We start from the raw sequence: 103,694 nt of genomic DNA, 5'->3' as shown, positions 1-103,694 counted from the left end.
GCCCCGGTCATGCCCCGGGACGAACCCGCGCCGCGCCAGGGCCGTCGAGAGCGTCTCGGTCAGGCCGACCCGATCAGCAAGAAGCCGCACCGCGACACTGCCCGCATGGGCGACCACGCCCGACCCGTCACCCGATACCGCCAACCCGCTCGACCACGAAGTACGCCTCACCTACGCAGTGCCTTCCCGCTCAGGAACTTTGAACTGTCGTAAGTCCAAGTATCCCGTTGCAGGACAGGCACTTCCGTACTTTCACACCCCAGACACCCCGATCACTCATGCACGATCGAGGCTAGGCGATCGAGCTCCGCGCTGAGGAGCGGAATCCAGGGAACTCAGAAACGCTGCTCCACGAAGGTCTGGTCCTGGATCGGCGGGCGGACATACGGCATCTGCTTCATCTCGGGCAGTTGGATGACCTCGGGCGCCACGTCTTCGTATTCGAACTGGCTCAACAGGTGATTGATGCAGTTCAGGCGCGCCGCCTTCTTGTCATCGGACGGCACGACATACCAGGGCGCCTGCTTGATGTCGGTGTATTGGAAGGTGTTGTCCTTGGCCATCGAGTACTTCACATAGAGCTCGTGCTCGGCGAGGTCCATGTCGGAGAGCTTCCACCGCTTGAGGGGCTCGGCGTTGCGGGCCTCGAAGCGGGCGCGTTGCTCTTCGAAGGAGACCGAGAACCAGTATTTGATGACCTTGATCCCGGAGCGAACGAGCATCCGCTCGAACTCGGGGCAGCTGCGCAGGAACTCCGAATGTTCCTCCTCGGTGCAGTAGCCCATCACCCATTCGACATTGGATCGGTTGTACCAGGACCGGTCGAAGAGCACCATCTCGCCCGCGGCGGGGAGATGCTCGACATACCGCTGGAAATACCACTGCGTGCGCTGCCGCTCGGTCGGCTTCGGGAGCGCGACGACGCGGACGGTGCGTGGGCTGGTGCGCTCGGTGATGCGCTTGATGACGCCACCCTTGCCGGCGGACCCGCGGCCTTCGAAGATGACCAGGACCTTCAATCCTTGCGACTGGATCCAGTACTGCAACAGGACCAGTTGCTCCTGCAGTCGCTCCATCTCGGCTTCGTAGACGTCACCGCGCAGTCGCCCGTCATTCTTGTAGTCGGCCGGGTTGCCGGTGCCGCCACCGCCCGCCTTCGTGATGAACTCACCGATATCGTCGGCGCCCTCGGGGGGGAGATTGTGCTTGTCCTGCTTCGACATTCGCCCGACCTGCCCTTTCCCTGACCGCGGTCAGGACTTGGTGAACAACACGATCCCGAGACACATCTCGTCGGTCGTGCCCTCTCCCCACATCACATAGCGCTCCGTCGTCCCCTTGAAGGCGGGGAGCTTGTCGCGCAGTGACTGGTCGTGGGTGCAGGTGACCGTGAGCGTGTCCTTCGGGTTCAGCGTAGTGGGGGTGTCCAATGGGATCGAGCCCTGGTTGTCGAAGTCCCAGTTGGTGATGTCGAGCAGGGTCTTCGCGCGCGGTGTGCCCTTGTTGGCGACCACGGAGATGGCCCGGCCGAGCAAGTGCATGTGGCCCGAGAGCGCACGCACGACCATCTTCTCGCCGGCGGTCGTGGTACACGACTGAGTTGGGCCGACCGGCCCGGCGCCGCAGAGGATGTGCAGCAGGTCGGCGGTCTTCGCCTCGGCCCCGAAGCGCGCGATGTTGTCGGCCATCGCCGCATCCCGCGCACAGAGCTTGTTGGCGACGCCGGTGCGGCAGGGCATCTCCACGGGTGCGGGCAGCAGACGCGTGTAGAGGTAGTTGTAGGAGCCGTTGTCGGTGGCGATACGCAGCTTCGTGGCGCTCTGGTCCGGACCGGTGCCGTTGATCAGGTTGTAGTGGATCTGCATGACGATCTGGCTGCCCTTGGGCAGGGGTGTGCCGATGCCCTTCTCGGCGACCTTCTCGGTGCCGCCGGGAGCCCACGCCCCTAGCCAGGGCGCACGCCAGATGTTCTGACCGGCGCCACCGCCGAGACCGGTGCCGCCGAAGCAGGTCCACCCGTCGCCGGGATCGGCCGAGTCCTTGGCCTTGGCGGCCGCGACATCCTCCGGGTCGACTTTGTAGAGGATGACGTGGTGGACCAGTTGCGGATTCGCGGGCAGGAAGTCAGTGCCGGTGATCACCGCGTCTTTGGTGATCTTCGGGTCGAGCAGGAAGCAGCGGTACTCGTCGGTGCCGACGGTCGGTGCCTTCGGGGTGTAGGCATGGGGCATTCGCAACTCGACGAAGCGCTCCCCCGAGCGCAGGGCGACCGGCGCGGTCGTCGGTGTGCTGCTCGCCCCCGTCGTCGCGCTCGCCGCACTGGAGGGTGCCGTCGCGGACGTATGCCCGTGCCCGTCCGCCCGCGGCAGCGCGCCGGGGTCTCCTCCACAGCCGGCCAGGACGATCAGGGTGGCCAGCGCACCGGCCAGGACTCGCAAACGCATAAGTCAGGGTAAGCGGCCGCTCACCACGCGCGCAAACACCGGGCGGCAGCGGCGTACGTCCGCTACCCCCCGCCGGCACGACGTGCCGAGCGTGGCGTCTGGCGGCTCCCACTGCCGACCTATCCACTCGAGGGCGGCCGGTGGCCGGTCCTCTAAGGTGGCGGCGTGACGAGCGACCCGGTGGCGGCGGCAGTCGCCGATCTCGGGCTCAAGGGCCTGCTCGCCGCGCGCGCCGAGGCGCGCCGCCAAATCCAGGACGACGGCATCCGCTTCGGCGCGATGGCCAGCCCGACAGCCCCCGGCGAGGTCCCCGCCGACGATCCACGCTGGCATACGCAAGGGCGGAACTGGGCTATCGATCCGCTGCCGATCGTCATCGGATCGGCTCAATGGGCGCGACTGCACGCGGGGCTCGAGCAACGCGCCCGGCTGCTCGATCTGATCCTCACCGACCTCTACAACGGCCGCGCCCTGTTGCACCGGGGACTGATCCCTCCCGAGGTCGTCCTGGGCCATCCCGGTTTTGTGCCCCAGGCGGACGGCCTGCACCAGGCCGGGCCGCACCAACTCGTCCTGACCGGCGCCGACCTCGGCCAGCATGCCGACGGCGAATGGCATGTGCTGGCCGACCGGTCCGGGCTGCCGATCGGCGCGGGCTACGCCATGGCCACCCGGCGCATCACCACGCGCGTCATGGCCGGCCTGCACCGGGAGGTCACGCTCGCGCGGATGCGCGGCTTCTTCCACACCATGACCGCAGCCTTACAGCGCCTCGACCCGCACGGGGACGGGCCGACCAAGGCGGTGCTGCTGTCAGCCGGGACGGACAGCGACACGGCATACGAGCACGGATTCCTCGCCACGCTGCTGGGCGTGCCGCTCGCCATCGCCGAGGACCTGACGATGCGCGACGGGCGCGTCGTCATCACTGCGGGCGACCGGCATGAAGCGGTCGACGTGATCTACCGCCGGGTGCTGGCGCGCGAGGCGGACCCGCTGGATCTGCGGTCGTCCGAGCGCGGCATACCGGGACTTCTCGAGGCGACGCGGCGCCGGATGGTCGGTGTGGCCAACCCGATCGGTGCCGAGGTGCTGGACAACCCGGGCCTGCTCCCCTATCTGCCCGCGCTGGCCCGCGATCTGCTCGGCGAGGACCTGCTCCTGACGTCCGCACCGACGTGGTGGTGCGGTGACGAGGCGGGTCGCCGGCATGCCCTGGCCGGCCTGGACACGCTGATCTTCAAGCGCTTCGGGCACGATCAGCCGACGGTGACGCTGTGTGGGTGGCAACTGAGCGCTGCCCGTCGCAGCGAACTCGCCGCACGGATCGAGGCGGCCCCGTGGGCCTGGGCCGCGCAGGACGCGCTCCGGGCATCCGAGACGACCGTCGTCACGCCGACCGGGTTGGAATCGCGCCACTTCGTGCTCCGCACGTTCGGCGTCGCGACCCCGAACGGGTATGACCTGCTCCCCGGCGGCCTCGCGCGGGTCGCCAAGGACGCGGACGCCTTTGTGATGCCGAGCTTCGAGGCCACCATCGCCAAGGACGTGTGGGTCTTGGCACCCGACGAACCCGCGCGGGCGGAGGCCACCCGCGCCCCCGAGGGCGACCTCGCCCTGCCCGCACTCGTGCGCCGGCACACCTTCCCGCCCCGCGTGGCCGAGAACCTCTTTTGGGTGGGCCGCTACTGCGAGCGCGCAGACGGCACCACGCGGCTGCTGCGGGTGGCCGACGACCTGGTCGAGGACTACGCGGGGCGCCCGGGCACGACGGGGCATGCCACCATGGCGGCCCTGCTCGATGCCCTCGCGGCGCTGACCCGCATCGAGCGCCGCGAGCCCGAAGCACCGGAGACGTATGTCCGCCGGGTGCTCGCCGACGCCGGCCGCCGCGGCACGATCGCGTATGCCGCGAGCCGCCTCGTCGCGGCCGCTCAGGAAGTCCGCGACAACGTGCCGCACGACCTGTGGCACGTCCTCGCCCGGCTGGAACGCACCATCGCGATCGAGACGCCCGCGTCCGAGCAACTGCAGCACCAGCTCTTCGACGTGCTGGAGTCGACCCTTGCCGTAGCCGGAATCGTCGCCGAATCGATGGTCCGCGACGAGTCCTGGGGGTATATCGAGGCCGGGGCCCGGCTCGAACGCGCTGTGGCCACCAGCGGACTGCTGCGGCAAACGGTCGGCCGTGCACTCCCCTTCATCATCGACGGGCAGCTCGCGGAGTCGGTGCTCGACGTGGGCGCCAGCATCATCACCCACCGCCGGCGAACGCTTTCCGGCCAAGGTCCGGCGATACCCGCACAGTCGGCGATCGCCCTTCTGCTGACGGACGAACACAACCCGCGCTCCGTCGCCTTCTCCCTCGGCCGGCTGGAGTGTGCCCTGGGCGTGGTCGGCGACGCGGAGTTGGCGGCGGCGATCGGCTCCACGCTTGCGCGCTTGCGTACGGTGGACGTCGTCGAGCTGGCGTCGGGCGACCGGCCGGCGGTGACCGATCGCCTCAACAACCTGACGCGCGAGCTGTATGCCGTGTCGGCGGCCTTGTCCCGAAAGCACTTTGCGCGTGCGGCCCGCCCACGCGCGCTGCCCACCCAACAAACGGTCGGGGCCCGCTGATGCCACAGACCGACGCCGACTTCGAGCCCCGGCGCTACCGCGTGCGACACCGCACGCATTACGCGTATGACGAGCCCGTCGACGCCTGCTACGAGCGGGGCTTCCTCGGGCCCCGGCAGACGGCGACCCAGACCCTGGTAGAACACACGGTCACGGTGACTCCCGAGCCCGATCTTGTTGTCGAGCATGCCGATTGGCTGGGCAATAGAAGCTTCTATGTCGAGATTCGCACTCCGACAACGGATCTTGACGTGGTGAAAGAGAGCGTGCTCGACGTGGCCTGGCCGCGCGTGGATCTCACCGCGCTCGACGGCTGGACCGTGCGGAGCGCGATCGCCGACCTGCGCCGCGGCGGAGTTGATGCGGTAACGCTCGCGACCTACAGCCTGCCTTCGGCACTGGTGACGGCCGAACCGGTGATCGTTGCCTACGCCCGCAAGCATCTGGACCCGGAACAACCACTGGGCGTCGCGCTCGACGCGATCATGATGGGCGTCTTCGAGGACTTCGACTTCCGTTCGGGCGCAACGAAAGTCACCACGACCTTGCCGGATTTGCTCGACCTGCGGGCCGGCGTCTGTCAGGACTTCACGCACCTGACCCTTGCCTGCTTGCGCTCACTCGGGCTCCCTGCCCGATATGTCAGTGGGTATCTGGAGACCACCCCCGCGCCCGGTCGCCCCCGCCTGGAGGGGGCCGACGCGACGCACGCCTGGGTGTCCGTGCTGACGCCCGGCGGCACCTGGGTCGACCTCGACCCGACCAATGGCCACCTCGCCGACTCGCGTTATCTGGTCACGGCCTGGGGGCGGGACTTCCGCGATGTCTCGCCCCTGAAGGGCGTCATCTATGCCGATGCCCCCATCCGCTCGACCCTGACAGTCGGCGTCGACGTCCTGCGGATGACGAGTAGCAATCCCGAGACCTCGCCGGCACCCGGACCTAGCTGAGCGACACGACCGCCGCTGTGTCCTCGACGGGCAGGTCCGGGTCGGCGACGGCGAAGACCGACATCGTCACCAGGTCGGCACGACCGGCGTTGACGGTGAGGAAGGCCGTGTCGGCCGCGTCGCGGCCGGTGGCGATGCGCACCATCGACGCGCGCGGCGCGAGCCGGGTGGCGTCGATTACTCGCCACGTCCCGTCCAGCGCGACCTCGGCCACGGCGTGGAAGTCCATCGGACTCAGGCCGGGCGCATACACCGAGACCAGCCGCGCCGGCATACCGCTGGCACGCAGGAAGGTGACGACCAACTGGGCCATGTCACGGCATACGCCCGTGCGGGAGAGGTAGACCTCGAGGGCACCGTCGGTGACCTGACTGCTTCCGGGAGTGTAGGCGATCTGGGTGTAGACCCAATCGGCAACGGCGGCAACGAGTTCCGCACCGGCCAGGCCGCCGAAGTGGGTGGCGGTCACGGCGGCGAGGCGATCCGAATCGCAGTAGCGGCTGGGCCGAGTGAAAACGATCGCTTCCAGGGGCGAGACGGGGCGCTCGGACGCACCTGGGGCCACGGTGGCGGTGTAGTCGACCACCAACTGCCCGACAGGGGCGGCGGCCAGGCGGTGCAGGCGGGTGCCGTCCGTTGCGACGATCTCCTCGATCGCCTCCGCGGGTAGCGCCTGTCCATCGGAGGTGACGGTCAGTTGCTCGGTTGCGTCGACGGCGTCGGTTGCCACCGCGATCGACAGCACGAGGTCGGCCACCTCGGTCACCTGCAACTCGATGTGCGCGCAGACGCGCCTGCTGGAGGAGGTCGTCGTCATGGCCGTCAGCAGCCGACGAGCCGGGCGCCGAGGTAGGCCTCGACCTGGTCAAGACTCACACGCTCCTGCGCCATGGTGTCGCGATCACGGATGGTCACCGCGTGATCCTCGAGGGTGTCGAAGTCGACAGTGATGCAGTAAGGGGTGCCGATCTCATCCTGGCGCCGGTAGCGCCGGCCGATGGCTTGCGCGTCGTCGAAGTCGATATTCCAGTGCTTGCGCAAGGTGGCGGCGAGGTCGCGGGCCTTGGGCGACAGATCGGCGTGTCGCGAGAGCGGCAGCACCGCCGCCTTGACCGGCGCGAGCCGCTTATCGAGCCGCAGGACGGTGCGCACATCGACGCCGCCCTTGGTGTTCGGAGCCTCATCCTCGGCATAGGCATCGACCAGGAAAGTCATCAGTGAGCGGGATAGACCGGCCGCCGGCTCGATGACATAAGGCAGATAGCGCTCGCCCGTGGCTTGGTCGAAGTAGGACAGGTCGGCACCGCTGTGCGTGCTGTGTGTGCCGAGGTCGAAGGCGGTCCTGTTGGCGATGCCTTCGAGCTCGCCCCACTCGCTCCCGGTGAAGTTGAAGCGGTATTCGATGTCGACGGTGCGTTTGGAGTAGTGCGAGAGCTTCTCGGCCGGGTGCTCGTAGTGACGCAGGTTCTCCGGGCGGATGCCGAGGTCGACATACCAGCGGGTCCGCTCATCGATCCAGTACTGATGCCATTCCTCGTCCGTGCCCGGCGGGACGAAGAACTCCATCTCCATCTGCTCGAACTCACGGGTGCGGAAGATGAAGTTGCCCGGCGTGATCTCGTTGCGGAAGCTCTTGCCCGTCTGGGCGATCCCGAAGGGCGGCTTCATCCGGGCCGACTGCTCGACGTTCTTGTAGTTGACGAAGATGCCCTGTGCGGTCTCCGGGCGCAGGAAGTGCAGACCCGACTCGTCATCGACGACGCCCAGGTAGGTCTTGAGCATCATGTTGAAGGCCCGCGGCTCGGTCCACTGGCCCCGGGTGCCACAGTTCGGGCAGGCGATTTCACCGAGCGGGATGCTGTCGGGGTCGACCTCCTTGCCCTTCTTGGCCTCGCGGTCAGCGATCGCCTCCTGCATATGGTCGAGGCGAAAGCGCTTGTGGCAGGAGAGGCACTCGGTGAGCGGGTCGGTGAACTCGCCGACGTGACCGCTGGCCACCCAGACCTGCCGCGGCAGGATGATCGAGGAGTCGAGCCCGACGATGTCGTCGCGGCCGTGCACCATGGTCTTCCACCATTGGCGCTTGATGTTCTCCTTCAACTCCACACCAAGGGGGCCGTAGTCCCACGCGGAGCGGGTGCCGCCATAGATCTCACCGGAGGGGAAGACGAAGCCGCGCCGCTTGCACAGATTGACGACGGTGTCGACGATGGAGATCTCCTTGGCCATGCCGGCAAGGTTAAGACATCCAACACCACCAAAATCCTTCGGCAGCGTGGTGTCGGCTACTCGCGCGGCAGGCAGCCCGCCGGGCAGCAACCCCCACACCCGCGCCCGGGTCGTGGCCCGCGCCGCCGCGACCCGCTTCGCGGGGGTCTCGGCCAGTTCGTCCAAGGCCCGCCACACCGTCGCCGGCGAGGCGACCGGCCCAAGCACCTGCTCCTGGTGGCGCAGGGTGTCGATATCCGCGATCGCTTCCCCCCAGCGACCAGCATCGTGGCCACATCCACCACCACCCGGCCACGATCATGCCCCGGGACGAACCCGCGCCGCACCAGCGCCCTCGAGAGCGTCTCGGTCAACCCGACCCGATCAGCCAGCAGCCGCACCGCGACACTGCCCGCGTGGGCGATCACGCCCGCCCCGTCACCAGAAACACCCAAACCTACCGACCACGATGTACCCTTCACCTACCAAGTGCCTTCCCGCTCGAGGAAATCCAGTCTCGCAAACACGATTTTCTCGTTGCAGGACAGGCACTTTGGTGCAAATCAGGCGTGTGTCACACACTCACGCATGAAAGACGGAAGTTAACCGTGCAGCCAGAGCCCTCCCAATCCGTCCCGCACGGCCTGCTTACCCAACAGCGACGCCGTGCTTTGCTTGGGCAGTTTTGTTGAGAACGTCAGGGAGGGCAACCATGCACCGCCGCACATTCCTGATCGCCATCGGCGCCGGGGGCCTGCTGGCCGCCGTCTCGGCAATGGCCGCGCCCGCGGTTGCCGATTCCCCCGCCGGGACCCCCGGCAACGGGGCCTCCTCACAGGCCGCGGTCAGCACGACCGGGCGCTATGTCGTCTTTCGCTCCGTAGCGACGAACTTGGTCGCGGGGGACACCAACGGCAAGGCCGACATCTTCATCCGCGACCGCGTCGCCAACACCACGAAGCGGGTCTCGGTCACGTCTGGAGGGGCTCAGGCGAATGCGGACAGTTCCCGCCCGTCAGTCAGCTGGGACGGCCGCTATGTCGTCTTCCTTTCCGCCGCAAGCAATCTCGTGCCCGGTGACACCAACGGCAAGGTCGACGCCTACCGCAAGGACCTGGCCACCGGCCGGCTGGTCCGGATCAACACCTCGGCCGCGGGGGCCCAGGCCAATGCCGCCGCAGACACTGTGCGCGTGAGCGCCGACGGCAACCGGATCGTCTTCGCCACCACCGCGTCCAACCTGGTGGCCGGCGACAATCGGCCCGGCGACGTCTTCCTTCGTGACATGGCCGCCGGCGCCCTGAAAAGGATCACTGAAGCAGTCCCGTCGACTCGGGATCTCGACAACGACTACGGCGTCTTTGCCGACATCTCGCCCAACGGCCAGATCTCTACCTTCTCGACGTTCTACGCCGACCCGGCTTTCCCTGGTCACTACTGCGGCCAGGCCTGGGTCTGGAGTGCTGGCACCGGCAGGTCCGTGGTCAAGGCGACGAAGTGCGACGACCCCGAGGCGTCCCGCGGCTACCCCCAGGTCTACGCCCTCAACGACGGCTTTGCTCCGGTGCTGCACGACGGGATGCTCTCGGAGCAGGTCCTGGTGACCCGGCCTGCCGGCTATCCGTCATTCACCGTCCGGATCGACGCGGACTGTGGGCGTGACGTCTCCGGATGGGGCAAGGCCGTGGTGCGCGATTGCGCGGGCCAGGTGCACCGGATCGGCAACGATGGGCAAACCACGATCGTCGCTCCCGGCAAAGAACCCGCGGTCTCCGACGACGGCTTGTCCGTGGCCTATATCGACACGAGCGGGGCGCCGAGCACCTGGAACCAGATCAGAGTCTGGGACCGGCGCACGGGCACGAGCACGCTGATCAGCCAGCGATAGCGCGTCAGGCGGTCGACGCCGCGAGCTGCCCGCAGGCACCGTCGATATCCGAGCCGCGGGTGTCGCGCACGGTCGTCGGTATGCCGTGCGCCCGTAGCCGCTCGACGAACTGTTGCTCGACACCGCGCCGCGAGGCGGTCCAGATCGAGCCGGGGGTCGGGTTGAGCGGGATCGGGTTGACGTGCACCCAGCCTCGGCCGCGCGCATTCAGCTTCTCCCCCAACAGATCTGCGCGCCAGGCCTGGTCGTTGATATCGCGGATCAGGGCGTACTCGATGCTCACCCGCCGGCCGGTCGCCTGGAAATAGCGGTATGCCGCGTCGATCGCCTCATCGACTTTCCACCGGGTGTTGATCGGGACCAGCGTGTCGCGCAGTTCGTCGTCGGGGGCGTGTAACGAGAACGCGAGGGTGACCGGAATCCCTTCTGCCGCAAGCTTGTCAATGCCCGGCACGAGCCCGACGGTGGACATGGTGATGCCGCGGGCGCTCATGCCCAGACCGTCGGGCGCAGGGTCGGTCAGGCGCCGGATCGCCCCGATCGCCGCCTTGTAGTTGGCGAGCGCCTCGCCCATGCCCATGAAGACGACATTGGTCACCCGCGTCCCGCCGTATGCCGTGTCCCCCACGACCGTCTCCGTCTCACCACCGAGATCGGCCTCCCCCTGGCCGGCAGGAGCGCCTCCGGCGGCAGACGCGGGAGCGGCCGGCAGGGCGGCGTCGCGCAGAGAGCGGGCGGCCGCAACCACCTGCTCGACGATCTCTGCCGTGCTCATATTGCGCGTCAGCCCCGCCTGACCGGTCGCGCAGAAGGGACAGTTCATCCCGCAACCGGCCTGGCTGGAGATACAGATCGTCACGCGCTTGGGATAGCGCATGAGCACCGACTCGACGAGCGCGCCGTCGTGCAAGCGCCATACGTGCTTGAGAGTGGCACCGCCGTCGGCAGTGAGCGTGCGGACCGGGGTGAGCAAGGTGGGCAGCAGATCGCCGACCAACTCGCCGCGAATCGCCTTGGGCAGGTCGGTCATCGCCTCGGGATCGAGCGTCAAGCGCTCGAAGTAGTGCGTCGAGAGTTGCTTGGCCCGGAATCCCTTGTGCCCCAACGCTTCGACGGCGAGCTTGCGTTCGGCCGGGTCGAGGTCGGCGAGATGGCGCGGCGGCTTGCCGCGCCGCGGTGCCGCGAGGATCAGTTGGCCGGGGGCAGGCTTGTCGGTCGCCGTCATGCGTCGACCAGATAGTGCAGGACCGCCCAGACGACGGGCGCACAGACGAGGAGAGAATCCAGGCGATCCATCATGCCGCCGTGTCCCGGCAGCAAATTGCTCATGTCCTTGATACCGAGATCGCGCTTGATGACCGATTCCATCAGGTCACCGATCGTGGCGCACATCGCGACCAGGGCGCCGAGCGGGACGCCGATCCACCACGGTTTGTCGAAGAGGACGGCAATGCACGCGGAGCCGGCAATGGCACAGAACAGGACCGACCCGGCGAAGCCCTCCCAGGACTTCTTTGGGCTGATCTTGGGCGCCATCGGATGCTTGCCGAAAAGCACGCCCGCGACATACCCGCCGATGTCGGAGCACACGGTGACGAGGATGAAGGTGATGATCCGCGACCGGCCGTCATCGGCGGCGAGCATCATGGCGGCGAAGCCGCCGAGCAGGCACGGGTAGAAGGCGGCAAAGACGCCCCCGGCGACATCGCGACCCGAGCCGGGGCGCGGATCGATCACGCGCCATACGGCAACCGCCGTGCACGTCAGGCCGAAGGCGACGACCAGGGGCTCCGGACCGCGTTGATGGGCGGCGTAGATCATGCCGGCCGCGCCGACGGCAACGGGGACGATCGGGACGATGATCTGCTTGACCGCGAGGGCACGCACCAATTCCCAGACGCCCACGATCATCGCGACGGCGATGATGACGGCGAAGGAGTCCTTGGCGAGGAACAAGCTCAGCAGGATCATCGCGCCGAGCCCCACGCCGACACCGATCGCCTGCGCCAGGTTGCGCCCGGCGCGCCCGTGCGGGTTGGTCACGGGGGTCGCAGCGGGCGGGCTCTGCGCGATGTCGGACGGGCCGGTCGGCGTGGTCATGGGGTGCGAATCTCAGACTTCGAGGAGTTCGGCTTCCTTGTGCTTGAGCATCACATCGACCTGATCGACATACTTCTTGGTCGCGCTCTCGAGTTCCTTCTCGCCGCGCTTGCCCTCGTCCTCCCCGACCTCGCCGTCCTTGACGAGCTTGTCGAGCTCCTGCATGGCGTGCCGCCGGATGTTGCGGATGGAGACCTTGGCATCCTCCGCCTTGCGGTGCGCGATCTTGGTGTATTCCTTGCGCCGCTCCTGGGTCAGCTCGGGGACCACGATCCGGATGACGTTGCCGTCATTGCTCGGGTTGGCGCCGAAGTCGCTGTCGCGCAAGGCCTTTTCGATGTTGTGCATCGAGCCCTTGTCGAAGGGCGAGATCAACAGCACCCGCGCCTCGGGGGTGGCGAAGGAGGCCAGTTGTTGCAGCGGCGTGGGCGCGCCGTAGTAGTCGACGAGCACCTTGGCGAACATCGCGGGCTGGACGCGTCCGGTGCGGATCCCGGCGAAATCCTCGCGGAGGACGTCGATGGCCTTCTCCATCTTCTCCTCGGCTTCGAAGAGGGTTTCGTCGATCATGATGGGCTCCTTGTGCTCATGCGGATGCGCCCGGGCGCTCGGTCAAGTGTGGCACCCCCGTGCGGGAGTGGGGACGGCTGGGGCTGGAGGGGGTCGCGGGTCAGCCGGCGCAGACCAACGTGCCGATGCGCTCGCCACGCACGGCCCGGCTGATATTGCCGGCACCCTCCATGCCGAAGACGACCATGTCGATGCCGTTCTCCATGCACAGGCTGAAGGAGGTGGCGTCGACGACCTTCAGGCCACGCTGCAGCGCCTCGCGGTAGGTCACCTTGTCGAACTTCTGTGCGTCCGGGTTGGTGCGGGGGTCGGCGTCGTAAACCCCGTCGACACCGTTCTTGCTCATCAACACCGCATCGCACTTGATCTCGAGCGCCCGCTGCGCGCTGACCGTGTCGGTGGAGAAATACGGCATACCGGCGCCGGCACCGAAGATCACGACACGCCCCTTCTCGAGGTGACGGATGGCGCGCCTCGGGATGTAGGGCTCGGCGACCTGGCCCATGGTGATGGCGGTCTGGACGCGGGTGTCGATGCCTTCCTTCTCCAGGAAGTCCTGCAGCGCAAGGCAGTTCATGACGGTGCCGAGCATGCCCATGTAGTCCGCGCGGGCCCGGTCCATGCCCTGCTGCTGGAGTTCGGCGCCGCGGAAGAAGTTGCCACCGCCGATGACGACGGCCACCTGGACACCCTCGCGGACGGCTTCGGCGATCTGCCGGGCGATGCCTCGGACAACCTCGGGCGCCAGGCCGATGCGGCCGCCGCCGAAGACCTCACCGGAAAGTTTGAGCAGCACCCGGCGGTAGGCCCGGTGGAGGGGATCGGCGGTCTGGGGCTCGGACACGATCGTGCTCACGCAGGCTCCTCGGGAAGGCAGGGGGCGAGAACGGTGGTCGTCGCCGGATCGGCTCGATTTTCGCACATCATCGGGGGGCCTTCCCGCCGCGCACGTGGCCGGATAGAGTTATTGAGCAAATGCTCAAATTATTCGCTCAAGAGGTGACGATGATGGCCAGGAGTGGGGGCAAAAGTGGTGTCCGGTCGGGGGACGCTACCCGCGCGGCCCTGGTGGCGGCCGCAACGGACGCGCTGCGCGAGGTCGGTTTCGCGGGGGCCAGCGCCCGGGAGATCGCCCGGCGGGCGAACTGCCAGCAGAGCCTGGTCTTCTATCACTTCGGGTCGGTGAGCGGGGTTCTGCTCGCCGCGCTGGACGCGGTCTCCCAGCGCCGGTTGGCCGCGTATCAGGCCCTCGTCGCGGATTCCGCCAGCGCCGACGATCTGCTCGGGGCCGCGGCGGACATCATCGCCACCGACCTGGCGTCCGGGGACGTTGCCGTGCTTGTGGAGATGCTCGCGGGGGCCCGGTTGGTCCCGGGACTGGCGCGACAGGTGTCCGAGCGCCTGGCGATCTGGCAGGAGTTCGCGCAGGCTGCGGTGGCCCGGCTGCTGCCGCCCGGGCCCTTGTCGTCCCTGGCGCCCGTGCCGGACGTCGCGCACACCGTCGTGGCCGGAATCCTCGGGCTGGAGCTGCTCGCGCATACCTCCGGCGACCGCGAGACGCCGGCGCGGATCCTCGACCAGGCCGCCGGCGGCCTGGCACTGCTGGAGTTGCTCACCCGCCGACGCGAACCCAAGGAGTCGCCATGACCACCCTGCCCGGATCGGCCTCAATGCCCGCCGTTCCGCCGGATGCCGGGTGCCGACTCCCGGCGGTGGAGTCGCGCTTCGCTCCACTCGCGCTGGCCGGGTGGATTCTCCTCGGCGTGTTGGCGCCCCTGAGCATTCTCGGCATCCTCACGATCGGCATCTTCGTCGCGCCGACCACACTGGGATTGCTGGCGGTGCTGCTCATCAAGGCCCAACCGCATGCCCGAGCCGGCACACCGATCGGCGCCGGAGTGTTGCTGCTCTGGGTGGCCTGGAATATGCGCTGGGTCAGCGCCGAATCATGTTCAGGCACAGCCTCGTCCGCGCCTGCGGACGGGACGGTCACCGTCGATCCGTGCACGCAGCTGGTCGTGCCCTGGGGCTGGCTGCTGCTTGCCGGCGCTGCGCTGGCGACCGGTTCGATCTTCCTGGTCCGCGACATGCGCGCCCCGGGCTCACCACCCGCGTCGTCGATGTCCTGACGCACGTATGCCGCGCACCCGAGGGGGTACGCGGCATACGTGCGTGCGTGGGTCGCGATGCGACCCGAGAGTCAGGCTCCGACGCGGAAGCGGACGAACTGCTTCGCCGCAGCGCCGTGCTCGTCGAGCACCTTGGCGACCGACTTCTTCGGGTCCTTGGCGAAAGCCTGCTCGAGCAGGACGTTCTCCTTGAAGTAGCCGTTGACGCGGCCCTCGATGATCTTGGGTAGGGCCGCCTCGGGCTTGCCCTCTTCGCGTGCGGTGGCCTCGGCGACCCGACGCTCGTTCTCGACGACGTCGGCGTCGATCTCCTCGCGCGTCATGACCGTCGGGCTGAAGGCCGCGACGTGCATGGCGACATCGCGGGCCACGGCATCGTCGCCGCCCTCGCTCGCGAACAGCACGCCGATCTGCGCGGGCAGGTCGGGGCTGGTCTTGTGCAGGTAGGAGACGACGGTCGGCCCCTCGATGCGAGCAAGGCGCTTGACCTCGATCTTCTCGCCGATGGTGGCGTTGGCCTCATCGAGCAGCTCCTGAACGGTCTGGCCGTCCTCCAGAGTGCTGGCGAGCAGGCTGTCGGCGTCGGTCGCGCCGACCTTGACGGCCTGCGCGAGCACCTTGTCGGCCAACTCGATGAAGCGCGGGGCCTTGGCAACGAAGTCGGTCTCGCACAGGACCTCGACCAGGGTGCCGACGCCACCATCGGTGGCGGCGGTGACCAAGCCGTTGGAGGTGGTGCGGCCTTCGCGCTTGGTAACGCCCTTCTGGCCCTTGATCCGCAGGATCTCGGTGGCCTTCACGGAGTCGCCATCGGCCTCGTCAAGGGCCTTCTTGACGTCCATCATGCCGGCGCCGGTGGCCTCGCGCAGCGCCTTGATGTCAGCGGCGGTGTAGTTCGCCATGGATGTGCTTGCCTTCCTTCGTGGCTGGTTTGCCGGGACGCGATCAGGCGTCGGCGGCGTCGGTGGTCTCGGTGGCCGCGGGGACCTCGGTCTCGACAACGGCGGTCTCCTCGACCGGGGCCCCGAGTGCCGGGTCGGCCGGCTCTGTCACCTCGGCGACGGCCTCGACCGTGACGTCGGCAGCCGGGACGTCCGCAGCATCGTCGGCACCGAGGAGCTCGCGCTCCCACTCGGCCATCGGCTCGTCCGCGGCGACGCCGGCGGCGGCGGCGTCGGACCCAGCGTTGGCGCGAGCCTGCGAGCGCTGGATGAGACCGTCGGCGACGGCGTCGGCGATCACGCGGGTGAGCAGGGTGACGCTGCGGATGGCGTCGTCATTGCCCGGGATCTTGTAGTCGACCTCGTCGGGGTCGCAGTTGGTGTCGAGGATCGCGATGACCGGCAGCCCGAGCTTGCGAGCCTCATCGACCGCGAGGTGCTCCTTCTTGGTGTCGACAATCCAGACCGCCGAGGGCACCTTGGACATCTCGCGCATGCCGCCGAGCGTCTTCTCCAGCTTCTGCTTCTCGCGCTGGAGGATGAGCAGCTCCTTTTTGGTGTAGCCGGACCCGGCCACCTCGCCGAAGTTGATCTGCTCGAGTTCCTTCAGCCGCGCCAGGCGCTTGCTGATGGTGTTGAAGTTGGTGAGCATGCCACCGAGCCAGCGGTGGTTGACATAGGGCATGCCGACGCGGGTCGCCTGCTCGGCGACGGGCTCCTGAGCCTGCTTCTTGGTGCCGACGAACAGGATCGTCCCGCCGTGGGCGACGGTCTCGCGGACGAACTCGTACGCGCTGTTGATGTAGGTGACCGACTGCTGCAGGTCGATGATGTAGATGCCATTGCGCTCGGTCATGATGAAGCGCTTCATCTTCGGGTTCCAGCGACGCGTCTGGTGCCCGAAGTGGACGCCGCTCTCTAGGAGCTGGCGCATGGTGACGACGGCCATGCCGTTGTCCTCCTCGTATGTCGTTGTGTCAGTTTCGTCGGCCGCGTTGACCCCCACGGATGGGCGCCTCAGCGGCCTGCCTGGTGCCTGCATACGCACCCCGCGTCACGCTCGCGCGTGAGGACTGAGGTGGTGCGCCCCGGGGCCCGACCCGAGGATCGATGACCGGCGAGAAGGCACGCGAATTCGACCGGCGCAAACCGGTCGTTCCACAAGTGTACGCGCCGCTCTCCGAGCGCAGAAATCCGGGCCTGGGGTGGCGGGTCAGAGCCGGTCGCGGAGCCAGGCGAAGTCGGCTCGGTGATCTTCGGCGCCGCCGGGGGTCTCGCAGATGACGGGGGCGCCGGCGGCTCGCACCAGATCGACGAAGCCGTCCTGGTCGATAAGCCCACCGCCGAAGTTGGCGTGCCGGTCGGCGCCGGAGTCGAAGGTGTCGCGGCTGTCATTGGCGTGGACCAGGTCGATGCGGCCGGTGATGCCCTTGATCTTCTCGACGGCGGTGTCAAGTTCGATGCCGCCGGCCCAGGCGTGGCAGGTGTCGAGGCAGAAGCCGACGAGCTCGGCCCCCCGTGCCCGACTGATGGCATCCCAGACCCCGGCGATCCGATCGAGGTGCCGGGCCATGGCGTTATCACCGCCGGCGGTGTTCTCGATCAGGAGCGGGATCTTGAGGTCAGTTGCCTCGATTGCCTTGCGCCAGTTGTCGAAACCGACAGCCGGTTCGATCGCTTTGTCGACATGGCCGCCATGGACGATCAAGCCCTTGGCGCCGATCTCGGCCGCGGCGTCCATGTGCTGCTGCAGCAGTTTGCGGCTGGGGATCCGGATGCGGTTGTTGGTCGTCGCCACATTGACGATGTAGGGCGCATGGACATAGAGGTCCACGCCCGCCGCCTCGGCGTCGGCACGCAAACCGGCTGCTCCGCCGGCGTAGGCGATGACCGGGCCTTTGTAGCTCTGCGGCGAGCCGAGGAAGAACTGCACGACAGCGGTGCCACGGACGGCAGCCTCGGCGATCGGGTCCTCCTGCGGGACGTGGGCACCGATGGGGAGGGCTGCGGACGGCATACGTTCAGTATCACCGAGGGTCACCCGGTCGGCAGCAGGATGATGTCGACCGGCACGAGCAAGAAGACGGGATCCACGTAGTCCCACTTCCCTGAGGTTCCTTGACGAAGGGCGCCGACGTGGAGGCACACGCTCGGCAGGCAGTGGCCCAGGTCGGTGTCGAGGGTGCCCATCGGTTGGCCGCGGGCGACGACCTGACCACGACGCACGGCGGTGGTCAGCGGCTCGTAGGTGCTGCGCAGGCCGGTCGCGTGCTGGATGGTGACGGTGCCGCGCCCGGCGAGCACTCCGACGTGGGTGACGATGCCGTCATCGACGGCGTGCACCTCCTGCCCCGCAGAGCCGGCCAGGTCGACACCGCGGTGACCCGCGGCATACGGGGTGGGTGGCTTGGCGAAGGGATGCACGATCCGCGGCACCGGGACCAATGGCCACGACCAGGGTGTCGCCCCGGTGCGGCCCGCGACGCTCGCCGCGGATCGTGCATGCGGGGTCGCGTCATGGAGGGGAGAGGACGCGGCCACCGCGGTCGCTGCCCACCCAAGCGTTGCCCATCCGAAGAGCATCGAAACGATCAACCGGACGGTGGCGGTGGCGGGCGCGATAGTCATGAGTCCACCATGCCGATCGGGATTTCCGCTCGCCAGTACCCCTTGATTACCTGTGGATCGTGCGATTGAGCAGGCAAAACCTGTGGATCGATGTCACCGATCGCGGGTGTTCGTGCCACGCTCGGACCATGAGCCGGCCACCCGGGCATCCCGCCCTTGCCCCGTTCGGGACCACCATCTTCGCGACCATGTCGGCGTTGGCCGTGCAGCACGACGCGATCAACCTCGGCCAGGGTTTCCCCGACACCGACGGTCCCGAGGTGATCCTGGAGGCCGCGAAGCAGGCGATCGCCGGGGGACGAAATCAGTACCCGCCCGGTCCGGGGGTCCCCGAGTTGTTGGCCGCCGTCGCGGCGCATCAGCAACGCTTCTACGGGCTCGACGTCGATCCGGGCAGTCAAGTCCTCGTCACGGTCGGCGCGACGGAGGCCATCTTCTCGACCATCCTCGCCCTGGAGCAGCCCGGCGATGAGGTCGTCACCTTCGAGCCCTATTACGACTCGTATGCCGCCTCCATCGCCCTCGCCGGTGGCGTGCGACGCACCTGCGTGCTGCGCTTCCCGGATTTCGCGGTGGACGAGACCTCCCTGCGCGCGGCCTTCTCCGAGCGCACCCGGATGGTGCTCCTCAATACGCCGCACAATCCCACCGGCAAGGTGTTCACGCGCGCCGAGATCGAGTTCATCGCGCAGTTGGCGCGCGAGTACGACGCCTGGGTGGTCACCGACGAGGTCTATGAGCATCTGACCTTCGACGGCGCTGAGCACATTCCGATGGCGACACTGCCCGGCATGGCCGAGCGAACGTTGACGATTTCGTCGGCCGGCAAGACCTTCTCGACGACCGGATGGAAGGTCGGTTGGGTGAGCGGCCCGGCCGACGCGGTGGCCGCGATCCGTGCTGTCAAGCAGTTCGTGACCTATGTCGGCTCCGGCCCCTTCCAGCCGGCCGTCGCCACCGGCCTTGGGCTAGGAGATGACGTGTATGCCGACCTCGGTCGCACGCTGCAGGCCAAGCGGGATCTGCTGGTGGCCGGCCTGCGGGAGGCCGGTCTCGCGGTCTCGGTTCCGCGCGGGACCTACTTCGTGATCGCCGACGCCGCATCGCTGGGAGCGCGGGATGCCTTGGAGTTCTGTCGTGAGCTACCCGAACGCGCCGGGGTCGTCGGCATCCCGGTCACGGTCTTTTGCGACGACCAGGATGCCGCCCGGACGCTGGTGCGTTTCGCCTTTTGCAAACGCGACGAGGTGTTGCGAGAGGCGTGCCGTCGTCTTGGGTCGCTGGCCGGCTGAACCGGCGCGGCCCGTCGTCCCTGCGGTTCCTGCTCCCGCCCTGAACGCGGGAAAGAGCTCGGAGGGGATCGGTCACGCGCCCTGCGGGTAGGGCCACGCGATGCAGCCCTGCAGGCCGAGGGTCTGCTGGACCATGATCGGCGCTCTGGCCCCGGGACTCGGGCAGTTCTGGTGCGGGTGCCAGAGGCTGTGGCCAACCTCGTGGTTGATCACATAGACGCGGTAGAGGTCGAGGTCCTTGTAGTACTTGACGCCCTCGACCCAGCGTCGCGCGTTGATCACCGCGCGGCCGTTGTGATCGCACGAGACCTCGCCCAGCGTCTGCAGCGGAGCACACAACTGATCGGTCAGTTGGGGGCTTGCCAGCGTCAGCTTGATTTCGACGGACTCCCCCGCTGCGAGCTGCGCCGGGCTGACCGCGACGAACCGAATGTGGTCCTCGGGCTCCCAGCCCCGCGCGTCCGAGAGGATCGAACGCACATCTGCGGCAAAGGCTGCGGAGTCGACACCGAGACCGTTCTCGACTTGGACGCTGAAGGTCACCTTGCGGCCCGCCCGGTCGGTGTCGGAACCCGGGATCGCGACGGCGGTGAGCGTGCCCGACGCGCTGTCCGGCACGCTGGTCGGTTCCGATCGAGCGCTGGCTGTCGGCTGCCCAGGCGTGGCGCCGCTCGCGGACGACGACGCTCGTGGGCTCGCTGCGGCCGTGGCTTCGGGGGACACGCGAGCGGTGGAGATGGCTCCGGACGTCGCAACAGCTGGAGCGTCGCTGCCGGCGAGCTTGACCACCAGCGCGACAAGTCCGATGACGGTGAGGAACGCGATGGTCCGTCGTAGGCGATAGCGCCGTTGATCGCTCATCGGCCGGCCAAACCGTGGTTCCTGCGGGGGCGGCGTCATCGAGGGCCGTTCAGGCGCGCGGGTGGGCGCGGGCATACGTCTCCTTGAGGCGTTCGACGGAAACCTGGGTGTAGAGCTGGGTGGTCGCGAGCGACTTATGGCCGAGCAACTCCTGGACGGTGCGCAGGTCGGCTCCGCCGTCGAGCAGGTGGGTGGCCGCCGTATGCCGCAGCCCGTGCGGCGCGACCGAGGGTGCCCCGTCGGGGCGAGCGGTCGCCGTGCGGACGGCCGTCCGCACCTGCCGCTGGTCGATCCTGCCACCACGGGCGCCGAGGAACAGGGCCGGTCCGCTCGCTGCGTTCATCAGTCGGGGCCGGGCCCGGGTCAGCCACTCGCCGATGGCACGCTCAGCGGGCACGCCGAAGGGGACGATGCGCTCGCGGGCCCCTTTGCCGAGCACAGTGGCGGTGCGCGCCCCGAGATCGACGTCGTCGATATCCAGCGCGGCGAGCTCGCCCACACGCATGCCGCTGGCATAGAGCAGCTCGACCATGGCCAGGTCCCGCAGCGCGGCGGGATCCCCGTCGTCGGCCGCGACGGCCGCGGCGCTCAGGGCACGCTCGGCCTGCTCCGCGGTCAGGATCTCGGGCAGGTCTCGACCCTTGCGCGCCGCGACAAGACGCACGGACGGGTCTTGACCTAGCCGCCCCGTGCGCACGGCCCAGGTGTAGAAGGTCCGCACCGACGCCGACCGACGAGCGATCGTGGCCCGGGAGGCGCCACCGCGGGCGAGCGCCCCGAGCCAACCACGCAGTGCGCTCAAATCCGCACCAGCGAGCCGCGCGCCGGACGAACCGCAGCCGGCATCGTTGAGGTGGTCAAGGAGCGCCCGAGCATCCCCGAGATAGGCCCGGACCGTGTTGGCGGAGCGCCCACGCTCGATGCCGAGATAGCGGCCGTATGCCGCCAGCAGGGCCTCGTCGTCGGTCACCGGCCCACCTTCGCAAGAAGTCGTGGGGTGATCAAGGAGGCACGCACACGCGGCGGCGACTGATACCTGTGGGCTCTCGAGCCGCGGGCGTCATGATCGCAACCAGCGTTCGCCGGTGCGCCGGGCCAGACCAACGAGTTCGAGCGGACCGAGGCTGGCCTGCACCGAGAGCACATCGAGCGCCGCCCGCTCGGCGAGCATCTCCACCGAGGCAGAGCGGCCCATCGGAAGGACCTGGAAGACCGCGCGCTGGGCCGGGCTCAGCGCGTCCTCGGGTCGCGGCGCCTCCCGGGGCCGCTCCACGGCATCGACTCCGAAGCCGCCGACCAGATCGGCGACCTCGGCCGCGTCGGTGACCAGGGTGGCCAGCTGGTCGCGGATCGCCTGGTGGCAGCCGCTGGACGGCATCGAGGTCACCGGCCCGGGCACGGCTCCGACCGGCCGGCCCAGGTCGGCCGCCCGGGCCGCTGTCTGCAGCGAGCCAGAACGTAACGCGGCCTCGATCACCACCGTCCCGCCCGTCATAGCAGCGATCAGCCGGTTGCGCTGCAGGAAACGCATCCGATAAGGCGCCGACCCGGGCGGGAGCTCGGTCACGACGGCCCCGGTTTGCGCGATTGTGGAGATCAGGCGAGCGTGTGCAGTGGGATAGACCCGGTCGATGCCGCAGGCGAGGACGGCGATCGTGACACCGTCGGCGGCGAGGACCCCAGCATGCGCGGCCGCATCGATGCCGAAGGCCGCCCCGGAGACGACCGTGAAATGACGCTCCACGAGACCGCCCGCGATCTCTTGGGCCCTGTCAAGCCCGTATGCCGTCGCCGCCCGCGCGCCCACCAGCGCCACGCTCCGTCGCAGGGCGGGCGCCAGAGCAACAGGGCCGAGCACCCACAGGCAGTGCGGGGGCATCTGAAGATCGAGCAGTCCCGGCGGCCAGTCCGGATCACTCGGGATAAGGATGCGCGCGCCCAGCCGTTCGGCGATGAACACGTCGTCCGCGTCCTCGGCCCGCTCCAGGCGGGCGGCGAGCCGGCTCGCGAGCGCTTTCGGATGTCCGGCGCGCAGGCCGGCAACGGCCTCCACGGGATCGCCGGTCTCGGCGAGCAATCGGTGAACGGCCGGGTCCTCGGGCTCGCTGATCCGGGCGAGGAGCACGCGGGCCGCTCGTTCGGCATCTGCCGAAGCCGAGCGTTCGAGGCCTGTCGGGGCGACCCGGTGGGCTGCCTGCGAGGTCATGCCGCCTCCTGCCCATTCGTGCGCAGCAGGAGCGCGATGCCCACATCGTCGGGGCCGGGCGACGACCGACCCGCCAGGTCTGCCTGGGTCCAGGCCACGCGCAGCACCCGGTCATAGCCGCGCAAGGTGAGCAGCCCGCGCTCCAGCGCACGATCGATGTCGCTGGTGACCGTGGGCGGCAGGCGCCACTTCCCGGTCCTCAGCACTCGGCCGGGAACCTGCGAGTTGATCCGCCATCCCTGGCCTTCGGGGGTGCGTGACCATCTCGCCTGAGCGGCCGCGCGCGCCGAGGCCACCCGCTCGGCCACTACTGCGGTGGCCTCTCCCCCAGTCGCCGCACTGGCGGCCCGAGTCACCGCCGGGACGTGCACTTGCACGTCGACCCGGTCCAGCAACGGCCCGGCCAGCCGGGCGGCATACGAGCGTCGCCGCAGCGGAGAGCAGGTGCACCGGAGCGCCTTGCCGAAGCCCTGGCCGCACGGGCAGGGATTCGCGGCCAGCACGAGTTGGAAGCGCGCCGGATAGGTGACCGTCATCCGCGCACGCGCCACGGTGACCTCGCCCGATTCGAGGGGTTGTCGCAGGGACTGAAGCACTTCGGTGCGGAACTCCGGCGCCTCGTCGAGGAAGAGGACACCGAGGTGGGCTGCGGAAACGGCGCCCGGACGGATCAGCCCGGAGCCGCCGCCGACCATGGCGGCGAGGGACGCGCCGTGGTGGGGCGCGACATACGGCGGCGTGGTGTCGAGCAGGGTCTCGGCATTGGCGTCGCCCTGGAGCGAGCGGATGGACAGGACGTCCATGGCGTCCTGGAGACCGAGCGGCGGCAAGAGGCCGACGAGCCGCTCGGCGAGCATGGTCTTGCCCGACCCGGGCGGTCCGGTGAGCAGCAGATGGTGCCCGCCTGCGGCCGCGACCTCGACCGCGACGCGAGCCTGCGCCTGCCCGGAGACATCCGCGAGATCCGGCACCGGGCGTGCGGCCGGGCCGACGCCGTCCGCGACCGAACCTGCCGGCCACCCCGCGGGGGCACCGAGTTCGCGATAGCGCTCGACGGCCTCGGTCAACGTCGCCACCGGATGGACGCGCACGCCGTCGACCAGCCGCGCCTCGGCCGCGTTGACCTCGGCCACCAGCACATCCTCGATGCCGGCCCGGGCGGCTGCGAGCACAGCCGGCAGCACACCCGGGATGCCGCGCACCGACCCGTCCAGGCCCAGCTCGCCCAGGTGGGCGACGCGGCGACAGGCCTGTTGCGGGATCGCGTCCAGCCCGGCCTGGATGGCGACGGCGATCGCCAGGTCGTAGCCGCTGCCGTTCTTGGGGACCGATGCTGGCGAGAGATTGACGACGATCTTCTGGCTGGGCAGCGTGAGTTTGCTCGACTCACAGGCCGCGCGGACCCGTTCATTGGCCTGACGGCACGCCGCGTCGGGCAGGCCGCTGACAATCAAGCCCGGCAGGGCGCTGCTTAGGTGGGCCTCCACCCCCACCACCCGACCGCCGAGCCCGTGCAAGGCGATGCTCGTCGTCGCACCCAGCGTCATGGCGTCACTCCCACGACGTGCCGCACCCGGCTCGGCTCATCGGTGCCGACGAGCACACCGACGACGTCGAAACGAATGCCGTCCGGTCGCCACTGCTGATGCTCCTGCAACCAGGCCACGGCCAAAATGCGCAGGCGGCCGAGCTTGCGGTGCGTCACCGACTCGATGGGGTAGCCGGCGCTCGTGCCCCGGCGCGCCTTGACCTCGACGACGACCAGATCGCGGCCGGCCCGGGCCACGATGTCGATCTCGCCGCGGGCGCACCGCCAGTTCCGGTCGAGGATCTCCATCCCCTGATCGCGCAGAAAGCGCGCCGCGACCCCTTCTCCGAAGGCGCCCAACGCGCGACGGTCATCCCCTGCCATCTCGATCCCCTTTCCGGGATCGAGCCTGCCGGTCGGGGGCGGCTATGTCAGCACGCCACGAAAACCCTGGGGATCGTGCATCTCAGAGCCCGGTCGAGCCTGTGGATGACCCGCCCCTCGCGACGGGAGCGCGTCAAGCGCAGCTCAGAAACCGCCCTTAGGCACCTGAAGGTCCGATTTGGCCAGCTCTTCGACGTTGACGTCCTTGAAGGTGATGACCCGCACATTCTTGGCAAACCGCGCCGGCCGGTAGATATCCCACACCCAGGCATCGCTCATCGTGACCTCGAAGAAGACCTCGGCGCCCTCGCCGCGCACCACCACATCGACCCCGTTGGCGAGATAGAAGCGCCGTTCGGTCTCGACGACATAGGTGAACAGCCCGACAACATCGCGGTACTCGCGATAGAGCGCGAGCTCCATCTCGGTCTCGTACTTCTCCAGGTCTTCGCTGCTCATGCCAGTTCGCTTTCGTATGCGGCGACGTATTCGCCGTCACTATCACCCAGGTCGTTCCCACCGACGCCCGGCAACCGCCACGATCGCCGGTGCAGCGGGCACGGGCCACCGGCCGCGAGCGCGGCGAGGTGCTCGGGAGCGGCATACCCCTTGTTCTCCGCCCAGCCGTATGCCGTGTGCTCACGCGCATACTCGATCATCATCGCGTCCCGGGTCACCTTCGCCAACACGCTGGCGGCGGCCACTGACGAACACTTCAGGTCCGCCTTGATCATCGTGGTCACCGGCGGCGTGGTCACGTCCGTGGTCAGTGCGAGCAGCCCGACTTCGGCGGGGTCGGTCAGCCAGTCGTGGTTGCCGTCCAGGATGACCAGATCGGGGGTGACCGCGATCTGAGCGAGCGCGCGCCGCCCGGCCAGCCGCAGGGCCGCGATGATCCCGATGGCGTCGATCTCCTCGGGCCAGGCGTGCCCCACGGCATACGCCCGGCTCCAGCGGTGGATGCGCGGGACGAGCGCATGACGCGCCGCGGGGGTGAGCAGTTTGGAGTCCTTGACCCCCTGCGGTGCGGTGCGGCACTCGATGTCGATCACGACCACGCCGACGGTCACCGGCCCGGCCAGCGCACCTCGGCCGACCTCGTCCATGCCGGCCAGCACGGCATACCCATCCCGGTGCAAGGCGCGTTCGACGCGCAGCGTGGGTTTGCGCGAGCGGCCACCGACCGGGCGGATCGTGCGACGCGGCATACCGCTGGTGGTCATGGCGCGGGGACGGCGGCGAAGGTCGAGCCGTAGTTGGACAGCCAGCCGGCGCGGCCGATCGGCCAGACCAGGACGAACGCCCGACCCGTCACCAGGCTCACGTCCACCGACCCGTCGGAGCCATTGCCCGAGGCATCGTGCAGCCGAGAGTCGCTCGAGTGACCGCGATTGTCGCCCATCACCCAGATCTTGCCCGCGGGCACGGTGATATCGAAGCCGATCTCGCTCGGCTTCTCGCCGGCCTTGACATAGGGCTCGTTGATCGCCTTGCCGTTGACGCTCAGCCGGCCCTGGGCGTCGCAACAGGTGACGTGATCACCGGGCAGCCCGATGACCCGCTTGATCAGGTGTCCCTCCGCCGTGTCGGGCAGCAGACCGACGAAGGTCGCCGCCTTGACCAGCTCGTTGATCACCGGCCCCCGGTCCTTGGTGGGGGTCGGTGAGAGCCAGTTGCCCGGGTCCTCGAAGACCACGACATCGCCGCGATGCAGGCCGATCAACCCCGGCACAAGCTTGTTGACGATGACCCGGTCGTTCTTGACGAGCGTGGACTCCATCGACTCCGAGGGGATGTAGAAGGCCTGCACCAGGAAGGTCTTGACGAGGAAGGACAGGGCCAGCGCAATCGCGCCGACCACCACGAACTCCCGCACGGCCGCCGCCAGCGCCGCGCCCGGTCGGCGCCGCTCCTCCTCCTTCGACGCAGCCGGCTTCGCCGTGTCGCGCTCCCCCTGCAGCGCTTTGGTCGCCGGCACGCTCGGCATCGGATAGCGGGCGTCGGGGCCGGGCTGCGTCGCCGCCAGGCCCTGACCGGCAGCCACGTCCTCTGCGCCGGCCGCGGTCTTTCCGGCCGCGTCGGCGTCGGCGGGGGGCTGACTCATTTCGTCGCTGCCGCGGGGATCTTCGCGAGCTCGGCGTCGCTGGCATACGAGCCGGTCGTGCCCATCCGCCCCAGGGGCCAGTAGCGGAAGACCGGCCGCCCGATCACATCGGTAACGGGCACCATCCCCCCGCCCGGGTCGCCGAGGTGGGCGCGGGAATCGGCGGAGTTGGAGCGGTTGTCGCCCATCATCCACAGCCGCCCGGCGGGCACGCGGACATCGAAGGGCTGCAGGCTGGGCTGCATGCCGCCGACCAGATAGGACTCGTTGATCACCGTGCCGTTGATGGTGATCTTGCCCTGCGCATCGCAGCAGACCACGTGATCTCCGGGCATGCCGATGACTCTCTTGACGTAGTCGCGCTCGTTCAGGTGCACCCCGAAGACGCTCGCCACGGCGGCAGCGGCCTTGCCGAAGGTGCCGGTGAACCGCTCAAGGGTGCCCGCCGCGAAGGTGTCGGTGCCGTTGAAGACGACGATGTCGCCTCGGGTGACGTCATTGCTCAGCTTGCTGACAACGACGCGATCACCGACTTCCAGGGTCGGGATCATCGAGCCCGACGGCACATAGAAGGACTGCGCGACGAAGTTGCGCAGGAGCGCCACGAGCACGAGCGCAAGGAGGAAATGCACCCACAGCGGCAGTTGCCGCTTGGTGCTCTTCGCGGTTCGCCGCGACGACCGCGTGACCGCGGGCGCGGCGGCTTCAGGCTCGGACGTCATAGGTGAGGCAGCCTAACGCGAGACCCTGACAGCCCGGTTGCGGGCGGTCAGGGTCTCGGGGGTCGAGTCGGCGTCAGTTGGCCGGGGTGTCGCGACGCTCGCGGATGCGCGCGGCCTTCCCGCGCAGACCACGCAGGTAGTAGAGCTTGGCGCGGCGCACATCGCCGCGGGTGACGACCTCGATCTTGTCGATGATCGGGGTGTGCAGCGGGAAGGTCCGCTCCACACCGACGCCGAAGGAGACCTTTCGGACGGTGAAGGTCTCGCCCACGCCGCCGCCGTGGCGACGGATGACCAGACCCTGGAAGACCTGGATACGGGAGCGGGTGCCTTCGATGACCTTCACGTGCACCTTGACGGTGTCACCGGCGCGGAAGGCGGGCAGGCCCTCTTTGAGGGAGGCCTTGTCGAGTTCGTCGAAACGCTGCATGTCGATGCTGCTTTCTCGCGGGCGCCACAGGCCGCTCACGGATGTTCTGTAATGATTGCGGTATGCCGTCCGGCTGGCCGCGCGAGTCGCCTCGCTCCCCCTGTGGCAGGGGCCGGTTGGTGATGCTGGACGCAAGGATCAATGGTGCCAGAGACCACCGGTGGGAGCGAAATCGCGTGGGTGGGAGGCTCGATTGACGATCACGCCAGGCTGGCCGGTCGCTATCGCGATCGTCCTGCTGATTCTGCTGACCCTGGGCGCGTATGCCGTGGGGCGACTTCCCAAGGCGGGCGCCACGCTCGTGGCGTCGGCACGCGCGCTGGTGCAGTTGAGCCTCGCGGCCCTGGTGATCACCGGGGTCGTGACGTCGCTGGCCTGGTCGCTCGTGGTCCTTGCGTTCATGTTCACCGTGGCCGTCGTGACGACCGTGCGCCGGATCGAGGCACCCGCGGCCTGGCCCTGGGCGACCCTCGCGATCCTGGCGGGCCTGCTGCCCGTGGCCGCCATCGTGCTGCTGACGCGGACGATCCCGCCCACGGGGATCGCGCTGATCCCGGTGATGGGGATCTTGATGGGCAACACCATGAACGGGCATACCTTGGCCTGCCGCCGGGCGTTCGCGGCGCTGCGCGAGGAGCACGACCAATACGACGCGCGGCTGGCGCTCGGCTTCGTGCGGTCGGACGCGATCCGGGCGATCGTTCACCGGCATCTGCCCGAGGCGCTCATCCCCGGGCTGGATCAGATCCGCACCGCGGGCGTGGTGACGTTGCCGGGGGCGTTCATCGGTGTGCTTCTCGGGGGCGGATCGCCGGCACAGGCTGCGGCCGCTCAGGTGCTCGTGCTGATGGGCATCATGGCTGCACAGACGGTCACGGCCGTTGTCGCCGAGGAGTTGATCTGCCGGTGCCTGCTGCTGCCGCCGGATCTGAAGGTGGCGCTGGAGCCCTGAGGCCGGGGCTGCGCCGATCCGTGCTCCGCAGCTTTTCCGCTGTCACCTAGCGCCGGGGCTTGATCAGGTCGATGGTCTCGGGGTGGACGGCCGAGGGCCAGGGCGCGAGCCGATAGCCCGCCTTCTTGTAGATCCGCTGGTTGCGCGTGCTCGTGCCTCCCGTGTTCAGCCACAGGCGGGTGATGTCCGCCGGTGCCAGCGACTCGGCGAACGCGAGCACCCCGCGGCCTAGGCCGCGGCCTTGCAGATCGGGGGCCATCATCAACCGCCCGATCTGCCACGTATGCCGTTGCGCCGGGTCCCGCCGCACCCGCACCGAGGCGACCAGCCGGCCGTGGACGCGCCAGAGCCAGGTGTCCCAGTCGGTGAGGGCTTGCGTGAGTTCGGGTAGGCCGTCGGTCATCGGCGGGAAGTCCAGAGTCCCGAAGGTGCGCGCCTCCGGCACCCAGCAAGCCCGGGTCAGCACCACCAGCTCGGGCAGGTCGGCGGGCGCCGCGAGGGCCGGCGCCCCGAGTTCCTCGAGCGTCGTCGCAGCGGCCTCGGGGCGAAGCAGATCGGGGCGGCGCTCGGCGGTGCGTTCGAGCCGCTGCTGGTGGCGCCAGGCAGCAATCGCGGCATGATCCCCCGACAAGAGCACGGGCGGCACCGCGCGGACGACCTCACCGGCCGGCCCGCGAACTCGCCAGGACGCGGGCTTGGTGTAGACGGGATATTCGAGCAGGCCGCCCTCGTGCGACTCCTCGACCAGCGACTCGGCGTTGCCGACCACGCCGGGGACCAGCCGGCCGATCGCCTCGACCATTGCGAGCACGGCGACCTCGCCGCCGTTGAGCACATAGTCACCGAGGGAGACCGGCGTGACCTGCCACCCGAGGTCGGCCGCGGCGAAGTCGCAGACCCGCTCGTCGATCCCCTCGTACCGGCCGCAGGCGAACGCCAGCCAGGGCTCGGTGGCGAGCGCACGGGCGAATGGCTGCGTGAAGGGGCGGCCGGACGGGGCCGGCACGAGCAGGTGCGGGGTCCCGGGGGCGAGGGACGCGGCATACGTCAAGGCCTCCGACCACGGCTGCGGTTTCATCACCATGCCGGCGCCGCCGCCATAGGGGGTGTCGTCGACGGTGTTGTGGCGATCGTGGGTGAAGGTGCGCAAATCATGGACCGCCACGTCGAGCAGCCCCTCCCGACGCGCCTTGCCGATCAGCGAAAGATCAAGCGGCGCAAGGTATTCAGGGAAGATCGTGAAGACGTCGATGCGCACGCGCGTCAGCCTTCGCGGGCGATGTCGAACAAGCCGGGGGGCGCGTCCACGACGACCACACCGGCCGTCGGATCGAGCGAGGGCACGATGGCTTCGACGAGCGGGACGAGCACCTCGGTCCCGTCGGTCAGCGTGACGACCAGGCGGTCCTGAGCGACGCCGACGTCGAGCCCGGCGACCGTTCCGAGCGGCTCGCCGGCGGGGTCCAAAACACGCAGACCGACCAACTCCTCCTCATACCATCCGTCCTCGTCGTTGCCCGTCTCGTCTTCCTCATCGAGCAACAACTGCGTGCCGCGCAGACCTTCAGCACCCGTGCGGTCGGGAATGCCGTCGAAGGCGAGCAGCCAAATTCCTTTGTGCTGCCGGGCATTTCGGATCGTCAGCGACTTGGGGACACCGGAGCCGGCGGCGGCGTCGGTGACGAAGGTCGCGCCGGGCACGAAGCGGCCCATCGGGTCGTCGGTGTGCGCCTGCACGGTCACCTCACCGTGGAGGCTGTGCGGCTTGCCGATACGGGCGACGAGAACACTCACCGGCCCATTCTCCCAAAGCCCGAGACCGACGCCCAAAGCTGCACGGAACCCACACATTTCGCGCACGGAAGGTCCACTGCTCGCCTCCTAATCTGGCCGTATGACCGCCCGCCTGCTCGTCGTCGAGGACGAACCCGTCATCAACCAGGCCGTCACCGACCGCTTGCGGGCGAGCGGGTACACCGTCCGCCAGGCCTTCACCGGGCCGGAGGCCGTCGCCGCCGTCGATGCGGAAGAGCCCGACGCCGTCATCCTCGACATCATGCTGCCCGGCTTCGACGGCATCGAGGTCTGCCGGCAAATCCAGTCCCGACGCCCCGTCCCGGTGCTCATGCTCACCGCGCGCGACGACGAGTCGGACATCCTGGTCGGGCTCGGCGTCGGGGCCGACGACTATCTGACCAAGCCCTTCCGGATGCGCGAACTTCTCGCTCGCGTGCACGCCCTGCTGCGACGGGTCGAGCGTGCAGAAGTGTTGGCGCGCAAGGCATCCGGATCGATGACGGTCGGCGCGCTGGTGATCGACACGGGCACTCGCCGGGTGGGCATCGAGGGCACCGACGTGCACCTGACGCCGACCGAGTTCGACCTGCTCGCGGCCCTGGCCGCGGCGCCGGGGACCGTTCTGACGCGCGAGCAATTGCTCGAGGACGTCTGGGGCTGGTCGGACGCCTCGGGCACTCGCACCGTCGACAGCCATGTCAAAGCCCTTCGCGCGAAGATCGGCGGCACGCGCATCCGCACCGTCCACGGGGTCGGGTATGCCCTCGACGGGGGTGGGCACTGATGGCCTCGCCCCTGACGCGGCTGGCCTCCCTGAAGGTCAAGCTTGGGGCGTTGGTCGGCATCAGCGTGCTGGTGTCGGCGACAGTGGCGACACTCGGCGCGACGCACGGGGTGAGCCGGTGGTTGGTGATTCCCGTCGCGGTGGCGATCTCGCTGATCCTGACCCAGTTGCTTGCCGCCGGAATGATCGCCCCGCTGCGGGAGATGACCGAAGCGGCACGCCGGATGGCGCGCGGTGACTACTCGGCCCGGATCGACGCCCAGGGACGCGACGAAGTCGCCACGCTCGCAAGGGCTTTCACGACCATGGCCGCTGACTTGAAGGACGTCGACCAGCAACGGCGCGATCTGGTGGCGACGGTCTCACATGAGCTGCGCACGCCGGCTGCAGCCCTACGGGCGGTCCTGGAAAATATGGCCGACGGTGTGACTCCGGCGGACGAGGCCGGCCTGCGGTCCGTGCTGGCGCAAGCCGAGCGGCTCAGCGATCTGCTCGCCGACCTGCTGGCGCTCTCCCGGATCGACGCCGGCCTCGCGCCCCTGCGGACGCGGTCCGTGGATGTGGCCGGGTTGCTCGCCGATGCCGGGTGCGAGATCACGCTCTCGGGCCGGGAGGTCCCGGTCCGGGTCGAGGTCGTGCCGCCCGACCTGCACGTCGCGGCCGAGCCGATGCGGCTGCGCCAGGCGATCACCAATCTGCTGGACAATGCCGCCCGCCACAGCCCGCCCGGCAGTGAAGTCCGGGTGACCGCTCGGCTCGCGTCACTCGATGGCGATCGCGATTCCGTTGACGGACAAGGACATTCGAGTCCCAGGCTGTGGACGATCGACATCGAGGACGACGGACCGGGCATCCGGGCCGAGGACCGCCAACGGATCTTCGATCGCTTCGGCACGGCCGCCGCCGGGGGCACCGGACTCGGGCTGGCGATCACCCGGTGGGTGGCCGAGATCCATGGGGGGCGCGTCGACGCGCTCGACCCGCGCCCCGGGCATACGGGGGCCCGCCTGCGGCTGACCCTCCCGGTCGAACCGCACGTCAGGACCGTTACCGCGCTGCCGTCGCCCTCCACACCAAGCCCACCGACCGTCCCCGACCACCGCCCCCCGGCACCGGCGTCGCCGTCCAACTCGATCACCGGCCCAGGAGCCACCATGTCATTCCCATCCACCCGACCCACGCCCCCGCTGCCCGCGCCCTACCCCGCCGGGTCGATCCCGCTTGGCCCGGGCCGCACGCCACCGCCGGCCATGGACAGCGCCTTCGGGTCGCTCTGGCCCGAGGTCGATGTGCCCGGCCGGCCGCGCCTCCTCCTGGCGGCGCTGGCCGTGGGCCTGCTTGCGGCCGTGATCCTGCCCTTCCGCGACCAGGGTGTCGGAACCACTCTCGTGCTGCTCGCGGGCGGCGCCACGCTGGCCGCGGCCGCGCGCCGGCGGTCCTGGCTGACGGCCGTCTGCGGTGTGCTCGGCATCGCGCTCGCCCTCATCCCGATGCTGCGGGCTGCGGGCTGGTTGATCCCCTTGACCCTGCTGGCAGGCGCGGTCACCGTGGTCATCGGCGTCACCCCGGCCCGCTCGCTGACCGCGTTGATCGGCTCTGCACTCGCCTGGCCGCTCGCTGGACTGCGCGGTCTGCCGTGGTTAGGTCGGATGCTCAGCACCAGCCGCCGCACCCGGGCCTGGTGGCCGGTCATCCGGACCGCAGCGGTCAGCCTGGCCGTGCTGGTGGTCTTCGGCGCACTCTTCGCGTCCGCGGACGCGGTGGTCGCGCACTGGGTCGACCTGCTGGTCCCCGACCTCTCGATCGACACGGCGATCTTGCGGGGCTTCGTCTTCTGCGCCTGTTTCGGCATCGTGCTTGCCGGCTGCTATCTCGCCATCAACCCGATCATGGACGCCTCCCTCACGCTCCCTGCGGGCCGGGTGGCCCGCCACGCGTGGGAATGGTTGGTGCCCGCGGCGCTGGTCATCGCGACCTACGCGGTCTTCATCGCCGCCCAGGTGACCGCCTGGCTGGCCGGGCACGAGTATGTCGAGCGCACGACGGGCGTGACGTATGCCGAGTACGCCCGCCAGGGCTTCGGCCAGCTCACCGTCGCAACGGTTCTCACCATCCTGCTCGTCGGGGTGGTCGCACGGCACGCGTCCCGCGCGGCCGAAGGTGACCGGGTGCTGCTGCGCGCGGTGCTCGGGCTGCTCGGCGTGCTCACGCTCGTGGTCATCGCCTCGGCCATGTGGCGGATGAATCTCTATCAGCAGGCCTACGGCTTCACGACCCTACGGGTGGTCGTCGATGCCTTCGAGATCTGGGTCGGGCTCGTGGTCCTGATGGTGCTCTTGGCCGGAATCTCGTTGCAGGGCAAGTGGATCCCCCGCGCTGCGGCGCTCACCGGCGTCGGCATCGTGCTCGGGCTCGGCTTGATGAATCCCGAGGCGTGGGTCGCGAATCGCAATGTCGATCGCTTCGAGCGACTCGGTGACTACGCGTTGGACGTCGCCTATCTCGGCGGTCTCTCCGACGATGCGATCCCAGCTATCACCGAGCGACTGGCCGGTCAGGCCCGCACGTGCACGCTTGCCCAGTATGCCGCCCGCACCCATCGCAGCGACGACGCGCTGGAGTGGAACCTAGGTCGCAGCCGGGCGCGCACGGCCCTGGCCAATCTGGGCGTGTCGGTGCCGGATCTCCAGGCCACCAGCCCCGCGTGCGGAGCCTTCGACGACGCCACCCGCTGACGCCGAGATCGTCCGTCGTCCGCCATTGGGCGAGACCGGCGGACATGGGGAAGGACCTGCGCTTCTCACATCGCAAACCGGTGCCGCTTGCAGACAACCGGATNCGTCCCGGGACGTGACAACAACGGGGCCGATCGCGTGCGCGATCGGCCCCGTTGTCTGCGTCGTCGAGGGATCCCGTCACCGCGTGCGGGTCAGCGCACGCGGTCGGTGTCGACGATGTCGATCCGGACGTTCTGGCCGCCGGCGAGGGCGCCCATCACGGTGCGCAGAGCGCCGGCCGTCCGGCCCGAGCGACCGATGACCCGGCCGAGGTCGTCGGGGTGGACCCGGACCTCGAGCAGGCTGCCCCGGCGAAGGTCCTTGTTGCGGACCACGACATCGTCCTTGTGATCGACGATGCCCGTGACCAGGTGCTCCAAGGCCTCTTCGAGGAGGGTCACTCGGCGGCCGCTTCGGGGTCGGCCGCAGCGGACGCCGTCGTGGTGGCGTCGGCGTCGGCGTCCACTGCCTCGTGCGACGCGCCGGAGGAGTCGGTGTCGGCCGCTGCCGGGGCCTCGGCCTTCTTGGCGGCCTTGCGCGGGGTGGTCGCAGACGGGGCGGAGTCCGCCGACTTGCCGGCGGCGGCGACGGCCGCTTCGTAGAGTTCCTTCTTGCTCGGCTTGGCCGCGGCGACCTTCAGGGTGCCCTCGGCGCCGGCCTCGCCCTTGAACTTCTGCCAGTCACCGGTGACCTTGAACAGCGCTTCGACCGCTTCGGTGGGCTGGGCGCCCTGAGCGAGCCAGTACTGCGCCCGCTCGCTGTCGATGTCGATGAGCGACGGCTCCTCGGTGGGGTGGTACTTGCCGATCTCCTCGATGGCCCGGCCATCGCGCTTGGTGCGCGAGTCCATGACGACGACCCGGTAGAACGGAGCGCGGATCTTGCCCATCCGCTTCAGGCGAATCTTGACGGCCACGTGGGTGGTCCTCTTTCTCGTGTTGTGAGCACGGCAAGACCAGGCGGAATCGCCTGGGGGGCCGAAACTCGGGGTAGGCGCTCACGCTCGACGGTGCGGGCGCGCGCGGGTACGAGCATCCATTCTGCCAGAGCCGAACCGGGGCTCCGACCACGCATGCCGGGCCGCGCGGCCGTGGCAGCGCATGGCAAAGGCGTCGTTCGCAAGGGAAATGTTCTCGTGCGAACACGACCGTTGTGGCATCGGGCGGGAAAGTTGTGACGGGTGAGGCGTCAGCGGTTGGCCCAGGCGTCCGGGTCGTCGGCGAGGTGACGGACGTGGTCGGGCAGGTCGCCGGCGACGAGGTCGGCAAGGCTGACCTCGTCCAGGACGCGTCGCAGGCTGGCGCGGACCGCGACCCACACGGTGGGCAGGTGGGCGGCGGCGCCCTCATACCGCACGTCCTGCGGGCGCACGCCGCGCACCTCGGCGAGCGGGCCGGACACCACCCGGAAGACGGCGCCGAGGCTGATGTCGCCCGCGTCGCGGGCCAGGGCGTATCCCCCATACGCGCCGCGAGTGCTCACGACGATGCCGCCTCGGCGCAGATCGGCGAGGATGGCTTCGAGGAATTTCCGCGGCAGGTCCTGGCGGGCGGCGAGCGTCTCGGCCGACAACGCCCCGCCCCCCGTGGTCTGAACCTCAGCGAGCATGGCGAGAGCGCGGATCGCATAGTCCGTCTTCGCCGAGATGTCCACGAGTGTGATTGTGTCGCATGCGGCAACCGCCGCAACACCTGAGCCGCGCCCAGGCGCCACGGCCGCCCCCGTCGTCACCGATATCCCCGGGCCATGAGGCTGCAGCCGACGGACCGGCCGCGCCAGCCGGCCGCCGGGGGTGGGTCACCCAGGGGGATAGACGCGCCCGCGCAAAATGATCGCGATGGGTGCGGCGAGCACGCCGAGGTCGGCGCGCGGATCGGCGGGGAGGACGAGCAGGTCCGCGTCGGCACCCTCCTCGATGGCGGGTCGCCCCAGCCAAGCGCGGGCGCCCCAGGTCGCCGAAGACAGCACGGCCTCGGCAGGCATACCGGCCGTATGGAGGCGCAGCGCCTCCCGCGGCGCCAACCCATGCGAGAGGGTGCCGCCGGCATCGGTGCCGAGATAGATCGGCACACCGGCCTCGTGGGCGGCCGCGATCGTCGCGTCGCGGCGCTCGTAGATCGCCATCATGTGCGCGTAATAGAGCGGGAACTTCTCGCGCGCCGGCTGCGCGATCGCTGGGAAGTTGTCGATATTGATCATGGTCGGGACGATCGCAATGCCTTGCGCGGCAAAGGCTCCGGTCGTCTCCGCGGTCAGGCCACTGGCATGTTCGACGCAGTCGATCCCGGCTGCAGCAAGATCATCGAGGACGGCTTCACCGAAACAGTGCGCCGTCATGCGGGCCCCCTCCTCGTGAGCCGCGGCGACCGCGGCGGCGACGGTCTCGCGCGGCCAGCAGGGCGTCAGGTCGCCGGTCGCGCGGTCGATCCAGTCGCCGACGATCTTGACCCAGCCGTCCCCTCGGCGGGCCTGGCGGCGCACCGTCTCGACCAGTTGGTCGGGCTCGACCTCGTCGGCATAGTCGCGGATGTAGCGGCGGGTCCGCGCGATGTGGCGTCCCGCGCGGATCAGCTTCGGCAGGTCAGGCCGGCCGTCGATCCACCGCGTGTCCGACGGCGAGCCCGCGTCCCGGATGAGCAGGGTGCCGTGGTCGCGGTCCCGGGTGATCTGGGCTTCGGCGGTCTCGGCGTCGACTGCGCCGTGCGCGTCGAGCCCGACGTGGCAGTGGGCATCGGTCAGGCCGGGCACCACCCAGCCGTCGAGGGTCGAGGACTCACCAGCGGGGGCGGTAAAGGTGATGCGCCCGTCGAGCACCCACAGTTCGTCGCGCACGTCGTTCGGTCCCACCAGGATCGGCCCCCGCAGGCGCAGCGCATCTCCCATACCCCCCGACCTTAGCCCCCGTCGCGAGGCCGGTTCAGACCCGTCTGGGTCCCCACGCTCTGCGTGGGCGAGGCCGGTTCAGACCCGTCGACAGGCCGGTTCAGACCCGTCTGGGTCCCACGCTCTGCGTGGGCGAGGCCGGTTCAGACCCGTGGCGCCCCTTGCCAGGTACGGGCAACCCGATCATCTCGTCCGGGTCCCCGTTCGGCGCGGCCGGAGCAGCCTCGCGCGACGAAGGAGCGGGGAACGTGCCGACCCCCAGCCCCGCGTTCCCCGCTCCCGTTCGCGTCGGCCACCTAAGGCCGTATGCCGCCCGCCTGGCTCGCGCGCGAGCGGTCCAGATCGCGCCACCTCGGGCCCGCCTGGTCAGCTCAGGGCGCCCACTCCGCGACGGCGTCGCATGGTGGCGTCGACGGCCGCGAAGGCGGAGTCGACGAGGACGCCGATGAGCAGGATGGCGATCATCAGGGCGAGCATGTAGCTCGGCTCCCCCAGTTCGCGGCTGTTGGCGAGGAAGGCGCCCAGGCTCGGCCGGTTGGCGATCGCGACGATCAACTCACCGGCGAGCAGCGATCGCCAGGCAAAGGCCCAGCCCTGCTTCAGGCCCGAGACGATGCTCGGCAGCGCCGCCGGCAAGATGATGTGCCGATAGAGCGCGATGCCCCGCGCGCCGATATTGCGCCCGGCCCGCACCAGGGTCGTCGGCACATAGTCGACGCCGCTGATCACGCCATTGGCAATCGACGGCACGGCTCCGATCAGGATCACGAAGAGGATGGCTTTCTCGGAGAGCTGGAAGAGCAGGATCGCCAACGGGAACCACGCGATCGACGGCATGGTCTGCAGCCCGGTGATCAGCGAGCCGATGGCGGCACGCAGGACCTTCGAGCGGGCGACGGCCACGCCGAGGAGCAGACCGATCACCGAAGCAATGAGGAAGCCGACAACGCCCCGCGTCATCGTCACCGCCGTGGCATGCCAGAAGGTCCCTTGCGTCAGTTGGTGGGCGAACTCGCCGAACGCCGAACCGGGACCGGGCAGGACATACGACGGCTTGAGCTTGAACCAGACGACAACCTGCCACAGGCCCACAAAGAGCCCGATGGCGGCGATCTTCGGCCAGGTCTGCGCCCATACGCGACCTGCGAGTGGTGCCTCGTCGGTCGCCGACTCCAGAGCGTCGAGACCCTTGAGTTCTGTTGCGAGAGAAGCGTCAATCGCCATGGCGCGCAACCTCCTTGCGCAGTGCGGTGGTGATCTGGCCGGTGGCCGAGCCGACCGCCGGGTCGTCGAAACGCCGCGGGCGCGCCAACTCAATGGGGTATTCCTGCACCACCCGGCCGGGCCGGCTGGACAGGAGGACGACCCGGTCCGCGAGGCGCACAGCCTCACGGACGTTGTGGGTGACGAAGAGGACCGTCAGGCCGCGAGCGCGCCATACGGACTCCAACTCATCGTGCAGCAGATCGCGCGTCATGGCATCGAGCGCCCCGAAGGGTTCATCCATCAGGAGCACCTGGGACTCGGTGGCGAGCGTGCGAGCCAGAGCGACACGCTGCCGCATCCCGCCCGATAGCTCATGGGGTCGCTTGTCGACCACGTCACCGAGGTGCACGCTGGCTAACAACTCGTGGGCACGCTCAAGGCGCTGCGCCTTTGGCACGCCGGCCAGCCGCATCGGCAGGGCGACATTGTCCAGCGAGGACAGCCACGGCATGAGTGCGTGTTCCTGGAACATCAGGGCCGGCCGGCCGGCGACCGATACCCGTCCTGACGTTGCCTTGTCCAGCCCGCTGACGATATTCAGCAGGGTCGACTTGCCGCATCCCGAGGCCCCGACGAAGCAGACGAACTCGCCGCGCCGGACGCGCAGGTCGATGCCGTCGAGGGCAAGGGTGCCGCGGCCATACCGCTTGGTGACCTCGTCGAGGACGACGGCGTTGTCCGAGCCGCCCTCCTCGCGAAAGGCGTTGATTCCGAAGGGATCGTCGGCGCGCGCGTCGGGCACGGCGAGTGCTGTCATGACACGACGTCCTTGCCGGCGGCTTTGAGGACCTGGTTGAGGATGGTCAGGTCGACCAGACCATCGAGCTTGGGCTCGGTCTTGAGAATGCCCACGTCATAGGCGTGCTTGGCACCCTCGGTCAGCGCGGACGAGACCGGGTCGTTGGTGAACTCGAGGTTCTTCCAGGCGTCGGCGAGCACCGCCGGGTCGAGGGCCTTGCCCGAGACGGTCTTGATCACCGCGCCGACGTCGGCCTGGGACTTGGCGGGATCGTTGGCGATGAAGTCTTCGGCCTCGACCTGGGCCTCGAGCAACGCCTTGACAGTCTCGGGGTGGTCCTTGAGGAAGTCCGGGCGCACCGCGAGCACGGTGACCGGGAACTTCCCGTTCGGCCAGAGCGAGTGCTCGTCGACCAGGACCTTGCCGCCGGCCTGGACCAGCCGCGTGGCATACGGCTCGGGGACCCAAGCGCCGGCAATCAGCTTCTGGGCGAAGGAGTCCAGGATCTGCGAGTTCTCCTGCGGCGTGATGGAGACGTCGCCGCCGCCCTGCAGATCTGTCTTCAGGCCCTTCTCCTTGAGGTAGTAGCGCAGCGCGACGTCCTGGGTGTTGCCGAGTTGCGGGGTGGCGACCTTAGTGCCCTTAAGGTCCGCGACAGACGCGATCGAGGGGTCGACCACCAGCGCAGCGCCGCCGGTGGCCGCGCCGGCCACGATGCGGATGGCCTCGCCGCCGGAGTTGATGAAGGCGTTGGTGGAGGGGCCCGGGCCGACATAGGTCGCGTCGATGGCGCCCGACTTCAGGGCCTCCATCGCGGCCGGGCCGGCGTTGAAGGTCGACACCTTAAGGGTGGTGGATCCGAGGTGCTTGGCGTAGAGGCCTTCCTTGTCCGCGACGATCGGGAGTGCGTGCGTGACATTGGGGAAGTAGCCAAGCTTGACCTCACTGGCCGCGAACCCGCCGCTGGAGCCGCTAGACCCCGCGTCCGTGCCGCCGGAGCAGGCCGTCAGCCCGAGAATGCCGGTCAAGACGAGGGTGGTCGCGGTGCGCCGCGAGAGTGCCATGGGTGGTGCCTTTCGTGCAAAGGGCGTAGGCCGTCCGCGGCGCGCCGCGTCCGACCGAAGTGGTAGGAGACGGGCGTCGGTGCCGTCGTCGTCTATTCCTACAGTAGATATGGGAATACAAGACAATTGATGTCCGTATGCCGAGACGCGCCTCGGCGTCGGCTGGTGACGACCTGCCGTTTGCCGGCTTCCCCACCCGGCATGCCACACCCGCGCCTCAGTGTGGCGCCGGCGGACTGTGCCCGCTCAACGTCGGCTGGCGGCGTGCCGTTCCGGAGCCATCCGCCGGCGCGCGTGCGCGTAGTGCTCCACAAGGGTGGCGGTCAGGCTCGGCCAGGTGCGTTCGGCCACGGCAGCAGTCGCCGCCGCGCCCATCCGCTCGCGCATGGCGCGCTCACTGACGAGGTGTCCCACGCAGGCGGACAGGGCACCGGAGAGCGCGGGGTCGAAAAGCAGGCCGGTGCGGCCATGCTCGACCAAATCGAGTGGGCCGCCCACCGCGGCGGCCACCACGGGCAACCCGGATGCCGCCGCCTCCTGCAGGGTCTGGCCGAAGGTCTCGGTCGTGCCCGGGTGCACGAAGACATCGAGCGCGGCATACGGGATCGCGAGGTCCGCACCCTGCCGGAAGCCGAGGAAAGCCGGGCGGGCGCCGCACCCGAACGCCCTGTTCAGGGTGGTCTCGAGCGCCGCCCGCGACGGCCCGTCCCCCACGATCACCAGCCGCAGACCCGGTATGCCGGCGAGCTCGGCCAGCCGGTCCAGTTCCTTTTCCGGGGCCAGTCGACCGATATAGCCGACGAGCGTTTCGCCCGCTGGGGCCAGGCGTGCCCGCAGGTCGCGAGCGGCTGGGTGGTTCCGCCAGGCCGGCGAGAAGAGCGTCGTATCGACGCCGCGCCCCCACAACGCAGTTCGCTCGACACCATGCGCCCGCAGGGCCGCCAGGCTGGCCGTCGACGGTGCGAGGGTCTGGTCGGCGAGGGCGTGCACCCGCCGCACCCAGCGCCAGGCCAGGTTTGCGACCTGGGGTGCGAGGGGGCCAGGGGCGTGCTGCTCGGCATACCTCGGCATGTCCGTCTGAAAGATCGCGACGCTCGGCAGCCCGAGTTCGTGGCACGCCGACAAGGCGCGCGCGCCAATGACGAAAGGGCTGGCGACATGCACGACATCCGGCGCAATCTCCGCAAGCAGGGACTCGACCCGGCCGCTGGGCACGCCGGTGGGGAACTGCCGCACGGGAACGGAGCGCACCGTGTGCACCGGGATCGGGCCGAACCACGCGGGCGCCGGATCCGGAGCGATGACGACGACATCGTGGCCGAGCAGATGCAGGCATTCCGCCACTCGGCATACCGAGGTGGTCACGCCGTTGATGCTGGGCAGGAAGGACTCGGTGACGATCGCAACGCGCACAAGGCAACGGTCCCGGACGCCAGGAGGGCATCAGCCGTCCACGACAGGTGTGGCAGGCATCGTGTCGATGAAGTCTTGGCGCGGGATCAGCGGGGAGAACCAGTCGGCGGTGGCGGGCAGCGAGCGTCGGCGGGCGACGGGCACCGGTCGGCGAGCGATCAGCGGACGGCGAGCAGGCGCCGGAGCGTCTCGATGACGACCTGAGGTGAGTCGGTGTGCACCCAGTGGCCGGCGCCCTTGACGGTGACCTTGCGGACCGCGGGGAAGAGTTCGCGCATCCGCTCGGTGTCCTCGTCGGCGACATAGCCCGACTCGGAGCCGGCGAGCCAGAGAGTTGGCCCGCCGAAGGGAGACGGGGCGGGCAGCGGATCGCCGGCGTTCACGGCATACGGGAAGTCCGCGATCCGCGAGGCGGAACCGCGAGCGGCGTCTCGCGCGACAAGCTGCAGATTGCACTGCCAGGCCCAGCTGTCACCTGCGCGGCGCAGGTTTTGCAGGAGGAAGGCTGCGACGCCCGGGTCGGGCTCGACCTGGGCGAAGCGTTCCTCCGCATCGCGACGGCTGGTCAGTTCCTCCAAGGGAAGGGCCTGCATGCCGGCGATATAGCCCGCGAAGCGGTGCAGGTTGTGATAGCTGCGCGGCGCGATGTCGACGACGCAGAGCTTCTCGAAACCCGCCGGGTGCTGGAGCGCGGCGATCATCGCGGTCTTGCCACCGAGGGAGTGCCCGACCAGGGTGACCGGCTCGTCGCCGGCCCAGGCGCTGATCGTGTCGGCCACGCGCGCGGCATACGTCTCGTAGGAGAAATCGTCGGTCCACGGCGAGCGCCCGTGATCAGGCAGGTCGATCATCAGCGCGCGTGCGTCCGAACCACCTTCCCCCACAACGCCTTTGGCGATCTGCTGCCAGTTGCGCCCCTGCCCGAAGAGACCGTGCAGGAAGGCGATCCGAGGCCCGCTGGACCCCGCGGTGAGCGTATGCAGGGCGGCGGGCGAAGGTGCTCTGGTCACCGACCTAGCGTGCCAGGCTCACGCCGCTGGTGCCCCGGCCGCGTCGATCGCCCGCTGGATCAGCGCGGGAAGCGAGGCGAAATGGCGGGCGTGGATACAATCCAGGGTCTCCCGGGAATCGGAGGCGAGAACCACGACCTCGGTGTCATCCACGGCCGAGCGCATTCTCGGCGTCGAATCGGGCGCGCAGGGCCTCAGCGCCGTCATCAACTCCTCAAATCGAAGCAACCCTCCGGTAGGGCGGTCGAGCGCTATCAAGTCGTACATGGTGTTCGACCTCCTAGGTTTCCTCAGGAGTACCCAGTCACTCGCCGAGCTAGGTCTCGGCTCCCACACGCCGACTCGTCCTCCGCCCTTTCCTCGCTACCGTCCAGTAAGTGGGGTGATTCACCCCACTTACGGCAGGGCAGGAAGGGCGGGGCTACTGCCCGAGGAACTTCTCGAAGCCCTTGGGCAGCTTGCTCGGGTCCAGACCGGCGGACGGGTCGGAGCCACCTAAGCCCGCGCCGAAGGCGCTACCGGCAGGCGCGCGGTTGGCGCTGCTGGCTGCCGCCCGCTCCTGCTCGGCGCGCTTGGCGGGGTTGCCCGACTTCGACTTGATGCGCTGGGGGGCCTGCTGACGACCACGCTTGCCCGTGCCCGGCAGGCCCGGCATACCGGGAATCCCGCCGCCGCGGGCGAGCTGCTTCATCATCTTCTGCGCCTCGGTGAACCGCGTCAGGAGTTGGTTGACCTCGCCGACGGTGACCCCCGAACCGGCGGCGATACGGGCACGCCGGGAGCCGTTGATCTGCTTGGGGTGCGAGCGCTCGAAGGGCGTCATCGAGCGGACCATCGCCTCGACCCGGTCGAACTCGCGCTCGTCGAGGGCGTCGAGCTGAGCCTTCATCTCGTTCATACCGGGCATCATCTTCAGCATCGACTTCAGCGAGCCCATCCGCTTGATCGCGGCCATCTGCTGCAAGAAGTCGTCGAACGTAAAGTCTTCGGCCGCAAGGAACTTGCGTTCCATCTCCGCGGCCTGCTCGCGATCGAAGGCCTTCTCCGCCTTCTCGATCAGGGTGAGCATGTCGCCCATGTCGAGGATGCGCGAGGCCATCCGGTCGGGGTGGAAGATCTCGAAATCCTTCACGCCCTCGCCGGTGGAGGCAAACATGATCGGGCGGCCGGTGATCTTCGCGACCGAGAGCGCCGCACCACCGCGGGCGTCACCGTCGAGCTTGGAGAGCACGACGCCGGTGAAGTCGATGCCGTCCTGGAAGGCCTGCGCGGTCTCGACGGCGGCCTGACCGATCATCGCGTCGATGACGAAGAGGACTTCGTCGGGCTCGATGGCGTCGCGGATGTCTGCGGCCTGCTGCATGAGGTTCTCATCGACCGCGAGACGGCCGGCGGTGTCGACGATGACGACGTTGTAGAGCTTGGAGATCGCGTGTTGGATGCCGTCCTCGGCGACCTCGACCGGATCGCCGTATGACCGCGTCCCTTCCCCCGTCGGCCCTACGGCATCGTGCCCGCCGACATTGCCCTTCTCGGGCGCGAAGACCGGCACTCCTGCCCGCTCGCCGACGACCTGAAGCTGGGTCACAGCATTCGGCCGCTGGAGGTCCGCGGCCACGAGGAGCGGGGTGTCGCCCTGATCCTTGAACCACTTGCCGAGCTTGCCGGCGAGCGTCGTCTTGCCCGAGCCCTGGAGGCCGGCGAGCATGATGACGGTCGGCGCGGTCTTGGCCAGCCGCAGCGGCCGGGTGTGCTGGCCGAGGATGTCGATGAGTTCCTCGTTGACGATCTTGACGATCTGCTGGGCCGGGTTGAGCGCCTGGGAGACCTCAGCGCCGAGGGCGCGCTCACGAATGTTGTGCGTGAAGTCCTTGACCACGGGCAGCGCGACGTCGGCCTCTAAGAGGGCCATGCGGATGTCGCGGACCGTCTTGTTGACGTCGGACTCGCTCAGGCGGCCCTTGCCCCGCAGGTTCTTGAAGGTCGCGGCAAGGCGATCGGAGAGTGACGTGAACACGGGCTCAAGCCTAACCGGGCGCGTCCAGCTGGTCCGCCGGTGCCGAGAATGGCTGAGGCGCGCTGCCGGGCGAGCCGGCGGCCAGTGCCGGACGAGCCGACGCTTGGTCACGCCGAGCCGGCGCTCGGCCAGGTAGAGCCAACGCGTCAGGAGTCGCAGGAGTCGATGATCGCCGCCACCGTGGCGGCGACGCGGGGCGGGCTGAGCATGGCGCCGGACGCTTCGGTCAGGTAGAAGGTGTCGAGCGTCTGCCCGGCATAGGTGGCGATGTGCGCGGATCGCACCGTCAGACCGGCCTTGGCGAAGCACCGGCCCAAGTCGTGCAGGAGGCCGAGCCGGTCACGGGTCCGGACCTCCAGCACCGTGGCGTCCGACGCTGCATCCGGGAGCACGAAGGCTCGCGTCGGCATACCGGCGGCAACCGCGGCGGCGGCCGGGCGGGCATACGCACGGCGGCGCTCAAGGGCGGCCAACGGCGCCCGCTCACCGCGCGCGAGACCAGCGAGCCCGAGCGCGAGCCGCGAAGCCGACGGCGCGTCGGAGCCGGGGACCTCGACGATCCATTCGTTTGCGGCGACGGCGTCGAGGGTGTGCAGCACAGCGGTACGCACGGTCAAGCCCTGGGCGGCGAATAGGCCGGCCGTGTCGGCGAATAGCCCGAGCCGGTCCCGGTCGAAGACCGCGATCCGATAGGCCCCGTCGATCTCGCTGACCTCGACAACCGGCTCCCCCACCGCGAGTTGTGTCAGCACCTCGTCGGGCAACTCAACGACGTCCGGCGCTGCGTCCGGACGCGTCCGCGTGCGCCCGGTGCGGTTGACCTCAACGCACAACTGCTCGAAAAGCTTTGCGCGCCAGTCGTTCCAGGACAGGCTGCCGGCAGCCTTGGCATCGGCGATCGACAGATAGCGCAGGAGGTCAAAGACATCCGGGTCCTCCCCGGCCGCCGCCCACGCGGCCGTGGCGGTTGCCGGATCCTCCAGGTCACGCCGGGTCGCGAGTTCCATCAATGTCAGGTGCTCGCGCACCAGCCGCACGACGATCTCGGCATCGGCGTCCGCGACCCCCATCCGCGCCAGCACCGACCGGGCGATCTTGGCGCCGGTCACCGAGTGATCGTGCGCACCGGCCACCTTGCCGATGTCGTGCAGCAGGGCGGCAAGCAGCAACAAGTCGGGCCGCGCGACCTCGCGCACGAAGGCGCTCGCTTCCACGACCGTCTGGATCAGGTGCCGATCGACCGTATGCCGATGGATCGGGTTGCGTTGCGGCCGCGAGTCGACTGCGCCCCACTCCGGCAGCCAGCGCGCGACCAGGCCGGCCTGGGTAAGTCCCGCCCACACCGCCGGCAGGCCCGCTCCCGTGGCGAGCAGGTCCGTGAACAGATCCCTGGCCAATTCGGGCCACGGGGTCGACAGGTCCCCGACCTCGGCAAGATTCGCCAGTGTCTGCGGGCTCAGGGCCAGGCCGGCCCGCGCCGCGACCACCGCTGCTCGGATCGGCTGGGTGACGTCTGCGCTGGGGGCCGCCCCCAGCACGGCCTCGCCATCGTGCTCGAAGACGCCATAGCCGAGGCCGACCATGGTGGGCCGGCGCGGGCCGACGCGCAGGGTGCGCGCGCGCTGGCTCTGGCCGGCGCGGCGCATCGTGGCGTCCAGCGCATAGGCCAGGGTGCGCCCGCTGCGCGAGACCATCGTCATCAGGTCGTCGGCGTCGCTATAGCCCAGGAGCGCGGCTACCGCGTCGTGATCCTCGCGGCCGAGTCGGTCGCGGCCTCGTCCGGTGACGACCTGAAGGGCGTCGCGGACGTCGAGCAGGCGGGCATACGCCTCGTCGACCTCGCCATGGGGCCGGTCGGTGAGCCAGGCGGCGACGAGGGCGCGGAGCACGGTCATATCGCGCAGGCCGCCGCGGGCTTCCTTCAGGTCCGGCTCGATGGACTGCGCGAGTTCGCCGTGCCGGTCGTGGCGCTCCCGCAGGGAATCCACGAGCTGGGGTAGGCGCTTTCGGGCCTGCGCACGCCAGTCGTGCGCGAGAGTTGAACGGATCGCAGCCACGAACTCGCGATCCCCGGCGATCGGCGCCACATCTAGCAGCCCCACGGCCGCGCTGAGGTCGGCGGAGGCGATCGCACGGCATTGCGCGAGGGTGCGGACGCTGTGATCGAGACGCACATTGGCGTCCCAGATGGGATACCAGACCCGGTCGGCGAGCGTCGTCAGCCGCTCGGCCGGCAGCGACCGGCCGTCGTGCAGCAACACCAGGTCGATATCGCTCAGCGGCCCGGAGTCGCCGCGGCCGAGGGAACCAACGGCCGCGAGCGCCACACCTGTGAGCGCTTGGCCGTCGGTGGCCTGCGCCCATAGCTGATCAAGCCAGTCGGTCAGGTAGGCCCCGATGGCGGCGCGCCGCGTCGGGCCCGCCCCAGGCGCGGTGAAGCTGCGCGTGCCGGCCAGGTCCAGCCGGGCACCGTCGATGCCGGTGGGCGAAGTACGCATGGCTCCTCTTCGTCGCGTGCGTTCGGCGTGACACCAGGTATGCCGCGCGGCTGGGAGGGGAGATATCTCCGGGTCCCGGGCCGCGCGGCATACGGGCGCGTCGCTGTTGTGACGGTGGGTTGTTGTCGGCTCAGATGGCGTCGGAGCCGCGCTCGCCGGTGCGGACGCGGGCGATGTCCTCGACGGGGATGACCCAGACCTTGCCGTCGCCGATGCGTCCGGTGGAAGCGGCCTTGACAATGATGTCGACCACGGCGCCGGCGTCGATGTCGTCGAGCAGGACCTCGACGCGGATCTTCGGGACGAAATCGACGGTGTATTCCGCGCCGCGATAGACCTCGGAGTGCCCGCGCTGGCGGCCATAGCCGCTGGCCTCGCTGATCGTCATCCCGGAGATGCCGTAGGCCTCCAAGGCTGACTTGACGGTCTCGAGCTGGTGGGGCTTGATGATGGCAGTGACGAGCTTCATGCGTTCGCTCCTTCGGTGACGGGGGCCTCGCGCGTGACGCCGACCGCGCCCAGGGCGCCGGCCAGGCGGCCGCCGCGGGGGCTGAGGTCATAGGCGGTCTCGGCGTGCTCACTCTGGTCGATGCCCGCGGACTCGGCGTCCTCGGTGATCCGCCAGCCCATGGTGGACTTGAGCGCGTAACCGATGATCGCGGTGACGACGCCGGAGATGGCGACCGAGATCAGCGCGATGAGGATCTGGATGACGGTCTGCTTGACCCCGTGACCGTAGAGCAGGCCGGTGGTGGTCGAGAGCAGGCCGGCGCCGATGGTGCCCCAAAGGCCGGCGACCAAGTGGACACCGACGACGTCGAGGGAGTCATCGAAGCCGAACTTGAACTTCAGGCCGACGGCATAGGCCGAGAGCATGCCGGCGACCAGGCCGAGGGCGATCGAGCCGAGCGGCGAGAGGGCGCCACAGGCCGGGGTGATGGCGACCAGGCCGGCGACGACACCGGACGCGGCGCCGATCGAGGTGGCGTGTCCGTCACGCAGCTTCTCCAGCAGCAGCCAGCCGAGCATCGCGGCGCAGGTGGCGACGGTGGTGTTGATCCAGACCAGGGCGGCCGTGCCGTCGGGCGCGAGCTCCGAGCCGGCGTTGAAGCCGAACCAGCCGAACCACAGCAGGCCGGCGCCGATCATCACGAGCGGGACATTGTGCGGGCGGAGTGCTTCCTTGCCGAAGCCGAGGCGCTTGCCGGTGATCAGGGCGAGGACGAGGCCGGCCATACCGGCGTTGATGTGCACGACCGTGCCACCGGCAAAGTCGATGGGCACGATGTTGGCGACCTCGTCGGTGACCCCGAAGATCTTCGCCGACAGGCCGTCGGCCGAGCCCGAAAGCAGGCCGCCGCCCCACACCATGTGAGCAATCGGGAAGTAGCACAAGGTGACCCACAGGCCGGAGAACACCAGCCAGGTGGAGAACCTCACGCGGTCGGCGATGGCGCCGCTGATCAGGGCGACGGTGATCACCGCGAAGGTGAGCTGGAAACCGACGAAGGCGAGCTCGGGGATATTGCCGTAGCCGTCGTAGCCGAAGGGATTGACCAGGCCCGCGGTGTCCTTGAGCCCGAACTTGTCGAAGGGATTGGCGATGATGCCGGCGAGATTGGTCGGGCCGAAGGACATCGAGTAGCCGTAAACGACGTAGATGATGCCGACGACGCCCATCGCCCCGAAGGACATCATCATCATGTTGAGGACTGACTTCGCCCGCGTCATGCCGCCGTAGAAGAGCGCGAGCGCGGGCGTCGTCATCAGGAGGACCAGTGAGGCGCACAGGATGAGGAAGGCGGTCGACGCATAGTCGATCGTCGGCTCATCGGCAGCCGCGAGGGTGACGAGTGTTGTCATGCGGCCTAGCTTGGGCGCGCGCGATTTCCGGCTGTTGCGCGTCGTGTTACGGCGATGTTGCCGGATGGCGTGGCGCGTTAGCGTCCGGTAACCGCGAGGGTGATTTCTCGGATGTCGAGACGCACACCGTGCAGTCGCGGCCGACGTGGGCCAGTGAACCCTGCGCCGGGGCGCAGCGCCGGGCGGGCCGGCGGCCACGGGCGGGCTCGGGCGGGCGGGCGGGCTGGCGCGCCGGCGGCAGGTGGGAGAATGGCGGGATGAGCACGCGCGTTCCCACCCTGGTCTTCGACGGTGACTGCGGCATGTGCACCACGCTTGCGGGCGTCGTGGAGCGGTATGTCCGCGCGTCCGAGAGCGACTTCGTCGTCGCGCCCTGGCAGCGCCTGGACCTCACGACGCTGGGCCTAACGCCCCAGCAGTGCGAGGAGGCCTTGCAGTGGGTGCTGCCCAATGGCATGCAATACGCGGCCCAGGACGCCGTCGCAAAGGTCCTCTTGCGCGGCCACGTGTGGTGGCGGCCGTTCGGAGCGGTGCTGCTGCTGCCCGGGATCAACCAGGTGGCCGCAGTGGTCTATCGGTGGGTGGCCGCCAACCGGCATCGCCTGCCGGGTGGGACCCCGGCGTGCTCGCTCCCCGCTGCTCAGCGCAAGGCGAGCTGAGCGCCGACCGCGAGGCGGGCTGAACGCCGCCTAACGCCCGGTTCCACAGACGCCGCGCACTGGGGCCGCCTTTGCGTTCGTGGGCCTGGCAATTGCCCGGCGCCGACGAAAGAGCGGCCCGGGTCGTCGATCAGATCCGCCAGCCGCCCCGAGGAGCCGCGCGCCCCCGGCCGGGCATCAGCTCGCGGACTCGCGCAGCAGGACGGCGAGCCGGGCGCTGAGGGGCGCGGCCAGGTTTGGGTCCAGCGGCGCGCCGGTGGCCCGCGCCGCGCGCGCCGCGTTCAGGGTCGGCGCCAGGTCGGGCGCGGCATCGGCGAGAGCCGTTGCGCCGGCGGATTTGGACAGCCAGCGCCCGTCGGTGAGCAGAACGATCAGGCGGGCGATATTGAGGGCGCGATTGGTCGAGATGTCGTCGTCGCGGTCGTGCCACGCCTGCGACTCGGCCACGGCCGCTCGCAGCCGGGCAGCGGGGACGGGGAGGATCACCACGTCCGGCGCCGGTCCGTGCAGCGGGACACCGACCACGCGCGCCGCGGCAGATCGAGCACGGCCCACCACCCGGGGCCGTCGTCCGGGCCGAGGGCCAGCAGGTCATCCCGGCTCCGCCCGCCGTTGACATTGAGCGCGAAGCGGACCGGGTCGGCGAGATCGACCACGTCGGGCCGCGCATAGACGACGAACTCCAGCCCCACGGCTAGGCACTCGAGCGCCGGGTGACGGACCCGTTCGCCGCGTGTTCGGCGCAACGATTCCGGGTGCCGGGAACCCGTGACGGCCAGGACATCGAGGTCACTGGTCCCCGGCTCATAGGCCCCTTGCGCCGCGCTGCCGATCAGCCAGACCCGAGCAGGTCGTCCTCAAAGGCCGCCTGGACCTCGGCGCTGACCGCATCGAGACAGACCTGCACCTCCGCCCGGAGTTCTGCAAGCCGGGGTCCGCCCCTCTGGGCTCACCGGATGGAGGCAGCATGCGGCTCACCGTACGCCCCCGTCCGCTGCTGCCTCGGGCATTCGTTCGCCCGCTGCCGCCTCGCCGGCTGCCACCTCGCCCGCGACGACGCCGACCCGACCGGAGCGGCGGGTCAGCCACCAGGAACGGAAGCGATCGGCATACGTCTCTAGGGGCAGGAAGGCGAGCATCATCACCAGGTGCGGCCAGAAGGCGATGGTGATCGAGGCATAGGTCACGGCGTGAAAGGCGAACCAGCCCATCACCATGCGGCGACGCCACTTCTCCGGGACGACAAAGATCAGCGGCGAGCTCATCTCGGCGACGAACAACCCCCATTGCGTCAGGTGCAGCAACTCGGGGACGTCGAGCAGCCACTTCACCCACGGCGTCCCGCGGCGCACCACCGCGCGGGCCATGGTTGCGGAGTTGACCCACTCCCAGCCCCCGAAGCGCACCTTCGCCCAGGCCGAGAGGAAGTAGGTGGCAATCGCCGCAAGCTGCGCGGCCCGCAGCACGAAGCCGGCCGCCTCGCTCAGGCGCCGATCGCGCCAATAGGCGCTGCCGACCGTCGGCAGAAGGAGCAGCGCGACGACGAAGTCCCCGCGGTCGTGGTCGACCTTGCCATAGGCGTAGGCGACGTACATGTACCAGATCCAGCACACCGCCACGACGGTGCCGGCCAGGCGCGGAAGGCGGCCAGTCGCGGCGACGAGCGCCGCGGCGACCGACCCCCATTTGAGCGTCTGGACGAGCACGACGGTCGCCGCCGGCAGATGGAGAAGCTGCCCCAACCGCAAGGGTTCGTACCAGATCGGGTCGGCATAGCCGTGATACCAGCCGCTGGTCTGCAGCCAGAGCACGTCGATGACGACATAGAGATAGACGAGTGTGCGGAAGATCGCCAGCCGACCGAGCGGCATCGCGGTGAAGAGCCAGCGCGTCATGGCGCCGCCCATTCGGCGACGAGGTCGTCGCGGTACTCGCCGGTCGGGCCGCCGCCCTTGAGCGCATAGTTGCGGATCAGCACCCGTATGCCGATCCACGCCGCCTCGTGCGGGCGCAGCTTCGCGTGGCTCGCCGCGAGCGTGCCGAGCATGGCCGGGTCGCGCGCGATCCGGTCGAGATTGCCCTCCACCTCGGCGCGGTTGAGGCCGACACTGTCGGGGTTGATCGGCGCCTGCGCCCACATCTCGGGCGCATTGGCGGTGCGCACCTGGATAAAGGTCGAGCGGACCGCACCATTGGGCGAGGTGGATGTGGAGAACATCCGCCACGGTGAGAACGGCCACCAGTCATCGTCACCGACGGTGGTCCCGCCCAGGAAGAGGACGGTCATCGCGACCACCGCGGCGGCCCGCCAGGCCTTCGCCGCCGGCCGCAGCCGCTGGGTCTTGGCCGTCGGTGCCATCGGCGGGGTCCGACTCACCCGCCCCCGCGGCGGGGCCTGTCTGAGCGACCTACCCGACTTCTCCACAGCGTGCTCCCCCAATGTCCCGCGCAGTATGGCAGTTGGGTCCGACCAGGCGCCCCGCAGGCGCGCGGGGGCGGGTCGGGCAGGCTCAGGCCAGGATCGCGTCGACGAAGGCCTCGGGGTCGAAGGGCGCCAGGTCGTCCGGGCCCTCCCCCAGCCCGACCAGCTTGACCGGAACCCCGAGCTTGCGCTGGACGGCGACGACGATGCCGCCCTTGGCGGTTCCGTCGAGCTTGGTCAGCACGATGCCGGTGATGCCCACGACCTGGGCAAAGACCTCCGCCTGGCGCAGGCCGTTCTGGCCGGTCGTGGCGTCCAGGACGAGCAGGACCTCATCGATCGGTGACTGCTTCTCGACGACCCGCTTGATCTTGCCGAGCTCGTCCATCAGGTTGGCCTTGTTGTGCAGGCGACCGGCGGTGTCGAGCAGGACGACATCGGCTTCGAGTTCGATGCCGGCCTTGACCGCGTCGAAGGCGACGGCCGCGGGGTCGGCGCCGTCCTTGTGCGAGCGGACCGTGGGCACGCCCACGCGCGCCCCCCAGGTCTCGAGCTGGTCGGCGGCGGCAGCCCGGAAGGTGTCGGCCGCACCGAGCAGCACGTCCTTGTCCTCGGCGACCAGCACGCGGGCGAGCTTGCCGACGGTGGTGGTCTTCCCGGTGCCATTGACGCCGACGACCAGGACGACCGCGGGCCGGCCGTCGACGCGGGCAGAGGCGAGCGCGCGATTCATACCGGGGTCGACGAGGCGCAGCAGGTCGGTGCGCAACCAGCCGCGCACGGTCGCCTCGTCCGAGGTGCCGTGCACCTTGACCTCGGTGCGTAGTTGCTCGACGAGTTCATTGGTCGCGTCGATGCCCAGGTCGGCGGCGAGCAGGGTGTCCTCGACCTCTTCCCAGGCCGCGTCGTCCAGGCCGCCTCTGGTGAGAAGGGCGAGCAGGCCCTTGCCGAGGGCGGTGTTGGACCGCGCCAGCCGCGCCCGCAGGCGCTGGAGGCGGCCGACGGCCGTTTCCGGGCGTTCGAGGGTCGGGGTGACCGGCTCCTCGAGCAGGACATCGCTCTCGTCGGTCTCTGGAGGCGTGCCGCGCGGGGGCAGCGTATCCACGCCGCCCCCAGGATCCGCGGGGGTCGGCTGCGCCGGAATGGGCTGGGTCGGAGGAGGTGTGGACGTCGGCGGAAGGGTCGGGGTGCGGCCGCGCCGGCCCGGGCGCAGGAACCCGACCACCAGGCCGACGAGGACGACGGCGAGGGCGCCCGCGATGACGAGCCATTCCCACAACTGATCGATCACGCGTTCACCTTTTCATGGTCGTCTGGCCAGCGATCCGCTCGGCAGCCGGCGAGGTGCGGGTCAGGCCTTGGTCTCGCCGGTGGCCTTGGTGTCGCTGGATCGGATCCTGGCGGCCGCGCTGGCAACCACTTCGCCGGTGCGCGCGGCAGCCGCGTCGGTCCCTGCCTTCACCTTCTGAGCGACCTCTTCGCCCCGCGGAGTGAGCACGATGCGCCCCTCGCGGCGCGCCGGCACGACAACGAGTGCAAGCACGAGAAGGGAGACCAGGACGGCGATCAGGACCGGGATCAGGACGATCAGCATGATGTCAAGGGTCTCAAACGGCATATGGGCGGCCCAAATCGACACGCGTCGCCGGCGCCGCGGCATCGTCGCCTGCCGGGCGCGTCCGCATCACAGAGGACCGACGACGTATGCCGTCCGGCCACCCCTCCTTCCCGGCGTCGGCCACCCGCCGGACGCGAAAAGGCCCGCCCGGCGAGTGCCGGACGGGCCCGTTCGCGACGCGATAGGTCAGACGGTGATGCCGTGGCGTGCCGGCACGAAGCGCACCTGGGCACTGAAGAACGTGCGGGTCTGGCCGTTCGAGACGATGGTGAAGGTGGCGGCCGTCCGCCAGACGCCCGGCGAGGCCGGGTTGGTGTCCGGGAACTGGACGTTGCGGTAGCCGACGTAGGCGGTCTTGACGGTCGGGTAGCCCTGGTTGCGCCAGATGCCGTTGACCTGCTTCTGCAGGGTGACCGAGCCGCGGATCAAGACGGTACCACCGGCGCAGTAGATGACGCCCGCGCCCTTGGCGGTGCTGCCGACGCCGCCGACGATGAACGGCTTGTTGGCCTTGCCGTAGCAGGTCGCCGGAGCCTGAGCCCCCGCCGGAGCCGCGTTGGCGGCGGTGGGCAGCCCGGCAGCGAGCATGCCGGCCGCGGCGACACCGATGGCGGCGCGCTTGAACGTGTTCATGAGATTCCCCTCTCTCACCCCAGCCCAGTGCTGGGGCTCGGGCACCGAGGCTAGTCACGACCCCGGGGGGCAGTACAACTTGGGAGCCCGCCTTCATACGGCGGGTTTCCGACACACCTGGAAGCGTCGGATGGACGCCGTCACTCCGCGTCGGCGCCGGTCCGCATTCGCTGCGAGACCACGGCCGTCACGCCGTCGCCGCGCATCGAGACGCCGTAGAGGGCGTCGGCGACCTCCATCGTGCGCTTCTGGTGGGTGATGACGATCAACTGGCTCGAGGCGCGCAATTCGTCAAATAGCGTGATCAGACGCCCGAGGTTGGTGTCGTCGAGGGCGGCCTCGACCTCGTCCATGATGTAGAACGGGCTCGGCCGGGCCTTGAAGATCGCGACCAGAAGAGCCACCGCGACGAGCGAGCGTTCGCCACCGGAGAGCAACGACAGGCGCTTGATCTTCTTGCCGGGCGGACGCGCCTCGACTTCGATCCCGGTGGTCAGCATGTCCGAGGGGTCGGTCAACGACAGCCGGCCCTCACCGCCCGGGAAGAGCCGGGCGAAAACCCGCTCGAACTGCTCCGCCGTGTCGTGGTAGGCCGCTGTGAAGACCTCCTCGACCCGCTGGTCGACCTCACGCACGATGTCGAGCAGGTCGCGTTTGGAGGCCTTGAGATCCTCCATCTGCTTGGTCAAGAACCCGTGCCGCTCCTCCAGTGCCGCGAACTCCTCCAGTGCCAGCGGGTTGATCCGCCCCAGTTCGCGTAGGCCGCGGTCGGCACGCCGCAACCGCTTCTCCTGCTCCTCGCGGACGTATGCCAGCGGGGCCACCGGCTCGGCCCCGTCTGGCACGAAGACGGGCACGAGGTGATGCGGGCCGAAGTCCTCGACGAGCACGTCCGGGTCGATGCCGAGTTCGTCGACGGCCTTGGCGCGCAGTTGCTCCACCCGAGCCTGCTGGGCGGCGCGGGCCACCTCGTCGCGGTGGACCTCGTCGGTCAGCGCGGCCAACTCGTCCTGAGCGCTCGCCTGCGCGGCGCGCAGCTCGCTCAGCCGCAGGTCGCGGGCGGCCCGCTCGGCGTCCCCGGCGGCCACGTCCGACCCCGCAAGGTCGGTGGCCGCGGCGAGGCGAGCCACGGCATACGTGCTGGCAACGGCGACGCTCTGGGCGACCTCGGCCTCCTTGGCGCGGCGCTCGCGGCGGGCCTGGAGGCGCTGGCGGGCGGCGAGTTCGTTGCGGGCAGCACCTTCGAGGGAGGCCGCCCGGCCGCTGAGGGCGCGAGCGCGTTCCTCCTTGGTGCGCAGCTGCAGGCGAGCGTCGGTCTCGGCGGCCCGCGCCGCACTGGCAGCAGCCACCAACTCGGCGGTGCGGTCGGGCACCTCGGCATCGTCCGCCGCCGGTTCGACGCGGGCTGCGTCATAGCGCTCGGTGAGTTCGGCGAGGGCGACCCGTTCGGTCTCGATTGCGGATCGCGCCTGGTCACGAGCCTTTTCGAGACGCTCGGCCTCGGCGCGGGCAGCGCGCGCGGCGCTGCCGAGGGCGCCGAGCCGCTCGGCGACCGCCGCCATCCGGGCATCCGATTCGTGCAAGCGCTCCAGGTGGCTCTGGGCGGCTTGGGTGGCCTCACGGACGGCCTCGCGGGCGCCGGCCAGCCGGAAGCGCGCCTCCTCGGCGCGTCGGGTCACTTCACTGAGGCGCCCTTCGGTCTCATCGACCGCGGCCTGCACCTCGATCAAGCTCGGCGCGTCGGCGCTGCCGCCGCTGACCAGCGCCGCGGTGAAGACATCACCGTCGGCGGTGACCGCCGTCAGCTCCGGCCGCTCGGCGACGAGCCGGGCCGCGTCATCGGCGGACGGCACCAGCGCGACGCGGTCGAGAATGGCGGACAGCGCGGGGATCAGGTCGTCGGGAGCGGTGAGCGCGTCGACCGCCCATCGGGCCTGCGTCGGCAACGCCGGCCAGGAGGCGCGATCGGGCGGGTGCGCGCCACTGACCAGCAGGCTTGCGCGCCCGGCCGCATCGGCACGCAGACTCGCCAGCGCATCCACAGCGATGTCGACCCCGGCAGCGATGAGCGCCTCTGCAGCTCCACCCAGTGCGGCGGCGACGGCGACCTCGTCGCCGGGGTGGACCCGGACCTGGGTCGTGAGCGCGGCGCCCAAGCCGGGCCGGGGCACGCCCGCTAGCAGGTGCGCAGCGCCGTTCTTGCGACGCAAGCTCAAGCGCAGCGCGTCCAACCGGGCGGAGAGGGCGCCGCGCTCGCGATCGGCGACGCGCCCGGCCTCGGTCCATCGCTCCAACTCGGCCTCTGCCTGCGCCTGCCGCTCCGCGGACTTCTCGTATGCCGCGTCGAGCCCCTCCTCGCCCTCCTCCTCAGCAGCGATTCCGGCCTCGAGCGCCGCGAACTCCTGCTGGGCAGCGGTGGCCCGCTGGGCGGACGCCGCGGCGGCATCGGTCAGCCGACCCCTCTCACCCTCGGCCGCCTCGATCCGGCTGGTGCGTGCTGCGACCTGGCCGGCAAGTTTGGCCAGGCCTTCACGGCGGTCCGCGGCGGCGCGGGCGAGCGCGGCGACGCGCTTCTGCTCCGCCAGTGCCGCCCCCTCCGCGATCTCACGCGCGGCCACCGAATCGGTGAGAGCGGCCGCCGCGACCCCCACGTCGGCCGCCAGAGCTTCCTCCTGCTGCCGAGCCGCGCGCGCCTGCTCCATCAGTTCCTCGGGATCGCGACCGGTGGTGGTCTCCACCTCGTCGTCGCTGCGCAGCAGTCGCAGGCGCTCGGCGGCCAGGGAGTCGATGCTGTCGAGACGTTCGCGCACGCTGCGCAGCGCGACATACCGTTCGCGGGCCGATGTGAGGGCCGGCGCCGCCAGCGCGACGGCCGCCTCGAGATCGGCCACAGCAGCCCGGGCGGCCGCGACGGCGCCCTCGAACTCGGCCCGGCGGCGCACCAGGGCGGTCTCGTCGGCGACATCTTGCTCCATGGTCGCCAGCAGCTGCGCGAGTTCGTCGGCGAGCAGCCGCAGGCGGGCATCCCGGGCGTCGGCCTGGATGATGGCGGCCTTGCGGGCGGCCTCGGCCTGGCGACCGAGCGGGCCGAGTTGACGCCGGATTTCGCTGGTCAGGTCGGCAACGCGGGTGAGATTTGCCTCCATCGTCTCCAGCTTGCGCAGCGCGCGTTCCTTGCGCTTGCGGTGCTTCAGGACACCGGCCGCCTCCTCGATGAAGCCGCGGCGCTCCTCCGGAGTGGCCCGAAGCACGGTGTCCAGTTGACCCTGGCCGACGATGACGTGCATCTCGCGACCGATGCCGGAGTCGGAGAGCAGCTCCTGGACATCGAGCAGCCGGCAGGACGTGCCATTGATCGCGTATTCCGAACCGCCGCCGCGAAACATCGTCCGGGCGATCGTCACCTCGGTGTAGTCGATCGGGAGCGCACCGTCGCTGTTGTCGATGGTCAGGGCGACTTCGGCCCGCCCCAGGGGCGCCCGGCCGGCGGTGCCGGCGAAGATGACGTCCTCCATCTTGCCGCCGCGCAGGGACTTGGCGCCTTGCTCCCCCATCACCCAGGCCAGGGCGTCGACGACATTGGACTTGCCGGAGCCGTTGGGGCCGACGATCGCGGTGACGCCCGGCTCGAGCCGGAAGGTCGTGGCCGAGGCAAACGACTTGAACCCCTTGAGGGTCAATGTCTTCAGATGCATACGGCGCGTCGTCAGCTCTCGGTCAGGCGGCGGCGTCACGGGCGTCGCCGGATCCGGCCTCCCCGGAACGCCGCAGACTCTACCCGCGGGCCCCGACAGGCCCCGGTCAGGCGCGCGGGTCGACCCCGGCAATCGCCTCGTGGTGGCGGATGACCTCGGCAATGATGAAGTTCAGGAACTTCTCCGCGAAATGCGGGTCGAGGCCGGCGTCGTGGGCGAGGGCCCGCAGGCGCGCGATCTGACGCTCCTCGCGCGCGGGGTCGGCGGGCGGCATACCGGACCGGGCCTTGAGCTCACCAACCTGCTGGGTGGCCTTGAAGCGCTCGGCGAGCAGATGGACGAGAGCGGCGTCGATATTGTCGATGCTCGATCGCAGACGCAGCAGTTCGGCCGGCGCATCCCCTGTCATGCGCGGCAATTTAGGTCATCGGCGTGGACGCCGACTCAGCGTTCCACGAAGCCCGTATAGCGCCCGGTCGCCTCCCGCCACACCGGCTCGGCGACTGCGGTGACCCGGCCCGGGCGACGGGTGGTGCTGGGGAACTCGGTCAGCAGGGCGATCAGGTCCTCGAGGGCGGCGCGCTCCCCCTCGGCGCAGATCTCCACCCGGCCATCGTCGGTGTTGCGGGCATATCCGGCCAGGCCGAGTTCAAGCGCCCGAGCCCGGGTCCACCAGCGGAATCCGACGCCCTGGACCCGCCCGCGGACATAGGTCACCACACGCTCGTCGCCGCTCATTCAGCCACCGTATGCCGCGCCACTCCCGCGTGCCTCCCCCGGGCTGTCGGTGGTCATCTTTACGGTGGGCACGAGTTGATCTATCGAGCGAGTTGTCCGCAGGAGGTGTCGTGAGTCAGGTGATCGTCACGCCGTCGAGCGCTTCGGCCGTGGCTACGGTTCAGGCGCCCGCCGCGACGTCTGCGGTTGTCCCCAGCCGTGCCGCCAGCGCCGCGCGCCTCGCCGGGCTCGACGGACTGCGCACGATCGCCATCGCCGCTGTCGTGATCTTCCACCTCAACCCGGCCTGGCTGCCCGGCGGCTTCCTGGGCGTCGATATCTTCTTCGTCGTCTCGGGCTTCTTGATCACCACCTTGCTCGTGCGCGAGCAGGCGCGGACCGGCACGGTGGACTTCGCCGGCTTCTGGGGCCGGCGCGCGCGCCGCCTTCTTCCTGCGCTGCTGCTGTGCCTGCCGCTGAGCATCGTGCTCGCCCAGCTGGTCCAGACCGACCTGCTCGTCGGCATCGGCCGCGAGGTGCTCGGCGCACTGACCTTCTCCTACAACTGGGTCCAGATCGCCGCTGGAGCCGACTACTTCGCGTCCACGACGCCGCAGTTGTTCACCAACTTGTGGTCGCTGGCCGTCGAGGAGCAGTTCTACCTTGGGTGGCCGCTGACGACCTGGCTGCTGCTGCGCCATGTCCCCTCGGTGCGCGCGCGCATCGCTGTTCCGCTGACGCTGGGGGCGGCCTCCGCGCTGTGGATGGGCGTCCACTTCGATCCCGACCTGGGGGCCACGCGGGTCTACTACGGCACCGACACCCACGTCGTCGGGCTGATGCTGGGCGCTGCCTTGGCCTTCTGGTTCGCCGGCCCGGGTCGCGCCACCCTGGCCGGGCCGCGCTGGGCGGCGATCCGGCGCCCGGGCACGCTCGCCGCGGGCGCCGTGCTCGCGGGGCTGATGTGGTGGCTCGACGAGAGCCGCTCGTTCACCTTCCGCGGCGGCCTGGCCCTGGCCACGCTCGCCACCGTCGTGCTTGTCGCCAGCGCGGTGAGCGGCGGCCGGTTCAGCCAGGCCCTCGACCTGCCCGCCACGCGCTGGGTGGGCGAGCGCTCCTATGGCATCTACTTGTGGCACTGGCCGGTCATCCTGATCGTCAACGCGGACAATCCGAGTGTGCCTGGGGCACCGGGCTTCCTGTGGTCGCGCGCCTGGTGCGTCGTGGTGACGTTGGCGCTGGCCGATCTGTCCTACCGCTTCGTGGAGTCGCCCATCCGCCGACTCGGCTGGCGTGGCGCCTGGTCGCGGCTCGGCACCGTCACAATCGGGCGCGGCACATCCGTGCAACGGGGGGTGGCCGCAGCGGCCGCTGCCGCCGTGCTCGCCACCCTGGCGATCGTGGCGACCGCACCGGCGCAGACCTCGACGCAAAGGCTCATCGAGGCCCAGGAGAAGGCGGCCACGCGGACCCCCTCAACGGCGGCGAGCCCCAGGATCGTGCTGGACGCCGGTTTCACGATGCCCAAGGGCTCCCAGATCGACGCCTACGGCGACTCGATGATGGTCGGCAGCGTCCCGGCGCTGCGCTACTACTTCCCCGGGATCCGGATCGACGCGAAGTCCAACCGTCGATGGTCGGCTGGCCTAGCGGCGATCATGGCCTCCGGGCATGACATCCGGCGCGGGGTGATCCTCTCCTTCGGCACCAACGCCGGTGTCGACGAGACAGACCTGCGCGCGATCCTGAACCGGCTGGGGCCCAAGCGCATGGTTGTCCTGGTCAATATCCACCTGAACATGGCGCGCACCGCCCGCGACAACGCCACGCTCGCGCGGGTGGCCGGCGACTATGCCAATGTCATCGTCGCCGACTGGAATGGCGCGCTCGCGCGCGCCACAGGCGCCCTCCAGCCCGACGGCATCCACCCGAGCATGACCGGACAACACGTCTATGCCGCCACGATCCGGCAGGCCTTCGCGGACTTGTCCGAACGGCATACGGGCAAGGCCGTCAAGCTCAAGAAGCTCCCCATCCCCTGACCCGTCGAGAGGGCAACCCAACCCCGTCCAGCGGGCAACCCAGCCCCGTCGTGTGAACACGACGTCGGAGTTGCGGTCCCAACTGGTCGATATTTGTAGAAATTTTGTTCCGGTTACGTCCAGGATCCTGCGCACCGAGTTGACCCGGTTCTTCCCCGCGAGGGCCTGCCGGTGATCCGGCGTGACGAGATCCTCGACGTTCTGGCCCTGGTGCCAGTGACCGAGGGCGTGCTGGCCGCATCCGAGGCGATCGAGCCGCAGGTCAAGACCCTGGACGCGATCCATCTGGGCTCGGTGATCGCCTCCGGGCTCGACGCGACCATCGTCAGCCATGACGCGGGCATGATCGCCGCCGCAACCGCGCTGGGCTATCGCACCCTTGACCCCGTCAACGAGCCTTGAGGCACTGCCGCTCGAGACGGATGCCTCAGGGTCCTATCAAGGATTTCGACCAGGTGAGCGACTTGACCTTGATCAACCCCTTCGACCACCCCTGAGATGCGAGCCATGCGCACGGAAGCGGCCTTGGACGAAGAACTGGCTACCTCGTTGTCTGGGGCCGCTTCTGGCAGTGGGGACAGGAGTAGGACGAGCGGTTCATGAAGTGCTCGCGCCGGATCGGCGTCCCGCAGCGACGGCACGGCTGCCCTTCCCGGCCGTATGCCTGCAGCGACCGGGAGAAGTAGCCCGACTCACCGTTGACGTTGACATACAGGCTGTCGAAGCTGGTCCCGCCCTCGCCGAGGGCGTCGGTCATCACCGTGCGGGCGTGATCGAGCAACCGCACGACGGCGGGCTTGGTCAGCCGCTCCCCCGGGCGCTCGCCGTGAATCCGCGCCCGCCAGAGCGCCTCGTCGGCATAGATATTGCCGATCCCCGAGACGATCGTCTGGTCCAGCAATTGCCGCTTGATCCCCGACGCCCGGCCCACGATCCGCCGGGCCACGGCGAGCGGGTCGAACTCCGGGTCGAAAGGATCCCGCGCGATATGCGCTACGGGCAGCGGGATCCCGTCGGCGTTGCGCTCGACGAGCGCAAGGCCGCGGAAGGTGCGCTGGTCGACGAAATGCAACTCCAGCGGTTCGCGCGTGGCATCCGGGGCGAAGGTGAAGCGTGCGTGCAGATGCTTGGGGTCCGGCGCGCCCGGGGGCGCGAGCAGCAACTGCCCGCTCATCCCCAGGTGCACCACCAAGGCGTCGTCGCCGACGACCAGCCACAGATACTTCCCGCGCCGGCGCGCCTCGGTGATGACCCGGCCGGTCAGCCGGTCGGCGAAATCCGCCGGTCCGGGCGCATGACGGCGAAGCACGCGCGCGCCAAACGTGGTGGTGGCGGCGATTTCCCGGCCGAGGACGTGCGCGGCGACGCCGCGGCGAACGACCTCGACCTCGGGGAGTTCGGGCATGACGTATTCAGCACGCGGGCGGCGCCAGCGCCGAGGCGGTGATGTCGTGCCAGGCCTGCTCGGCGGCCCGTTGCTCGGCGTCCTTCTTGGTCCGGCCTTCGCCGGTGCCGCGGATCACCCCGCCCACGACCGCGCTCGCCGTGAAGACCTTCTCGTGCTCGGGCCCGGCCTCGGCGATCCGGTATTCGACCGGCCCGAGGTCGCGAGAGACGCTGGCTTCTTGGAGGGAGGTCTTCCAGTCCAACCCGGCACCGAGCCGCGCCGAGGCCGCGAGCACCGGGTCGAGCAGATAGTGGACGAAGTCCGTCGCTGCCGGTAGCCCGCCGGTCAGGAAGACCGCGCCGATGACGGCCTCGGTGGCATCGGCCAGGATCGAGGCCTTGTCGCGTCCGCCCGTGCTCTCTTCACCGCGGCCGAGCAGCAGATAGTCACCGAGGGCGACGGTCCGTCCGACGTCGGCCAAGGCACGCATGTTGACGACGGCGGCGCGCAACTTGGCCAGGTGCCCCTCGGACTCAGCGGGATAGGCCCGGTAGAGGTAGTCCGTCACGACGATCCCGAGCACGGAGTCCCCGAGGAACTCCAGCCGCTCGTTGTGGGGCAACGCCCCGTTTTCGTAGGCGTAGGACCGGTGGGTCAGCGCCAACGCCAGCAGCGACCCCTCGACGGCCACGCCGCAGCCCTCCACAAGGGCGGTGCGAAGCTCGTCGATGGGCCGCTGCATGTCGCGCGTCGGCTCAGGCCTGGTGCTCGGTGCGCTCGGCGACGCCGTAGTGGCGGCCGTTGTAGGTGCCGCAGGACGGGCAGGCGACGTGCGGGACGCTCGGCGACTTGCACTGCGGGCAGGTGGTCAAGGTGATCGGCGCGGCCTTCCAGTTGGCGCGGCGCGAGCGGGTGTTGGAGCGGGACGTCTTCCGCTTCGGGACAGCCACGTCAGTTCCTCTTCTCTTGGGTGTGGTCCGCGTCGGCCGACGAGGACAGAGCCGTCAGCTGCGACCAGCGCGGGTCGAGCAGTTCATGGTGATGACCGGGGTCGTCCGCGAGGCGCGCTCCGCATTCGGAACACAACCCGGGACAGTCCGGCCGGCATACGGGCTGGAAGGGCAGTGCGAGCACGACCGCATCCACGAGCACGGGCTCGAGGTCGATGTGGTCGCCCTGAACTTCATACTCTTCGGTCTGCTCATCGACCGCCCCCGTCTTGCGATGGTGGGCGACACGCTCGGGATGAACGAAGAGCTCCTGGAAAGGTGCGGTCACCGAGGCGGTGACCGGTTCCAGGCAGCGAACGCACGATCCGGTGGCCGTGGCACGAACCTCACCGGTCGCCAGCACGCCTTCGAGGACGGACTCCAAACGGAGGCCGACCTCGAGCGGAGACCCGGCCGGCACGGCGATCACGTCGGTCCCGATGGCCTCGGGCGCCTCGATCCGCCGCGTCAGCTCCTGCATCGTCCCGGGTCGCCGGCCCAACTCCAGGGTGCTGAACACCATGGGCGAGCGAGGGTCGAGACGGTTCATGGCTCCACGCAGACTGGCAATCGGAAAGGGCCGCCCCAAGGGATGCGCGGGCAGGCCGAAGGTCAAGCCTACCGCCCGGCACGCACCCGCCCAAATCGCGGAGCGTCAGGCGCCGGGCCGTCGCGCATAGAGCGCATCGCGCACCGGATCGGGCACCATGCCCCTGATCTCACCGCCGAGCCCGCTGATCTCCTTGACCAGCGATGATGAGATATGGCCGCTCGCTGCGTCCCCTTGGATGAAGAGGGTCTCGATGCCGGTCAGCTGCCGGTTCATCAGCGCCATCGGCACCTCGTAGGCGTAGTCGCTCTCGCTGCGCAGACCCTTGAGGATCGCCGTCGCCTCGAGTTTGCGGCAGACGTCAACGATCAACTGCCCTCCGAACGCCGCGACGCGCACATTCGCCAGATCCGCGCTTGCGCCCTCGATGAAATCGATGCGCTGCTCGATCGTGAACGTCCCGGACTTCGACGGGTTGTGCAGGATCGCGACGACGACCTCGTCGAAGAGGGCGGCGGCTCGCCGGATGATATCGAGGTGCCCGACCGTGACCGGGTCGAAGGAGCCCGGGCAGACAACGCGTCGGGTCATGGCTCCACCTCGGGCTCGGTGCGGTTGGACGCGTCCGAACCTAGCAACTCCACGCCCTGCGGATCAGCGAGCGGCGGATCATCGGCCACCGCGAACCACAGCCTCGTCTCGCCATAGCGACGGCCACCGGTGCCGCTCAGTCCCGCCGGCCAGGCCGGCTCCGGCGACCGGGTCGAGCGTTCGAGCACCAGCGTCGCCCCCGGCGCGAACACCCCGCTCTTGACGAGCGCCGCGAGATCCCCCGCTAGGTCCGCCTCGGCGAGCGGGTAGGGCGGATCCGCAAACACCAGGTCGTAGGCCGTTCCCCCCGCCTCGCCGCCGAGAACCGCGTCCGCGCGCGCGTCTCCAACCGCGCCCCGGCCCGCCCCCGCGAACGCCGCCCGTATGCCAGCCCGCCCGGCAAAGCCGCGTACCGTCGCCGTCACGACGTCGGCGCGCAGGCCAAGCGCCGTGGCGTTCGAGGCGATCAACCGAGCCGTGGCCCGGTGCTCCTCGACCAAGGTGACGGTGGCCGCGCCCCGGCTGGCGGCCTCCAGCCCGAGGGCACCCGAGCCGGCATACAGATCGAGCACGCGCGCACCGGCGATCAGATCCCGCGCAACCAGGATGGAGAAGAGCGCCTCCCGGACCCGGTCCGAGGTCGGCCGCGTTGCGCTGCCCCGCGGGGTGACGAGCGCACGCCCACCCGCGCGCCCGCCGATGATCCGCGTCATCAGGCCTTCTCCAGGAAGTCGGCCTGTTCCGGCGCCAGCTCGCGCGCAACCCGGTCGGCGAGCACCAGATGCTCGGTGAGTTCCGGATCGTCCGCGACCACCGCGGCCGCGTCGACCCGAGCCGCGGCGATGATCTCCTCGTGCGCCAGCAGCGACAAGAAGCGCAGGCCGCCCCGGCTTCCGCTTTGCCGGGCCCCGAGGATGTCGCCCTCGCGCCGCTGCTTCAGGTCCAGCTGGGCCAGCTCGAAGCCGTCCGTCGTCGTCGCCACCGCGGCCAACCGCTCGGCCGCCGGCCCGCCGCCGGCTCGCGTCGTGAACAGGCACAGACCCGGGTAGGCGCCGCGCCCGATCCGGCCGCGCAATTGATGCAACTGCGAGACCCCGAAGCGGTCGGCGTCGCGGACCACCATCATCGTCGCGTTCGGGACATCGACCCCGACCTCGATCACGGTGGTGGCGACGAGGACGTCGATCTCGCCGGCGGCGAAGGCACGCATGACCTGGTCCTTCTCCTCCGACGGGAGCCGCCCGTGCAACAGTCCGACCCGCAGACCTGTCAGCGCCGGCTCGGCGCACAACACGTCATATGTCTCGAGCACGCCGATCATGTCCAGCTTCGGGGGCTCGCCTTCCTCCGGAGTAGGCAACTCGGCGGCCTCCTCGCTCGCCTGGTCGGGGCCGATCCGCGGACAGACGACGTAGGCCTGCCGCCCCGCCGCACATTCCTCAGCCACCCGCGCCCAGGTGCGTTCGAGCCACCCGGGGCGGTATTCGTCGACCACATGCGTGGTGATCGGCGAGCGCCCGGCGGGGAGTTCGTCGAGCACCGAGGTCTCCATATCGCCGAAGACCGTCATCGCGATGGTCCGGGGGATCGGAGTTGCCGTCATCACCAGCACATGCGGGGGGCGCTCGGCCTTACCGCGCAGGTTGTCACGCTGCTCGACCCCGAAGCGGTGTTGCTCGTCGACGACGACCAGGGTCAGGCCGGCGAAGTCGACCTTCTCCTGCAGCAGCGCGTGCGTGCCGACCACGATCCCGGCCGTGCCGCTGACGACGTCCAGCAGGGCCTGCCGCCGTGCGGCGGTGGACTGCGAACCGGTCAACAGAGCCACCCGGGTCCCGAGCTCGCTGCCCCCCAGCAGGCCACCCTCGGCCAGATCCCCCAGCATCGCCGTGATCGAGCGCTGATGCTGCGCCGCCAGCACCTCGGTCGGCGCGAGCAGGGCGGCCTGACCTCCAGCATCGACCGCGCTGAGCATCGCCCGCAGGGCGACGACCGTCTTGCCTGACCCGACCTCGCCCTGCAGCAGCCGGCTCATCGGCACCGACTGCCCGAGGTCCGCGGCGATCTCGGCGCTCACGCGTTGCTGGCCGGCCGTCAGCGTGAAGGGCAGCCGCGCGTCGAACGCCTGCAGCAGGGGGCCGCCGCCGCTGATGGGCACCGCCATCTGCTCGCGAGCGCGAGCCAGCCGTCGCTGGGCCAGCACGGTTTGGAGGACGAACGCCTCGCCATACCGCATCCGGTCGCGGGCCCGCGCGAGTTCGGCGCGGCTGTTCGGTCGATGCAGCAAGCGCGTCGCCCGGTCCAAACTCGGCAGGTCGTGCTTGGCGCGGATCTCGGCGGGGACCGGATCGGGCAGCGGATCGAGCGCGTCGAGGACCAGCCGCACGGCACGCACAAGGTTCCAATTGTGCAGCTTCGGGACCGCCGGATAGACCGGGAAGAGCCCCGGTAGGTCGCTGTCGCCGCTGCGATCGAGCACCGTATAGCCCGGGTGCGCCAGCTGCCAGCGCCGGTTGAAAACTCCCACCTGTCCGCCCGCAATCACCCGCACACCCGGCCGCAATTTGTCTTGATGTCCGCGCGCGGTGAAGAAGGTCATGTCGATCTCGTGCCGCCCGTCGGTCAAGGTGGCGTTGAACATCGACCCGCGCCGGGTCGTCATCTCGCGCGTCTTGGCGGACAACACCTCGCCGATCACGACGACGAACTCGCCCTCGCGCAGCTCGCTGAGGTCGCTGTCATACGCCAAGTAGCGGGTGGGAAAGAAGCCGAGCAGGTCACGCACCGTGATCAACGCCCGCTCATCGCGCAGGGTGTGCGCAGTCCGCCCGATCAGGGGCGCCAGCGTCGAGTCGAGCGTGGCCACCTGCCGAAGGGTAGTCACCCCCGGTGACACCGCGCGTTTTGCCCGATCGGCGGCCGGTCGGATAATCTTGTCCGGTTGCCCGTATGCCGTTCACCGGCCATGGGCGCCCGACGAACCTTTCGATCCCCTCTTGAAGGAGCACCACCATGGCTGCCACCTGCGATGTCTGCGGCAAGGGCCCTGGCTTCGGTCACTCCGTCTCGCACTCCCACCGTCGCACCAAGCGTCGCTGGAACCCCAACATTCAGCGGGTGCGCGCGATGGTCGGCGACGCCGGCAAGACCCCGAAGCGCCTGAACGTCTGCACCTCCTGCCTCAAGGCCGGCAAGGTCAACCGCTGACGTCATCCTGACGCACTCTCGAGAGCGGCCGAACCCCTTCGGGTCCGGCCGCTCTCGTCGTTCCCCCCGTCGAATGCCCACTCCAACCCCGTGGAGTACACACCTCAACCCCGTCGAGTGCCAACCTCAGGGGGCGGGAGGCCGGGCGAAGTGGTCCCATCCGGTGACGGGCAGCGGGCGCCCGTCCAACCAGACACCCGGCTCACCGGTACCGGCCTGCTCAACCCGCCCCAACACGCGCCAGAACGGCGGCACCTCGCCGGGGAAACAGGCGAGCAGGCTGTGCTCCTCCCCGCCGCCCAGCACGCACTGACGCGCAACACCCCGTGCGATAAAGTTCTCCGCCCAGTTCAGGTCCGCCGCCAGCGCATCCGCCTCCAGGACCAGCCGCACCCCGCTGGCCCGTGCGACCCGGTCGGCATCGCGCGAGAGGCCGTCGGAGAGGTCGATCATGGCCCCGGCCCCGGCCAGAGCAGCAACCGGGCCTTGACTCAGCGGAGCCGTGGGCGTCAGGTGGTGCGCCAGCGCCTCGACCGGGAGATCGTCGACGCCCTGCCCGCTTGACGACGCCGCGAGCAGCAAGGCCAGTCCCACCGCGGAGCGGCCCAGCGACCCGGTCACCGCGATCCTGTCGCCCGGTCGCGCCCCGGCACGGGTCACCGGATCGCGCCCCTCGAGTTCGCCGAAGGCGGTGATCGCGACCGCCCGCAGGCCCGCCGGTGCGGACGAGAGGTCACCGCCCGCGACGGACACGGCATACCGCCGGCTTTGCACGCCCAACGCGGCGGCGAACCGTTCGACCCACTCCACCGGCGTCTCGGGATCGAGCAGCAGCGTGCACAGCAGCGACGTCGGCACGGCGCCCATCGCCGCGATATCGGCCAGGTTCTGGGTGACCGCCTTGGCGGCTACCTGCGCCGGCGTCGACCAGTCGTCTCGCCAGTCTCGTCCGAGGACCAGCGCATCGGTGGTCACCACCGGGGGGCCGTCTAGCCGCAGCACCGCGGCATCGTCGCCCGGCCCGAGGACGTCGTCACGACCGCCCGCCATCAGCGGCAAGATCCCCTCGAGTAGCTGATCCTCGGTGTAGCCACCAACACCCTGGGGAGACGTCGCCATGCCCGGCACGGTAGCGTCTGACACGACGTCCCTTCCGGACGACCAGTGCCACAAGAGTCGCGGTTGCGCCTCGAACCAGCCCAACGAAGGGGAGCCCCATGGTCCAGGCCTACATCCTCATCCAGACCGAGGTCGGCAAGTCGGCGAGCGTGACGGAGGCAGTTGCCAAGATCAGCGGGGTCACTCTCGCCGAGGACGTCACCGGCCCCTACGACTGCATCGCCCGCGTCGAGGCCCCCTCGGTGGACGACCTCGGCAAGCTCGTCATTGCGCGCATCCAGGAAGTCCCCGGCATCACCCGGACGCTGACCTGCACCGTCGTCCACGTCTGACGGGCCGACCCTGGGCGGCCGCTGCGGCGGCCGCCTTCGTGGCGTCACCTCTGACTGCCTGCGGCAACGGGTCGGTCGGCCTCGCCGTGCCGTCGCACGCCGGCGCCGCCGCCTGTGCCCGTATGCCGTGGCCCACCGCTCTCGGCGAGCTCACCGCGCGCTCGACCGACCCGGCCGACCCGGCGGTCGCCGCGTGGGGTGATCCCGCCGTGATCGCCCGATGCGGTTTGACGCCGCCCGGGCCGACGACGGATCCGTGCATCACGGTCGACGGCACGGACTGGATCATCCGCGAGTTGAGCGATGGGGCCGCCTTCACCACCTTCGGCACGGATCCGGCCGTCGAGGTGCTGATCCCGAGGGCCTACGCGCCGGAGCCGATGCTGCTCACCGATTTCGATGCGGCCGTGGCCACGCTGCCGACCACCGGCCGACGCTGCGTGGGCAAATCGGCGGGTTAGGGCGACCCTGATCCCGTGGCGTCGGCCGTCAGCGCAGGCCGACCGGACGTTCGAGCGCGAGCGTGATCAACTCGTCGATCAACTCTGGATAGGTCAGCCCGCTCGCCAACCACATCTGCGGATACATCGAATAGGGCGTGAAGCCGGGCATCGTGTTGATCTCGTTGATCAGCACATCACCGCCTTCGGTGTAGAAGCAATCCACCCGGGCCAGCCCCTCGCAGCCGAGGGCGAGGAAGGCCCGCGCCGCCAACTCCTGGATGCGCGCCTCGATATCCGCCGGCACATCAGCGGGGCAGGTCAGCTCGACCGAGTCGTCGGTGTCGAGATATTTCGCCTCGAAGTCGTAGAAGTCGTGACCATGCCCCGAGCGCACGACGATCTCGCCCACCCGCGACGTCCGAGGCGGGGCGCCGTCATGACCCTCGAGCACGCCACACTCGATCTCGCGCCCGACGATCCCGGCCTCGACCACGACCTTCAGGTCATGCTGCCGGGCGTTCTCAACCGCCGCGTCGAGGTCGTCCATCGAGGTCACCTTGGTAATGCCCATCGACGACCCGGCCCGGGCCGGCTTGACGAAGACGGGCATACCGAGACCGGCCACCGCATCCCGCGCAGCCGCCGGGTCGTGACGCCACTGCGCATCGGTGATCACCGTGAACGGCCCCACCGGCAGTGCCGCGCCGGCGAAGACGACCTTCATGAAGTGCTTGTCCATGCCGGCCGCCGACGCGAGGACGCCGCTGCCGACATAGCGGATGTCGGCGAGTTCGAGCATCCCCTGAACCGTCCCGTCCTCACCGAACGGGCCGTGCAGCAGGGGGAAGACGACGTCGACATCGCCCAGCTCCTGCGGCATCTCGCCGCGATCGAGCACGCGCAGCCCGCGTTCGCGCGTGCTCGTGGGCACGACGACACCGGGTGCGCTCTCCGGGACCGCCGGCACGTGGCCGCGCCGCAACTCCAGGGGCTCGGGGTCGTCGGGAAGAAGCACCCACCGACCGTCGGGCGCGATCCCGATCGGGAGCACGTCATACCGGCGGCGGTCGATCGCGCGCAGCACACCCCCGGCGGTCGCGCACGAGACGGCGTGTTCGGAGGAGCGCCCGCCAAAGAGCAGGGCGACCCGGATCTTGCTCTGCGCGTTGTCCATTGCACTCATCACGCTCGACACTATCCCGGGCCTGCGCGCCCGTCTCGGACGTGACGGCCTATTGTCGCCCGTATGTCGACACCCCAATCCGCTTCGCGCCCGGCGACCACGGTGGTCGCCACCGGCCGGCCGCCGGCCGAGCCCGGGGCCGGCGTCGTGATCCCCCCGACGTTCACATCGACCTATGTCGTCGGCACCGACCTGCGGTATGCCCGCGCGGGCAACCCCACGTGGACCGCCTTCGAGGACGTGCTCGGCGCACTCGAAGGCGGCGAGGCCCTGCTCTACTCCTCGGGTATGGCGGCGGCGAGCGCCGCGCTGACGCTCGTGCCGCACGGGGCGACGATCGTGGCGCCGGCCGGGGCATACAACGGCGTGGACACCGTGCTGCGCGAGGGCGAGACCGCCGGCCGATGGCTCGTGCGCTGGGTCGATGTCAGCGACGCCGATGCGGTGGCCGCAGCGATCCCGGGCGCCGCGCTCGTCTGGCTCGAATCACCGACCAACCCATTGCTCCAGGTCGCCGATCTCGCCGCGGCCGCCGAGGTCGCGCAGCGCGAGTGCGCCGTGGTCGTCGTCGACAACACCTTCGCCACGCCGCTCCTGCAACGACCGCTCGAACTAGGCGCCGACATCGTGTTGCACTCGGCGACGAAATACCTCTCGGGCCACTCCGATGTGATCCTCGGCGCGTTGGTCACCCGCGACGCGCGGTTGCACGCCGCGTTGCTGTCGGCGCGCACTCTGGGCGGCGCGATCCCCGGCCCGATGGAAGCCTGGCTAGCCACCCGCGGAATCCGCACTCTCGCAGTCCGATTCGACCGGGCGTGCAGCAATGCCGCGATTCTGGCCGCCCGTCTCGGCGACCTCGCCGGAGTATCGCGCGTGCGCTATCCCGGCTTCGGCGCGATGATCTCGATCGAGCTCGCGGGCGATGCCGAGAGCGCAGATGCCGTGTGCGCCGCGCCCAGCCTCATCAGCAACTCGACCTCACTCGGCGGCGTCGAAACCCAGTGGGAGCGCCGTCGCGCCATCCCCAACGAGCCGGTGACGACACCGGAGACCTTGGTGCGCATCAGTGTCGGCATCGAGGACGTCGAGGACATCTGGACCGATATCGTCACCGCGCTCGCTGCGGCCGGCAGCTGAGCGACGGTTCCCGCCACCTCAGCCGTCCTTGCGCTCTGGCCGCCCAAATTCGGTCATCCCGTGCGCGGCCGGGTCGTAGCGCACTGGCGGAGCCGCGTGGCCGCGCAGGGCGGCCACCTGTGCCGTGAGCGCCGCCATGATCCGGTCGGTCGCCTCGCTGGCGGCGACACGTTGGTCAGGAGCGTCATACAGATCGCTCAGATCGACCGGGGTGCCGACGTCGATGCGCATCGTCTTGCGCGGAAAGAGGTGGACCGAGCGGCCGTACGGCATCATCAACTCCTGCGGCCCCCACATCGCCACCGGGATCACCGGGCAGCGCGTCTCCAGGGCGACGCGCGCGGCACCCGTCTTGCCGCGCATCGGCCACAGGTCGGGGTCGCGCGTCAATGTGCCCTCGGGATACATCGCGACGGCGGCGCCGGCCCGGACCGCATCGACGGCCGCTCGGTAGGCGTCGATCGCGCGCGAACTGCCGCGATAGACTGGGATCTGCCCGGCCCGCCGCACGATCCAACCGATCACCGGATATTCGAAAACGCTCGACTTGCCGAGGAAGAGCACCGGGCGGCCGACGTCGTACATCAGATGCCCGAACATGACGAAATCCGTGTGCGACAAGTGATTCGGGCAGGCGATGAACCCGCCCTCGCCCGGGAGATTCTCCACTCCGGTCCAGTCGCGTTTGGTCAGCACCAGGAGCAACGGCCGAAGCACGCGAACGACGAACTTGTAGGCCCGCGGCAAGTCGCGTTGCTGGGTCGTCTTCGCCATTGAACCTCTATCTCGTGCCTGCGACACCTGGGCCGGCCCGCTTAGCGGGCCGCCCGGCAGCCTACTTCCGCCATGACATCATCACCGGCATGACACCGCCCGACGCGCGCGCCCAGGGGTGGCGGGTCGTCATCCCGGCGCAGGGAGCGCCCAACGGCAAATCGCGTCTGCACCATCCCCAACGCGCGGCGTTGAGTCGCGCTCTCGCCCGTGACACGCTCGAGATGGCGGCCCTGGCCGTGGGTGCCGACCGGCTCCTCGTCGTCACCGGCGATGACGACATCCGCGGGTATGCCGAGGGCGTCGGCGCGCGCGTGCTCACCGATCCGGGAGGGGGCCTGAACGCCGCCATCCGCGCGGGGGTCGTCGCGCTCGGCCCGGGCCCGGTCGCCGCCTTACTCGGGGACATCCCGTCGGCCCGCGCCGAGGACCTGGCGACCGCCCTCGCGGCCTGCGCCGCGGTCGGCCATGGCGTCGTCCCCGATCACACGGGCGTGGGCTCGGTGCTCCTGGCCGCGTATGACGGTGCCCTCACTCCGGACTTCGGGCCCGCCTCCGCGCAGCACCACCTCGCCGCGGGCTATCGCCCCGTCGGGCAGGAACTGGCACGCCTGCGGCGCGATGTGGACGTGCACGATGACTTGGCCAGCGTGCTTGCGTTCGGGTGCGGACGGCATACGGCCGAGGTGCTCGCGGGCTGGGCGCCGATCGGCAGCGACTGACGCGCACGGCTCCGGCGCCGAAGCAGCCTAGAGTTGAGGGATGCAAGGCAGCGTCCACCGCTACGACATCGAGACCGGCGACGGGTCGGTGCTGCTCGATGACGGCCGCGAATTGCCCTTCCCCGGCGCGGCGCTCGACGGCAGCGGATTGCGCCATCTGCGGGTCGGTCAGCGTGTGAGTCTGGGTGTCGCCGGCCCCGGCACCGAGCGGCCGGAGATCACCCGGGTCTGGATCGTCGGCATCGGCGACGGGGAGTCCATTCGCTAGCGCCGCAATGCCTTTCGCCTAGACAAACGCGACTGCCCGGCACCTCAAAGGGTGCCGGGCAGTTCGCGGTGCAGCGTTCAGGCCTTCTTGCGCGTCGTGGTCTTCTTGGCGGCCGTGGTCGACTTCGCGGCGGCCTTCGCCGGCGCTGCCTTCGCCGGCGCTGCCTTCGCCGCCTTCGTGGCCGCAGCCTTGGTGGTGGCAGCCTTCGCCGTGGCGGCCTTGGTCGCGGCGGCCTTGGTCGCGGTGGCCTTGGTCGCCGCCTTCGCCGGCGCCGCCTTGGTCGTGGTCTTGGCGGCAGACTTTGCCGGAGCGGCCTTGGTCGCCGACTTGGCGGGCGCGGCCTTGGTGGCGGCGCGCTTGGCCGCGGCCGTCGTCGTCTTGGCCGCAGTCTTCGCCGGCGCAGCCGCCGCCTTCGCCGCGGCGCTGGACGCGCGGGCGAGCGGGGTCACCTTGGGCAGGCTCTTGGGGTTCTTGACGTAGTCCTTGAACTTGGCGCTCGCGGTGAACCGTGGCACCGAGGTCTTGCGGATCTTGACGACATCACCGGTGCGCGGGTTGCGCCCGGTGCGCGCAGCGCGCGCCGCCTTCTCGAAGGTCCCGAAGCCGGTCAACGCGACCTTGCCGCCCTTCGACACCTCGGTGACGATCGTTTCGAGCACTGCCTCGACGGCGTCGACGGCGGCCTTCCGGCTCCCGAGTCGCGCCTCGAGCGCATTCACCAGATCAGCTTTGTTCACGAGACCAACTCCGTTGTCACTCCATGCCGGTTGGGCCGGCGACCCTCGGGGTCGTGCAACTTCGCCGACCTCCACCGCTGACGGTAGGGCGCGCGGGCGCGTTAGTCCACTATTGGCAAGCAACGAGTTTGTTGTGTCGCAACGACATTTGTTCGGCGACAGCCGATCATTAGAGCGAAAGTCAGGCGGTCACAGTCGGTTTGAAGGCCGGCCGCGTCTTCTCGTATGCCGTGACGTCGCCTTCGTGACGCAGCGTCAGGCCGATGTCGTCGAGCCCTTCGAGCAGACGCCAGCGCGTGTAGTCGTCGACGTCGAAGGGCACGACGATGTCGCCCGCGGTAATCGTGCGCGAGACCAAATCCACTGTGACAGAAGCACCTGGCTCGTTTTCGAGATACTTCCAGATCAATTCGACATCGTGCTGGGCGGCAACGGCCGTCAGCAGGCCCTGCTTGCCCGAGTTGCCGCGGAAGATGTCCGCGAAGCGCGAGGAGATGACGACGCGGAAGCCGTAGTTCATCAGCGCCCAGACCGCGTGTTCGCGTGAGGAGCCGGTCCCGAAGTCGGGGCCGGCGACGAGAACGGATCCCGCGGCATACGCCGGATCGTTGAGCACGAAACTCTCGTCGCCGCGCCACGCGGCGAAGAGGCCGTCCTCGAATCCGGTGCGCGTCACCCGCTTGAGATAGACGGCTGGAATGATCTGGTCGGTGTCAACATTGCTGCGACGCAATGGGACGCCGACGCCGGTGTGCGTCGTGAAGGCCTGCATGTCAGTTGCTCCCAGCGGTGGCGGGCTCGAGGTCGGCGGGCGTGGACAAGGTGCCGCGGATGGCCGTCGCCGCGGCGACAAGAGGACTGACCAGATGCGTGCGTCCACCCTTGCCCTGGCGTCCCTCGAAGTTGCGGTTCGAGGTCGATGCCGATCGCTCGCCCGGCGTGAGTTGGTCGGCGTTCATGCCCAAGCACATCGAGCAGCCGGGCAGTCGCCACTCCGCGCCGGCCGCGGTGAAGACCGCGTCCAAGCCCTCGGCCTCGGCCTGCAGTCGCACGCGGGCCGACCCAGGCACGACGAGCATTCGCACCCCGTCCGCCACCGTCCGGCCCTTGACGATCGCTGCGGCAGCGCGCAGGTCCTCGATCCGGCCGTTCGTGCACGAGCCGACGAAGACGGTGTCCACGGCGATCTCGCGCAGGGGCGTGCCCGCGGTCAGCCCCATATAGGCCAGGGCGGCCTCCGCGGCGGCACGCTCGGTGTCGTCAGGGATCAGCGCGGGGTCGGGCACGGCGGCGCCGAGCGGCGCGCCTTGGCCGGGGTTCGTGCCCCATGTCACGAAGGGAGTCAGGGAGGAGGCGTCGATGCGCACGACCTCATCGAAGGTTGCGTCGTCCTCGGAGCGCAGCGTCGACCAGTAGGCGACGGCATCGTCCCAGTCGGCCCCTGTCGGCGCGTGGGGGCGATCCTTGAGGTAGTCGAAGGTGGTCTGGTCGGGAGCGATCAGACCGGCTCGCGCACCGGCCTCGATCGACATATTGCAGACCGTCATTCGCGCTTCCATCGACAGAGCGCGGATCGCCGAGCCACGGTATTCCAGGACATAGCCCTGACCACCGCCGGTGCCGATCTTGGCAATGACGGCCAGGATGACGTCCTTGGCCGTGACGCCCTCGGACAGGTCGCCATCGACCTCGATGGCCATCGTCTTGAAAGGCTTGAGCGAGAGGGTTTGGGTGGCGAGGACGTGCTCGACCTCGCTGGTGCCGATGCCGAAGGCGAGCGCACCGAAGGCTCCGTGAGTGGAGGTGTGACTGTCGCCGCATACGATCGTCATCCCGGGCTGCGTCAGCCCGAGTTGGGGGCCGACGACGTGGACGATGCCCTGCTCGGCGTGGCCCATCGGATAGATCTCGACACCGAACTCGGCACAGTTGCGGCGCAGTGTCTCGACCTGGGTCAGGCTCACTGGGTCGGTGATCGGACCGGGGGTGGTCGGGACGTTGTGGTCCTCGGTGGCGAGCGTCAGCTCGGGGCGCCGCACCTGGCGGCCGCTGAGCCGCAAACCGTCGAAGGCCTGCGGACTGGTGACCTCGTGGACCAGGTGGAGATCGATGTAGAGGATGTCCGGCTCGCCGTCGGCGCTGCGAACCACATGGTCCGCCCAAACCTTTTCGGCCAGCGTGCCTGCCATCATTGCCTCCAAGAAATGCGTGCGCGAACCAGGCGTCCCGGCCAGGCTCGCACGGGTTTAGGACCCTCGAACTTGCGTCTCAGGCAATGAGACGGCAATATCAAGACATGGACAACTCCAGTGGGGTCGGCGTCCTCGACAAGGCCGCCATCGTCTTGGGGGCTCTCGAATCGGGACCAGCCACCCTTGCTCAACTCGTCACGGCCACCGGCCTGGCCCGGCCGACCGCCCATCGCCTCGCGGTCGCCCTGGAGCACCACCGCCTCGTCTCCCGCGATCTGCAGGGCCGCTTTGTGCTCGGCCCGCGCCTAGGCGAGCTCGCCGCGTCGGCCGGCGAGGACCGCCTGCTGGCTGCCGCCGGCCCGGTGCTCGGGGCCTTGCGCGATCACACCAATGAGAGCGCTCAACTCTTCCGCCGGCAAGGCGACCACCGCGTCTGCGTGTCGGCCGCCGAGCGCCCGGTCGGCCTGCGTGACTCCATCCCCGTCGGCGCGACCTTGTCGATGCACGCTGGCTCCGCCGCCCAGGTGCTACTTGCCTGGGAGGAGCCGGACCGGCTGCACCGCGGTCTGCACGGCGCTGCCTTCAACGCGACCACCCTCTCCGGCGTCCGCCGTCGGGGCTGGTCCCAGAGCGTCGGTGAGCGCGAGCCCGGAGTGGCCTCGGTCTCCGCGCCCGTGCGCAGCCCCTCCGGTCGCGTGATCGCCGCCGTGTCGATCTCCGGCCCGATCGAGCGCCTCTCCCGCCAGCCCGGCCGGCTGCACGCCGCCACGGTCATGGCAGGAGCCAACAAACTCACCGAAGTCCTGACCCGCCACGCCGCCGCCCAGGAAGCTGCCGCCCGCGCCCAGTCCGAATAGGGAAGCGGTCGGCGGCATACGCGAAGGCCCCCTGCCTGAGGACAGGGGGCCTTCGACTGCTGGTAGCCCCGACGGGGTTCGAACCCGCGCTACCGCCTTGAGAGGGCGGCGTGCTAGACCGCTACACAACGGGGCCGTGCTACAGCGGAGCAACCTTAGCCGACGGCCTAGTCAATCTCCGAATCACCGCGATCACGGTGCTGCGCTGGGGTACCAGGACTCGAACCTAGAATGAGTGAACCAGAATCACTAGTGTTGCCAATTACACCATACCCCAAGGGGTATCGCCTCCCCTTCGTGCCGAAGCACGCGCGGGCCGCGAACCGAAGGTGAATACTACCCGCTCCCCCGCAGGCCCCCCAAATCGCGGTTGCCCACCCCGTGGTGCACGGATGCCGGGTCACGTCACCAGGTCGGCGGGGACGATCTCGACCTCGACCGGCATATGCAGGCGCAGCGACTCGCTACCCACGGCCCGGCCGACCTCGGCATACCGTCCCTCGTGCAACTCCCACGCGGTGATCGAGGGCTCGTCTGGATCGATGACCCAGTACGCCGCACACCCTCCTGACTCGTAGAGCGCCCGTTTGATCCCCAGGTCTAAGCGCCGAGTACTCGGCGAGAGCACCTCGATGGCAAGCAGTGGAGCGACCGGCAGATCGCGAGACGTCAAGGCGGTCCGCGCTGCGATCAGCAGATCGGGTTGCAGCACGGTGGCCGGTCCCAGGACGACGTCGAGCGGCGCCGCGAGCAGGCGCTGCCCAGTCGGTATGGCTGGCAGCAAGCGCTTGATGAGCTCCATTTGAATCAGTTGATGACGCGGACTCGGCGCCGGGGTCATGACCAACACCCCGTCGATGAGTTCATGTCGCCGCCCATCGTCCGGGAGCGCATCGAGGTCCGAACGCGTGAACGGCGCCCCTAGCGAGACCGTGGTCATGACACTCATCGTCCCTCACTTTCCCCTCGGCAACCATCCCCCCAGTCCTGGCGGGCTCCGTTAGCGACCATGCGCGACTATCCACAGGTTCGCGGGCGAAGGAGCGGAAGCCTTCGAGGGTGTCCTTTGAGCGTCGCCCGCCGAGCTCAGGACAACCGCATGCCCAGCCGGCCAGGGCGGACCACCTCGAGCGTGTCGATCACCGCGATCCCCCGCCTCGTCACCTCCGCCCGCACGCTCTCGTCGAGGGCGCCGTCGCGCACCAGCCACGCCGCTCGCAGCCCCGCACCGACGGCCCCGAGCGGGTCGGCGTGCAGCTCGTCCCCGATGTGCAAGGTGCGCGCCGGGTCGGTTCCGAGTTGCCGGCAGGCCTCGTGGAAGGCGCGCGCGTCCGGCTTGCCGAAGCCGAGCGTGTCACGTGTACAGACCACATCGGTGACACCAGCCAAGCTCGTATGCCGCAGCTTCGCCGCCGTATAGTCGGCGCCCGAGTTCGTCAGCAATCCAATGCGTATACCGTTGTCCTGCAACGCCGTCAGGCAGGCGGGCGCGTCCTTGAAGGTCTGCAAGGCGGCCACGAACGCCGGCTCGTATGCCGCGTCGAAAGCCGCCCGAGCGACCTGCCCGTCCGCTGCGCCCAGCCAGGCTCCGAGGTCGGCGATCCGCGCCGCCCGCATGGCAGCGAAGGTCAGTTCGCCGCGGGTGTAGGCCCCGAAGAACCCGCCGGGATCCGACCGGAACCGCACGCCCGCAATCGCGAGCCGTTGCGGGTCGGCGTCCGGCCAGAGCACGGCCGCAGCGGCAGCGCCGGCCAGGTGCATCGCCGCCGCCGTATCGATGAGGGTGTCGTCGAGGTCGAAGAGCACTCCGTCGATCAGCACGTCCTCGGCGGGGTGAGCCACGGCATACGGCAATCGGTCAGAGGGTGGCACGCAGGGCGTGCAGGCGCGCCAGGGTCGAGGTCTTGCCGAGAATCTCCATCGATTCAAAGAGCGGCGGTGAGATCTTGGCACCGGAGACCGCCGTGCGCACCGGCCCGAAGGCGACTCGCGCCTTGAGGCCCAACTCCTCCACCAGGACCCGACGCAGGGTCGCCTCGAGGTTCGCGGCATTCCAGGCAGTGCCGGCGATCAGGTCGGCCAGGTGGTCGTCGATGTCACCCAGCGCGGCGATCGCGGCATCGAGCACCCGCGGTGCATCCGCACCAAGGTCGGCCCGCGCGTCGTCGTTGATCACCAGCATGTCGTCAGCGGTGAAGAAGGGCGCGACCAGCGGCACCGACTCGCTCAACAAGACGATGCGGGTCTGGATCAGCTCGGCGACCGACTTCAGCCGGCCCAACACCCCCAGGCTCGGCGATCCCGACAACACTCCGGCCCGCTCGAGATAGGGCAGCAACCGCGAGGTGAGATCACCGAGTTCGAGGTCGCGGATATAGACGCCATTGAGCCACTGCAGCTTCTTCAGGTCGAAGATCGGCCCGACCGGATTGACCTTCGCCCACGCGAAGTCGCGCGAGAAGTCGGCGAACGTGAACTTCTCGACGTCATCGCCCTCGGCATCCTGCGCCGGCGGATAGGCAAGCAGCGCAAGGAAGTTCACGAGCGCTTCCGGCAGATAGCCCTCCTCGACGAACCACGTCAGCCGGGCCGCGGGATTCTTGCGCTTGGAGATCTTGGACTTGTCGGCATTGCGCAGCAGCGGCATGTGCGCGAACGCCGGCGCCTTGAGCCCGAGCCACTTGTAGAGCAGCAGGTGCTTGGGCGTGGAGGAGATCCACTCCTCGCCGCGCACCACATGGGTGATCTTCATCTCGTGGTCGTCGACGACGACGGCGAGGTGATAGGTCGGGAAGCCGTCGGCCTTGAGAATGACCTGATCGTCCGGCCGGGGGGCGTTGACCTCGCCGCGGATCAGGTCGGTAAAGGTCAACTCGACGTCGTCGGGGATGAACATCCGCACGACCGGCTTGTCGGTGAAGCCGGGCAACTCGCGCCGTTCCGTCTCCGACTTCCCGTGACAGAGGCGGTCATACCCGGTGGGCTGCTTGTTCTTCTGTTGCTCCTCGCGCATCTGCTGCAGCCGCTCGGCGCTGCACCAGCACGTGTAGGCGTGCCCCGACTTCAGCAGCTTTTTGACATAGGGCTTGTAGGTGTCGAGCCGCTCGGACTGGCGGTAGGGGCCGACCGGGCCGCCGATATCGGGACCTTCGTCCCACTGCAGACCCAGCCAGTGCAGGGTGTCGAAAACCTGCTGCTCGCTGTCGGCGCGAAAGCGCGCCCGGTCGGTGTCCTCGATCCGCAAAAGGAACTGCCCACCCTGCTGACGGGCATACGCCAGGTTGAAGAGCGACATATACGCCGTGCCGACGTGCGGATCGCCCGTCGGCGACGGCGCGACGCGCAGGCGGACCGGACCGAGTTTGTGCTTGCTCACGGGTCGCAAGTGTAGGAGCGTGTCAGTCCCGCCGCAGGAACGGATTGGCCAGTATGCCGATCCCGTCGATCTCGACCTCCACCCGGCTGCCCTGGTCGACCGTGCCGACACCCGCTGGCGTCCCGGTCAGGATGACGTCGCCGGGCAGCAGCGTGAAGGCCTGGGTGAGGTAGGCGATGAGCGTCGGAATGTCGAAGATCAGGTCGGCGGTCGTGCCGTCCTGCTTGACCTCGCCGTCGACGCGGGTGACCAGGCGCAGATCGCTGACGTCGAGGTCGGTGGCGATCGCCGGCCCGAGGGGACAAAAAGTGTCCATGCCCTTCGCGCGTGCCCACTGGCCGTCGCCGCGCTGCAGGTCGCGAGCGGTCACGTCATTGGCGCAGGTGTAGCCAAAAATCACCTCGTTGGCGCGCTCCTTGGGCACCGACTTCGCGATTCGGCCGATGACCACGGCCAACTCCCCCTCGTAGCTGACCTCCTGGGTGATCGAGGGGATGATCACGGGGTCGTCCGGGCCGACGACGGCGGTGTTGGGGACGAGGAAGACCAGCGGCGAGGTGGGAATGTCGTTGCCCATCTCCTTGGCGTGGTCGGCGTAATTGCGCCCGATCCCGATCACCTTGCTGCGCGGGATGACGGGCGCGAGGAGTCGGACCGCGTCGGCCGGCACCCGCCGCCCGGTGAAGGTCACGCCCTGGTAGAGCGGGTCACCGACGATCTCGGCGATGACGCCGCCGTCCTCTTCCAAGACGCCGTATGCCGGGTCCTCCCCGGTCGTGAATCGCACGATTCGCATGAGGGTCAGCCTAAGCCGGGCGGGTTCGCCGGTGACCGGGGCCGCCCGACGCAGGGATAGCGTGGGAGTGTGCATCCGGTTCGCCTCCCCCCGACGGACTGGGCCGCCCGGGAAGTGGCGCACCTCGCCCGAGTCGAAGAGCTGGTGGCCGGCCACGAGGCTCGGCGTCGCGGTGCCGTCGAGCACCCCGTGGAGGACTTCCTCTTCGTCTACTACAGCAATCCGCCGGGCAAGCTGCGCCGGTGGCATCCCGGCCCCGGCATCGTGCTCGAGGACGCCGGACGTATGCCGCGCGCCTCCTGGCGCCACTACGTCACCGACTGCTGTGGCGGGGTCGCGCTGGACGTGGATCACTTTGCCGCAGAACGTGGTTCGACGGTTGCGTTCGTCCGCTCGCTGCTGGCGGCCACGGTGGGGCGGGCGCCGCATACGGGGTGTTTCGGGTTGCACGAGTGGGCGATGGTCTATCGCTCGCAGGAGGTGCGGCATACGGCCTATCGGTTGCGCCTGAGTCCGGCCGAGACCGACGAGGTGGTGGACGTGCACCAGATCCGGTGCACGCACTACGACGCCTTCCGGTTCTTCACTCCGGCGGCGTCCCCGCGAAACGCGTTGCAGCCCAACCGGGATTCGCAAGTTCAGCTCGAGCAGCCAGGGTGTCTGCACGCCGGGATGGACGTCTACAAATGGTGTTTCAAGCTCGCGCCACTGGTGCCTGGCGAGTTGACCCTGGATGCCTTCGATCTGGCCCGCGGGCTCCGCACGCTCGACATGCGTGCCTCGCCCTACGACCTGCGCGACCTTGGCTACGAGCCGATCCCGATCGAAACTGCCGCGGGCAAGGCGGCCTATGTCAGCGCGCAGCGTGCCTTCGCCGAGCGGAGCAATGCACTGCGCCTGCGCCTGCTCGACGTCCTGGACACCATTGCCCGCCCTGCCGTTCGGTAGCGGTGGCCGTGTTTGCCGCAAGTTGTCGTGCATGAGGTGCACTGGGCTGCACTTAATGCACGACAAGGAGGAGATACCTGTGGCCGCGTCGCCCGACTCTTGAGCGCCACGACGGTTCACCGCGACGTGGTCACCACGGAAATCGGGTGCGCGGCCTCGTTGCCTGCCCCTATCGTGGGCGGGCTCGGCAGATCGCGGACAGCGCTCTCACAGCGCATGGTTTGGAAAGCAGCGATTCATGGAGAAGCTCCAGCCCAAGCTGTTCAACTGGGGCAGCATCCTCGACCCGCAGACCCGCGCCCAGGCCGAGCAGACCTCGCGCCTGCCGTTCATCCACCCGCACCTGGCGCCGATGCCCGATGCCCACTTGGGCCTGGGCGCGACGGTCGGGTCCGTCATTCCCACCCTCGGGGCCGTGATTCCGGCCGCCGTCGGCGTCGACATTGGCTGCGGGATGATCGCTGTGCGCACCCAGCTGACCGAGGCGGACCTGCCTACGGACCGGCGGCCGGTGCGCGAGGCGGTCGAGCGGGCAATTCCGCTCTCAGCCGGCGCCGGCGATCAGGCCATCGCGCGCGAGCACACCCGTGACCGGGTCGCAGCGTTGACCAACGCCGCCGTGCGCGCCGAGTTCGATCCCGCGCGCTTCCTCGGGCAGTGGGACCTGCAGCTCGGCACGCTCGGGTCCGGCAATCACTTCATCGAGATCACCCGGGACGAGACGGGTCTGGTTGTTCCTGCATTCGGGCTCTCGGGGTGTCGGCAACAAGATCGCCCAGCACCACATCGACGTCGCGCAGATGCTCTGCGAGCGGTGGTGGATTCCCTTGCCGCACAAAGACCTTTCCTACCTCGTGGAAGGCACCGACGAGTTCTGGGCCTACATCCGGCAGATGCGCTGGGCGCAGACCTACGCCCTGCTCAACCGTGAGGAGATGATGGATCGGCTGGTCGCCTGTGTCGAGGAGTGGCTCGGCGTCACGGTGGATCGGCAGGAGGAGATCAACTGCCACCACAACTACACCGAGCAGGAGGAGCACTTCGCCAAGCCCGTCTGGCTCTCTCGCAAGGGTGCTATCTCGGCGCGGGCCGGCGAGCCCGGCTTGATCCCCGGATCGATGGGCACTGCGTCGTATGTCGTTGCGGGACTGGGCAATCGACGTGCCCTGAACTCGGCGCCGCACGGTGCCGGCCGCGTGCACTCGAGGTTATCGGCCCGGCGCACCTTCACGATGGACCAGCTGCGCGAGGCGATGGCCGGCGTGGAGTTCCGCGACACCGATGCCTTCATCGATGAGATCCCGGCGGCGTACAAAGACATTGGCCAGGTGATAGCGGATGCGGCAGACCTGGTCGAGGTGCGGCATACGCTCCGTCAGCTGGTAAATGTCAAAGGGGACTAGGGCTCATCCGCGCCGGGGGGCGACCCCGGCGCGGATGAGGCCGAACGTCACCGACTCCAGGAGTGCGTCCCAGCTGGCTTCGAGAATGTTGGCGGCGACGCCGATGGTGGACCAGGTGGTCGAGCCGTCGCTGGTCTCGATCAGCACGCGCGTGACGGCGTCCGTGCCGTGCTCGGTGTCGAGGATGCGGACCTTGTAGTCGACGAGTTCCAGGTGCGCGATCTCCGGATAGGCACTCGAAAGGCCTTCCCGCAGAGCATGATCAAGCGCGTTCACCGGGCCATTGCCTTCACCGGTCGTGACCACACGCTCGCCGGCAGCAAAGACCTTGACCGTTGCCTCCGACAGCGCATCGTCCTCGCCACGGGAGTCGGTGATGACCCGCCACGACTCGACATCGAAGTAGTCGGGCAGGCCGCCGTTCAGCTCGCGCCGAAGAAGCAACTCGAAGCTCGCGTCCGCGGCATCGAAGGTATACCCGCGCAATTCCAGATCCTTGACCCGCGCGAGGACCTGGGCGACCTTGGCGGCATCGGCTTCGTCGCTGCCGTCAAGATCGAGACCGAGTTCACGCGACTTGAGTTCGATCGATGCCCGACCCGCCATGTCCGAGACCAGCATCCGCATGTCATTGCCGACCGCTTTGGGGTCGGTGTGCTGATAGAGATCCGGGTCGACCTTGATGGCGCTCGCGTGCAGGCCGGCCTTGTGCGCGAAGGCGCTCGACCCGACATACGGCTGGCGGCTGTAGGGCGCGACATTGGTGATCTCGCTGATCGCGTGGGAGATGCGGGTCGCTTCGGCGAGCCGGTGCGGTTCGAGGAGCTCGAGCCCCTGCTTGATCTGGAGGTTGGCGACGACAGTCACCAGATTGGCATTACCCGTGCGTTCGCCGTAGCCGTTGATGGTGCCCTGCACGTGCGTGGCTCCGGCGTCGATCGCGGCCATCGAGTTGGCGACCGCGCACCCGGTGTCGTTGTGGCAATGGATACCGACACGCGCCGAAGTGGTCGCGAGCACATCGGCGACGACGTCAGCAACCTCCGCCGGCAGCATCCCGCCATTGGTGTCACAGAGGGCGATCACCTCAGCGCCGGATTCGGCCGCGACGCGCACGGCCTCCAGCGCGTAGGCCCGATCGGTCGTATAGCCGTCGAAGAAATGCTCCGCGTCGAGGAAGACCCGCCGTCCCTCGCCACGCAGGAAGGTCACCGTGTCGCGGATCATCTCGAGGTTTTCCGCGAGCGTGGTGCGCAGGGCGCGCTCGACGTGACTGACATGGCTCTTGGCCACGAGGGTGACGACCGAGGCACCGGAGTCGAGCAGGGCACGCACCAGCGGGTCGGAGTCGGCCCGGCCGCCGGCCCGGCGGGTGGCGCCGAAGGCGGCGAGCGTCGCATTCTTCAGCCGCAGCTCGGTCTGCGCGCGCCGGAAGAACTCGGTGTCCTTGGGGTTGGCGCCCGGCCAACCGCCCTCGATGAAGCCGACGCCTAGATCGTCGAGGTGGGCCGCAATCGCCAGCTTGTCCGTCACCGAGAGGTTCAGACCCTCTTGCTGCGCGCCGTCGCGCAAGGTGGTGTCGTAGACGTGCAGGTCGCTCATCGCTCGCTCTTCTTCGCAGGACGTATGCCGTGTGGTCCGGGCGTCGCCCGGGGGCTGGTCGCCGGCGACCAATCCCCGGGCCACGGCCCGACGCGTGTGTTGCCTGTTCATTGTCCGACGAGCGTGCGCCGCCTCCGGCCCGGGGGTGCGGACCGAAAACCCTTGCCCTGCCGGTCCCCCGCTCGGTTGCGATGTTCCCGACAAAGCAAAAGACCCCCCGGGTGCGGGAGGTCTGCGCGATGAGATACTCTCGCCGCGCTAGCCGATAATGATCGCCGCGGTGGCGGCAGTCACAAACATCACGCGTTCACCCTGACACGCCTGCGGGACGTTGCAGAACCGGGGTCCACATCGTGAACACGACTCTCGCCGGCCGGCCCCGGAGACGGGCGAGGGCGAGAGATTCGCGCGGCCGCCGGTTCGTCGGGTCCGTCACCTCTGCGGTCAGCGGCCACGCTCAATCGCCCTCGCCTCGTCTGCGCGTCCAGCCGCCCTTGTCCTCTCCCGCTTCCCGTCGCGTGAGCAATCGAGTGACGTCGAGTGGGCGACGACGCGACGTAGAGTGGCCGGCGTCGGCCACTCGACGTCCCTGATGGACCACGAGACGGAACTACCAGGCCGGGAACTCCTGGTCGTCGGCGAGTGCGCCGTCGGCGCGGGCGTTGAGCTCGTAGGAGCCCTTGCCGTCGATCGACTCGCGGATGATGTCGGCATGCCCGGCGTGACGGGCGACTTCGGCGATCAGGTGCTGGATGACCCAGCGCACCTGCCAGCCGACCAGCTCCGGCGGGTACCACGGCGCGGGCGGAGTCGGGACGATCGCGTCGAAGTCCGCGGACTCGACGATCTCGCCGAGCCGGTCAACGGCCTGGTCGTATGCCGTGAGGAGGCCCTCGATGGTCACCCCCGCGGGGTCGTCTATCTCGTAATCACCCCCATCGGCAGCGGCATTGGGGCCAGCGGGGAAGTTCGGCGCGGCGGCAACCGATGCGCACCAGCCGTCGGCCACTTGCGTCAGGTGGGTGATGAGCATCGCCGGCGTGAAGGCGCTCACCGACGGCCGAGCGTGGATCTGCTCATTGGACAGCCCGTAAACCGTGCTGCGCGCCTGGGCGAACTGCTGGAGCAGAAATGTCTTCGCAACGGCGCGCTCGCCGCTTGCCTCGGGAGTAAGAAAGGCCATGGTCGCCTCCTTGCGTCTCGATCGATTGATTCCACTCCAGCATGGCGCGCCATCCGGCCACATCCTGACCTGATGACGAGAGTCCGCCCGGGACTCGATCGAGAGGCAGGGCGGGGTGAGGAGGTGGGGGGCGATTGAGCGCGCCCGCTGACCGTCCGAGGTGACAGGCTGACCAAAGGATGCGGGCGCGCGAACCTCTCGGCCCCCACCCCTCACCACGCCCGGCCGCGTCACGCCCGGCCCCGCCACGCCCGGCCGCTGCCGCAGCCGGGCACACAGCACCGAGACGGGTCAGTCGGACCCGGGTCGACTCTCGGGCAACGCAATCCGGCTCGCAAGTCGGGCGGGTGCCTGGATGACATAGCTAACGGTCAGCAGTTCGGCGACTTCGGCCCAGTCGGTCGCGTCGTCGAGGATCATCCCGATGACATTGCGCCCCCACTCGGTCCGGAAGTAGGGCGGCCCGAGGTGCTCGAAGGCCCGGACGTCCTCGGGATCGCCTCGCAGCGTGATCCGGAATCGCCCGTCCTCGCCGCCGAAGACATGCGCGATCGTCGCCTGCCCCACCCGCCACCGCACGCCGACCCAGGCCGGCTCCTGCCGGCACTCGGGCAAGGCCTCCGCGATGATGTTCAGCCGATCGAGCATCTCCTCCGGAACGTCCGGCCGCTCAGCCATGCCGGCCGCTCACAGCTTTCCCACGCGACGCCACAAACCCGTCATCCGCAACGGAGGACTTTCCGCGCGTACCAGGTACGTCAGGCATCGGGCGGGAAAGCTGGGCCGGGCTCAGACTCAGAGCGGGGTGACATAGGCGCCCGAGATGCCACCGTCGACCAGGAAGGTGGAGGCGGTCATGAACGAGGACTCGTCGGAGGCCAGGAAGAGGACGGCGTTGGCCATCTCCTCGGGCTCGCCGAAACGCCCCATAGGCACGTGCACCAGCCGTCGCGCGGCGCGCTCGGCATCCTTGGCGAAGAGTTCCTTCAGCAACGGGGTGTTGACCGGCCCCGGGCACAGGGCGTTGACCCGGATGCCCTCGCGGGCGAACTGCACCCCCAGCTCGCGGGTCATTGTCAGCACCCCGCCCTTGGACGCCGAGTAGGAGATCTGCGACGTCGCGGCGCCCATGACCGCCACGAAGGACGCGGTGTTGATGATCGAGCCGGACTTTTGCTCGAGCATGTAGGGCAGCACCGCCTTGCAGCACAGGTAGACCGACGTCAGGTTGACCAACTGCACCCGGTTCCACGCCTCCAGATCGGTGTCGAGGATGGAGTCGTCGTCGGGCGGGCTGATGCCGGCGTTGTTGAAGGCAATGTCGATGCGGCCGTAGGTCTCGTGCGCGACTTTGAAGAGGTTGTCGACGTCCGTCTTGTCCGCGACATTGCCATGCACGTATGTCCCGCCGACCTCCTCCGCGATCGCCGCACCCTGCTCGTCGGACAGGTCGGCGATGACGACCTTGGCCCCCTCCTGCGCGAAGCGCCGGACGGTTGCGAGCCCGATGCCCGAGCACCCTCCGGTGACGACGGCGACCTTGCCCTCGATACGTCCGGTCATGTCGTGGTTCCTTTCAGTTCGTGGTGTCAAAGAAGACGTTCTTGGTCTCAGTGAAGGCGTCCAGCGCGTCCGGCCCGAGTTCGCGGCCGATGCCACTGGCCTTGAAGCCGCCGAAGGGTGTCGAATAGCGCACGCTGCTGTGGCTGTTGACCGACAAGTTGCCGGCCTCGACGCCGCGCGCGACCCGGATGGCCCGGCCGACGTCTCGCGTCCAGATGGACCCGGAGAGTCCGTATGCCGTGTCATTGGCCTTGGTGATCGCGTCGGCCTCGTCGTCGAACGGCATCACCGAGACGACGGGTCCGAAGATCTCCTCCCGCCAGGCGCGGTCGTCGGTGCCGTGCGCCAGGAGGACGGTGGGCGGGTACCACCAGCCCTTGCCGTTCGGGGCGCTCCCGCGGAAGGCGATATCGGGGGCTTGGTGGCCGGCTGCGTGGGCGTCCTCGATGAACGAGCGAACAGTGTCGCGCTGACCGCTGCTGACCATCGGGCCCATCTCGGTGGCTTCGTCGCCGGGATCGCCGACACTGACGGCCTTGACCGCGGGTTCGAAGCGCTCCATAAAGGCATCGAAGACGCTGCGCTGCACCAGGATTCGGGTGCGGGCGCAGCAGTCCTGGCCGGCATTGTCGAGGAAGCTCATCGGCGCTGATGCCGCGGCCTTCTCGACGTCGGCGTCGGCGAAGACGATGTTCGCGCTCTTGCCGCCCAGTTCCAGCGTGACCCGCTTCAGTTGGTCGGCGGCCTTGCGCATGATGCCCTGCCCGACGGCGGTCGATCCGGTGAAGCAGACCTTGCGGACGTCGGGATGGGTGACGAACCGCTCGCCGACCACCGACCCCTTTCCCGCGAGGACGGAGAAAACACCCTCGGGGATGCCGGCCTCCAGCGCCAACTCACCGAGCCGAATCGCCGTCAATGGGGTCAGCTCGGCCGGCTTGAGGACCACCGTGTTTCCCGCGGCGAGCGCCGGGCCGAAGCCCCAGCCGGCAATCGGCATCGGAAAGTTCCACGGCACGATGACCGAGACCACGCCGAGCGGTTCCTTGAAGGTCACATCGAGCCCGCCGGCCACCGGGATCTGGCGACCGAAGAGCCGCTCCGGCGCAGCCGCGTAGTAGCGGAGCACGCCTACGACATTCCCGGCCTCCCAGCGGGCATTGCCGATCGTGTGGCCCGCGTTGGTCACCTCGAGTCGCGCGAGTTCCTCGGTGTGCGCCTCCACGGCATCGGCGAAGCGGCGCAACAACATGCCGCGATCGGCCGGTGCGACGGCACGCCACGCAGGCCCGACGGCCACGGCGCGCGCGATGGCGGCGTCGGTCTCCTCGACACCGACCAGGTCGAGGGTCGCAACGACCTCTTCGGTTGCCGGATTCACGACATCGTGAGTTGTGGTCATCAGTGGTCCTGTCTGGGATGTCTAGAGTCGTTCGAAGCCACGGACGCGTTCCCAGTCGGTGACCGCGGCATTGAAGGCCGTGACCTCGACATCCGCGGCGTGAGCATAGTGCTCGACGACTTCGTCACCGAAGGCAGCCCGGGCGATGGCGCTGCCCAGCAACAGATCTCGCGCGTCACCCAGCGTCATCGGCACGTGTTCATAGCCGGCTGTGTAGGCATTCCCAGGACAGGCGGCAGGCAGCGCCAGCCCTTCCCGTATGCCGTGCAGGCCGCCCGCAATCATCGCTGCCACCGCGAGATAGGGATTCACATCGGCGCCCGGCAGGCGGTTCTCGACGCGGATTCCTGCACCGTGCCCAACGACCCGCAGCGCGCAGGTGCGGTTGTCGGTCCCCCAGGCAACCGCGGTCGGCGCGAAGGAGCCGATCTGGAATCGCTTGTAGGAGTTGATATTCGGGGCGTAGAAGTAGGTGAACTCGCGCATGGTCGCCAACACGCCCGCCATGAAGTTGTCAAATACTTCGCTCCGGCCGCCGTCACGTGCTTCGTCGGCAAAACTGATGGCCCCGTCCGCACCACGCAGCGAGAGATGGATATGGCACGAACTGCCTTCGCGTTCATCGTATTTCGCCATGAAGGTGATGGACTGCCCGTGCCGTGCTGCGATCTCCTTGGCGCCGGTTTTGTAGACCGAGTGGTTGTCGCAGGTGCGCAGCACGCGGTCATAGAGGAAGCCGATCTCGTGCTGCCCCAAGTTGCACTCCCCCTTGGCGGCCTCGACCGTCATGCCCGAGGCATACATCTCATTGCGGATCTCGCGGAGCACCGGCTCGACCTTGCCGCCGCCGAGCAGTGAGTAGTCGACGTTGTAGCGGTTGGCTCCCGTCAGACCCACATAGCGTCGATCCCAGGCGGACTCATAGGAGTCCTCGAAGAGGATGAACTCCAGTTCGGTGCCGGCAAAGGCCTCGAAGCCCATTGCAGCCGCGGCCTCGATCTGCCTCTTGAGGATGGTCCGCGGGGATGCGGCGACGTCGCCGGAACCGTCCAGCCACGTCAGATCGCACTGGATGGTCGCGGAGGTGGGGTGGGCCGGTGTGCGACGCAGGGTGTCGAGGTCCATGGCGAAGAACATGTCGCCATAACCCCGCTCCCACGACGACATCGCGTATCCGGGCACGGTGTTCATCTCGACGTCAACGGTGAGCAGGTAGTTGCATCCTTCGGTGCCATGCCCCAGGACGGTGTCGAGGAAGAACTGTGCGTGCATCCGCTTGCCCTGCAGCCGACCTTGCATATCGGTGAAGGCCAGGATGACGGTGTCGATTGCCCCGGCCGCGATCTCGGCGCGCAGCGTGTCCAATGTCAGCCGGGTTGCGCTGCTCGTCCGTTCCGTTTCCATGGTCAGCTCCTTTTCTCGTTGCGGGACAGGGTTTCGGCGATCACCCGAGCAGTCCACGCAGAAGTGCGGCGGTAGCGTCGCAGTGCTCCTCCATGGCGGCTCGGGCACCATTGGGGTCGCCGCCGAGGATGGCGGCGACGATGGTGTCGTGCTGGTCGTTGGAGTGCTCGATATTGCGGCGCAGCACCGGGATGGCCGTCAACATCTCGTGCAGCGCTGCCTGGGCACGGGTGACGGACTCGATGACCATCGGCGACCCGCTCAGCGTGGCGATGGCCAGATGCAGCCGGCTGTCCGCGAGTCGATGCGCCGCGTTGTCGGGCGAGTTCCGGACTGCGCGCACCGACTCCAGCAGCCACGATCGTTGGTCGGCCGCGAGCGTTCGGCCGGCCGCGAGGGCCGCCGCTCCTGGCTCGACGACATAGCGGAAGTCCAGGGGATCGGCCAAGGCCGCACCGGTGCGCGCCGCCGCCCTCGGCTCCGAGCCGGGTTCCACCCCGGCATACGTGACGACGGTCCCGCCACCACGACCGCGGCGCGTGGTCACCAGTCCTGAGTCCCGCAGGGCCGCGATCACTTCGCGCAGGGTGTTGCGGCTGACCCCGAGCCGCTCAGCGAGGTCACGCTCGGGCGGCAGCACCTGGCCCTGCGTGAAGACACCGAGCCGGATGGCCGTTGCTAGTTGCTCCACGGTCACTTCGAAGGCATTGCCACTGGCCGGGCGCAGCACGACTTCGGGGAGGGAGGCCACCCGCGCGACGCTGCTCACTCCTCGATCCAATACCGGCACCGCGTGGATTTCAATGGCCCTGTTTCGAACCATTAGGTCCCCCGCACTCGTCGGTTGTCCGGATCGAAGGGCGCTCGCCGCGACACCCCGATAGGGATGACCTCGCCCGCGAGGTCGACCGCCCAGGCGCCGGCGTCGATCCAGGACGGGGACGTCGCCTGGGTGACTCGGTCACCGACGAGTGCCAAGCCGACGCCGCGCCCCAGGCGCGCGCCGTATGCCGCGCTGGTCACCTGGCCGACCGGCATCCCGTCCCGCAGCACGAGTTCACCGCCCCAGAGATAGGCCGCGGGATCGGCCACGGTGAAGGAGACGATCCGCCGGCGTGGCCCGGACTGCCTCACGGCCACCACCGCGCCTCGTCCGAGAAAGTCGACCTCGCTGCCGAGTTTGCACACGAATCCGAGGCCGGCCTCGACCGGCCCGACCTCCGGAGTCAGTTCACGCCCGAACGCGCGATAGCCCTTCTCCAACCGCATCGCGTCGATCGCGTAGTAGCCCGCGGGCGCGATGCCCAGGTCGGCGCCCGCCGCGAAGAGCCCGCGATAGACCCCAACCGCTAAGTCGGTTGGGACATACAACTCGAAGCCGAGTTCGCCGACATACGTCATTCTCAGGGCCCGAACCGGCGCGCCCGCGACCGCCACCTCGCGCATCGTCCCGAACGGAAAGGCGTTGTCCGAGAAGTCATTCCCCGAGATACGGGTGAGTAGCTCGCGCGACTTGGGCCCCATGACCCCGAAGACGGCCAGCGCGCTGGTGATATCGACAACCTCGACGGCTCCGCCGCTCGGTAGCTGCCGACGGAGCCAGTCGAGATCGCGCACGGTCGTCGCCGCACTGCTGACGACGAGGTAGCGCAGGTCCCCGATGCGCGTGACGGTGACGTCCGCCTCGTAACCACCGCCCCGGTTCAACCACGCGGTGTAGACCGCCGTACCCACCGACACGGCGACATCCGCACTGCACACCCACTGCAGCGCCTCCTGCGCATCCGGTCCCGTGACGAGATACTTGCTGAACGACGTCTCATCGAAAACGGCTACGCGCTCGTGGGCGGCTCGCTGCTCGGCAACGCACCAGTCCACCCAGGCTGGACGCTCCCACGAATAGTCCAAACGCGGCTCGATCCCTTCCGGCGCAAAGACATTCGGGCGTTCCCAGCCGCTGCGGCTGCCGAAGACCGCACCCTGCGCAGCAGTCAGCGCGTGCACGGGCGAAAGACGTTGCGGCCGAGCTGACTCCAGCTCACGGTTGGGCCAAGGCACCGCGTAGTGCAGTCCAAGCACCTCACCGACCCGCGCACGCAACCAGCCGATATCGCCCTGCAAGGGCGAGAAGCGACGGATGTCCGCGCTGACCAGATCCATCGTCGGCTCGCCGGCGACGATCCACTCGGCGAGGGCGCGTCCCGCGCCGCCCGCGCTGGCGATCCCCACCGAGTTGAAGCCGGCGGCGACGAAGAAACCGGCAAGCTCCGGCGCCTCCCCGATAACGAACTGGTTGTCCGGGGTGAAGCTCTCCGGCCCGTTGTAGAACTTGCGAATCCCGGTGTGCGCCAGGACGGGGAGCCGATGGACAGCGGAGTCCATGAGGATCTCGAAGTGCTCCCAGTCCTCCTCGAGCAGTTGGAACTCGAAGGGATAGGGCAGCCGGTCGGGAGCGACCCAGGGCTTCGCCTCGGGCTCGAAGCCACCGACCAGCAGTCCGCCGACTTCCTCCTTGACATAGGTGTAGCCATCGGGATCGCGCAGGATCGGCAGGTCCGCATGGACCCCCTCGATCTGATCGGTCACCACATAGAAGTGCTCCGCGGAGTGGAGGGGAACCGTGACACCGCACATGGCGCCGACGGCCTTCGCCCACTGGCCGGCGCAGTTGACGACGACCTCCGCCTCCACGTCGCCCGCATCCGTTCGTATGCCGATGGCCCGCCCCGCGCGCGTCAGCACGTCGGTTACGCGGACGCGTTCCCGGATCGTGACTCCCAGCTGCCGGGCGCCCTTGGCGAGCGCCTGAGTCAGGTCCGTCGGGTTCGCCCGCCCGTCTCCCGGCAGCCAGATGGCACCGACCAGGTCGCTCGCCTCCAGGAGCGGATAGCGTTCTCGCGCTTGGTCAGTCGTTAGCAACTCGCACTCGAGGTCGTATGCTGCGGCGTTCGCCCGCGTGCGCCGTAACTGCACCATCCGCTCCGGCGTGCGGGCGACCGTGAGGCCGCCGCAGACCCGGTAGCCAGTGCCGAGGCCGGTCTCGGCCTCCAGCCGGGCGTACAACTGCGTCGAATAGCGCACCAGGCGCGTGCTGGCCTCGGTGGCGCGCAGTTGACCGACCAGACCGGCCGCGTGCCAGGTGGTCCCGCAGGAGAGGCCGCCCTGCTCGACAAGGAGCACATCGGTCCACCCGAGGTGGGCCAGGTGGTAGGCCACTGAGCAGCCGATGACCCCACCGCCGATGATGACGACCCGCGCGCGGGTGGGCAGCTCGGTGGCGCGAGCCCGCGAGGTGCTCATCGCGCAGCTCCCACGGTGTCGAGTAGCTTCTCGAAGCCAGGGTCCGCGAAAGAAGTTCTGGCACGGTCGAACTTGTCCATGGACCACGCCCAGAAGTCGAAGTCACCGGCTCCCAGGCCCGACTGGATGGTGCCCCAGAGCGTCCAGGCATATGCGCTGGCGATCCCCCACAAGGTCGCGCGGGCAATCAGGCCAGCGTCCGCCCGGCCGTAGTACGCGGCGACGAGAGCGGCGAGTTGCTCTGTGCTCAGGTGGGCTTCTTGGGCGATATTTCCGATCTCGAAACCCGGCTCGTTCGCGCCGGAGTATTCGTAGTCAACGATGCGGACCGCCAAGCCGTCGTCGAGGAAGTTGGCGGCAAGCAGGTCGTTGTGGCAGGGCACCAGATCCTCGGGGTGCACCGCCAATGCCACTTCCATTCGCGAGGCCACCGGGAGCAACTCGCCGTAGCCATCTGGGAGGCGAAAGGCGTTGTCGCGCATGATGTCCAGATAGCGACGCTGGATCGCAAAGATGTCGAACCGGTTGGCGAAGGCCGGTCCGGCGTGCAATCGGCGGACGCTGGCCGCGACCCGGGTGAGGTTGGCCGCGACGGCGGAATCGTCATACGTGATCGCCTCGGGAATGAAGGCGACCACGAGCACCCCCTGCCCAGGCAGGTAATCGACGACGTCCGCGCCCACGCCGGTCGACGCGGCCGCGAGCGAGTTGTGGTACTCGTGCTCGCGATCGACGGCGAGCAAACCGGTCGAGGCCGGCGAGATCCGGACGACGACATCGTTGCTCGCCGTCCGGACCCGGTAGTTGTGGTTCGTCAGGCCACCGGGCAGCGGCGTCACCACCCGCGGCCGCCCGGCCAGGACCGCGATGCGATCGAAGACCTGGTCGGGGGTCGGCGAACCGGTCAGTCCTCCTGCTTCCACTCGTGCACCTGGCCGCCATGCGCCGACCTGCCGTGATGTTCGAGACCGATCTCGTCCGCGGAGGACACACCCGTCGGCAGGTCGATAGTGGTCTTGGGGCCGGAGAACCACTTCTTCGCCGACAGGTGCCAACCGAGCCACAGCGCGACCAGCGATCCGATGGTCAGCACCGGGGCATAGTTGACGAACTTCAGGTCGAAGTCCGCATTGCCGAGCCAACCCGCCGGCGTGATGGGCAAGATGAAGTAGATCGAAATGACGACGATCTCCAGCACCGCCAGGGGCGCCATCCACTTCCACTTGGTACCGAGATTCCAGGCGCCTTGGACGAAGGCATCGCCCTGACGCCAGCGCAGATAGATCGGAATCGCGAAGGCCAGGTAGAGGCCGATGACCGCCACGGAGACCACGGCATAGAACGCGACGGGGACGGGCGCGCCATTGATGTCCACGGGGACGAGCGCCGGGATCGTGATGAGCGCCGCGATGACCGTCGAGATCAACACCGCGTTGGCCGGGACCTTGTTCTTGTCGAGCTTGGCCCACAGCGAGGCACCCGGCACGGCACCATCGCGGCTGAAGGCGAACATCATCCGGCTCGTCGACGTCATGCAGGCGCTGGTGCAGAAGAATTGACCGATACTCGCGATGAGCAGGACGATACCGGCCATCGTCGGGCTGAGTGCCTGGTTGAAGATCACGGCGACGCCCCCACCGCCCTCGGTGACCTTCGCCGGGTCCTGGACGGCGAAGAGGAAGGCGAGCAGGAGGATCCAGCCTCCGATCGCCGAGTAGAAGATCGACTGCCATATGCCCTTGGCCGCGCCATTGGCGGCGCCCTGCGTCTCCTCGGCGAGATGGGCGGAGGCGTCGAAGCCGGTGATCGTGTACTGGGTCAGCAAGAAGCCCAATGGCAGGACATAGAACCAATAACCGAGTCCGCTGGTCTCACCGCCGGCCAGGCCACCGGAGTTGTTGACGCGCATGCTGAAGACGTCACCGACGCTCATGTGCTTGTCGGGCAGGAAGATCAGGATGAGGATGACGATCGCCGCACCGAAGACGTGCCACCAAACCGAGACGTTGTTCATCATGGCCATCAGGTGCCCACCGTAGATATTGAGCAGGCCGGTGAGCGCCAGGATGACGAGGAACATGATGAAGACCCGCGTCAACGAGTAGCCGGCGGCCCACGATGCGCTCAGGGTGCTGAAGGTCAGATCGAAGAAGGTGGCGCACCCGTAGGCGACCGACGCGTCCACGGCGAGCAGGCCGATCAGATTGAGCCAGCCGGTGTAATAGCCCGCCTTCGCTCCACCGAGCTTGCTTGCCCACCAATAGATTCCACCCGATGTGGGGTAGGCGGAGACCAGCTCGGACATGCACAGGCCGATGATGAGGATGAAGGTCGAGATGATCGGCCAACCCCAGGAGATCGCGACCGGGCCGCCGTTGTTCCACGCCTGGCCGAAGGTGGTGAAGCACCCGGCGAGGATGGAGATGATGGAGAAGGAGATGGCGAAATTGGAAAAGCCGGACCACGTCCGGTTGAGTTCTTGCTTGTAGCCGAGCTCGGCCAGCATGCGTTCGTCGTCGGTGAGGTGGGTCAGATCGGCCATGGACCGGGCTCCTGCGGCTCAGTGGGACGTTGGCCCCGATGTAACACCCGTCACATCGGCCTTGTCAATGGTTCGTGTCTGAACCTTTAACGAGGAGTCACTTGCCAGGCTCAGCCACGTGTGGGCCTGCGCCGGAGGCGCTCAGCACCTGCTCGATGATCTGTGCGACGCCATCGTCGTCATTGGCCGGACAGCGGTCGGTCGCCGCGCTCAGCACCTCGGCGTCGGCATTGGCGACGGCGAACGACCGGCCCGCCCAGCGCAGCATCGGCAGGTCGTTCGGCATATCGCCGAAGGCCCAGACCTCCGCCGCACGTATGCCGTACTCGTCGCACCAGCGCGCGAGGCCGGCCGCTTTGGTGACGCCCGGCGGGTTCAACTCGGCGAGACCGAAGGCGCCGGAGTAGGCGAGCACCGCGCGATCTCCCACCGAAGCACGCACGGCCGCAAGGAAATCCGCCGTCGAGTGGCCCCTGGCGAGTCCCAGCAGCTTGCCCACGCCGTCATCGGGATGCTCGCTGGCCAGCAACTCCTCGATAGCTCCAGTGCGCCGGTGGGCGTCGGCCTCGCGATGGGGATTGGGCCAGCCCGGTTCCACCCACAGCCCCGACGGGCACTCGGCCGCGATCTTGACCTCGGGGATGTGCGCGCGCAGGTCGGCGACCACGGCGGCGAGTTCATCGCGATCGAAGAGGTGCGCCTCGACGACACGACGTGCGGCGACGTCATACACAAAGGCACCATTGCCACAGATCGCGATGCCGTGCGCACCGATCAGTTCGCTGAGACCGTGCAACCAGCGTGGCGGTCGCGCCGTCACCAGGAGCGTCGGGATCCCTTGTGCCGCTGCTGCTTCCAGTGCGGCGACGGTGCGCGCCGAGACCGAGCCATCACTGCGGAGCAGCGTGCCGTCCAGATCGGTGGCGATCACGCGGGGGCGAGCCCCCGGCATACGGGAAGCGATCACACGAGGCGGTGCATCCACCCGTAGGTGTCCTCGGACGTGCCCTTCTGAATGCCGAGCAGCCGCTCGCGGATGCCATTGGTGATCGGCCCACCGTGCTCGCCGGCGGTGGACGGGGCGCTCCCCCCCTCCCAGACCAGCTCGCCGACGGGCGTGACAATGGCGGCAGTGCCGCAGGCGAAGACCTCGAGGATGTCGCCGTTGGCCACCCCTTGCTTCCACTCCTCGACGGGGATCTTGCGCTCCTCGGCGCTGAGGTCGAACTCTTTGGCCAGCTCCAGCACCGAGCTTCGGGTGATGCCCGGCAGGATCGTTCCGGTCAGCTCCGGAGTGACCAGGGTGCCGTCGCTCTTGACGAAGAAGAGGTTCATCCCGCCCAGCTCATCGACAAAGGTGTGGGTCGATGAGTCGAGGAAGACGGCCTGGTCGCAGCCGTGCTCCGTGCCTTCGATCTGCCCGGCCAGCGCGGAAGCGTAGTTGCCGCCGCACTTGGCGGCACCCGTGCCGCCCGCGCCGGCGCGGGCGAAGTGCTCGCACAGCCAGAGCTTGACCGGCCGCAGGCCGCCGGTGAAGATCGCCGCCGCTGGCGAGGCGATGACGGAGTACTTGACCTCGACGGAGGGGCGCAGTCCGAGGAAGGCGGCGCTGGCATACATGAAGGGGCGCAGGTAGAGGCTCTTCTCGCCCTCGTCGGCGGCGGGCACCCACGCCTGGTCCGCCTGGACGAGCAGCCGCACGCTCTCGAGGAAGTCCTCGACCGGCAACTCCGGCAACGCCATTCGGCGGGCGGAGTTGATCAGCCGCTCGGCATTCGCCTCCGGGCGGAAGGACCAGATGGAGCCGTCGGGGTGCCGGTAGGCCTTCATGCCCTCGAAGATCTCCTGCGCATAGTGCAGGACCGCCGCGGCCGGGCTCAGCGAGATGTTGCCGTATGCCGTGAGCTCACCCGAGTGCCAGCCCTCGCCCTTGGTCCAGGTCGCCGTGACCATGTGATCGGTCATGTACTGCCCGAATCCCGGGTTCTCGAGGATGGCCGCGCGCTCGGCCGCACCGACCGGGCTGGGATTGGGGGTGGCGGTGAATGTCAGGCTCATGTCGGCGTCCTTCCGGTGCGATCGTTACTGCCCACGGTACTTGGTATGGGGGGGCGCCCCGGTCGACGGCTCAGAGGCGAGCGGCGATGGCATCGCCGACCTGCGCAGTGCTGCGCGCAGCGCTGCCTCGTTCGGCGAGGTCGGCCGCGACCGCCCGCTCCACCCGGGCGCTCGCCTCGGCATACCCGAGGTGAGCGAGCAGCATCGCAACCGAGAGGATCGTCGCCGTCGGGTCGGCCTTGCCCTGGCCGGCGATGTCGGGGGCCGAGCCGTGGACCGGCTCGAACATGCTCGGGCTGTCGCCTGTTGGGTTGATATTTCCGCTCGCGGCGAGGCCGATGCCGCCGGCGATGGCCGCGGCGATGTCGGTGATGATGTCGCCGAAAAGGTTGTCGGTGACGATGACATCGAAGCGGCCCGGGTCGGTGGCGAGGAAGATCGTCGCCGCGTCCACGTGCTGGTAGCCGATCTCGACATCGGGGAAGTCCTGGCCGACCTCGTCGACGGTGCGGCGCCACAGGTGACCGGCATTGACCAGAACATTGTGCTTGTGCACCAATGTCACGTGCTTCCGCGGACGCGCCTGCGCGCGGGCGAAGGCGTCGCGCACGACGCGCTCGACACCGAATCGGGTGTTGACACTGACCTCGGTGGCGATCTCGTTGGGCGTGCCGACGCGCACGGCACCACCATTGCCGACATACGGGCCCTCGGTGCCCTCGCGCACAACGACGAAGTCGATGCCGTTCGGAGCGACGCGCTCGACGGCCAGGGGGCTGGCGACGCCCGGGTAGAGCTTCGCGGGGCGCAGGTTCACGAAGTGATCGAGGGCGAAGCGCAGCGGGAGCAGGACGCCACGCTCGAGGACGCCGCTCGGGACGGTCGGGTCACCGATGGCGCCGAGCAGGATCGCGTCCTGGCCGCGCAGTTCCGTGACGACGCTGTCGGGCAGGGTCTCACCGGTGGCGTGCCAGCGCCGGGCGCCGAGGTCGTAGTCGGTCGTGGCTGCCTTGACGCCGACCGCGTCGAGGACCTTCAGGCCCTCGGCGACCACTTCCGGGCCGATGCCGTCGCCGCCGATCACGGCGAGGTCGATGGTCGTAGGCTCCGTGGGCGCGTCCTGGGACATGCCCTCAATGTATGGCGCCTTCTCGCCTGGTGATACGGCGATCTCAGGGTGTGGTCGGGCCCGATCCGGGATGGGATAGGCAACCCTTTGGACGCAACGGAAATCTTCCGTTGCGCACAAAGGGTTTGTGGCATCGGGCGGGAAAGTTGTCAGTCGGTGAGGTTCACGACCTTCGCCAGCGTCGCGTCCACCTCGGCGGCGATCGCGCTCAGGACGTCGGCCGGGATCGGGGAATCGAGGGTGAGCACGACGAGGGCCGCGCCGCCCGCGGAGTCGCGGGAGACCTGCATACCGGCAATGTTGACGCCGGCGTCGCCGAGCAGGCGGCCGAAGGCGCCGATGACACCGGGCCGGTCGACATACGACAAGAAGGCCATGTGCTCGCTGATCGGGACCTCGAGGTCGAAACCGTTGACGCCGATGACTTTCTGCACCATTTTCGGCCCGGTCAGCGTGCCCGCGATCTCGACGACCGCGCCGTCGGCGAGCGTGCCGCGTAGCGTGGTGACATTGCGGAAGTCCTCGGCGACCGGGCTGGTGATCAGGCGCGCATCGCAGCCGCGGTCCTTGGCCAGCAGCGGCGCGTTGACATAGGTCACCGGGTTGGTGCTGATGTCGGTGAACAGACCCTTGAGCGCGGAGAGTTGCCAGATGCTGACGTCGTACTGGGTAATCTCGCCGCCGACCTCGACATCCAATTGCACCGGAACGGCTCCGGCGACGCCGGTGAAGATCCGGCCCAACTTCTCCACCAGATCGATGCCTGGGCGGACTTCCTCGGCGATGACACCCCCGGCGACGTTGACGGCATCCGGGACGATGTCGCCCGCGAGCGCCAGGCGCACCGACTTGGCTACGGCGATGCCGGCCTTCTCTTGGGCCTCGTCGGTCGAGGCACCAAGGTGCGGGGTGACGACCACGGACTCGAAGCCGAAGAGCGGGCTGTCGGTGCACGGCTCGGTCGCGAAGACGTCCAGACCGGCGCCGGCGACCCGGCCCTCGGAGATCGCCTCGGCGAGAGCCGCCTCGTCGAGAACGCCACCTCGGGCCGCATTGATGATCCGGACGGAGGGCTTGACCTTGGTCAGCGCTTCCTTGCCGATCAAGCCGAGGGTCTCGGGGTTCTTGGGCAGGTGGATGGTGATGAAGTCGGACTCGGCGAGCAGCTCATCGAGGCTGACGAGGCGGGCGCCGAGCTGGCCGGCGCGCTGGGCCGAGGCATACGGGTCGTAGGCGAGGATCTCCATGCCGAAGCCCTTGAGCCGCTCGGCCACCAGCTGGCCGATCCGGCCGAAGCCGACGATGCCGACGGTCTTGTCGAGCAACTCGACGCCGCCGTACTTGCTGCGCTTCCACGCGCCGCCCTTGAGTGCCTGGCTGGCGGGCGCGATATTGCGCGAGGTCGCGAGCAGCAGGCCGACCGCGAGTTCGGCGGCGGAGGTGATATTCGAGGTCGGCGCGTTGACGACCATGACACCGGCCGTGGTGGCGGCGGGGACATCGACATTGTCCAGTCCGACACCGGCGCGGGCGATGACCTTGAGCTTGCCGGAGGCAGCAATGGCCTCGGCGTCCATCTTGGTCGCGGAGCGGATCAAGACGGCGTCGGCGTCCGCCAGCGCGGGGAGCAGCTGGGTGCGGTCGGCGCCGTCACAACTGCGGACCTCGAAGTCCGGACCCAGGGCGTCGATGGTGGCGGGCGAAAGTTCTTCGGCGATGAGCACGACCGGCTTGGTCATGAGCGCGCTTCCTTTTGTATGGTGACAAGACCCGGGTGACGGGTCGCGGCCGGCGAGCGGCCAGGGACAGCACGACCTTGTGCGCTCCCGATCTTAGGCGTGATTGTCCGTATGTCGGTCACCCGGTTCCGCCATCCGGTCACCCTGATGTGGCGTCGAGGCGCCGCCGCCACCGCCGCGTGACGATCACCACAAGGGCGATCAGCGCGGCGGCAAAGATCAGCCACCACCACGCGACCCGGCCGAAGAGCACGTCGACGACGGCGAACCCGGCAGTCGTGTAGAGGGCGGCCCAAAGAAGGGAGCCGACGATCGCCGCGGGGGTGTACCTCCGCCAGCCCATCCGCAGCCCGCCAGCGGCCGCGTTGACCAGGGTCTGCACGCCGACGGTGAGGAAGGAGAGCGTCACGAGCGGCGGCCCGTAGCGGGCGACTTGGCGCTCCGCGCGCTCCATGGCAGGGCCGTCCAGGCGTCTTGCCAGGCGCGAGTGCGCCAGCCGCCCACGGCGGGTGCCGGCGCGCAGGGCCAGCCCCACGGCATACGTGACATGAGCGCGGACCATCGCGCCGGCGAAAAAGAAGAGGTAGACGGCCCAGAACGGCCAGCCGGCAACCAGCTCTTGCATGACCGCAACCTTAGGTTGGCTGGCATGCGCATCGTTGTCACGGGTGGCTTGGGACATCTCGGCAGCCGCGTCGTGACGGCCCTGGGCGACCTCGGGCACGATGCGATCGTCGCGAGCCGGCGCACCGGCGTGGATCTGCAGACGGGCGCCGGGCTGGCGGAGGTGCTCGCCGAAGCGGACGTGGTCGTGCATACGGCCGACTCGTTGCGACCCTGGGATTCGGGTCGATGACCAGGGGCGGGACGCGGCGCGTCGGCGAGGCGGCGGCGGCGCAGCCCCGGCCACCACACGTGGTCCATATCTCCATCGTCGGGGTCGACCGCATGCCCCACGCCTATTAGCGTGCGAAGTTTGCCGCGGAGCGGGAGTTGCAGTCCTTGGGCGTCCCGGCAACGGTCGTGCGGGCGACCCAATTCCACTCGCTGGCGGCGGCGATGGCCCGCGCCCATATGGGGCCGATCGGGTTGGGGATCAAAGGTTTTCGCACCCAGCCGGTCGATATCGCCTGGGTCGCCCGCCGGCTGGCGGAGGTGGCGAGTGGCCCCGCGCCCGCGGCCTTTGGACCTGACCGGACCTGACCTGCTCACGACCGAGCAGATCGCGGCGCTGGTGGCCGGCCACCAGGGCCGGGCGATCCGGCGGTGGCTGGACGTTCCAGCTTTCGGAGGCACACTGAAGGCGTTTGCCGCTGGTGGCGTGCTGCCCGGCCCGGAGGCGAAGACCGGCGGGGAACATTTCAGCGAATGGCTGGCCCGGCAGCCGCCCCGCCTGCCCCGGCGCTGATTCTGCGGCAGTCCCAGAGAGGCCAGCTCCAACATCGAGCGAGCTACACGTGCCGTAGGTGGGGGTGATCACCCCACCTACGGCACGGATAGGGAGTCAGAGGAAGTAGACCAGGCCGGGCCCTTCGTCGCGATATGAGATACCGAGGGCATCGAGCGCCGGCGTCCACGAGCCGCGCACCTGGGGGTCGCTGCCCTCGAAGCCGTGGTCGGCGGTGACCACAAAGGTCACCCGATCGGTGACGCCCAGGGCGTCGAGGTGGTCGAGGAAGGCCCCGAGGCGAGCGTCCGACTGCCGCAGGGACGCTCGGGCGAGGTCGGAGCGGGGCCCCCCGCCGTGGTGCCCGGCGTCGGTGACGACATTGGCCCACCAGGTCAGGTGCGGCATCGTGTCGGGGGGTGTCCCTATGTTCGGTGTCAAGCGGCAGCGGCGGTGCGGGGCTGGTAGGGCTGGCGGTTGCGGAGCATGGCGTGTATGACGTCGCAGCGACGTCTGGC

103 protein-coding genes, 2 tRNA genes and 2 pseudogenes are annotated in these 103,694 nt (G+C 69.1%); 23 read left to right on the top strand and 84 right to left on the bottom strand.

The features are described 5' to 3' along the window. Nucleotides 1-335 precede the first annotated feature (335 nt). Entirely contained in the window at nt 336-1,223 is an 888-nt protein-coding gene (ppk2, locus tag ABD209_RS12835; protein WP_344066982.1) for a polyphosphate kinase 2, read from the bottom strand. A gap of 30 nt (nt 1,224-1,253) precedes the next feature. Then, complete coding sequence (locus tag ABD209_RS12830; protein ID WP_344066980.1) at nt 1,254-2,444, bottom strand: monooxygenase; 1,191 nt, start codon at nt 2,442-2,444, stop codon at nt 1,254-1,256. A 165-nt stretch (nt 2,445-2,609) separates the two neighbouring features. On the opposite strand from ABD209_RS12830, the gene ABD209_RS12825 reads away from it, so the two are divergent. Continuing rightward, nucleotides 2,610-5,063, top strand: coding sequence for a circularly permuted type 2 ATP-grasp protein (locus tag ABD209_RS12825; RefSeq protein ID WP_344066978.1), 2,454 nt, complete (start codon nt 2,610-2,612; stop codon nt 5,061-5,063). Further along, nucleotides 5,063-6,013: a transglutaminase family protein gene (locus ABD209_RS12820; protein ID WP_344066976.1), complete on the top strand. Its 951-nt coding sequence runs from the start codon at nt 5,063-5,065 to the stop codon at nt 6,011-6,013. The genes ABD209_RS12825 and ABD209_RS12820 overlap by 1 nt, the downstream gene beginning before the upstream one ends. On the opposite strand, the gene ABD209_RS12815 is transcribed toward ABD209_RS12820, so the two are convergent. Together ABD209_RS12815 and ABD209_RS12810 are read right to left on the bottom strand one after the other, a co-directional pair. Then, nucleotides 6,006-6,830 (bottom strand): transglutaminase-like domain-containing protein, encoded by an 825-nt coding sequence (locus tag ABD209_RS12815; RefSeq protein WP_344066973.1) that lies wholly within the window; start codon nt 6,828-6,830, stop codon nt 6,006-6,008. The two genes, ABD209_RS12820 and ABD209_RS12815, sit on opposite strands and share 8 nt — an antisense overlap. Nucleotides 6,831-6,835: 5 nt before the next feature. Beyond that, nucleotides 6,836-8,242 carry a glycine--tRNA ligase gene (locus ABD209_RS12810; RefSeq protein WP_344066990.1) on the bottom strand — a complete coding sequence of 469 codons (1,407 nt, stop codon included), beginning with the start codon at nt 8,240-8,242 and terminating at the stop codon, nt 6,836-6,838. Nucleotides 8,243-8,933: 691 nt separating this feature from the next. Here ABD209_RS12810 and ABD209_RS12805 point away from each other — a divergent pair. After that, the gene (locus tag ABD209_RS12805; RefSeq protein ID WP_344066971.1) at nt 8,934-10,109 is read left to right on the top strand and encodes a TolB family protein; all 1,176 of its coding nucleotides are present in this window, start codon (nt 8,934-8,936) and stop codon (nt 10,107-10,109) included. Nucleotides 10,110-10,113: 4 nt separating this feature from the next. Here ABD209_RS12805 and rlmN read toward each other — a convergent pair whose 3' ends face one another. The 4 genes from rlmN to pyrH form a co-directional block, all read right to left on the bottom strand. Beyond that, nucleotides 10,114-11,334, bottom strand: coding sequence for a 23S rRNA (adenine(2503)-C(2))-methyltransferase RlmN (gene rlmN, locus ABD209_RS12800; protein ID WP_344066968.1), 1,221 nt, complete (start codon nt 11,332-11,334; stop codon nt 10,114-10,116). Then, nucleotides 11,331-12,209, bottom strand: a complete 879-nt coding sequence (locus ABD209_RS12795) for a phosphatidate cytidylyltransferase (RefSeq protein ID WP_344066966.1) — start codon at nt 12,207-12,209, stop codon at nt 11,331-11,333. Before ABD209_RS12795 ends, rlmN begins: the two co-directional genes overlap by 4 nt. A gap of 12 nt (nt 12,210-12,221) precedes the next feature. Continuing rightward, the gene (gene frr / locus ABD209_RS12790) at nt 12,222-12,779 is read right to left on the bottom strand and encodes a ribosome recycling factor (protein ID WP_344066963.1); all 558 of its coding nucleotides are present in this window, start codon (nt 12,777-12,779) and stop codon (nt 12,222-12,224) included. A gap of 100 nt (nt 12,780-12,879) precedes the next feature. Next, complete coding sequence (gene pyrH, locus ABD209_RS12785; RefSeq protein ID WP_344066960.1) at nt 12,880-13,635, bottom strand: UMP kinase; 756 nt, start codon at nt 13,633-13,635, stop codon at nt 12,880-12,882. A 119-nt stretch (nt 13,636-13,754) separates the two neighbouring features. Here pyrH and ABD209_RS12780 point away from each other — a divergent pair, with 119 nt between their 5' ends. Both ABD209_RS12780 and ABD209_RS12775 read left to right on the top strand, forming a co-directional pair. Continuing rightward, nucleotides 13,755-14,426 carry a TetR/AcrR family transcriptional regulator gene (locus tag ABD209_RS12780; protein WP_344066958.1) on the top strand — a complete coding sequence of 224 codons (672 nt, stop codon included), beginning with the start codon at nt 13,755-13,757 and terminating at the stop codon, nt 14,424-14,426. Beyond that, a complete protein-coding gene (locus tag ABD209_RS12775; protein WP_344066955.1) occupies nt 14,423-14,908 on the top strand; it encodes a hypothetical protein in 486 nt (161 codons plus the stop codon). The genes ABD209_RS12780 and ABD209_RS12775 overlap by 4 nt, the downstream gene beginning before the upstream one ends. 71 nt (nt 14,909-14,979) lie before the next feature. Here the strand turns inward: ABD209_RS12775 and tsf are convergent, their stop codons facing one another. From tsf to ABD209_RS12755, 4 genes are all read right to left on the bottom strand, one after another. After that, nucleotides 14,980-15,810 carry a translation elongation factor Ts gene (gene tsf, locus ABD209_RS12770; RefSeq protein ID WP_324386110.1) on the bottom strand — a complete coding sequence of 277 codons (831 nt, stop codon included), beginning with the start codon at nt 15,808-15,810 and terminating at the stop codon, nt 14,980-14,982. Nucleotides 15,811-15,853: 43 nt separating this feature from the next. Next, nucleotides 15,854-16,798: a 30S ribosomal protein S2 gene (rpsB, locus tag ABD209_RS12765; protein WP_344066987.1), complete on the bottom strand. Its 945-nt coding sequence runs from the start codon at nt 16,796-16,798 to the stop codon at nt 15,854-15,856. A gap of 264 nt (nt 16,799-17,062) precedes the next feature. After that, entirely contained in the window at nt 17,063-17,866 is an 804-nt protein-coding gene (locus ABD209_RS12760) for a deoxyribonuclease IV (RefSeq protein ID WP_344066952.1), read from the bottom strand. A 20-nt stretch (nt 17,867-17,886) separates the two neighbouring features. Beyond that, the gene (locus ABD209_RS12755; RefSeq protein ID WP_344066949.1) at nt 17,887-18,477 is read right to left on the bottom strand and encodes a murein hydrolase activator EnvC family protein; all 591 of its coding nucleotides are present in this window, start codon (nt 18,475-18,477) and stop codon (nt 17,887-17,889) included. Between the two features lie 128 nt (nt 18,478-18,605). Here ABD209_RS12755 and ABD209_RS12750 point away from each other — a divergent pair, with 128 nt between their 5' ends. After that, nucleotides 18,606-19,769, top strand: coding sequence for a pyridoxal phosphate-dependent aminotransferase (locus ABD209_RS12750; protein WP_344066947.1), 1,164 nt, complete (start codon nt 18,606-18,608; stop codon nt 19,767-19,769). Nucleotides 19,770-19,841: 72 nt separating this feature from the next. Here ABD209_RS12750 and ABD209_RS12745 read toward each other — a convergent pair whose 3' ends face one another. The 10 genes from ABD209_RS12745 to rplS all read right to left on the bottom strand — a co-directional run bounded on the left by ABD209_RS12745 (nt 19,842) and on the right by rplS (nt 28,004). Then, a complete protein-coding gene (locus tag ABD209_RS12745) occupies nt 19,842-20,630 on the bottom strand; it encodes a DUF3152 domain-containing protein (protein ID WP_344066945.1) in 789 nt (262 codons plus the stop codon). Between the two features lie 49 nt (nt 20,631-20,679). Further along, nucleotides 20,680-21,600, bottom strand: coding sequence for a tyrosine recombinase XerC (locus ABD209_RS12740; protein WP_344066943.1), 921 nt, complete (start codon nt 21,598-21,600; stop codon nt 20,680-20,682). A gap of 90 nt (nt 21,601-21,690) precedes the next feature. Continuing rightward, nucleotides 21,691-22,836: a DNA-processing protein DprA gene (gene dprA, locus ABD209_RS12735; RefSeq protein ID WP_344066941.1), complete on the bottom strand. Its 1,146-nt coding sequence runs from the start codon at nt 22,834-22,836 to the stop codon at nt 21,691-21,693. Beyond that, the gene (locus ABD209_RS12730; protein WP_344066939.1) at nt 22,833-24,383 is read right to left on the bottom strand and encodes a YifB family Mg chelatase-like AAA ATPase; all 1,551 of its coding nucleotides are present in this window, start codon (nt 24,381-24,383) and stop codon (nt 22,833-22,835) included. The genes dprA and ABD209_RS12730 overlap by 4 nt, the downstream gene beginning before the upstream one ends. Continuing rightward, nucleotides 24,380-24,748 carry a YraN family protein gene (locus ABD209_RS12725; protein WP_344066937.1) on the bottom strand — a complete coding sequence of 123 codons (369 nt, stop codon included), beginning with the start codon at nt 24,746-24,748 and terminating at the stop codon, nt 24,380-24,382. The genes ABD209_RS12730 and ABD209_RS12725 overlap by 4 nt, the downstream gene beginning before the upstream one ends. Before the next feature lie 144 nt (nt 24,749-24,892). After that, nucleotides 24,893-25,207, bottom strand: coding sequence for a DUF2469 domain-containing protein (locus ABD209_RS12720; RefSeq protein ID WP_344066935.1), 315 nt, complete (start codon nt 25,205-25,207; stop codon nt 24,893-24,895). Further along, nucleotides 25,204-25,956, bottom strand: coding sequence for a ribonuclease HII (locus tag ABD209_RS12715; protein WP_344066933.1), 753 nt, complete (start codon nt 25,954-25,956; stop codon nt 25,204-25,206). The genes ABD209_RS12720 and ABD209_RS12715 overlap by 4 nt, the downstream gene beginning before the upstream one ends. Nucleotides 25,957-25,967: 11 nt before the next feature. Continuing rightward, nucleotides 25,968-26,852, bottom strand: coding sequence for a signal peptidase I (gene lepB, locus ABD209_RS12710; protein ID WP_344066931.1), 885 nt, complete (start codon nt 26,850-26,852; stop codon nt 25,968-25,970). Beyond that, nucleotides 26,849-27,574 carry a signal peptidase I gene (gene lepB / locus ABD209_RS12705; protein ID WP_344066929.1) on the bottom strand — a complete coding sequence of 242 codons (726 nt, stop codon included), beginning with the start codon at nt 27,572-27,574 and terminating at the stop codon, nt 26,849-26,851. Before lepB (ABD209_RS12705) ends, lepB (ABD209_RS12710) begins: the two co-directional genes overlap by 4 nt. Before the next feature lie 73 nt (nt 27,575-27,647). Beyond that, nucleotides 27,648-28,004, bottom strand: a complete 357-nt coding sequence (gene rplS, locus ABD209_RS12700; RefSeq protein ID WP_344066927.1) for a 50S ribosomal protein L19 — start codon at nt 28,002-28,004, stop codon at nt 27,648-27,650. A 193-nt stretch (nt 28,005-28,197) separates the two neighbouring features. Between rplS and ABD209_RS12695 the strand changes: the two genes are divergently transcribed. Further along, nucleotides 28,198-28,956, top strand: coding sequence for an ABC transporter permease (locus ABD209_RS12695; protein WP_344066925.1), 759 nt, complete (start codon nt 28,198-28,200; stop codon nt 28,954-28,956). Nucleotides 28,957-29,002: 46 nt separating this feature from the next. Here the strand turns inward: ABD209_RS12695 and trmD are convergent, their stop codons facing one another. After that, nucleotides 29,003-30,214 (bottom strand): tRNA (guanosine(37)-N1)-methyltransferase TrmD, encoded by a 1,212-nt coding sequence (gene trmD / locus ABD209_RS12690; RefSeq protein WP_344066923.1) that lies wholly within the window; start codon nt 30,212-30,214, stop codon nt 29,003-29,005. A 5-nt stretch (nt 30,215-30,219) separates the two neighbouring features. After that, on the bottom strand, nt 30,220-30,750 hold the full coding sequence (gene rimM / locus ABD209_RS12685) for a ribosome maturation factor RimM (RefSeq protein WP_344066921.1): 531 nt from the start codon (nt 30,748-30,750) through the stop codon (nt 30,220-30,222). Between the two features lie 100 nt (nt 30,751-30,850). Here rimM and ABD209_RS12680 point away from each other — a divergent pair, with 100 nt between their 5' ends. Both ABD209_RS12680 and ABD209_RS12675 read left to right on the top strand, forming a co-directional pair. Next, nucleotides 30,851-31,537: a response regulator transcription factor gene (locus ABD209_RS12680; RefSeq protein WP_344066919.1), complete on the top strand. Its 687-nt coding sequence runs from the start codon at nt 30,851-30,853 to the stop codon at nt 31,535-31,537. After that, nucleotides 31,537-34,272 carry a DUF4153 domain-containing protein gene (locus tag ABD209_RS12675; RefSeq protein WP_344066917.1) on the top strand — a complete coding sequence of 912 codons (2,736 nt, stop codon included), beginning with the start codon at nt 31,537-31,539 and terminating at the stop codon, nt 34,270-34,272. Before ABD209_RS12680 ends, ABD209_RS12675 begins: the two co-directional genes overlap by 1 nt. Before the next feature lie 194 nt (nt 34,273-34,466). Here the strand turns inward: ABD209_RS12675 and ABD209_RS12670 are convergent, their stop codons facing one another. The 14 genes from ABD209_RS12670 to ABD209_RS12605 all read right to left on the bottom strand — a co-directional run bounded on the left by ABD209_RS12670 (nt 34,467) and on the right by ABD209_RS12605 (nt 49,067). Further along, nucleotides 34,467-34,715 (bottom strand): RNA-binding protein, encoded by a 249-nt coding sequence (locus ABD209_RS12670; RefSeq protein ID WP_324386550.1) that lies wholly within the window; start codon nt 34,713-34,715, stop codon nt 34,467-34,469. Next, nucleotides 34,712-35,230 (bottom strand): 30S ribosomal protein S16, encoded by a 519-nt coding sequence (rpsP, locus tag ABD209_RS12665; protein WP_344066915.1) that lies wholly within the window; start codon nt 35,228-35,230, stop codon nt 34,712-34,714. The genes ABD209_RS12670 and rpsP overlap by 4 nt, the downstream gene beginning before the upstream one ends. A 272-nt stretch (nt 35,231-35,502) precedes the next feature. Then, complete coding sequence (locus ABD209_RS12660; RefSeq protein ID WP_344066912.1) at nt 35,503-35,967, bottom strand: RrF2 family transcriptional regulator; 465 nt, start codon at nt 35,965-35,967, stop codon at nt 35,503-35,505. Nucleotides 35,968-36,111: 144 nt separating this feature from the next. Beyond that, nucleotides 36,112-37,197 (bottom strand): amidohydrolase family protein, encoded by a 1,086-nt coding sequence (locus ABD209_RS12655; RefSeq protein WP_344066910.1) that lies wholly within the window; start codon nt 37,195-37,197, stop codon nt 36,112-36,114. A 366-nt stretch (nt 37,198-37,563) separates the two neighbouring features. Next, nucleotides 37,564-38,421, bottom strand: coding sequence for an ABC transporter permease (locus ABD209_RS12650; RefSeq protein WP_344066908.1), 858 nt, complete (start codon nt 38,419-38,421; stop codon nt 37,564-37,566). Next, the gene (locus tag ABD209_RS12645) at nt 38,411-39,220 is read right to left on the bottom strand and encodes an ABC transporter ATP-binding protein (protein WP_344066906.1); all 810 of its coding nucleotides are present in this window, start codon (nt 39,218-39,220) and stop codon (nt 38,411-38,413) included. Before ABD209_RS12645 ends, ABD209_RS12650 begins: the two co-directional genes overlap by 11 nt. Next, nucleotides 39,217-40,266, bottom strand: a complete 1,050-nt coding sequence (locus ABD209_RS12640; protein ID WP_344066904.1) for an ABC transporter substrate-binding protein — start codon at nt 40,264-40,266, stop codon at nt 39,217-39,219. The genes ABD209_RS12645 and ABD209_RS12640 overlap by 4 nt, the downstream gene beginning before the upstream one ends. A 246-nt stretch (nt 40,267-40,512) precedes the next feature. After that, nucleotides 40,513-41,679 carry a glycosyltransferase family 4 protein gene (locus ABD209_RS12635; protein WP_344066902.1) on the bottom strand — a complete coding sequence of 389 codons (1,167 nt, stop codon included), beginning with the start codon at nt 41,677-41,679 and terminating at the stop codon, nt 40,513-40,515. 158 nt (nt 41,680-41,837) lie between these two features. Then, nucleotides 41,838-42,689 (bottom strand): alpha/beta fold hydrolase, encoded by an 852-nt coding sequence (locus tag ABD209_RS12630; RefSeq protein ID WP_344066900.1) that lies wholly within the window; start codon nt 42,687-42,689, stop codon nt 41,838-41,840. An 18-nt stretch (nt 42,690-42,707) separates the two neighbouring features. Further along, a complete protein-coding gene (locus ABD209_RS12625) occupies nt 42,708-42,842 on the bottom strand; it encodes a hypothetical protein (RefSeq protein WP_344066898.1) in 135 nt (44 codons plus the stop codon). A gap of 268 nt (nt 42,843-43,110) precedes the next feature. Beyond that, complete coding sequence (gene ffh / locus ABD209_RS12620; RefSeq protein WP_324386541.1) at nt 43,111-44,706, bottom strand: signal recognition particle protein; 1,596 nt, start codon at nt 44,704-44,706, stop codon at nt 43,111-43,113. A 146-nt stretch (nt 44,707-44,852) separates the two neighbouring features. Then, nucleotides 44,853-47,204, bottom strand: a complete 2,352-nt coding sequence (locus tag ABD209_RS12615; RefSeq protein ID WP_344066896.1) for a [protein-PII] uridylyltransferase — start codon at nt 47,202-47,204, stop codon at nt 44,853-44,855. Between the two features lie 130 nt (nt 47,205-47,334). Further along, nucleotides 47,335-47,673 (bottom strand): P-II family nitrogen regulator, encoded by a 339-nt coding sequence (locus ABD209_RS12610; RefSeq protein WP_344066895.1) that lies wholly within the window; start codon nt 47,671-47,673, stop codon nt 47,335-47,337. Beyond that, nucleotides 47,670-49,067, bottom strand: coding sequence for an ammonium transporter (locus tag ABD209_RS12605; RefSeq protein WP_344066893.1), 1,398 nt, complete (start codon nt 49,065-49,067; stop codon nt 47,670-47,672). Before ABD209_RS12605 ends, ABD209_RS12610 begins: the two co-directional genes overlap by 4 nt. A 257-nt stretch (nt 49,068-49,324) precedes the next feature. Between ABD209_RS12605 and ABD209_RS12600 the strand changes: the two genes are divergently transcribed. Then, on the top strand, nt 49,325-49,726 hold the full coding sequence (locus tag ABD209_RS12600) for a thiol-disulfide oxidoreductase DCC family protein (RefSeq protein WP_344066890.1): 402 nt from the start codon (nt 49,325-49,327) through the stop codon (nt 49,724-49,726). A gap of 177 nt (nt 49,727-49,903) precedes the next feature. Here the strand turns inward: ABD209_RS12600 and ABD209_RS12595 are convergent, their stop codons facing one another. From ABD209_RS12595 to ABD209_RS12550, 11 genes and pseudogenes are all read right to left on the bottom strand, one after another. Then, nucleotides 49,904-50,215, bottom strand: a complete 312-nt coding sequence (locus ABD209_RS12595; RefSeq protein ID WP_344066887.1) for an aminoglycoside adenylyltransferase domain-containing protein — start codon at nt 50,213-50,215, stop codon at nt 49,904-49,906. Further along, complete coding sequence (locus ABD209_RS12590; protein WP_344066884.1) at nt 50,209-50,472, bottom strand: hypothetical protein; 264 nt, start codon at nt 50,470-50,472, stop codon at nt 50,209-50,211. Before ABD209_RS12590 ends, ABD209_RS12595 begins: the two co-directional genes overlap by 7 nt. Before the next feature lie 3 nt (nt 50,473-50,475). Beyond that, nucleotides 50,476-50,565: pseudogene (locus ABD209_RS19845) on the bottom strand (hypothetical protein); the annotation flags it as partial. A gap of 135 nt (nt 50,566-50,700) precedes the next feature. Then, nucleotides 50,701-51,621 carry a hypothetical protein gene (locus ABD209_RS12585; protein ID WP_344066881.1) on the bottom strand — a complete coding sequence of 307 codons (921 nt, stop codon included), beginning with the start codon at nt 51,619-51,621 and terminating at the stop codon, nt 50,701-50,703. Further along, complete coding sequence (locus tag ABD209_RS12580) at nt 51,618-52,085, bottom strand: hypothetical protein (protein WP_324387954.1); 468 nt, start codon at nt 52,083-52,085, stop codon at nt 51,618-51,620. The genes ABD209_RS12585 and ABD209_RS12580 overlap by 4 nt, the downstream gene beginning before the upstream one ends. A 151-nt stretch (nt 52,086-52,236) precedes the next feature. Further along, nucleotides 52,237-53,436, bottom strand: coding sequence for a signal recognition particle-docking protein FtsY (gene ftsY / locus ABD209_RS12575; protein WP_344066984.1), 1,200 nt, complete (start codon nt 53,434-53,436; stop codon nt 52,237-52,239). A 63-nt stretch (nt 53,437-53,499) separates the two neighbouring features. Next, nucleotides 53,500-53,742: a hypothetical protein gene (locus tag ABD209_RS12570; RefSeq protein ID WP_344066878.1), complete on the bottom strand. Its 243-nt coding sequence runs from the start codon at nt 53,740-53,742 to the stop codon at nt 53,500-53,502. Nucleotides 53,743-53,952: 210 nt separating this feature from the next. After that, nucleotides 53,953-54,399 carry a hypothetical protein gene (locus tag ABD209_RS12565; protein ID WP_344066876.1) on the bottom strand — a complete coding sequence of 149 codons (447 nt, stop codon included), beginning with the start codon at nt 54,397-54,399 and terminating at the stop codon, nt 53,953-53,955. A gap of 140 nt (nt 54,400-54,539) precedes the next feature. Beyond that, complete coding sequence (gene smc / locus ABD209_RS12560) at nt 54,540-58,094, bottom strand: chromosome segregation protein SMC (RefSeq protein ID WP_344066874.1); 3,555 nt, start codon at nt 58,092-58,094, stop codon at nt 54,540-54,542. Between the two features lie 106 nt (nt 58,095-58,200). Beyond that, nucleotides 58,201-58,503, bottom strand: a complete 303-nt coding sequence (locus tag ABD209_RS12555; protein WP_324388268.1) for a chorismate mutase — start codon at nt 58,501-58,503, stop codon at nt 58,201-58,203. Nucleotides 58,504-58,538: 35 nt separating this feature from the next. Then, the gene (locus ABD209_RS12550; protein ID WP_324388270.1) at nt 58,539-58,832 is read right to left on the bottom strand and encodes an acylphosphatase; all 294 of its coding nucleotides are present in this window, start codon (nt 58,830-58,832) and stop codon (nt 58,539-58,541) included. Between the two features lie 110 nt (nt 58,833-58,942). Here ABD209_RS12550 and ABD209_RS12545 point away from each other — a divergent pair, with 110 nt between their 5' ends. Further along, entirely contained in the window at nt 58,943-60,853 is a 1,911-nt protein-coding gene (locus ABD209_RS12545) for an acyltransferase family protein (protein ID WP_344066870.1), read from the top strand. Between the two features lie 171 nt (nt 60,854-61,024). Further along, nucleotides 61,025-61,255: a PIN domain-containing protein gene (locus ABD209_RS12540; RefSeq protein WP_344066867.1), complete on the top strand. Its 231-nt coding sequence runs from the start codon at nt 61,025-61,027 to the stop codon at nt 61,253-61,255. A gap of 139 nt (nt 61,256-61,394) precedes the next feature. Here the strand turns inward: ABD209_RS12540 and mutM are convergent, their stop codons facing one another. From mutM to ABD209_RS12505, 7 genes are all read right to left on the bottom strand, one after another. Then, a complete protein-coding gene (mutM, locus tag ABD209_RS12535) occupies nt 61,395-62,258 on the bottom strand; it encodes a bifunctional DNA-formamidopyrimidine glycosylase/DNA-(apurinic or apyrimidinic site) lyase (protein ID WP_344066864.1) in 864 nt (287 codons plus the stop codon). Between the two features lie 7 nt (nt 62,259-62,265). After that, nucleotides 62,266-62,982, bottom strand: a complete 717-nt coding sequence (gene rnc, locus ABD209_RS12530) for a ribonuclease III (protein ID WP_344066861.1) — start codon at nt 62,980-62,982, stop codon at nt 62,266-62,268. Between the two features lie 13 nt (nt 62,983-62,995). Next, a complete protein-coding gene (rpmF, locus tag ABD209_RS12525; RefSeq protein WP_324387235.1) occupies nt 62,996-63,190 on the bottom strand; it encodes a 50S ribosomal protein L32 in 195 nt (64 codons plus the stop codon). Nucleotide 63,191: 1 nt separating this feature from the next. Further along, complete coding sequence (locus ABD209_RS12520; RefSeq protein WP_344066858.1) at nt 63,192-63,779, bottom strand: YceD family protein; 588 nt, start codon at nt 63,777-63,779, stop codon at nt 63,192-63,194. A gap of 105 nt (nt 63,780-63,884) precedes the next feature. Beyond that, nucleotides 63,885-64,370: a pantetheine-phosphate adenylyltransferase gene (coaD, locus tag ABD209_RS12515; protein ID WP_344066855.1), complete on the bottom strand. Its 486-nt coding sequence runs from the start codon at nt 64,368-64,370 to the stop codon at nt 63,885-63,887. Beyond that, a complete protein-coding gene (locus ABD209_RS12510; protein ID WP_344066852.1) occupies nt 64,367-65,083 on the bottom strand; it encodes an RsmD family RNA methyltransferase in 717 nt (238 codons plus the stop codon). Before ABD209_RS12510 ends, coaD begins: the two co-directional genes overlap by 4 nt. Then, nucleotides 65,083-67,236: an ATP-dependent DNA helicase RecG gene (locus ABD209_RS12505; protein WP_344066849.1), complete on the bottom strand. Its 2,154-nt coding sequence runs from the start codon at nt 67,234-67,236 to the stop codon at nt 65,083-65,085. Before ABD209_RS12505 ends, ABD209_RS12510 begins: the two co-directional genes overlap by 1 nt. A 146-nt stretch (nt 67,237-67,382) precedes the next feature. Between ABD209_RS12505 and rpmB the strand changes: the two genes are divergently transcribed. Continuing rightward, complete coding sequence (gene rpmB, locus ABD209_RS12500; protein ID WP_344066846.1) at nt 67,383-67,577, top strand: 50S ribosomal protein L28; 195 nt, start codon at nt 67,383-67,385, stop codon at nt 67,575-67,577. A gap of 126 nt (nt 67,578-67,703) precedes the next feature. On the opposite strand, the gene thiL is transcribed toward rpmB, so the two are convergent. Further along, complete coding sequence (thiL, locus tag ABD209_RS12495; protein WP_344066843.1) at nt 67,704-68,696, bottom strand: thiamine-phosphate kinase; 993 nt, start codon at nt 68,694-68,696, stop codon at nt 67,704-67,706. 98 nt (nt 68,697-68,794) lie between these two features. Here thiL and ABD209_RS12490 point away from each other — a divergent pair, with 98 nt between their 5' ends. Next, on the top strand, nt 68,795-69,028 hold the full coding sequence (locus ABD209_RS12490; protein ID WP_324387242.1) for an Lrp/AsnC family transcriptional regulator: 234 nt from the start codon (nt 68,795-68,797) through the stop codon (nt 69,026-69,028). 38 nt (nt 69,029-69,066) lie between these two features. Beyond that, nucleotides 69,067-69,489 (top strand): DUF3515 family protein, encoded by a 423-nt coding sequence (locus ABD209_RS12485; protein ID WP_344066840.1) that lies wholly within the window; start codon nt 69,067-69,069, stop codon nt 69,487-69,489. Nucleotides 69,490-69,517: 28 nt separating this feature from the next. Here ABD209_RS12485 and ABD209_RS12480 read toward each other — a convergent pair whose 3' ends face one another. Continuing rightward, nucleotides 69,518-70,654: a D-alanine--D-alanine ligase family protein gene (locus tag ABD209_RS12480; RefSeq protein ID WP_344066837.1), complete on the bottom strand. Its 1,137-nt coding sequence runs from the start codon at nt 70,652-70,654 to the stop codon at nt 69,518-69,520. A gap of 63 nt (nt 70,655-70,717) precedes the next feature. Between ABD209_RS12480 and ABD209_RS12475 the strand changes: the two genes are divergently transcribed. Next, nucleotides 70,718-71,794 carry a trans-sulfuration enzyme family protein gene (locus ABD209_RS12475; RefSeq protein ID WP_344066834.1) on the top strand — a complete coding sequence of 359 codons (1,077 nt, stop codon included), beginning with the start codon at nt 70,718-70,720 and terminating at the stop codon, nt 71,792-71,794. An 18-nt stretch (nt 71,795-71,812) separates the two neighbouring features. On the opposite strand, the gene ABD209_RS12470 is transcribed toward ABD209_RS12475, so the two are convergent. Further along, nucleotides 71,813-72,568, bottom strand: coding sequence for a lysophospholipid acyltransferase family protein (locus ABD209_RS12470; protein ID WP_344066831.1), 756 nt, complete (start codon nt 72,566-72,568; stop codon nt 71,813-71,815). Nucleotides 72,569-72,657: 89 nt separating this feature from the next. Between ABD209_RS12470 and cofC the strand changes: the two genes are divergently transcribed. Both cofC and ABD209_RS12460 read left to right on the top strand, forming a co-directional pair. After that, nucleotides 72,658-73,290, top strand: coding sequence for a 2-phospho-L-lactate guanylyltransferase (gene cofC / locus ABD209_RS12465; protein WP_344066828.1), 633 nt, complete (start codon nt 72,658-72,660; stop codon nt 73,288-73,290). 40 nt (nt 73,291-73,330) lie between these two features. After that, nucleotides 73,331-73,558, top strand: a complete 228-nt coding sequence (locus ABD209_RS12460) for a hypothetical protein (RefSeq protein WP_344066825.1) — start codon at nt 73,331-73,333, stop codon at nt 73,556-73,558. Nucleotides 73,559-73,635: 77 nt separating this feature from the next. Here the strand turns inward: ABD209_RS12460 and ABD209_RS12455 are convergent, their stop codons facing one another. From ABD209_RS12455 to leuC, 3 genes are all read right to left on the bottom strand, one after another. Beyond that, a complete protein-coding gene (locus ABD209_RS12455) occupies nt 73,636-74,295 on the bottom strand; it encodes an HU family DNA-binding protein (protein WP_344066822.1) in 660 nt (219 codons plus the stop codon). Nucleotides 74,296-74,476: 181 nt separating this feature from the next. Continuing rightward, the gene (leuD, locus tag ABD209_RS12450) at nt 74,477-75,067 is read right to left on the bottom strand and encodes a 3-isopropylmalate dehydratase small subunit (RefSeq protein ID WP_344066819.1); all 591 of its coding nucleotides are present in this window, start codon (nt 75,065-75,067) and stop codon (nt 74,477-74,479) included. A 1-nt stretch (nt 75,068) separates the two neighbouring features. Then, nucleotides 75,069-76,484 (bottom strand): 3-isopropylmalate dehydratase large subunit, encoded by a 1,416-nt coding sequence (gene leuC, locus ABD209_RS12445; protein WP_344066816.1) that lies wholly within the window; start codon nt 76,482-76,484, stop codon nt 75,069-75,071. A 107-nt stretch (nt 76,485-76,591) separates the two neighbouring features. On the opposite strand from leuC, the gene ABD209_RS12440 reads away from it, so the two are divergent. Further along, nucleotides 76,592-77,344 carry an IclR family transcriptional regulator gene (locus tag ABD209_RS12440; RefSeq protein ID WP_344066813.1) on the top strand — a complete coding sequence of 251 codons (753 nt, stop codon included), beginning with the start codon at nt 76,592-76,594 and terminating at the stop codon, nt 77,342-77,344. A 60-nt stretch (nt 77,345-77,404) separates the two neighbouring features. Here ABD209_RS12440 and ABD209_RS12435 read toward each other — a convergent pair. From ABD209_RS12435 to ABD209_RS12410, 6 genes are all read right to left on the bottom strand, one after another. After that, nucleotides 77,405-77,480 (bottom strand) — tRNA-Glu (locus ABD209_RS12435). A 69-nt stretch (nt 77,481-77,549) separates the two neighbouring features. After that, nucleotides 77,550-77,621, bottom strand: a tRNA-Gln gene (locus ABD209_RS12430). 123 nt (nt 77,622-77,744) lie between these two features. Further along, nucleotides 77,745-78,284 (bottom strand): Uma2 family endonuclease, encoded by a 540-nt coding sequence (locus ABD209_RS12425; protein ID WP_344066810.1) that lies wholly within the window; start codon nt 78,282-78,284, stop codon nt 77,745-77,747. A gap of 146 nt (nt 78,285-78,430) precedes the next feature. Further along, entirely contained in the window at nt 78,431-79,216 is a 786-nt protein-coding gene (locus ABD209_RS12420) for an HAD family hydrolase (protein ID WP_344066807.1), read from the bottom strand. Then, complete coding sequence (gene gltX, locus ABD209_RS12415) at nt 79,203-80,639, bottom strand: glutamate--tRNA ligase (RefSeq protein ID WP_425564671.1); 1,437 nt, start codon at nt 80,637-80,639, stop codon at nt 79,203-79,205. Before gltX ends, ABD209_RS12420 begins: the two co-directional genes overlap by 14 nt. 103 nt (nt 80,640-80,742) lie before the next feature. Next, complete coding sequence (locus ABD209_RS12410) at nt 80,743-81,516, bottom strand: fumarylacetoacetate hydrolase family protein (RefSeq protein WP_344066801.1); 774 nt, start codon at nt 81,514-81,516, stop codon at nt 80,743-80,745. Nucleotides 81,517-81,585: 69 nt separating this feature from the next. Between ABD209_RS12410 and ABD209_RS12405 the strand changes: the two genes are divergently transcribed. Together ABD209_RS12405 and ABD209_RS12400 are read left to right on the top strand one after the other, a co-directional pair. Then, nucleotides 81,586-82,464, top strand: a complete 879-nt coding sequence (locus ABD209_RS12405; protein ID WP_344066798.1) for a 3-methyladenine DNA glycosylase — start codon at nt 81,586-81,588, stop codon at nt 82,462-82,464. A gap of 238 nt (nt 82,465-82,702) precedes the next feature. Next, nucleotides 82,703-83,867: pseudogene (locus tag ABD209_RS12400) on the top strand (RtcB family protein). A 3-nt stretch (nt 83,868-83,870) separates the two neighbouring features. Here ABD209_RS12400 and cimA read toward each other — a convergent pair. The 15 genes from cimA to ABD209_RS12325 form a co-directional block, all read right to left on the bottom strand. After that, nucleotides 83,871-85,469: a citramalate synthase gene (cimA, locus tag ABD209_RS12395; RefSeq protein WP_344066795.1), complete on the bottom strand. Its 1,599-nt coding sequence runs from the start codon at nt 85,467-85,469 to the stop codon at nt 83,871-83,873. Between the two features lie 610 nt (nt 85,470-86,079). Next, a complete protein-coding gene (locus ABD209_RS12390) occupies nt 86,080-86,652 on the bottom strand; it encodes a mycothiol transferase (protein ID WP_344066792.1) in 573 nt (190 codons plus the stop codon). A 291-nt stretch (nt 86,653-86,943) separates the two neighbouring features. Further along, a complete protein-coding gene (locus ABD209_RS12385) occupies nt 86,944-87,330 on the bottom strand; it encodes an MmcQ/YjbR family DNA-binding protein (protein ID WP_344066789.1) in 387 nt (128 codons plus the stop codon). A gap of 117 nt (nt 87,331-87,447) precedes the next feature. Then, entirely contained in the window at nt 87,448-88,215 is a 768-nt protein-coding gene (locus ABD209_RS12380) for a 3-oxoacyl-ACP reductase (protein WP_344066786.1), read from the bottom strand. Nucleotides 88,216-88,228: 13 nt separating this feature from the next. Continuing rightward, nucleotides 88,229-89,617 carry an aldehyde dehydrogenase family protein gene (locus tag ABD209_RS12375; protein WP_344066783.1) on the bottom strand — a complete coding sequence of 463 codons (1,389 nt, stop codon included), beginning with the start codon at nt 89,615-89,617 and terminating at the stop codon, nt 88,229-88,231. Between the two features lie 21 nt (nt 89,618-89,638). After that, nucleotides 89,639-91,021 (bottom strand): glutamine synthetase family protein, encoded by a 1,383-nt coding sequence (locus ABD209_RS12370; RefSeq protein WP_344066780.1) that lies wholly within the window; start codon nt 91,019-91,021, stop codon nt 89,639-89,641. A gap of 40 nt (nt 91,022-91,061) precedes the next feature. Further along, entirely contained in the window at nt 91,062-91,790 is a 729-nt protein-coding gene (locus ABD209_RS12365; protein WP_344066777.1) for a FadR/GntR family transcriptional regulator, read from the bottom strand. A 53-nt stretch (nt 91,791-91,843) separates the two neighbouring features. Next, nucleotides 91,844-94,321, bottom strand: coding sequence for a GcvT family protein (locus ABD209_RS12360; protein ID WP_344066774.1), 2,478 nt, complete (start codon nt 94,319-94,321; stop codon nt 91,844-91,846). Beyond that, nucleotides 94,318-95,244, bottom strand: a complete 927-nt coding sequence (locus ABD209_RS12355; RefSeq protein WP_344066771.1) for a phosphotransferase — start codon at nt 95,242-95,244, stop codon at nt 94,318-94,320. The genes ABD209_RS12360 and ABD209_RS12355 overlap by 4 nt, the downstream gene beginning before the upstream one ends. Further along, nucleotides 95,226-96,863 carry an amino acid permease gene (locus tag ABD209_RS12350; RefSeq protein WP_344066767.1) on the bottom strand — a complete coding sequence of 546 codons (1,638 nt, stop codon included), beginning with the start codon at nt 96,861-96,863 and terminating at the stop codon, nt 95,226-95,228. The genes ABD209_RS12355 and ABD209_RS12350 overlap by 19 nt, the downstream gene beginning before the upstream one ends. Before the next feature lie 97 nt (nt 96,864-96,960). Then, complete coding sequence (locus ABD209_RS12345) at nt 96,961-97,848, bottom strand: HAD family hydrolase (RefSeq protein WP_344066763.1); 888 nt, start codon at nt 97,846-97,848, stop codon at nt 96,961-96,963. Then, nucleotides 97,827-98,921 carry a branched-chain amino acid aminotransferase gene (locus ABD209_RS12340; protein ID WP_344066761.1) on the bottom strand — a complete coding sequence of 365 codons (1,095 nt, stop codon included), beginning with the start codon at nt 98,919-98,921 and terminating at the stop codon, nt 97,827-97,829. The genes ABD209_RS12345 and ABD209_RS12340 overlap by 22 nt, the downstream gene beginning before the upstream one ends. A 70-nt stretch (nt 98,922-98,991) precedes the next feature. After that, nucleotides 98,992-100,050 (bottom strand): 3-isopropylmalate dehydrogenase, encoded by a 1,059-nt coding sequence (locus tag ABD209_RS12335; protein ID WP_344066758.1) that lies wholly within the window; start codon nt 100,048-100,050, stop codon nt 98,992-98,994. A gap of 149 nt (nt 100,051-100,199) precedes the next feature. Further along, nucleotides 100,200-101,789, bottom strand: a complete 1,590-nt coding sequence (gene serA, locus ABD209_RS12330) for a phosphoglycerate dehydrogenase (protein ID WP_344066755.1) — start codon at nt 101,787-101,789, stop codon at nt 100,200-100,202. Between the two features lie 139 nt (nt 101,790-101,928). Continuing rightward, nucleotides 101,929-102,414 (bottom strand): DedA family protein, encoded by a 486-nt coding sequence (locus tag ABD209_RS12325; RefSeq protein WP_344066752.1) that lies wholly within the window; start codon nt 102,412-102,414, stop codon nt 101,929-101,931. 24 nt (nt 102,415-102,438) lie between these two features. Here ABD209_RS12325 and ABD209_RS12320 point away from each other — a divergent pair, with 24 nt between their 5' ends. Both ABD209_RS12320 and ABD209_RS12315 read left to right on the top strand, forming a co-directional pair. Further along, nucleotides 102,439-102,645: an NAD-dependent epimerase/dehydratase family protein gene (locus ABD209_RS12320; protein WP_344066749.1), complete on the top strand. Its 207-nt coding sequence runs from the start codon at nt 102,439-102,441 to the stop codon at nt 102,643-102,645. 306 nt (nt 102,646-102,951) lie between these two features. Next, nucleotides 102,952-103,197, top strand: a complete 246-nt coding sequence (locus tag ABD209_RS12315) for a hypothetical protein (RefSeq protein WP_344066746.1) — start codon at nt 102,952-102,954, stop codon at nt 103,195-103,197. Between the two features lie 96 nt (nt 103,198-103,293). On the opposite strand, the gene ABD209_RS12310 is transcribed toward ABD209_RS12315, so the two are convergent. Continuing rightward, on the bottom strand, nt 103,294-103,584 hold the full coding sequence (locus ABD209_RS12310) for an alkaline phosphatase family protein (protein WP_344066743.1): 291 nt from the start codon (nt 103,582-103,584) through the stop codon (nt 103,294-103,296). Nucleotides 103,585-103,694 lie beyond the last annotated feature (110 nt).

This window comes from Nostocoides vanveenii (genome assembly GCF_039531165.1).
In the GTDB taxonomy this organism is placed as follows: Bacteria; Actinomycetota; Actinomycetes; order Actinomycetales; family Dermatophilaceae; genus Nostocoides_A; species Nostocoides_A vanveenii.
The sequence above is the reverse complement of the archived record's forward strand: the minus strand, read 5'-3'. Positions and strand labels throughout refer to the sequence as shown.

Excerpts from the sequence above, each read along its gene's own strand:
- ppk2 (WP_344066982.1), bottom strand. The coding sequence starts at position 1,223 with ATGTCGAAGCAGGACAAGCACAATCTCCCCCCCGAGGGCGCCGACGAT.
- tsf (WP_324386110.1), bottom strand. The coding sequence starts at position 15,810 with ATGGCGAACTACACCGCCGCTGACATCAAGGCGCTGCGCGAGGCCACC.
- ABD209_RS12775 (WP_344066955.1), top strand. The coding sequence starts at position 14,423 with ATGACCACCCTGCCCGGATCGGCCTCAATGCCCGCCGTTCCGCCGGAT.
- ABD209_RS12730 (WP_344066939.1), bottom strand. The coding sequence starts at position 24,383 with ATGACGCTGGGTGCGACGACGAGCATCGCCTTGCACGGGCTCGGCGGT.
- dprA (WP_344066941.1), bottom strand. The coding sequence starts at position 22,836 with ATGACCTCGCAGGCAGCCCACCGGGTCGCCCCGACAGGCCTCGAACGC.
- ABD209_RS12820 (WP_344066976.1), top strand. The coding sequence starts at position 5,063 with ATGCCACAGACCGACGCCGACTTCGAGCCCCGGCGCTACCGCGTGCGA.
- ABD209_RS12440 (WP_344066813.1), top strand. The coding sequence starts at position 76,592 with ATGGACAACTCCAGTGGGGTCGGCGTCCTCGACAAGGCCGCCATCGTC.
- ABD209_RS12680 (WP_344066919.1), top strand. The coding sequence starts at position 30,851 with ATGACCGCCCGCCTGCTCGTCGTCGAGGACGAACCCGTCATCAACCAG.
- ABD209_RS12510 (WP_344066852.1), bottom strand. The coding sequence starts at position 65,083 with ATGACGCGGATCATCGGCGGGCGCGCGGGTGGGCGTGCGCTCGTCACC.
- serA (WP_344066755.1), bottom strand. The coding sequence starts at position 101,789 with ATGACCAAGCCGGTCGTGCTCATCGCCGAAGAACTTTCGCCCGCCACC.
- ABD209_RS12580 (WP_324387954.1), bottom strand. The coding sequence starts at position 52,085 with ATGGCACCGACGGCCAAGACCCAGCGGCTGCGGCCGGCGGCGAAGGCC.
- ABD209_RS12490 (WP_324387242.1), top strand. The coding sequence starts at position 68,795 with ATGGTCCAGGCCTACATCCTCATCCAGACCGAGGTCGGCAAGTCGGCG.
- ABD209_RS12425 (WP_344066810.1), bottom strand. The coding sequence starts at position 78,284 with ATGACCACGGTCTCGCTAGGGGCGCCGTTCACGCGTTCGGACCTCGAT.
- ABD209_RS12750 (WP_344066947.1), top strand. The coding sequence starts at position 18,606 with ATGAGCCGGCCACCCGGGCATCCCGCCCTTGCCCCGTTCGGGACCACC.
- ABD209_RS12565 (WP_344066876.1), bottom strand. The coding sequence starts at position 54,399 with ATGAACACGTTCAAGCGCGCCGCCATCGGTGTCGCCGCGGCCGGCATG.
- ABD209_RS12470 (WP_344066831.1), bottom strand. The coding sequence starts at position 72,568 with ATGGCGAAGACGACCCAGCAACGCGACTTGCCGCGGGCCTACAAGTTC.
- cofC (WP_344066828.1), top strand. The coding sequence starts at position 72,658 with ATGACACCGCCCGACGCGCGCGCCCAGGGGTGGCGGGTCGTCATCCCG.
- ABD209_RS12380 (WP_344066786.1), bottom strand. The coding sequence starts at position 88,215 with ATGACCGGACGTATCGAGGGCAAGGTCGCCGTCGTCACCGGAGGGTGC.
- ABD209_RS12335 (WP_344066758.1), bottom strand. The coding sequence starts at position 100,050 with ATGTCCCAGGACGCGCCCACGGAGCCTACGACCATCGACCTCGCCGTG.
- ABD209_RS12815 (WP_344066973.1), bottom strand. The coding sequence starts at position 6,830 with ATGACGACGACCTCCTCCAGCAGGCGCGTCTGCGCGCACATCGAGTTG.
- coaD (WP_344066855.1), bottom strand. The coding sequence starts at position 64,370 with ATGACCCGACGCGTTGTCTGCCCGGGCTCCTTCGACCCGGTCACGGTC.
- cimA (WP_344066795.1), bottom strand. The coding sequence starts at position 85,469 with ATGAGCGACCTGCACGTCTACGACACCACCTTGCGCGACGGCGCGCAG.
- lepB (WP_344066931.1), bottom strand. The coding sequence starts at position 26,852 with ATGAGTCAGCCCCCCGCCGACGCCGACGCGGCCGGAAAGACCGCGGCC.
- gltX (WP_425564671.1), bottom strand. The coding sequence starts at position 80,639 with ATGTCGCTCTTCAACCTGGCGTATGCCCGTCAGCAGGGTGGGCAGTTC.
- ABD209_RS12725 (WP_344066937.1), bottom strand. The coding sequence starts at position 24,748 with ATGGCAGGGGATGACCGTCGCGCGTTGGGCGCCTTCGGAGAAGGGGTC.
- ABD209_RS12320 (WP_344066749.1), top strand. The coding sequence starts at position 102,439 with ATGCGCATCGTTGTCACGGGTGGCTTGGGACATCTCGGCAGCCGCGTC.
- ABD209_RS12675 (WP_344066917.1), top strand. The coding sequence starts at position 31,537 with ATGGCCTCGCCCCTGACGCGGCTGGCCTCCCTGAAGGTCAAGCTTGGG.
- rnc (WP_344066861.1), bottom strand. The coding sequence starts at position 62,982 with ATGCAGCGGCCCATCGACGAGCTTCGCACCGCCCTTGTGGAGGGCTGC.
- ABD209_RS12410 (WP_344066801.1), bottom strand. The coding sequence starts at position 81,516 with ATGCGAATCGTGCGATTCACGACCGGGGAGGACCCGGCATACGGCGTC.
- ABD209_RS12745 (WP_344066945.1), bottom strand. The coding sequence starts at position 20,630 with ATGAGCGATCAACGGCGCTATCGCCTACGACGGACCATCGCGTTCCTC.
- ABD209_RS12475 (WP_344066834.1), top strand. The coding sequence starts at position 70,718 with ATGTCGACACCCCAATCCGCTTCGCGCCCGGCGACCACGGTGGTCGCC.
- ABD209_RS12610 (WP_344066895.1), bottom strand. The coding sequence starts at position 47,673 with ATGAAGCTCGTCACTGCCATCATCAAGCCCCACCAGCTCGAGACCGTC.
- leuC (WP_344066816.1), bottom strand. The coding sequence starts at position 76,484 with ATGGCAGGCACGCTGGCCGAAAAGGTTTGGGCGGACCATGTGGTTCGC.
- leuD (WP_344066819.1), bottom strand. The coding sequence starts at position 75,067 with ATGCAGGCCTTCACGACGCACACCGGCGTCGGCGTCCCATTGCGTCGC.
- ABD209_RS12780 (WP_344066958.1), top strand. The coding sequence starts at position 13,755 with ATGCTCAAATTATTCGCTCAAGAGGTGACGATGATGGCCAGGAGTGGG.
- ABD209_RS12585 (WP_344066881.1), bottom strand. The coding sequence starts at position 51,621 with ATGACGCGCTGGCTCTTCACCGCGATGCCGCTCGGTCGGCTGGCGATC.
- ABD209_RS12375 (WP_344066783.1), bottom strand. The coding sequence starts at position 89,617 with ATGACCACAACTCACGATGTCGTGAATCCGGCAACCGAAGAGGTCGTT.
- ABD209_RS12795 (WP_344066966.1), bottom strand. The coding sequence starts at position 12,209 with ATGACCACGCCGACCGGCCCGTCCGACATCGCGCAGAGCCCGCCCGCT.
- rplS (WP_344066927.1), bottom strand. The coding sequence starts at position 28,004 with ATGCAGCGTTTCGACGAACTCGACAAGGCCTCCCTCAAAGAGGGCCTG.
- ABD209_RS12645 (WP_344066906.1), bottom strand. The coding sequence starts at position 39,220 with ATGACAGCACTCGCCGTGCCCGACGCGCGCGCCGACGATCCCTTCGGA.
- ABD209_RS12390 (WP_344066792.1), bottom strand. The coding sequence starts at position 86,652 with ATGGCCTTTCTTACTCCCGAGGCAAGCGGCGAGCGCGCCGTTGCGAAG.
- ABD209_RS12550 (WP_324388270.1), bottom strand. The coding sequence starts at position 58,832 with ATGAGCGGCGACGAGCGTGTGGTGACCTATGTCCGCGGGCGGGTCCAG.
- ABD209_RS12810 (WP_344066990.1), bottom strand. The coding sequence starts at position 8,242 with ATGGCCAAGGAGATCTCCATCGTCGACACCGTCGTCAATCTGTGCAAG.
- ABD209_RS12830 (WP_344066980.1), bottom strand. The coding sequence starts at position 2,444 with ATGCGTTTGCGAGTCCTGGCCGGTGCGCTGGCCACCCTGATCGTCCTG.
- thiL (WP_344066843.1), bottom strand. The coding sequence starts at position 68,696 with ATGGCGACGTCTCCCCAGGGTGTTGGTGGCTACACCGAGGATCAGCTA.
- ABD209_RS12385 (WP_344066789.1), bottom strand. The coding sequence starts at position 87,330 with ATGGCTGAGCGGCCGGACGTTCCGGAGGAGATGCTCGATCGGCTGAAC.
- ABD209_RS12555 (WP_324388268.1), bottom strand. The coding sequence starts at position 58,503 with ATGACAGGGGATGCGCCGGCCGAACTGCTGCGTCTGCGATCGAGCATC.
- ABD209_RS12310 (WP_344066743.1), bottom strand. The coding sequence starts at position 103,584 with ATGCCGCACCTGACCTGGTGGGCCAATGTCGTCACCGACGCCGGGCAC.
- ABD209_RS12755 (WP_344066949.1), bottom strand. The coding sequence starts at position 18,477 with ATGACTATCGCGCCCGCCACCGCCACCGTCCGGTTGATCGTTTCGATG.
- ABD209_RS12715 (WP_344066933.1), bottom strand. The coding sequence starts at position 25,956 with ATGCCGCGTCGCACGATCCGCCCGGTCGGTGGCCGCTCGCGCAAACCC.
- ABD209_RS12760 (WP_344066952.1), bottom strand. The coding sequence starts at position 17,866 with ATGCCGTCCGCAGCCCTCCCCATCGGTGCCCACGTCCCGCAGGAGGAC.
- rlmN (WP_344066968.1), bottom strand. The coding sequence starts at position 11,334 with ATGACGGCGACCGACAAGCCTGCCCCCGGCCAACTGATCCTCGCGGCA.
- ABD209_RS12655 (WP_344066910.1), bottom strand. The coding sequence starts at position 37,197 with ATGGGAGATGCGCTGCGCCTGCGGGGGCCGATCCTGGTGGGACCGAAC.
- ABD209_RS12370 (WP_344066780.1), bottom strand. The coding sequence starts at position 91,021 with ATGGAAACGGAACGGACGAGCAGCGCAACCCGGCTGACATTGGACACG.
- ABD209_RS12520 (WP_344066858.1), bottom strand. The coding sequence starts at position 63,779 with ATGAACCGTCTCGACCCTCGCTCGCCCATGGTGTTCAGCACCCTGGAG.
- ABD209_RS12325 (WP_344066752.1), bottom strand. The coding sequence starts at position 102,414 with ATGCAAGAGCTGGTTGCCGGCTGGCCGTTCTGGGCCGTCTACCTCTTC.
- ABD209_RS12805 (WP_344066971.1), top strand. The coding sequence starts at position 8,934 with ATGCACCGCCGCACATTCCTGATCGCCATCGGCGCCGGGGGCCTGCTG.
- ABD209_RS12605 (WP_344066893.1), bottom strand. The coding sequence starts at position 49,067 with ATGACAACACTCGTCACCCTCGCGGCTGCCGATGAGCCGACGATCGAC.
- ABD209_RS12350 (WP_344066767.1), bottom strand. The coding sequence starts at position 96,863 with ATGGCCGATCTGACCCACCTCACCGACGACGAACGCATGCTGGCCGAG.
- ABD209_RS12600 (WP_344066890.1), top strand. The coding sequence starts at position 49,325 with ATGAGCACGCGCGTTCCCACCCTGGTCTTCGACGGTGACTGCGGCATG.
- frr (WP_344066963.1), bottom strand. The coding sequence starts at position 12,779 with ATGATCGACGAAACCCTCTTCGAAGCCGAGGAGAAGATGGAGAAGGCC.
- lepB (WP_344066929.1), bottom strand. The coding sequence starts at position 27,574 with ATGACGTCCGAGCCTGAAGCCGCCGCGCCCGCGGTCACGCGGTCGTCG.
- rpsB (WP_344066987.1), bottom strand. The coding sequence starts at position 16,798 with ATGGCCGTCGTCACCATGCGCCAGCTCCTAGAGAGCGGCGTCCACTTC.
- ABD209_RS12720 (WP_344066935.1), bottom strand. The coding sequence starts at position 25,207 with ATGAGCAGCGAAGACCTGGAGAAGTACGAGACCGAGATGGAGCTCGCG.
- ABD209_RS12360 (WP_344066774.1), bottom strand. The coding sequence starts at position 94,321 with ATGAGCACCTCGCGGGCTCGCGCCACCGAGCTGCCCACCCGCGCGCGG.
- ABD209_RS12480 (WP_344066837.1), bottom strand. The coding sequence starts at position 70,654 with ATGAGTGCAATGGACAACGCGCAGAGCAAGATCCGGGTCGCCCTGCTC.
- smc (WP_344066874.1), bottom strand. The coding sequence starts at position 58,094 with ATGCATCTGAAGACATTGACCCTCAAGGGGTTCAAGTCGTTTGCCTCG.
- ABD209_RS12640 (WP_344066904.1), bottom strand. The coding sequence starts at position 40,266 with ATGGCACTCTCGCGGCGCACCGCGACCACCCTCGTCTTGACCGGCATT.
- mutM (WP_344066864.1), bottom strand. The coding sequence starts at position 62,258 with ATGCCCGAACTCCCCGAGGTCGAGGTCGTTCGCCGCGGCGTCGCCGCG.
- ABD209_RS12460 (WP_344066825.1), top strand. The coding sequence starts at position 73,331 with ATGCAAGGCAGCGTCCACCGCTACGACATCGAGACCGGCGACGGGTCG.
- ABD209_RS12340 (WP_344066761.1), bottom strand. The coding sequence starts at position 98,921 with ATGAGCCTGACATTCACCGCCACCCCCAATCCCAGCCCGGTCGGTGCG.
- ABD209_RS12570 (WP_344066878.1), bottom strand. The coding sequence starts at position 53,742 with ATGCTGATCGTCCTGATCCCGGTCCTGATCGCCGTCCTGGTCTCCCTT.
- ABD209_RS12650 (WP_344066908.1), bottom strand. The coding sequence starts at position 38,421 with ATGGCGATTGACGCTTCTCTCGCAACAGAACTCAAGGGTCTCGACGCT.
- ABD209_RS12615 (WP_344066896.1), bottom strand. The coding sequence starts at position 47,204 with ATGCGTACTTCGCCCACCGGCATCGACGGTGCCCGGCTGGACCTGGCC.
- rpmB (WP_344066846.1), top strand. The coding sequence starts at position 67,383 with ATGGCTGCCACCTGCGATGTCTGCGGCAAGGGCCCTGGCTTCGGTCAC.